This window comes from Nonlabens xiamenensis (assembly GCF_003865345.1).
GTDB classification, from domain to species: domain Bacteria; phylum Bacteroidota; class Bacteroidia; order Flavobacteriales; family Flavobacteriaceae; genus Nonlabens; species Nonlabens xiamenensis.
On the sequence record NZ_RMVE01000006.1, the window covers coordinates 1 to 110,844 of the forward strand.

The following is a 110,844-nucleotide window of genomic DNA, read 5'->3' on the forward strand; positions in this document are numbered from 1 at the left end:
AAGGCGGTAAAGCAGTTAAGAAAGTAACCACTGCCACCACTGAAGTAGGCAAAGAAGTAGCAAAAGATGCAGTAAAAGGTAAACCAGGTGCAGGTAAAAATGAAAAGAGAGGTGCTGCAATAGGTGGTGCTGTAGGTGGTGCTGCAGGATTCCTAGTGCCTGATGGTCCTGCAATGGTTGCAGGTGAGATTGCAGGCACTGTTGCTGGCTCTAAGATTGGTGGTGCTATCGGTAAGAAGTTTGACAAGAAAAAGAAAGTAGAAGAGGGTAGTGCATACGGTATCTACAAAGGTGATGGTGTAGATAAGGTTAGAAACAGAGCAAAGAAGGCAGTTGATCATCAAAGAAAGGGCACTCATGGTGATGATCATGAGTTAGATACTGAGATGAAGAAAACACAGAAGAGTGTTGATAAACTTAATAAGGTAGGTGAAAGACTCAGAGCAGACACTGCTGCTAAGAAACTAGAGAAGAAAGTAAAGTCCTTAAAGAAAGAAGAAGTTGCAATTTCGGAAAAAATCAAGTATGATAGTAAAGGATCTTCTATGGATTACTTCCTAGGTAAAGATCCTAAGAAGACAAAATACTATAAAGACCAAAAGAAAAAGAAGAATGAGGACTGTGGTTGTAAGCATGAATCATTCAGCGATTTCTTAAACGAAGGTAACCGCACAGGTCGTATGATGCAAAAGTCAAAGACTCAGGTTACTGGACATATCAGTGCTGACCGTGGATCTGACGAGAAGAAAAATCGTGAGGGTCGTAAGGGTCTTGAAAAAGACTTGAAGAAACACGGTATCGGTCACAAAAAAGGTGTGGGTGAATACAAGTATGACAGTGGAGAAACTGGTCGTGAAGTTTCCTATCAGACCTCAAAACCTGATAAGATGTCTAAACGTCGTTTTGGTAAAGTTATGCGACGTCTTGGACGTAAACATGGACAAGAGTCTGTGATTACTAAAGACAAGGATAAACCCGCAAAGTTACACACTACCGAGAAAGGAAGCAAGCAAAAGTCTGAGACTATTGGAAAGACTAAGGCAGGCAAGCATCCCGCAGGGTATGGTGAAACTTCTGGCACTAAAGTCAGAAGTGGTAAACTTCCTAAGAAAACTAACAAATCATCCTATCACTATAGTTAATCATGCCTATTCATAAAACTGACAAAGAGGGATACGGTATTTGGCAATGCCAGTATTGTAACTTCACTGCTCCGAAAGGACATTGGAGACCTAAGACTTATATCGAAAAGCATGAAGAAAATTGTCCCAGTAAACCACGATGAAAAACTTTGCCCAATACATAGAAGAAGACTGGCAGAAGAAGTCAGGTAAAAATGAATCAGGTGGACTTAATGAAAAAGGTAGAAAGTCGTATGAGCGTGAAAACCCAGGAAGCGATCTTAAGAGACCTTCAAAGAAAGTTGGCAACCCTCGTCGAGCAAGTTTTTGTGCGAGAATGAGTGGCATGAAAAAGAAGTTAACGTCTAAGAAGACAGCATCTGATCCAGATAGTAGAATTAACAAGTCGTTGCGTGCATGGAATTGCTAAGATATGGATTCACTCAGAAGAGAGGAGTGTGGTAAGTGTGGAGCAGTATGGTTAAACGGACAACTAAGATGGGGGACAGGAAAGGAAGGTAAAGAGGAAGACTTGGCAGGATTGGTATGTAATAATCTGGGTGACCACCAGTGTATTAATCCCAAACGAGGCATTGAATCTGGTCAAACATGGGAATATCGTCGTGGTGTAATTGATGGTATGATTGCGGGAAGTAAGGCAACCCTAACACGACTAGGTAAAAATACGGATGATCTGCTATAAATAAAAGAAACAATAAACATGAAGTTACTCAACACTTTATTCCTCAGTGTATCGGTAGCAATCCTTGACACCCTTTATAAGGGAAGACATTTTCAGAGATTTTGGGTGCTTGAAGAGATTGCTCGGGCACCCTATTTTGCTTTTATAAGTGTATTACATCTCAGAGAATCTTTAGGTCTAAGGGGTCAGGTGCACATAGATCTAATGAAAGAGCACTTTGCTCAGACCTTGAATGAGACAGAGCATCTAGAGGAGATGGAAAGAAGAGAAGGTAATAAGTATTGGATAGATAGATTCTTTGCACGTCACCTAGTTTTATTCTATTACTGGGTAAACGTCATCTATTATATGGTTGATCCTATCAATGCATACGACCTATCCGAGAAGATAGAGTGGCATGCAGCAGATACATATTCTAAATACTTGGAAATAGATCCACAGGATGAAAAGATTTCTGCTATAATGCAAGATGAAATCCATCATGCTCAGGAATTATCCCAAGCGATTAGACTAATTACATGAAATCTGAGTTTATCCTAGTTGCATGCTTTCTACCACTTGCTATTATCTACATAGTAATGAAACTTGCTGTATGGATGACTGCCGTAAATAACGAATCCAATTATGTCAGCAGAGAGCCATTTAGAAAACGAGGACCCTATGTGGAAAATCCATATGCGGACGTTGATGAAGAGGAAGAGGAATTTACAGATCGCACAGACTATAGATGAGATCCTTCATCAGTATTATGTCGTAGAGAGAGGGATGCCTGTCCCACAATGGAAGTCAAATAAAAATCCACAGTGGTGGATTGACTATCTGGAATCACTATGCCAGTAGTCCATTCAGTCAACATAATGATACTTATATTGGTGATATCAGTTACTGTTGTTATCGCCTATATATTTAAGTATGCGTTTGAGGAGATGAATGATGGGAGCGATGACCCCACCAAGCAGGAAGAGTTGTTACAACTTCCGAGTGATCGAGATCAACAGAGTAGTTGACGGTGACACTATTGATGTTACAATCGATCTTGGGTTTGACCTTTACAAAAAAGAAAGAGTCCGTATTGCAGGTGTTGACACTCCTGAGAAGAGGACTCGTGATCTAGAGGAAAAAGCACTTGGAATTGATGCGACGAATTGGCTTAAAGATAAACTGGAAGGAGCTATTGATGGCGATGACGATCTTGTTATCCGTACTGAGTTGGATGGCGGTGTCGGAAAATACGGACGGTTACTGGGGTGGTGTTACATCGGGGACTCCGAAGTTTCACTCAACGAACAAATGATTGACGAAGGATACGCATGGGAGTATGATGGTGGCACGAAGCAAAAGAATTTTGACGAGCTTCGTGAAATTAGAAAACAATTAGGCACACTTGTATGAGAAACCCAATCAGAGAAAGAATGATTGATGCCTTGATCCAACATGCAAAGGGTCAAATCATCAAACATAAAATGAATGTTGAGATTTATCTCAACCAACCTGTAGGTATCGGACAGCATCCAGATGTAATGGATGCAATCGAGAAAGAAATACAGGCAATCGGAAAGTATCATGAGCAGATTGAGGTAATCTCTAATTACTTTAACGACTAACAAATGTCTATAGATAATCCCGATAGACCTGATTTAGATTTAGAAGAAGGTGATTGGTATTGTTCTATGAATATGGGAATAGATGAGGTAAGACTTGCCTATCAACATATATCTTTTGCACTAGAAACATGGCCAGGATCTCCTGCTCGTCCACCAGAGGAGCAGGAATGGTTAATGATCATGAAGTCTAGACTCTTTGCGATGATGACAGAATACGCATTTACAGAATTATGAGTCAACAGGACATCTACCTAGGTAATCCTAACCTCAAGCGGGCAAACGTTGCACAAAACTTTACCGCAGAAGAGGTGCAGGAGTTTGTCAAGTGTAGTAAAGATCCTGTTTATTTTATTACTAACTACATCAAGATTATTTCTCTTGATGAAGGACTTGTGCCGTTTGAATTATATCCGTTTCAAGCGGATATGGTTGAGAAGTTTCACGAAAACAGATTTAATATTGCAAAACTACCACGACAGTCAGGTAAGTCAACAGTTGTTACTGCCTATCTGTTGTGGTATTCTATTTTCAATGACAACGTAAACGTAGCAATCCTTGCTAACAAGGCAGCGACTGCTCGTGAGATGTTGCAACGTCTACAATTATCATATGAAAATCTCCCCAAGTGGCTCCAACAAGGAGTCGTCAACTGGAATAGAGGATCACTGGAATTGGAGAATGGAAGTAAAATCATGGCTGCTTCTACTTCCGCTTCTGCTGTCAGGGGTATGTCATTTAACATTATATTTCTTGACGAATTCGCCTTTATTCCGACTCATATCGCTGATGAGTTTTTTAGCTCTGTGTATCCTACTATATCCTCAGGTAAGTCAACTAAGGTTATAATCATCTCTACCCCTAAGGGTATGAATATGTTTTATAAACTCTGGCATGACGCAGAGTTAAAGAGAAATGAGTATGTAACTACAGAAGTGCACTGGTCTGAGGTGCCAGGTCGAGATGAAAACTGGCGAGAGCAAACTATTGCCAACACATCTGAAGAGCAGTTTAACCAAGAGTTTGAGTGTGAGTTTCTAGGATCTGTCAATACACTGATTACATCAAGTAAGTTAAAGATCCTCACATATGATGATCCTTTGACTAGGAATGCGGGACTTGACATATATGAAGAGCCTGTTGCGGACAATACATATGTGATGACAGTTGACGTAGCAAGAGGTATTACAAAGGATTACTCAGCATTTATTGTATTTGACACTACCACTATCCCATATCGCATCGTAGCAAAGTATAGGAATAATGTAATTAAACCTATGCTATTTCCTAATGTAATTCATCAGGTTGCATGCAGTTATAACCATGCGTATATCATGGCAGAGGTAAATGATATCGGCGGTCAGGTTGCGGATATCCTGCAGTATGATCTTGAGTATGACAATCTATTGATGTGTGCTATGCGGGGACGTGCAGGACAGGTTGTGGGACAAGGATTCTCAGGTAGTAAGACACAACTAGGTGTCAAGATGAGCACCACAGTCAAGAAGACTGGATGTTCTAATATGAAAACATTAATTGAGACAGATAAACTAACCTTCCAAGATTATGATATAATTGCAGAGTTAACTACTTTTATACAGAAAGGTCAAGCGTGGGAAGCAGAAGAAGGTTGCAATGACGACCTCGCCATGTGTATAGTTATCTTTAGTTGGTTAGCAACATCTGATTACTTCAGAGAGTTGCATGACAATGACGTTAGAGCACGTCTGTATCAAGAGCAGAAAGAGCAGATTGAAGCAGACATGGCACCCTTTGGTTTCATCGATGATGGATTTGAAGAGGAGACGTTTGTTGACAAAGATGGCGATCGATGGCATACTGATGAATACGGAGACCGATCTTACATGTGGGAATTTAGATGATTTTTTTATCCTGTCCACCAGTCTATACTTTACCAGGTACTTGGACAAAATGTAATGCGGTTATCCCGCATGCCAACTATGATCCTAATGTCACACTGATGATCTCTATTGCAGTCATTACTGTGTTGTTTATTTTCTACGGAATCAATAAGGCATTCTTTAATAATAAAGGATTGGAAGATCCTTTTGACGACCACGACGATTAATGAAAGTCCCAACCCTGCAATCATTAATGAGAAAGTATCTACTACTTCCTAAAAAGAAGTTGTGGATTGCTGCTCTGAAAATGAATCGTTGGCCAGTTAAATGGTGGGATGAGCAGGTGGAGGCAAGAAGAAAGAAGGAGGAACTTCGTAAGAAGAGAATTGAATCTCTTTATCCAAAGAAAAAATGACCTTTACTGAAGAAGAGCTTGAGTGCATTAGGGTATGCGTAGCAAACGCACCCATACCCTATGACATCACTCTTAAAAAAATACCTGGTGATATCCTACAGAAGATAGGAGATCCAAAACCTCGTGAGGGTGCTCCCCTAACTATACCAGAGTACGACCTATCTCAATACGGAATCTCATGAAAGTTGACAGGTATTACGATCCATACGAGGATCTCGAAGCACAATGTCTAGAAGAATTAGAGCACATCGCTAAGTCATTAGGTGGTAATATGAAGAGACTGACTAGAGCAAACTCCGTAGGGAGGTCATCAAAAGTTATTGAAATTGAGTATGAAATTAACGAAAGAAGTAATTGACCAGATACAGGAAGCAATGCTTCATACCAAAAAGAATGGTGATGTAAACTGGGAAGATGGTGACGAGATCGATGTTTGTCTTGCAGGGACGTTTGCAGCAGATAGATTTATTGTCATCCACAATAGGACAAAGAGTAGCACATCTAAACATAACTTTATAAAATGAGTATTATTGAAGGCAACCTAGTATCAATGGCAAACATTCTGTTTGTCCTTGTAATCTTTACTGCAGGTGTGACATTTGGATATTGGGCAAGGAAGTCCGAAGATGAATCTTGAAGATGAATTTAGTTTAGAAAATCTACTATTTGTAGAGAGACAATGCAGGCGGTGTCTAAGGACGTTTGACTTGATAGATGGTTTTTACATGACAAAGAAAGACCGAGGCAACGTCCCATCTGCCTATGCATATACATGTAAAGAATGCACGATAAGAAGAGTAAATAAATCCCGAAAGAGAAGAGTAAAATGGTCTGACTATCCTGACTGGTAGTATGCTCACGTCATGATCACCCCTTTGAAATACCTAAAACAATAAATATTCATAGCATCTGTTAGACCCGTTTTAGGAGTATACAAACATGGCATCAACGCAACTTTCACCAGGTGTTGTTGTACTGGAAAGAGATCTAACTAACGTTGTTAACGCTACAGTAGATAATGTAGCCGCAATCGTTGGTAGTTTTGAAAAAGGACCAGTAGAGCAAATCGTCTCGGTAACTAGTGAGAAGGAGCTTCTCGCAATTTTTGGTAGACCAACTAACTCGAATTTTGAGTATTGGTTTAGTGCAGCACAATATCTTCTTTATGGTGGCACCATGAAGATTGTCCGTGCAATGAGCAATTCTTTGAAGAATGCTATTGACACAGCACAATTCACCAATACTGTTTTTAGTGCAAACGACACTACACTTACAGTGCAGTCTACTACTGACTTCGATGTAACTGATCTTCTTTTGATCGACGCTGAAATCGTCTCAATCGGATCTGTTTCTGGTAACGACGTTGTTGTTACTCGTGGTCAACTTGCAACTGCAGCTGTATCTCACGCAGCAGGATCACAAGTTACTCTCATCGAGGGTGCAGGATCTGCTTCTACTATTAACGAAGGGTCTACTTTCACTGATGCTGATACCACTCTTTCTGTTGCTTCTGTAGCAACTCTCGGAGCAGGTACTAACTCCTATATTAGAATTGACGACGAGATTCTTCAAGTCTCAGGTGTCGCAGGTAATGATCTTACAGTTACTCGTGGTGCACTCAGCACAACTGCTGCAGCACACACTGACGGATCTGCTGTATCTCTCCTAACTGTCTCAACCAACAAGACTACAATTAACGAGCAAACCTCTACTGGTATTACTGCTCCTCTGATTAAGAATCTTGATGCATACGAGTCAACTATTAAGGATGCTTCTAACAACTGGAAGTGGGCAGGTAAAACTGCTGGTACTCACGGTAACTCTCTAAGAGTTGTGATCACCGACGCAGGTGCGGATCAAGTCCTTTACCTTGCACAACCATCTTCTGCTGAGTGGGAATTTGCATCTGGTGCAGAGATCTCTTACTCTCCTGCTAACATCTTCGGTAAGGTTTATTCTTATACTGTAGTCCTTACTCTTGAAGAGAATAGCACTTTGGTTGGTAACTTTGTTGCTGACAACTTCTACAATGGTCTTTCTGGAAACATTTCTGGACGCCTTGTTGCATACGATAAGGAAACTCAGAAACTTGAGATTAGCGTAGACAGCACTGCATCTGACTACTGGGAAGTTGGCGACACTATTACTGAGTTGGCAAACAACGCAGGATCACCTGGATCTGCTACTGGCACATCTGGTAAGATCTTGTCAATCTCTAGAGAATTGAGAGTTTCTCTTAACAAGACTTCTCCTCTCTTCCAAGCAAACCAAACTGTTGTAGACGGAAACGCTGCTACAGTATCTGCTGTTGCAGTTGCTAGTGACTATGAGTCTAGACCTTATGGTCAAGGAGAGAAGTGGATCAACATTGCTCCAAGACCAGGCACATCAGCATGGGCAGATGAGCGTGGTGGATACAGAGACCTGTTGCACGTCCTTGTCCTTGATGGAGACGGAGCACTTACAGGCACACCTGGTGCATTGCTTGAGAAGTTTACTAACTTGTCTAAAGGATCTGACGCTAAGTCACCTCAAGGTGAGTCACTTTACTATGTTGACGTGTTGATGAATAAGTCTCAGTATATCTACTGGGGATCACACGAAACTGCTAACATCTTTGATCGCTCTGGCACTGCCGACGGATCATGGGGTGGTAGCGTAGTCAACAGAGACTTTGACCTCCTTAAGTCAGACGGTGCTCTCTACGGTGGAGACGACACTTCTGGTCTTGACCCTAACAGCATTCCTGTTATCGGCACTAAGAATAACGGATCAGTTAAGTATCACCTCCAAGGTGGAGTTGATGGATACACTGTTGACAGACCTTCACTACTTGCAGGTTACGATCTCTTTAGTGATGCTGAAACTCAAGAAGTTGATTACGTCCTTATGGGACCTTCAATGAGCAACATGAGTGACACAATCGCTAAGGCACAGAAGGTAATCGACATTGCAAGCACTCGTAAGGATTGCATGGCATTTGTTTCTCCATACAGAGCAGACGTCATCGGTATTCCTAACGTGACAGACATTGTTGACAAGACTATCAGTTTCTTTGATCAACTTTCATCTTCCTCATACGCAGTATTTGACAATAACTACAAATACATCTATGACCGTTACAACGATGTTTATCGTTACATTCCATGTAACGCAGACATTGCAGGTCTTACACTTAGCACAACTCTGAATCAGGAACCTTGGTTCTCACCTGCAGGTTTCAATAGAGGACAACTCCGTAACGCAGTTAAACTTGCTTACTCTCCTCTTAAAGATCACAGAGATAGACTTTACGCTGCTAGAGTTAACCCAATCGTTGCATTCCCTGGCGAAGGTATCGTCCTCTTCGGAGACAAGACCGCTCTCGCTTATCAGTCTGCATTCGATAGAATCAACGTAAGACGTCTATTCCTTGTCTTGGAAGGTGCGATTGCACAAGCTGCTAAGACACAACTCTTTGAATTGAATGACGAGTTTACTCGCCAAGGTTTCAAGAATATCGTAGAACCTTTCATGAGATCCGTACAGTCACGACGTGGCGTTACTGATTTCTTGGTTGTCTGCGACAGCACTAACAACCCACCTGAGTCTATTGACAGAGGAGAGTTTTATGCTGAGATCTTCATCAAACCTACTAGATCTATTAACTTCATTACTCTAACCTTTACTGCAACAAGGACTGGAGCTAGCTTCTCTGAAGTTGCAACCTAAGTAAACCGTGCTACGACTTCGTAGTCAATTTCAAATTTTAGGAGATTAAACTCATGGCAAATAATATAGAGGGAGGGGCAATTAACTCTCCTATATTTGATTTTAGAAATAAGATTGGGGATCTTGCCCGCCCCAATCTGTTTCAAGTCGAATTAACTTTCCCAAGTGCGGGATTGGAAGGAGCAGGAATCGGAGGATCAGGTGGAGCAGGTGATGCTGCAGAAGCCGCTGCAGGTGAAACTAATACTGATTCTACACTTGCAACGTTGCTTGTCAAAGCAGCAAACATCCCCGCGTCTACCGTCGGTGTAATTGAAGTCCCATATAGAGGACGTACTATTAAAATTGCAGGTGACAGGACATTCGAACCATGGACTGTTACAGTACTCAACGACGCTAACTTCGTGATTAGAAGTCAACTGGAAAATTGGTCTACACAGATCCAAGCACTTCAGCAGAATTTCCAATCATTCGACGCACCTCAACAATATCAAACTAATGCTATTGTCCGTCAATATGACAGACAGTCTGAGCAAACCAGAGCATACAAGTTTGAGGGTATCTGGCCAAGTAACATCTCAGCAATCGATCTTGCATGGGATAGTAACGACACACCAGAAGAATACACTGTAGAGTTCCAGGTTCAGTACTGGACATATGCGTCAGACGTTAACGCAGCACACCATCAGCAAAAGTAGGTTTTTGGAAGTCGCTAAATAACTACAACCTAGTTACATTTTTGAATGGCACAATTATTTGGTTATTCTCTTGATCGCAAGAAGAAGGGCTCCTCGCAAGCGAAGGGTCCTTCTTTCGTGCGTAAAGATAGTGAGGACGCTGCCGAACCTATTGTAGCGGGTGGTTATTTCGGACAGTATGTGGATTTTGGTGACAAAGAGTCATCGAAAGGCACGGAGATGGATCTCATTGGTAGATATCGTGAGATGAGTTTGCATCCAGAAGCGGATGCTGCTATCAACGATGTTGTTAATGAGGCAATCGCAGGTGAGTTAGACGATCATCCTATAGATATCGAGCTTTCTAACCTCCAAGTCTCCGATTCTATGAAGAAAAGAATTAGAGAAGAGTTTGAAAACGTCCTCTCTCTTTTAGATTTTGATAGAAGAGCATACGATATTTTCCGTAGATGGTATATCGATGGTAGACTTTTCTACCATAAGATGATTAATCCTGATAATCCTGCAGAGGGTATCACGGAATTAAGATACATCGACCCTCGCAAAATCAAGAAGGTTGTTGAATTTGACAGAGGTAAAGGGGGATCAGGTTTAGCAAACGGACCTGGCGATCCTACTGGCGAATCACTAGTGCCTAAGAGTTTAGAGTATTACATCTATGCTCCTAAGGGACTCCGTGGATTTGAGAATAAAGGTGTAAAGATTGCACCTGACGCAATCTGTTATGTCCACTCTGGTAAGAGGGACATGAATAGAAACATTGTCTTATCTCACCTACATAAGGCAATCAAAGCACTCAATCAACTAAGAATGATTGAGGATTCTCTGGTTATCTATCGTCTATCCAGAGCACCCGAAAGACGAATCTTCTACATTGACGTTGGTAATCTGCCTAAGCAGAAAGCTGAGCAATATCTCCGCGAGGTGATGAGTCGATATAGAAACAAACTGGTATACAATGCGGATACTGGTGAGATTCGTGACGATAAGAAATTCATGTCTATGCTAGAAGATTTCTGGCTACCGAGACGTGAAGGAGGAAGAGGCACAGAAATCTCTACATTGCCAGGTGGTCAAAACCTAGGTGAGTTGGAGGATGTCAAGTATTTCCAAAAGAAATTATACCGTGCACTCAACGTCCCTGAGTCCAGATTGGAATCAGACAACAGCTTTAACATTGGTAGATCTGCAGAGATTACCAGAGACGAAGTTAAATTCCAAAAGTTTATAGTCCGACTCCGCAAACGTTTCAGTGATCTTTTTAATGATCTACTGAAGACCCAATTAGTCCTTAAAGGTGTAATTACACTGGAAGATTGGGATGTGATGAAGGAGCATATCCAATACGATTACGTTGCAGATAACTACTTCTCCGAGCTTAAGCAACAAGAAATTCTTAATGAAAGACTTGCTTTGCTGCAGCAAATGGATCCATATGCGGGTAAATATTTCTCATTAGAATATCTAAGACGTCAAATTCTACGTCAAACTGAGGCAGAATTCAACGAAATTGATAAGCAAATGAAGAAAGAAATAGATAGCGGACAGTTGATCGACCCAATGGCAATGCAACAACTGGAATTGGCACAAATGGAGATGTCTTTACAACCTCCTGAGCCTGATCCTGCGGAGCAAGGTATCGATCCCGCAGACTATGAGCAAGGAAATATATAAATACTATTATTGATTCATTAAATTATGCCTACTCAAGCAGCCTTAGATATTGTTAATGCACTTTTTGCAGGACAGAAGGACGTGAGTGATTACGTTGCTACTGGAATGAAAGATGCTGCCGTCGATGCAATCGATGCGAGAAAAGCAGAGGTTGGTAAGACTATTCTTGCACCTGAGCCTCCCGAGGAGGAAGAGGTAGAGGTAGAGCAACCAGAAGCATCAACTGAAACAGAAGAACAACCAGAGGAGACACCCGATGAAACTGATCAGGGAGGAAATTGAATCCGCTAAGGTAACTATTACCGAAGGCAAGGATGGAAAGAAGCGTCACTTTATTGAGGGCGTGTTCCTTCAAGGTGCCATCAAAAACCGTAACGGTAGGATGTATCCTGTCTCAACTCTTTCAAGAGAGGTTGATAAATACAACGAATCATACATTAAGAAAGGACGTGCACTCGGAGAGTTGGGTCATCCTGATGGTCCTACGATTAATCTCGACCGTGTGTCACACCTAATCACATCCCTTACTAATGAGGGAAACAATTTTATTGGAAAAGCGAGAATCCTCGACACTCCTATGGGTAACATTGCCAAGAATCTTCTTGATGAAGGTGTAAAACTCGGCGTTTCCTCTAGAGGACTGGGGACAATCAAGGAAGAAAATGGCATGAAAGTCGTCATGGATGACTTTATGCTTGCAACTGCAGCAGATATTGTTGCCGATCCTTCCGCACCTGATGCCTTTGTAGATGGTATCATGGAAGGTAAGGAATGGGTATATGCAGGTGGAGCAATTCACGAGCAAACCATTGAGACAATTAAGCGTAGAATTGACAACGCTACACGCAATCAAATGGAAGAAAGGAAACTTTCCGCGTTTGCTCAGTATCTTCAAAGTTTCTAATATATAAATAACTATAGCAATTACCGCCCTTTGTACACTTAGGAGACCCCGATGTCTAAAATTGAAGAAAAAACTCTGGATGAAAACGCCGTAACCAAGAACGCAAAACCTGGTGACCCCATGCCTAAAACGGAAGGTGGCACTCCTGAGCTTGGTGGCATCCAAGACCTTGGTGGTCCTACACCAATGAATTCCAAACCTGATGATGATAGTAACAAGTTTAATATCAAAGTCAATAAAGGTGCGACTCCTCCTCAGACTAAACCGTCTGATGCTAGTGGTCAGAAAGCGGAATTTTCAGCAAAGGGTGACGTCAAGGCGGGGCACGAACCTGAAGGTGAAGTAATTGCAGAGGACGAAGTGCAGAATGAAGTGATCGAAGTTGATCTTTCAGCTGACGTACAAGCACTTACCGAGGGCGAAAACCTAAGCGAAGAATTCAAAGAGAAAGCAAAGACTATCTTTGAAGCTGCGGTAGTATCCAGACTCAATGAAGAGTTGGATCGTATGCACGAGGAATACGCTAAAGTCCTTGAAGAAGAAATTGAAACTGTCAAGAAAGACCTTGCAGAAAAGGTTGATGACTATCTCTCTTATTCAGTTAAAAACTGGATGGATACCAATTCCCTTGCTATTGAGCACGGTATCAAGAATGAGATGGCAGAAAATGTCTTAGACGGAATCAAAAAAGTTTTCGTTGAGAATCACATTGAGATTCCTGACGAGAAGCTTGATCTTGTTGATGAGATGACCTCACAACTCGATCAAATGGAAGATAAACTCAACCAGTCAATCGAAGAGAATGTTTCTCTGACCAAGGAGATTGGCGGCTATATTAAGAATGGGATTGTGAATGAAGCGTCTGAGGGTCTGACCCTTTCGCAACGCGAAAAACTGTCTGCTCTCGCAGAGGCTGTTGAGTTTGATGATGTTGAGTCATACAAGGAAAAGATCCATACCCTAAGAGAGTCTTATTTCTCTACTAAGTCTGCTGAAGCTGCATCTGCACCTTCCGAGGACAACGAAGTAGCGAATCCTGAGCCAATCAATGAAGGAATGGATGCCTATGTTAAGGCTCTATCCCGTTGGTCAAAGTAATTAACCCCACTATCCCTAGGTAAAACAGAAAATGTTTAATTCCGAGCACTTGCAGGAGAAGTGGAACCCCATTCTAAATCATAACGATATCCCTGATATCGGTGATAACTACAGAAAGGCGGTTACCGCAGTTCTTCTCGAGAACCAAGAAAGATTTATCAAGGAAGAAGCTGGCGTATTGACTGAAGCCGCTCCTACCATGTCTGCAGGCACTGCAGGTTTCAGTGGTAGTAGCACCGCTACAGGTCCTGTCGCAGGTTTCGACCCAGTACTTATCTCCCTAATCAGGAGATCCATGCCTAAGCTGATTGCTTACGACATCGCAGGTGTACAACCAATGACTGGTCCTACTGGACTGATCTTTGCGATGAGATCACGCTACGGCACTAACCGCACAGGCGGTACAGAAGCATTCTTCAACGAAGCAGATTCAGAGTTTTCAGCAGAAAACGCAGCGTCTGATCTTGGAAGGACTGCTCAATCAGGAAGCAACCCAGGTCTTCTTAACGACTCTGGCACATACACCTTCTCAGGTGGTATGCCAACTGCTGAGTCTGAAGCATTGGGTGATGCGGCTGGTAACCAATTCGCTGAGATGAACTTCAGCATTGAGAAAGTTACTGTGACTGCGAAGTCCAGAGCACTCAAGGCAGAGTATTCTCTTGAATTGGCTCAAGACCTTAAGGCAGTTCACGGACTTGATGCTGAGTCTGAGTTGGCAAACATTCTGTCAACTGAAGTTTTGGCTGAAATCAACCGTGAAGTTGTGAGATCTGTATACAAAGTCGCAAGACCTGGTGCACAGAATAACACAGCAACTGCAGGTGTTTTCGACCTCGACGTTGACTCCAACGGTAGATGGTCTGTTGAGAAATTCAAAGGTCTTCTATTCCAGATCGAAAGAGACATGAATGCTATCGGGCATGAAACTCGTCGTGGGAAGGGCAACATCCTCATCTGCTCTGCTGATGTGGCATCTGCACTTTCAATGGCTGGTGTGCTTGATTACACTCCTGCACTTTCTGGTAACAGCAACCTTCTCCCAGATGATAACAGCAGCACTCTTGCTGGTACTCTTAACGGTAGAATCAAGGTTTATGTTGATCCATATTCTGCAAACGTAAGTGACAGACACTTCTACGTCGCAGGATACAAAGGTAGCTCTGCATATGATGCAGGACTCTTCTACTGCCCATATGTGCCCCTACAAATGGTCAGAGCTGTGGGTCAAGACACCTTCCAGCCAAAAATCGGGTTTAAGACTCGTTATGGCATGGTTGCAAACCCATTCGCTGAAGGCACAGACCAAGGTAATGGCGATCTTGATCCTAACAAGAACCGCTACTACAGACGTGTCCTTGTTGACAATCTTATGTAAAATACTGTCACGATACAGAAACAAAGGGTGGCGAAAGCCGCCCTTTTTCATTAGGATATTCCTAAATATTGAAAACTCACAAAGAGTATGGTAGCATTTGACTTCGTTTACACAGTTATGGTTGGTTTGATCATCTGTTTATTCGCACTGTATCTTTTGAGAATATCAGCATGAGGAATGAAGTAATGTCCCGAGGAATTATCACTAAAGTTGATATGCTGTCTCGTGTTTACAAGTATAAGAAAGGCTTATTTGACGGATCGTATCATTGCGAGTATACTGAAGAGCAGAAGGATGCTGCTCACAAAGCATTCAACGATGTCCTAGACATGCTCCAAGAATACATTGCATAGTATGCCAAGAAAAGATTTAGACAACATCGATGACCTCCTAGAGGATATCGAAAAGATGAAAAACAAAATTCATCCCAGAATCACGGATGTCACTGACTCTCCTAAAGACTGGGAAGATTTTTGGTACAATTCAAAGGACATCAATGATCAACAAACTGATTAAAGAATTTCCTAATACAGAAATATTAGACTTCTCCACAATGACTGAAGAAAAAATTAGACAGGTTGCATACACAAAGGGAGAAGTTGACGCGATGATTGCTGCTGCCGTGGAAGAGGCACGCAGAATTGATGAAGAATCAATGAAAAAGCATAATCGTGATGCAACCGTTATTAGTATGATTTTAGGTTTTACTTGCTTAGCTCTATTCCTCGACGGCACTCTGAGGTTGTTGGGTATCATACCTCCATTCATGGGGATTGATATCGATATCTTAGATAAGGTGGTGGATGCGGTCAAGCATGATCTCGCACCAATCACCAGATATGGATTACGATAATAGTATTATTTTAATAAAAATTATACAAGGGTTTACAGTAGGACTATTCGCACACTTCGTGCTTAAAGTTGTATTTGACCTATTCGATATAAATAATGATGACGACGACGATGATCCCGAAGGCGGTATCATGGTTCCTGCATACGCACCAATGTAATGACGACTTGGAATAAACAGATCGAGAATAGAAACTTTCTATCACCAATAGGATTCAAGATGGTGATGCCTAAGTTTCCTAAGGTAGTGTACTTTTCTCAGTCTGCTGCTATTCCTGCCGTCACAATCACACAACCAATGCAATCCACAAGGTATGGACGTCAGTTACCTTTGGAAGGCACATTCCAGTATGAAGACTTTGAAATGTCTTTCATTATAGATGAGGATATGGAAAACTATCTTCTCTTACACAACTGGTTGCGTGCTCTCGGTGTCCCTGAGAAAGGTGCAGAAAGGACAGAGTTTATTAAATTCATGAAAGATAGATTCCAGTATGATGGAAGAGACTGGGATCTTATTTCTGCAGATGCGTCTATGACGGTCTTGAATTCAAACTTCAACGCTAATTTTAACGTAGTATTTAAAGGTTTATTCCCTGTATCATTGCAAGGATTGGATTTTAATGCTACAATAGATGGCACACAGTACGCAACAGCGACCGCCACCTTTAAATACCTCTTGTATGAGATTCAGAGTGGTGAAACTAACGTACGCTCTGCTAGTTACGAATAGTGAATCTTAATAAAATTGAAGAGATGTGGGAGAAGGACTCTGAGCTCCATAGGGAGTTGCCTGAGCTTCTTGCTAACGACTCTTTGGAGACTGCTAAGTTGCACTCCAAGTATTTACGATGGTTAAATCAATTTCGTCTCATGTTATCCGAGGCAGAAAGAGATATAAAAGTAATGCGGTTGGAGAAGTGGCAATATTATTCTGGTAAAAAAACCGACGAGGATGGCAAAGCATTTCCTTACAAGGTTATGAAAGGAGATCTGTCTGTATACATGGACGGTGATGATGATTTATGCAGACTTACAGCAAAGATACACTACCTTGAAACGTGTATAAATTGTTGTGAGAGGATTCTTAAACAGATTGACTCTAGAGGTTTCTCGATAAAGAATGCATTTGACATCATCAAATACTATGACATACGTTAAGAAAAAGAATGAAGTATATTTAAAGGTTGAGACTGAGCAGCATATACACAAGGAGTTATCAGAGTATTTTTGCTTTGATGTCCCTAATGCAAAGTTTATGCCTCACTACAAGAAGCGTGTATGGGATGGTAAGATAAGATTATATTCACCTGGCACTGGTGAAATCTATGTAGGACTATATGATTACCTACAACAATTTTTTATTAACAAGGGTTATCAGTATACGATCAAACTAGATGATCATTACGGTATCCCAGAAGAAACCGAGGATTATGTCACACCTGAAAGCACAAAGACTTTTGTTGGGTCTCTGGGTCTCCCTTTCAAAGCAAGGGACTACCAACTACGAGGCATATATTCAGCACTTAAGTCGCGTCGGAAGTTACTATTATCCCCCACAGGATCAGGAAAATCCCTGATCATATATGCACTAGTCCGTTGGTATCTGCAGAAAGGACTAGAGGTATTAATTATTGTGCCTACCACATCACTGGTAGAGCAGTTGTATAAAGATTTTGAGACTTATGGTTGGAAAGCAAGTGCTTACTGCCATAAGATTAGAGCAGGGAAAGAGAAATATGTTGACAGTCCTGTAGTTATATCTACATGGCAGAGTATATACAAGGAAGGTAAAAAATTCTTTGATAGGTTTGATGCTGTTATAGGAGACGAAGCACATCTATACAAAGCAAAATCATTGTCAGGTATCCTCACTAAGATGGTTGATACAAAATACCGTGTTGGTCTGACAGGGACACTAGATGGTTTACAAACACACCAACTAGTATTGGAAGGTCTCTTTGGTAGCGTGGATCAAGTCACAAAGACTAAGGATCTACAAAAGAAAGGACACCTTACACCACTCAAAGTAAATGTTATATTACTTAAACATGGATGGGTGCCGTTTGATTACTATCAACAGGAGATAGAATACCTATGCATGCACGAGAGACGTAATAAATTTATCGCTAAACTGGCATTAGATACGGTTGGCAACACCTTAATTCTATTCAATTACGTTGAAAAGCATGGTGAGCCTCTTCATAATCTGATAAATAGTTACAATACTACACGTCGAATCTTCTTTATACACGGAGGTATCGATACTGAAGACCGTGAAGAGGCAAGACGGATAACCGAAAATGAAAAGGATGCTATAATAGTAGCAAGCTATGGCACCTTCTCTACTGGTATTAATATCCGCAACTTGCATAATGTGATATTTGCCAGTCCCTCTAAATCTAGAGTCCGAAACCTACAGTCAATCGGTAGAGTTTTGAGGAAAGGAAAAAACAAATCACAAGCAACTCTTTACGACATTGCCGACGATTGCACTAAGGGGTCATATCATAACTACACCTTCAGACATCTTATAGAAAGGATGAAAATATACGAGTCTGAAGAGTTTGACTATGAAATCACCAAAGTAAGATTCAAAAATGATTAACTACATCCAACACGATCAAGAATTCTACGGTGTCATTAAGTTGACGTCTGGGGAAGAGTTGCTCGGTCCTATGATCGCAACTGATGATCATGGAGATACACTAATTTTTGTATCCAATCCTGCTAAACCACATGCAACACCTGTTAGTGATGGTAAAGCACAAGGTCTCGCTGTAGGATTTACTAAATGGATGATGTTTAGTGAAGAAGATTTTTATTTGATTCGTGAGCCTGATGTGATATGTGTTGCTCCTATGAGTGATGACTCTATTGCCATGTATCGCATGTGGTTACGAAGAGAATATGGAGGTCCTGAAGAAGGTTATAAGGCACCAGTCAATGAATCCATGGGACTCATTGGTAGGGTAGATGACTTCCGTAAGAAATTAGAGAAGCAATGGCGTAACACAGGTTGACGTTAAGTATGTACTAGTGTATACTTAAGATATTCGGAAGCAATAGATGCCACGGAAAGCGAAAAAACAACACTATGTAGATAATAAGAAGTTTCTAGACGAGCTCGTGGTATACCGCAAGGACGTCAAGCATGCTGCTGAATTTGATCTACCTAAACCAAGAATCCCAAACTATATTGGAGAGTGCTTCTTAAAGATTGCCACTCATCTATCATATCGTCCTAACTTTATTAATTACATGTATAAGGATGACATGATCTGTGATGGGATTGAGAATTGTGTACAGTATATTGATAACTTTGATCCTGCAAAGTCTACGAATCCATTTGCATATTTTACACAGATAGTGTATTATGCATTTCTCCGTCGTATCGCAAAAGAAAAGCGACAGATGGATATCAAAGACAAGTTGATTGAGAAGAGCGGATACGATGAGGTATTCTCAACTGATAATAAAGATGATCATGCTCAGATGAATTCAATCAAAGCTAGAATTGAAACAACTATGCGAGGTTAATTATGAAAGTATTGGTCATAACCGATCAACACTTTGGTGTTCGCAATGACAGTTTAGTTTTCCTAGAGAAATATAGATTATTTTATACTCAGGTTGTCCTCCCTCTAATTGATAAGGAGGGCATCACTGAGATTCTTTGTCTCGGTGACACATTCGATAAGCGAAAGACTATTAACTACAATAGTCTGGACGCAGCAAAGGAGATGTGGTTTAATCCACTCCGTGATCGTGGTGTCACTATGCATATGCTTATTGGTAATCATGATATTTATTTTAAGAATACTCTCAAGGTCAATGCACCTAGTCTTCTCCTAAAAGACTATGACAACATTAATATTATTGACGTACCTGGTGACTACAATATCGGCGGTGTGCCTGTATGTTGTATTCCTTGGGTCTGTGATGAAAACAGAGATGCTACCGCAAGAGCGATCGAGACTAGTGAGGCTGCTCTCTGTGTGGGTCATCTCGAGCTTACTGGTTTTGAAGCTATACCTGGCGTTATTATGTCACATGGGGATGATGCCGACCAATACTCCAAGTTTGATAAAGTTTTATCAGGACACTTCCATTTAAAGAGTAAGAAGAAGAATGTCCAGTATCTCGGTAACCCGAATCAAATTTACTGGAATGATTACGGTCAGAAAAAAGGGTTTCATCTCATAAATACAGATACTCTGGCACTGAAATTTTATAAGAATCCATATGAGATCTTCCACAAGATCTACTACAATGAAGATACTCTGGAAGAAATCAAAGGACTTGATTTTACTAACACCTACGTTAAACTTATCGTAGACCAGAGGACTGACCAAGCTAAATTTGACCAGACCATTCGTTACATCCAATGTGCGGGTGTAGCAGACTTGAAAATTATTGAAGACAATACTTACATCCTTGAAGATGTAACTGATGTAGAAGTAGAAGATACGCTAACCATATTGGAAACGTGTGTCCAAGAGCTTCCACATAAAGAAGAGATCTTTGCTATCTTAAAGAATCTATATGTTGAATCGGTAGAAGTATGATGTATGTCCTAGTCGAAAAGAAAACTGGCGGTGTATACGCTGTTAAGGATGATAAGTCCCATGAGCGTATCGTGCAGATTTTTCAGCTAGAGGACGATGCTGATAGGTATCATGAGATGCTTATGTCTGTCGATTTTCCCAGAGATCTAGAAGTAGCAGAGGTTGCTCGTAAAGATGTGATTGCTAACTGTAGACAGCATGGGTATCGGTATAGTATAATTACCGAGAATGATTTTGTTGTGCCTCCCCCTTCCGTTATAGAATGATTATTTTTGAAAAAGTGAAGTGGAAAAATTTCCTATCTACTGGAAATGGATTCACTGAATTAAATCTGGAAGAATTCAGATCAACAGTCGTATATGGTGCGAATGGAGCAGGCAAATCTACAATGCTTGATGCTCTGTGCTTCGTATTGTTTAATAAACCATTCAGAAAGATTACTAAGTCTCAGTTGGTGAATACAATCAACGAGCGTGAGTGTGTGGTTGAGTGTGAGTTTAGAGTTGGTCAAGCGAAATACAAAGTAATTAGGGGAATCAAACCAAATGTCTTTGAAATTTATCGTAACGGCACTCTTATTGACCAGACTGCAGCAAACAATGACTACCAAAAGTATCTTGAGCAAAAGATACTCAAGTTTAATTTTAAATCTTTCACACAGGTTGTTATTCTTGGGAGTAGCACTTTTGTTCCATTCATGCAACTTAGTGCTCCACATCGAAGAGATGTTATTGAAGACCTCCTCGACATCAAAGTATTCTCACGCATGAATTTGTTGCTCAAGGATCGCTTGAGAGACATTAGAAATGAAGTAAAAGAGTGTGAGCATACAGTTTCACTCCATCAAAAGACATATGACATGCAGAATGCTACAGTGCAACGCATGGAAAGCATGATGAAGTCCCATAAAGAGGATCTTGCATCACAACTTATGGCATTGAAGGAGGAAAACTTTACTGTAGAAAAAAATATCGCAGACACAGAAACATCATTGCGTGATCTGACTGACAAACTTGCCTCCTCTGCCTCATCACAGGCACAATATGGCAAGATGAGAGAGTATATTACGTCCGTAAAGACAAAAGTTACTAGGAATTTGTCTGATCTAGACTTTTTCCTTAAGAATGATAGTTGTCCTACCTGCACACAGACCATTAGTGAGACTATTAAACAGGAAAAGGTAGAGGCATTTACTGTAAAAGACGAAGACTACCAGAAAAAACTGGAAGAAATGGAAACAGTCTTGTCAAAACTTGATAAAAAGGTCAAGGAAGACACTAAGATGGCAGAATCTTACCAAAGACTCAAAGGAGACCTCAAAGCATACAACAAAGAGAAGAAAACTATTGCATCTAGACTCAATGCAATCAAAGGAAAGAAGACAAATACAGTAGAATTTGAGTGTGAGCAGGATAAATTAGCACAATACAAGGAAGAATTGGATAAAACGGTGGCAGATTGTGCTGATGTCAATGCACAGGAGTCACATCACAAAGTGGTCAGCACCTTGTTGCGTGATAATGGTATCAAGAGTAAGATTATTAAGAAGTTTATCCCTATTATTAACCAACATATCAATAAATACCTGCAGGATATGGATTTCTATGTCAATTTTACTCTTGACGAGGAATTCAATGAGGTAATTAAGAGTAGACATAGAGACATCTTTTCATATGCATCATTCTCTGAAGGAGAAAAGCAGAAGATTGACCTAGCACTCCTGTTTACATGGAGAGACATTGCTAGGATGAAGAATTCTACAGCAACTAATCTGTTGCTACTGGATGAAGTCTTTGATTCTAGTCTTGATGCTAACGCTACTACTGATTTACTCAAAATCTTGCGAAGAATGAGCGATAACACAAATATATACGTTATCTCTCACAAAATGATTGATATCTTAGTTGACGCATTTGAGTCTAGTATTGAATTTGTCAAGGAGAGTGACTTCTCATCCCTTAAGTATAGGGATAACCCTTAGTGGACAGTTGACAAAGTGGTCGCATAACCCTTCCAAGTGGAGGGTTTTTTATTATACTGTGTATATACAAGACAACGACACATGGACACAAACGACATCAAAGGCACACTCGCTAAACTCCTCGCTACTGAGAATCTAACTGTTGAGCATTGTAAGTGCGAGACAGCATCCTTCGATGTGAAGAATCGTGTCCTCTCTCTGCCCCTCTGGATCGCTTCTGAGAGCGTTTACGACATGCTTGTGGGTCATGAAGTAGGTCATGCTCTATATACACCTGCAGATGAGTGGGAAAATACCTATGATATCCCTAAGTCTTACGTCAATATCCTTGAGGATGTGCGTATCGAGAAGTTGATGAAGGATAAGTTTCCAGGTCTTCGCAAAGATTTCTTTGCAGGATACCGTGAGTTGAATGACAAAGACTTCTTCGGTGTCAATGTAATGGATCTTCCTAAACTAAAACTAATCGACCGTATCAATCTACACTACAAGGTCGGTGTTGTTGATCACACTAAACCTATTCCTTTTGTTGAAGGTGAGCATGAGTGGGTTGCTAAGGCAGACACATGTAAGTCTTTTGAAGATGTATGTGCACTTGCTAAAGAGATCTATGACTGGTCTCAAGATCAAGAGAAGGAGATGGAAAAGGTTGACAACATGCCTTCTTCTAGTGATGAGCAAGGTGACAGTCAAGAGATGGATGTTATCCAAGAAAAGCAGGATAAACCACAAGAATCTGATGAGTCAGGTCAAGGTGATGATCCTTCTCCTCAGAATCAGTCTGAGAGAGGTGACCAAGGTGAAGAGTCAGAGTGGGATGAAGGTGACACTTCTACAAAGGAAGGTGGTTATGACTACAGCGACGGTGTAACTGACAAGAATTTTGCAGAGAATCTACAAGATCTTGCAGAGACTCATGAGTATGCACACCCAACATATGCTGATGTCCCTGAGGTAAACCTTAAGCACATCGTTGTGCCACATGACAAGTGGACAAATGATTGTGATAGATTCTGGGCAAATGATTGCTATACAGATCCTAATCATGATTGCTATGCTCCTATTGACTTCACTAAAATTGACGAAGATTACAGAGAGTTTCGTAAGTCAATCAACAAAGAAGTCAACTACATGGTTAAAGAGTTTGAGTGTAAGAAATCTGCAGCAGCATATGCTCGTGCTTCAGTTTCCAAGACTGGTGTCCTAGATACTACAAAACTTTTCCAATACAAATACAACGACGATATCTTCAGAAAGATTACAACCACACCTGACGGTAAGAATCACGGTCTAATCTTTACTCTTGACTGGTCTGGATCTATGCATCAACAGATTCATCAGACTGTGAAGCAACTTCTTTCTCTCGCATTCTTCTGCCGTAAAGCAAAGATTCCATTCGTAGCATATGCATTCAGTGATCAATACTGGGAGTATCGTGACGACAGTGATCCTAACGGATATAGTAGAGGTCATGACCACGAAGACTTCAACGCATACGCTAAAGCACCAGTTGCAGGTCAGTTTGCTATCTATCAGTCAATGCGTTTGATTGAATTCTTGACTAGTGACGTCAACAACCAGAAGTTTGAGAGACTTGCTCACTACCTATTCCGTCTAAGCGGTCACTTCCAAAATCGTTACAACTACTACGGTTACAACTATCCTATTCCTAACCAACTAAATCTTGGTGGCACACCTCTTAATGATTGCTTGCTTTCACTCAGGACTCTTATCCCAACATTCAAGAAACAACATGGTGTTGAGAAACTACACGTTGTTACCTTGACTGACGGTGAGTCAAACACTATCGGTATCATTCAGAAACCTAGGCACGAGTCAAATTCTCTTTGGAGAGGAAGTCTTCACGGACGAGTAGTTGTCAGAGACAGAAAGATCGGTTATCATGGTAAGGTAACCAACGATACTCACTCAGGATTGACTAAAGGACTCCTTGAATATCTCAAGTATGCATTCCCATCTACCAATTTCATTGGTTTCCGTGTAATCAACGGATCAGATGCAGGTCATTTCATCCGTTGGGGTTGTGGTTATGACTACCATGAAACAGAATCCATTATCAAATCATGGAAAAAGCAAAAGTCTCTTTGCATGCCTAACACAAACGGTTACCAAGAGTTGTATCTTATCAGTCAAAAATCTCTAGAGACTAACACTGACTTTGAAGTCCAAGAAGATGCAACAAATGCACAGATCAGGACTGCATTCAAGAAGTCCCTCGGTGCTAAAGCAAACAACAAGAAGATTCTATCTTCCTTTATCACACAGATTGCATGAATATCTTCGCAGTTAATAACGATCCCTATCTGGCAGCATACCAACTGCCAGATAAGCACGTTGTTAAGATGCCATTAGAAACATGCCAAATGTTATCCATTGTTTACTCTGACTGGTATCACAATATCGGTCAGGTTTTCAAGTCTAATGGCGATCCATACAAAACAGAGAAGGGTGCCTTTCGTAATCACCCTTGCACCAAGTGGGTAGCAGAATCTCCACATAATATTGCTTGGTTGCTAGAGCATGGTATTGCACTTTGTGAGGAATACACATATAGATATAATAAAGAGCATGGTTGCGAAAAGTCTATACGATTCGCAGCACATATTGCACCCGAAGGTTGTAGTGCTAGGCACACACCTTTTGTCTTTGCAGGTCCTGACGAGTTTAAATACGATACCACTATCTCTACAGTAACAGCATACAAACGCTATGTTGCTAGTAAACCATGGGCACCCGATAATTACCTTCGCAAACCAGACCGTAGACCAGATTGGATACTGTCCACTCGGAGTGGCATTGCCGACTTTTTACTTGTATAATATCTGTATAGACACAAATACAAAACATGCCATTCGCTCCTGTCCCTGTGACCACTGAAGACCTCAAGACTTATCTTTCTGGTAAGCACGGTAACGAAGTTACCTTCCAACAACTTGTTGCTGCAGCAGATCACTTTGACTGCTCCGTTGCGACTGTCAAAAAACGCTTGAAGCAATACAAGAAAGGTATTGGCAAGTGGGATCTTACTCTTACTGAGAAGAAGGAAACTCTTGAGAAGTCATACAAAGCAACACCAGTCCAAGATCGCTTGATTCCAACTAAAGATACCAACTTTGTCCCCTTCGGCAACTTCTCTGATCTCAAAAAGATCATCAAGTCCAAAGTATTCTATCCTGCATTCATCACAGGTTTGTCAGGAAACGGTAAGACTATGGGTGTAGAGCAAGCATGTGCTGCTCTAAATAGAGAGTTGATTCGTGTAAACATTACCATTGAAACAGACGAAGATGATCTTATTGGTGGGTTTCGTCTTGTGGATGGCAATACAGTTTGGCACAACGGTCCTGTCATCGAAGCTTTGGAGAGGGGAGCTGTCCTCCTTCTAGACGAGATTGACCTTGCGTCCAACAAAATCCTCTGTCTTCAGTCTATTCTTGAAGGTAGTGGAGTCTTCCTCAAGAAGATCGGTAGGTATGTGAAACCTGCAAAAGGATTCACAGTGATTGCTACTGCAAACACGAAGGGTAAAGGTAGCGACGATGGTCGTTTTATCGGCACTAACGTGCTCAACGAAGCATTCCTTGAGAGATTCCCTCTCACATTTGAGCAAGAGTATCCTACTCCTGCTATCGAAACAAAAATGCTTAACAACTACTGCAAAGAGTTGGATGCATGCGACGACAAATATATTGCTAACCTTGTGACATGGGCAGACATGATCCGTAGGACATTCAGAGAAGGTGGTGTTGATGAAGTCATCTCTACTCGTCGTCTTGTGCACATCATTCGTGCATATGCGATCTTCTCTGATCGTGCAAAGGCAATCAAGGTTTGCCTCAACCGTTTCGATGACGAAACAAAGCAGTCATTCCTCGATCTTTATGATAAGATTGATGGTGAGGTAGACATGTCTCAAGTAGAAACTCTGTTTAATTCGTAATGGCATACAAATACAATGAGGATGGGATCTTGAAGGAGGTCTCATCCTATATTAGTGGCACATATCAGCAACACTACTCCTCAGATAACGGTGAAGGTGTGCAAACACTGGATCTGATTGAGGCAGTTGGTGATGCTGAAGCATTCTGCCGATCCAACGCAATCAAATACTTGTCTCGTTATGACAAGAAAGGCACCGCAAGGGTTGACATTATGAAGGCAATGCATTATTGTATACTTCTAATGTGTTTTAACGATCGCAATCGCGTTCGCCTCGACAATCAAATTGAATCAACACTCCATGAATGAAGCATCTGAAATTCGTCTCTCTAAAAAGACCATTGGTCTGCTAAAAAACTTTAGTGAGATTAATAAATCTATTGTTATTAAAGCTTCGGAGAAGACACTAGCAACAATGGCAGTCAACAAGAATATCCTTGCCTTCTCATCGATGGCAGAGGATCTTCCTGAGGATCTTCCTATCTATGACCTGCCTTTGTTTGTCAAGACTTGCTCCATGTTTGAGCAACCGCATCTAGTATTCCTAGGAAAGAATAAAGTTTATATTGCGGACAAAGCAACCAAGGGTAAGGCAACTTATGTCAAGTCTGACCCTGATATTATCGTCCAACCTCCTAAGACCTACGATCCTAATCTTCCTGAGAAGGTCGTAAACTTTGAGTTGACAATGAGGAATCTTAAACTCCTCAAGGAAGCAGCATACAATTTTGGTGTGACTGATTTCTGTGTCAATTCATTCCAAGGTAATCTTTCTATCTCTGTTAGAGACAAGAAGACTGACAACAGTCATGTATTCTCTGTCCCAGTTGATAAAGTTATCTGGGAATCAGAATTCTGGGGCACTAAACCTCAGCATGAGCGTAACTTCTGTTACTGCTTGAAGATTGAGAATCTTAAGATTCTTGATGGCACATATCATGTGTGTATCTCTGACAAGAATGTGATTAATTTCAACTCTTTGTCTGAGTCATCTCTCAATTACTTTATCGCACTGGAGCCTGATCAAGACTAATGAGTAAACTGTTTCTTTGGGTTGAAAAGTATCGTCCAAAGACAGTTTCTGATTGTATCCTAACAGATGTCAATCGTGCGGTCTTCCAAGGATACGTTGACAATGGGGAGATCCCTAATCTTCTGTTGCCTGGCACCGCAGGTATTGGTAAGACTACTCTTGCCAAGGCACTGTGTGAAGAAATGGGTGCGGATTACTATCTAATTAATGGATCTGATGAAGGTCGTTACTTAGATACTGTCCGCACAAAATGTAAGTCCTTTGCATCTTCCTCCTCGCTTGTCGGTGGCAAGCATAAGGTGGTTATTATTGATGAGGCAGACAATTCTACACCCGATGTGCAGTTACTACTCCGTGCTGTCATCGAGGAATTTCAGAATAACTGTCGTTTTATCTTCACTTGTAACTATATCAACAAGATCATCGATCCTATCAAGTCTCGGTGCTCTGTTGTTGATATGTCTACTAAAGGTAAGGATCGTGCTGTGCTTGCTACAGCATTCCATAAAAGAGTTATGGATATCCTTACTAAAGAAGGTATTGACTACGATGCAAAAGTTGTAGCAGAGGTTGTTGGTAAGTATTTCCCAGACTTCCGTCGCACTCTTAATGAGTTGCAGGCATACTCTTCTACAGGAAAAATTGATGTTGGTATTCTAGGTAGATCTGGCAACCAAAACATCGATAAACTTGTTGGTTACCTTAAAAACAAGGAGTTTACCAACATGCGTAAGTGGATTGTCACGAATATGGATAACGATTACAAGTTACTGTTTCGTGCTATATATGATAAGTTATATGATTATCTTCAGCCACAGTCTATCCCTGAGGCGGTGCTTATTATTGGTGAATATCAGTATAAAGCAGCGTTTGTTGCGGACTTGGAGATCAACTCTGTTGCTTTCTTGACTGAGATCATGATGAGGTGTGAATTCAAATGAATAGCAGGTGGAAATCTTCTAAACGTGTCTTCATTATTCTCGCATTAACTGGGTTTGCAAGGTTGTGTATCATTGCAGTCCCAGTTATAAGTGTATGGATGGGGGTATCTCAACAAGAAGAGGTGCAAAATGCCGAATAAAAACTATACTGAGAAACTATGGTTTCCTGTAAGAGTATGGGAGTTTACCAGTAGTAGTCACTTGTTGAGAAACTCACTCTTTTCAGCAGAAAAAGAGGAGTATAGAGCATATAATCTAGATGGTGGTGTTGGCACGTCCTATCCTCACCTTGAGCAACGTCCTATGTGGACTGAGTTGAAGATGTGGATTGAGCAATGTGCTAATGAAATCCTCAAGGATAACAAATTCCTTGCTGAAAGGATGGAAATCACCTCTATGTGGGCAAATAGAGCGAATAAACAGACTGGACATCATCACACTCCACACAGACATCCCATGTCATATTGGAGTTGTGTATACTATCTAACTGGTGGCACTCCCACCACGTTTATTGACCCTCTAGCACAGCGAGAGTGGGCACAATTACATTTAGATGGAGGTCCTTACTCGGAGACAAGATATAATTACCGTCCAGATCCTGGTACTTTGTTGATTTTTCCCAGTTATCTGATGCATGGGTCACAACCTAATGATAGAATGGCAGATAGGTTTACTGTCTCAGCAAATCTCTTTCCATTTGGTAATCAAAATTTAGGTGCATGGGATGTCCCCATGATGAATCTTGAGAGAAAAGAGGTTAGATGAAAATAAATCAACTGTTTCCTGTTATTGTCCCAGAGTTTTCTTATGAAGGAGATCTTCAAGAAATTAAAGACGCTCTTAGATCCGAGAAACGAGAACAGTTTAATTTCCCAGAGGGAGTTGAAACGACGTGTGGAAACCTTCACAAAAATGAGAGATTCCGTCCGCTCGTAGATTGGTTTAAGGAGTGCCTTGAAGAATATAGACTTGCAAATGCCCTGCAATGTGAGAGACTAGACATCTCTCTCATGTGGGGTAACATTGCACCTGCAGAATCAGGGGTTGGTCACCCACGACACAGACATAATATGTCTCTAGTGTCAGCAGTTTTTTATCTCACTAAAGGAGTAGCAACTGTCTTCCATGATCCTGTATATCCTCGTGTTATGGACTGTATGGAGGTCATATCTGACAACCTCAAAGTCCGTGGAGGTCCTATTGAAAAGATCTCGGCAGATGCAGGTAAACTAATTCTGTTTCCTTCATGGTTAGTCCATGAATCTGATCGCCATTTTTTTGATTATGACAGGATGACCATTAGTTTTAATGCTTTTCCTGCAGGTAAAATAAATCCTGGTCCTTTTGATTATCCGATGGCAAACATCAAAATATTATGAAGTATATTAAGACACCGCTCCGTTATCCTGGTGGCAAATCCAGAGCAGCAGAGCGATTACTGAAGTTGGCACCTAAGTGTAAGGAGTTTAGAGAGCCATTCTTGGGTGGTGGTAGCGTTGCACTACGCTTCACTCAAGACAATCCTACTGCAGATGTATGGGTCAATGACCTGTATGGATACTTGTATAACTTTTGGAAGGTATTACAGTCGGATTACAAAGAATTATCAGATAAACTGATAGATTATAAGCAACAACATCATGATGAATTATTGGCAAAAGATTTATTTCTTCAGTGCAAAGAAGATATCTCGGAAGCAGACTCTTTTGAGCAAGCTTGTCTTTTTTGGATTCTTAATAAGTGTTCTTATTCTGGGTTGACAGAGAATTCATCCTTCTCTAAGACTGCATCCAAACAGAATTTTACTGTGCGTGGAGCAGAGAATCTAAAGGCAGTTGGATCCCTCATAGGACACTGGAATATCACTAATATGGACTATTCAGAGGTCATGAATGATGATCATGATCATAGTGGTGACGTGTTTGTATTTCTAGATCCTCCATACAAAATCAAATCATATTTGTATGGCACAAACGCTGAATTGCACAAGGATTTTGACCATAAAATCTTCTATGATAACTGTCAGGTGTGTCCTCATAAGTGGATGATCACATATAATATTGACGAAGAGATTGAAGAGTGGTTTGATACATATAAGCAAGAATATTTCCAGTTAACATACGGCATGAAGCACAGAGGAAGTAAGAATCGTAACCAACAAGAGTTATTGATCAGAAATTACGAAGCAAAAGTTGCGTCTCCTCTAGAGGTCATGTATGCAGGATGAATTAGCAGATCTCTTACGTCAAAGTCTGGTTTCATTACCTGCTATTGAGATATTAGAGTCAAAACACAAGCTAATTCGGAAGGATGATATCACTATCCGCAATGAGATGTGGAAGTGTAGAGGCATGAGAAAGTTGCACATCGAGAGAGCATCTCTAGGTGAGAAATTAAAGATTGTGCACTGTGTTTTCTACCCTATTCCTAAGTATCGCATCCCTATCTTTGGATGTGATATAATAGAAACACCAACACAAGTTACTGCTGCTATAGTTGACATATCACCTGTCACAGGTGTCGATTTAGGTGCTAAATTAGCACCAATTTCATCAAGATATACGTTTGATGACTGGCGAATGCTACCACTGTGGGCAGAGGATGTCTTCTCTCCTTTCTGTAAATTTGCTAGGTTAAAAACCCCTGAGGCAAGAGAGGATTTTCTAGGTGTAACTGGTGAATACCTCAAAGTAATGACTGATTGCATCAAAAATGCAGAGTATGATGATGACAATGGCACACTAGGAGAATGGGTGCCTATCATGCATAGGATAGATGACCAGTGTCACTACTGTAATTCACAAAGAAAGAATAAAAAGACGAAAGCGGTCTTATCACAGTGGTTTGATGAGGCATGGGCAGACAACTACATTAATGAAATTTTATTTGATAAACCAAATGTCCGCAGACTACAATCCCTTTGACTACGTTAACTCAATCAACCTAAAGAATGCAGATTATACCCAAGATGAGGGGTATATGAGACATTATCCTGCATTCATGGTCAACAAAGCACTGTCATATTTTATTGACACTATCATGCATTCCAATGAGATGAATCGCCTTGGTAGCACACTGGATAAGGACATGCAATATAACTTTTTTATACATAGTGTTAGGAAATCTAAAAGGTTTTCCCCTTGGGCAAAGAAGTCCACTCATCCAGATCTTGACCTAGTTAAAAAGTACTATAACTATTCTACGGAGAAGGCAGAGGCAGCACTGAAACTGCTAAACAAGGAAGAAATCCAAGTTATTAGGTCTAAATTGAATAGCGGAGGAATGAAATGAGTGATGAGATCTCTTGGTCTCCTAGCATGATGGTTGAGGTTACATTAAAAGAACCAGATGACTTCCTAAAAGTTAGAGAAACCCTTACTAGGATCGGTGTAGCTTCTCGTAAAGAGAAAAAACTATATCAATCGTGCCATATCCTTCATAAGAAGGGCAAGTATTACATAGTACACTTCAAAGAATTGTTTGCACTAGATGGTAAACCGTCAAACATGACTAAGAATGATGTACAGAGAAGACATCGTATCGCTAGACTGTTATCTGACTGGGGACTCATTGGAGTTGTCGCACCAGTCGATGATGTAGAGTTAGCACCCCTTAATCAGATCAAAGTTTTGTCATATAAGGACAAAGGGGAATGGTCTTTAGAGTCGAAATATAATATCGGAAAGAAAAAACAACCAGTGGAATCTCTAAGTAGCTAAATAGAGTACTTACACTTAGATTCATGGCTGAAACCTCTAAGCCAAACAAAGAAAAAAAGTTTGACTTACTGGATGAAGGTGTCGCCACTTTGGTGCGTCTTACTATCCTTGGGTGGTCCGCGGCTATCCTGACAATTAATTATTTACAGGTGCCAGGTCTAGCAAAGACCAATATTGATCCAACTTTTATAGCTTCAGTCTTCACAGGAACACTAGCTACTTTTGGAGTCGCCACGACCAAAAAGAATGGTGACAATCAGAAACCAAGTGCAGGTGCTAAGACCACATACACTGTGGAATACGTTGCCAAAAAAGAAAAGGAGTAAATTATGAGAAAAATTATTGACGGACTTGCTCTCTTCGCAGGTGTTGTTTCTCTTGCCATTGTAGGCACAGGTGGATATGCTTATCTACAGAGAGAAGCAATCAAAGAGAATGTAAAGTCTCGTGTTACAGGTGCTATTACGGAGCTATTGTCTGATGCACTTCCTGTTGCTATTGATGCAGAGGTGCCAAAGATTCCTAAGGCAACTGGACCTGCTATTCCTACCCTACCAGGAAGATGAATAGTCCTCTTAAATGGTTTGCGGGTGGTCTCGGTGCTTTGATTGGCATTGGACATATCGGTATGATTGGGATGATCTCTAAGCAAAACAACATACCTGTAATCCAACCACCTACAGGACCATATAGCTCATATGTTGTATCAGCATCCAAGGATGGATACAAAATGAGTTACACTGCTAACGATCCAAAGACGATGCACATCACTAAGGACATCACTAAGCCGAGTGGTTTCTTAGGATTTGGTAAATCCAAGCATCAGATTGTTGAGGAGTATGTAATGGATGGTAAGACTAACCAAGGTGGTGCAGTTTCCAACCATAGATCTTGGCAAGATGGGAGTGTAGCAGGTTTCTCGGCAAAAAAGCTCGACGACCGTGCGGTCGAATGCATCAAGTCGGAGGGCGGTGGAGCACAAACAGGTCGTGTGGTGGGAGCTAGTATGGGTGCTGCAGCAGCCCCTGTTGTTTCTGGTATACCATTTGTCGGACCTGTATTGGCGGGGTTGGTTGCGTTAGGCGGTGCCGACCAAGGTGCAAAGATTGGTGGTGAGATGGCAACATCATTTAGTGAGGCATGTCAAGAAGATGTCGATACCGAATCTACAGATTAGAGACGTAGGAGTAAGAAATATTCCTCAAATTTATACTCCTGAGTGGTTAAGGGAGGTGCCTACGGTTTTACCTAACCTGCACCCCATAACCTCACAGATTGGCACGCCAATTATTAATATACCTGGTTGTGTTACCTATCATAAGGAGCAATCAACCACTGGTAAGTTACAGGATCAACTAAGACAAGACGATACTAAAGGCACCAGAGTCCTATGTGACTCAGGCACACCGTCTTTCACACCTATAGACTATGATGCTAGTAAAATACAGTATGAATACAAGGCACCTGTGCCTGTATATAAGGAGCCTCCTGTAGCAGACGTGCCTCCTGCAGAGGTGCCTAAAAACATATCCAAACCAGAGACTGTACAGCAAGAATGTCCTACTGAGATTCAAGCAGCGAAGGAGCCAGTGGGCACAGTAATTGGTGATCAAAAGATTGTCGAGTATAAACTCATAAAAAATGGAGACACGGTTGAATGTGTCCCCATAAAGATCAAGGTATCTGTACCTGATCAGATTGTTGGTAATATTCCTACTGCAGGAGCAGTAATGGCTACAACATCCATTGCTGTAGTTGCAACAACTTCTGCTCTATTAGCAAAACCTTTAGCAGATTTACTACTAAAGGTTGTGAAACCTGCTGTTAAGAAGGTAATGAAAAAACTTACTTCTGGGAAGAATTCCCGATACTTATCTCTTTCAGAACGGAGGACGGATCGTTACCGTTCCCAGAGGGGTTTACCACCTTTGAAGAGGAAGAATTAATACTATGTGTATGTGGCACACCTTGGATAACCTTAGGTTGCACTACCACATCCTTACATAGATTAAAGTAAGGACTCCAACTAGCGAAAGTAATACCATCCTGAGCTAACTGACCACATTTGGTGAGTCTTGTAAGCTCAAATTCTAATCTACGGTTAGCAAGGATTTGCTCACGCAATTCGTTGTGATTTTTTGCAGCTTCCTTACACAACTCTTGTGCTTTTCTATCTAGTGGCCACGAAATAGTGGCAGAGAAACCTGCATTCCAGTTGTAGTTATCTTTCTGACCTGTCCTGATCCTGCGATGGTAGAGAATTTCACCAGGTTTGTCTGGTATTCCATCTGGTATCGGGTTGCCACTGTCATCAAAGTCACCAACAAGGTCAAGCATGTTGTACACTGGATCATCATAATGCGATTCATATGGAAAATTCCATGAAGTATTTCTTGTGACATATGGTGTGATATTGGCGGTAGGTCCCTGACACACAATGCCATCACCATAACCATTTTGTATATACGGACCTTGTAAAACTTGAATTGCCTGGTTGGTCACTGAGCCAGAACTATTCGCGACTGGATTTGCTGTCGCAGACACACCACCTACTGTTTCAGCGTTAACAGGAGCAGCAAAGAGAGCTGCTATTACTGGGTAAAGATACTTGTGGTATCTGTTACGCTTTGAATTTTTGTTGTTCTTTCTATGATCGTGTGATTTTGAAGACCTGGTCCGTGATACGTCTCCATGAAACTGAAGTTTCCACCAGGTGTGGACTGTACCCATGTGGGTCTGTTGCTTGGGTCGAGATTCAATCCTGTCCATGTCGAATTAATTCCATTACTAGATGTAGATGTTTGGGGAGCAGTGACACCTATGCTTGTTGAATTCTGGGGCGTAATAGCACTATTATCGCTAGGTTTTACGCCATGGCCTGATACACTATATGTATATCCTGTGGAATAATCCATCGAATTTATAATTTCTGTCACTTCAGAAGTAGTTTCTGTGTGGCTAGTCATCTGGCCTTGCTGAAAATTAGGTACTACAGGCACTGCCTGTGCAGCACTGCTACACAGTAACAACATGCCTATAGTAAACCTCTTTATCATCCTACTTGATTAGGATCTCGCTAGTGAATTGTCCAGTCGCAGATGTGCCTGCTCCTCCAGCTGTTAGACCCATCGTTGATGATGAATCAATAGTACCAGCTAGATCGCCTGCAGTACCTGCAGCAGTACTTGTCTGGTTACTGAAGTTATGTACTTGACCAACTGTCGGTGCACTAGAACCTAGAGCATCACCTTGATAGAAGGTTTGAGAGAAGCTGAAACTTTCCCCTGCAGTTGCTTGGGTCGCTGACAATGAAGGAATCGCTCCAACGCCTGAGGAGATAGTAAGGGCACCAATGGAGCTTGTTGCACTACCACCAGAAGGTGTATATTGTGTGGTAACATTGTTACCTGTAACAGCATATGAGCTACCGACTCTCTGTACATTTGTTGCAGCTGCATCCACAGTGAGTTGTACACTACTGGACAAGCGATGCGTAATATCCGCCTGTGCGGGTGCGGTCAACATAAACATTCCGAAAAGCACTGCTGAAATTTTTTTCATTTTATCCTCGCGAGGGATGTGCTAGCTCTATTTAGGCATTTTATTTTTAGACGGTTGTTACCAAATATTCTTTCGGGTATTACCCTATACAAAACGTAGTGATAGACGCTAAATATAGGTGATTGCCTTCGGGGATCACACAACAAAACTCGCTTTTAAAGGAGAATTATGACAGGACTAACAAAGTGGACATCTAAGGATGTCGATGCAATTTTTGATGCAGCAAATCGCTACAGTGTAGGGTTTGACGATCTATTTTATAGACTACATGCGTATGGAATTGGGTCTCCACAGACACAATACCCTCCATATAATATTGTAAAAGAGTCTGACACTACATGGAGAATCGAATTAGCACTAGCAGGTTGGGATCGAGACCAGATTGAAGTAGCTACAGAAACAAACGTGCTAACGATCAGATCCGTTGACAAGGATGACACAGACAAGCAAGAATACATCCATAGAGGTGTAGCAGCAAGGACATTTGCTAGAGGATTTAATCTAAGCGATGACGTAGAGGTAGGGGACGTATCATTTAATAATGGATTACTCTCTGTGACACTAACAAAAATTGTCCCAGAGCATCAGAAGAGAAAGGTATTTAATATTCAGTAGACTGGGACTCTACCCACTCTGCATTCTGTTTACAGTATGCATGCACATCCATCTCCATTTTATAGTGGGCATGGGTGTGTATGATCTGAATGAGTCCTAGCACTCCTAGGACAATCAAATTGAATTGGGTCACTGGGTGCTTAAGCACCGACAACAATTTCATGGACATATACTGTGGTATACTATATACTACACAAGAAATGAGACTCTTAACACAGGGGTCTCTTTTTGTTTGGAGACACTGACTATGAACATGTATGTAAATCTGGCACCACCTCACTGCAAAGATCTAAGTATGTTGACTTTGGACGTGCCATCTGATAAACTAGATGAGGTGCTATCCCTATTGGAGAAAAACTATGAGCGTAAAGGTAGCAAGAATGGCAAACGGCGAGGACGTAATCGCTGATATCAAAGAGGTTAGAAACTCTGAGGGCGATGATGCTCGTGTTCTTGCATACGAATTTATTGATTCCTTTTCCATTCAACTGGAAATGAATGACCAAGAATTCTTGGTTGAAGAAGCAGGTAAAGAGAATCCACTTGGTAATATTCGTATGCGATTCTATCCATTCTTCCCTTTGACTGTTGGGTCTAATTTCATTTCACTTCAACACGTCGTAAGTATCGCTGATCCACATTGGGAAGTCCTCAAGCGATACGAAGAGGCATTGCAAACCATTAAAAAGTCACGAAAAGATGATGTTAAAGTTGATTATTCTGAAATACCACCCTCAGGTCTCGTTATTGGGTGACCTAGTAGAGATGGATGAGGAGCCTAGTTTCCTTATCCAAAACTGCCATGAAGTAACAGAGGAAGGACTTAAAAAGTTTCCATACTACAGTGATCAGGAAGACCTATTCATCGAGAGTACTGATGTATTAACTGTGGTGGATCCCTCGGCAAAGGTTGCCAAACAATATCTAGTGATGCTAGAATCCAAAGAGAAGAAAGGCAAGAATGAGTGATTTTTATACTAACGTAATCATCTTTGGTGACACTGCGTTGGTAAGGGGATATCGTAACGGTGAGCGTGTGCAATACCGTGAGAAGACATCCCCTTCTCTTTATTTGGTGCCTGCAAATCAATCAAAGACCTCCAAGTATAAGACTCTGGATGGCAGGTATGCACATAAGAAAAAGTTTGATGGTGTCCGTGAGGCACGAGACTTCCTGCAGAAGTATTCCGACGTAGAAGGAATGGAAGTGCATGGGTATGAGCGATTTGTTTTCCAACACATCGCCCAGAAACACCCTACTCGTGTCCACTATGACATGAATTTGATGAGTATATGGACAATCGATATTGAGGTTGCATGTGAAAATGGATTCCCTGATGTAGAAGCATGTCAGGAGGATATGTTGTGCATCACCATGAAGAATATGATGACCAAGAAGATCATCACATGGGGCACGAGAGAGTATGATCCTCCAAAGGATGTGGAGTATCGTATCTTCAATACTGAGCATGAAATGCTGCAGGATTTCCATAAGCATTGGGTGCATGACACCCCTGATATCATCACAGGGTGGAATAATAACTTCTATGACATGCCTTATATCTGTCGTAGGATTGAGAAGATCCTAGGAGAGAAGTGGATGAAGAGTCTCTCACCTTGGAATGTAGTAAAAGATCGCACCATAAATGTGCAAGGCCGAGCAAATATTGTTTACGATATTCTAGGTGTTACTATCCTTGACTACCTTGATCTATACAAGAAGTTTACCTATTCCGCACAAGAATCCTACAGTCTAGAGCATATCTCTACTGTTGAATTGGGTGAGCACAAACTTGACCATAGCATGTATGAAAACTTTAAAGACTTCTATACATCTGACTGGCAGAAGTTTGTAGACTACAACATCCATGACGTGCAACTGGTTGATCAACTAGAAGGCAAGATGAAACTTGTTGAGTTGGCAGTCACTATGGCATACGATGCCAAGGTAAACATTGATGATGTGTTTTCACAGGTAAAGATGTGGGATACTCTCATCTATAATGATTTGTATCAGAAGAATATTGTTGTGCCCCCTAAGCAGACATCCGAGAAAGATGACAAGTATGCGGGTGCATATGTCAAAGAGCCTGTGCCTGGTGTTTATGACTGGGTATGTAGTTTTGACTTGAATTCTCTGTATCCACACCTTATAATGCAGTATAACATCTCTCCTGAGACGCTTGTCGATGAGAGACATCCTAGAGTTTCTGTGGACAAGATCCTCGATGAAGAATTTACTGCTCATCCTGATTACGCTGTCTGTGCTAATGGTGCTCAGTATCGTAAGGATATACATGGATTTCTTCCTGAGATGATGCAACGCATCTACGATGAAAGAAAGATCTTCAAGAAGAAAATGCTCGCTGCCAAGCAGGAGTTTGAGAAGACTGGTGATCCTAAACTAAAGAATGATATCTCCACCTTCAACAACATCCAAATGGCAAGGAAGATTCAACTCAATAGTGCCTATGGTGCTATTGGTAATCAATACTTCCGCTATTATAACTTAGCAAATGCTGAGGCAATCACTCTATCTGGTCAGGTCTCTATCCGATGGATTGAAAATAAGATAAACAAATTTCTTAATAAACTATTAGAGACAGACAACAAAGATTATGTTATTGCTTCTGATACCGATTCCATTTATTTGCATATGGATCCTCTGGTTAAAAAGATATTCAAGGGCAGAGAGGAGAGCGATCAAAGCGTATTGCGGTTCCTTGCGAAGGTGTGTGATGTGGAATTTGAAAAGTATATACAGAATTCTTATCAAGAATTGGCAACCTATGTAAATGCCTACGAGCAGAAGATGTTTATGAAGCGAGAAAACATCGCTAATCGTGGTGTCTGGACTGCTAAGAAGAGATATATTCTAAACGTATGGGACAGTGAGGGTGTCAGATACAATGAGCCTTCACTAAAGATCATGGGTATTGAGGCAGTCAAATCCTCCACCCCATCATCATGTCGTGGAGCACTCCGTGACGTCCTAAAACTCATGATGAATACTGATGAGAGGAAGGTGCAGCAGTTTGTCAAAGATTTTGAGAAAAAGTTTAAGTCACTACCTACAGATGAGATTGCATTTCCACGGTCATGCAACAATCTCAAGAAGTATCACCACCCTAAGGAGTTGTATGGAGCACATTGCCCCATTCACGTCCGAGGTGTGCTACTATATAATAACTCTATCAAAGAAAAGAATCTTACCCACAAGTATCCCTTGATTCAAGAGGGAGAAAAGATCAAGTATGTCTTCCTAAAGACACCTAATAAACTTGGTCGTCATGGGTCTAAGGGTGACTTCCAAAATGTCATCTCTTTCTTTAGGACACTCCCCTCTGAGTTTAAACTAGAGGAATACATTGATTATGATATGCAATTTTCTAAAGCATTTCTTGATCCACTCACCGTGATTCTTGATCAGATCGGATGGTCTGCCAAGAAACGTGCCACACTAGAAGCCATGTTTGGTTAATTATGACAAGTAGTTTTTTCACTGAAATTGTAAAGGAGATTGACAATGAGTATGCAACGGTTGCCTCTGAAGGCATCGCTGCAGGTGACATTGATCAATATGTAGATACTGGATCTTATATTCTTAACGCTCTGTTGAGTGGTAGTATCTATGGTGGTCTGCCTTCTAATAAGATCACAGCACTAGCAGGTGAGAGTAGCACAGGTAAGACATTCTATGCCTTGTCTGTTGTCCGTCACTTTCTAAACACTGACCCTGATGCAGGTGTCATTTATTTTGAGTCAGAGTCTGCTATTTCTAAACAGATGATTGAGGAGAGAGGCATTGATTCTAAACGTATGATCATTGTGCCTGTCACCACCGTGCAGGAATTCCGCACACAGGCAGTTAAGATTGTTGATAAATACTTAACTCAGAAGGAATCAGATCGCAAACCGTTGATGTTTGTATTGGATTCATTGGGCAATCTGTCCACCTCTAAGGAGATGGAAGATACTGCAGCAGGTAAAGACACACGAGATATGACTAGAGCACAAGTCCTTAAAGGTGCCTTTAGGGTCTTGACTTTGAAACTAGGTCTTGCTAATGTACCTATGATCGTAACTAATCATACCTATGATGTTGTCGGTAGTTATGTGCCCACAAAAGAAATGGGTGGCGGTAGTGGTCTTAAGTATTCTGCTTCCACTATCGTATATCTTTCCAAGAAGAAAGAGAAAGATGGCACAGATGTTGTCGGTAATATTATCAAGGTCAAGGCAGTCAAGTCTCGACTTACAAAAGAAAATTCACAAGTAGAGACGAGGTTATTCTATGACGAACGCGGACTGGACAAGTATTATGGGTTACTGGAATTGGGTGAGAAGTATGGAGTCTTCCAACGGATCGGGAATCGGTATCGTATTGGTGAATCTTCTGTTTATCCTAAGTCTATTCTCGCTTCGCCCGAGAAATACTTCACAGAAGAAGTAATGCATGAATTGGACGAAGCCGCTAAGAAAGAATTCTGTTATGGCGAGTGATCTAAAGGATTTTATCCGTGTATATGATGGTGTCTTAGACCCTAACTTGTGCAACAATGCTATCAAGTTGTTTGATGAGACACCTGATGCACAGGATCGTTGGGATAACCAACACAAACCTCAGTTTACACAAATGAATATCACGATGCTATCTGAGCAGCAACGTGATCCTAAGTGGGGTGTAATCCACAATAATATTATTGCTTCAATACAAACAGTATCTGAATATTATATGAAAGATACAGGGTGCTCACCATTCTGGCCACCTAAGAATAGTATTGAGCAGATCCGTATGAAAAAGTATACGGCAGAGACAGGAGATAGGTTTGATCTCCACATTGATGTTGGTGACTATGCTACAGCACGTCGCTTTCTTGTTATGTTTTTCTATCTTAATGATGTAGAGGAGGGAGGAGAGACATCTTTCCCTGCTATTGAATTAGATATCAAACCAAAGCAAGGTAGTGTGCTATGCTTTCCACCAGTATGGATGTATCCTCACCTAGGTAAGCAACCAATCAGCAATGACAAATACATTGTTGGCACATATCTACACTATCAATAATGCCAGGTATAGAAGAAATTGTTATTAGTAATCTGATCTGCAATCCAGATTACATGAGAAAGGTTTTACCTTTCGTGAAAGAAGAATACTTTGATGACCTATCACAAAAGGTAGTCTTCAAAGAGATATCTGAATTTGTTAATGAGTATGATAACCTTCCAGAGCCTAATGCTATTGCTCTTGAGGTAGAGAAACGTAAAGATTTAACAGAGGATGCTGTCAATAGAGTTTTAGAAATACTTAGAGGACTAGATAGGACGGAGTATAATGAAGAGTGGTTGCTAGACACTACTGAGAAGTGGTGTAAAGAGCGAGCGATTTATAATGCTCTAATGGAGTCTGTCCAAATTGCAGATGGTCAGGACAAGACTCGTAATCAGGATGCAATTCCGTCAATTATGTCGGACGCACTTAGTGTGTGCTTTGATGACCATGTAGGACACGATTACTTAGAGGATTCAGAGTCAAGATATGACTTCTATCATAGAAAAGAAGAAAAGATTCCATTCGATCTCGACTTCTTCAACAAAATTACAAAAGGTGGGTTACCTAATAAGACTCTCAATATCGCACTTGCTGGTACAGGTGTCGGCAAGAGTCTATTCATGTGCCACGTCGCTAGTGCCTGCCTCTTGCAAGGGAGGAACGTTCTCTACATTACACTTGAAATGGCAGAGGAGAAGATTGCTGAGCGAATTGATGCCAACCTCCTCGACGTCCCGATTCAACAACTAAGTGATCCCTTATTCAGTAAGGGTAAGTATCAATCTAAGATAGAGAAGTTGTCAGAGAAGACACAGGGTCGCCTTGTTATCAAGGAGTATCCCACTGCATCTGCACATGTTAACCACTTCAAGTCTCTACTCAATGAGTTGTCATTGAAGAAAGGTTTTCATCCTGACATTATCTTTGTTGACTATCTTAATATCTGTGCATCGTCACGGTATAAAAACAACATTGTGAATTCCTATACCTATGTCAAATCAGTCGCTGAAGAGTTACGAGGACTCGCAGGAGAATTCAAAGTCCCGATCGTGTCCGCTACGCAAACCACTCGCTCAGGTTACGGTAATAGTGACGTGGAGCTTACTGATACTAGCGAGTCTTTCGGTTTGCCTGCAACTGCTGATCTTATGTTTGCACTTATTGCAACTGAAGATCTAGAGGCAATGAATCAGATCATGGTCAAGCAGTTGAAGAATAGATATAATGATCCTACAGTCAACAAACGTTTTGTGTTAGGTATTGACAGAGCGAAGATGAGGCTGTATGATTGTGAGCAGTCTGCTCAAGACAATATTCTTGATAGTAATCAAGAAGAATTTACTACCGATACCAAATCTAAATTCCAAGGTTTTAAAATATGAAAGTCAACCAAGGCGGTTTTGCCCCTAGTCCTGAGACTGGAAGTGGAGACGACATCCAACAGACAGCAGAAAAGTTTTCTAACGCTGCAACGGACGCTGCAGAAAACTTTGAAGCAGCAGCAAAAGAAGCAGCAGCAGAAGCACCTAAGACTCCTGAGGACGTTATCAACGATAACCGTTTTAACACTGCCTACAAGAGTAAGAAGAAAGCAAAGCAGAAGATGGATGAAGCTGCTTCCAAGAAGCAGACGAAGGAAGGACCTGTCAAGATTAACTTTGATAGGTATGCTGAATTCGTAGAAGGCACATGCTCTAACCCTAGTAAAGACTATAATGTTTTTAAGGCAAGGATGGATGACTTGACCAAACAAGGTTGTAACATTAATCGTCTTGACACTGCTGCCTCAGGAATGTCTGCAGAAGGCGGTGAGTTTATGGAAATTGTGAAGAAACTAAAGTATCAAGGTAAACCATGGAATGAGGACACTAAAGATCACCTTATCAAAGAGTTGGGTGACATCCTTTGGTATGCTCAGAATGCATGTGCTGCCCTTGATCTCCGTATGGATGAGGTTATCTATATCAATACTCTTAAACTAGCAGCACGCTACCCTAAAATGAAATTTGATGAGTACTATTCCGAAAACAGGAAACCAGGTGATATCTAACGTGGGTAAGGTGTGGAAGTATAGTTTAGGTAGTTTTAGTGATGATAAAACTAAAAACTATGACAACTATGTTGCTATCGTACGCACTATCATTTTCGTTTCTTATCTGGTTACTAATTGTTTTATCATTTCTGGTGTCGTAAGACACTGGAATAACGTGCCTAACGATGATCCTAAATATAAGGTGATACCTGCGAAGGAGTATGGCACAGAAAAAGGACAACGAACCTTTACTTGATGAGGATAACAAACCCATCAAGATTAATGCTGGCTTTCAATATGAATTGGATCTCATCAAGAAATTGAGAGGCAAAGGGTTTAATGTATCTGATCCTGCGGGAGCAGACAGTGCCAAGGCAGACTTGGAATTGACACCCACATATAAGTCACAGGTAATTAAGTTTGAGTTAAAGGAGAAGTTGTCTGCCGACTTCGCTCAAATGAATTTTGATTTTGATACTGGGTCAATGCAGTTTACCATTGACAAGAATAAAGCATCTGCTCAGAAAGAAGCAGCAAGGACAATGATTGGTATTGCTGAGTCCTATAATATTATTAAGGAAGCAAACTCTCATTGGAAACCTAAAAGAAATATACCTGCTAAGTTTACGTTAGGAGATAGTGCAACACTCGCACAACGTAAGTCAGCACACTCACTAGATCTTAAGAGATTCCCAGATAAGTTTCTAGCAGAGGGTCAGTCAGCAGCAAGAGAGGTAGAGAAATATTACAACTCAAAGAATACTTATTATATACAGGTCAAAGGAAAGGGACTATATTATATGGGGAGAGACGTTGAGGGATATGGATGCCCACAATTCTCTACCTCTGTAGGAAAAAGCAGTATCAGAATTCGTATCAAGACTAACTCTAAGTCGAATGCGAGGTGGTCGTTTCTGATGGCACTCAAGATTTCTGGACTAAGAAAGAGCAGCATGGATCTAGATGGCGACACGGATTTCCTGCTCAGGCCAGGTTTATAAGTGGCACACTACATCCCCACACCACATCGTAACCTAGTATAATAAAGACATGGCAAAAAACACCCACCTAGAGCACCTTGAAGATGATATCTTTAATCAAGGATCAGTAGGTGCTAAGAATGCGGTCAACTTTCTAGAGTCTCTTCGTGACATGCTTACAGCAGGGTCAGGTGGTGGCAATACAAAGGTGACTGTTAAATGGGATGGTGCACCTGCTGTGATCTGCGGTAAAGACCCACAGACAGGTCAGTTTTTTGTTGGCACAAAGTCAGTCTTTAATAAGACGACACCAAAAATAGGTTACAATGAAGAATTCATCGACTTCCACTACGAAGGTGCTATCAATGGCATCCTCAAACAATGCTACAGGGAGTTATCAAAACTTCCCATCGAGGGTATCCTCCAAGGTGATCTCCTCTATACTTCTACCCCTCCTCTTGTTACCATTAGTGGCAAGCGAGGTTATAGATTTAAACCAAATACAATCACTTACCTTGTAGATCAGAAGAGTGAGATGGGTGCCAAGGTTTCAAAGTCTAAACTTGGTATCGTATTTCACACACGCTACACTGGTGGTGATATAAGTAGTTTGTCTGCATCATTTGGTGCAGATGTATCAAAGTTGCAAGGTGTTAAAGACATCGCTGTATTCTCCTCTACCTTCCAAAACGTGAATGGTATTGCTAATCTGTCAATTAGTGAGAAGAATCAGATCAACAATACTATTAGACAAGCAAAGAGCAACCTAAGGTCTGGTGCTAAGTTTCTAGACCTAATTGTGCAGGACAAAGGTAGCATGTCTCCTGCTTCTCTGTTTAAGATCTACTTTAACCAAGTCATTCGTGCAGGAAAGATTCCTCCTACTGCTCAAGGTATGGCAAAAGGGTTTGAAACCTTCCTAAATGACAGGTATAAGAAGGAAATTATCAAGAAGAAGACTGAGAAAACACAGCAGGCATGGGAGAAACGTCGTGCAGACTCTGTTGCATTCCTAAATAGTAACAAGACATCATTATTTGCTGCTCTATCTGGTTTCCGTAACCTTATGGATGCAAAGAATATGATTATAAATAAACTCAAAAAGATTGAAGGTGTTGGCACCTTCCTCGAAGACGAGTCGGGTTATCGTGTAACAAGTCCAGAAGGATTCGTTGCTATCAAAGATGGCACCGCTCTTAAACTCGTTGATAGACTGGAATTCAGTCGTGCTAACTTCACTGTTGCTAAAGATTGGGGCTAAATGCGTTTTCTAGATTTCATAAAAGAAGCAAAAGAAACTAAGACAAAGAAACCCTCGCCATCTGCTAAGGGTCAATCTTCTAGTGCAAAGAAACAACAACCAGATGACCCCCACGTTGCAATTACTTTTGGCAGGTTTAACCCTCCTCATGCTGGCCATGGTAAGTTACTCGATGCTGTTAGATCTTACGGAGGAGACTCTGGAAACTATAGAATCTACCCATCAAGATCCCAAGACCACAAGAAAAACCCCCTCTCAGCAGACCAAAAAGTAGGTCACATGAGAAAGATGTTTCCACATCACAAAGACAAGATCCAAAATAACGAGGCACACCGTAATATTTTTGACATCCTTAGAGATTTGAATGATGAAGGTCATTCTCATGTCACTATGGTTGTCGGTGATGACCGAGTAAAAGAATTTGAAAATCTAGCAAACAAATACAACGGAGTCCATTACGACTTCAAATCTATCAATATTAAATCAGCAGGTGCTAGGGACGACAAGTCCGACGATCCTATCGAAACCATGTCAGCATCTAAGATGCGTGCACATGCACAAGGTAATGATCATGATTCATTCCATGGTGGAATGCCAAAGGGTATCAGCAAGAAACACAGTGCACAACTGATGGCAGATGTCCTCAAGGGTATGACCCCACCACCTAAGGGTAAGAAACCTAAGAAGGGTGAAGGACTACATGAGTGGTTGAATGAATCCGTATGGGAATATGCACCTAAACTAGACTTTGAAAACTTCCGTGACTACTATATGCTTAACCACATCTTCAAGGTGGGTGCACTAGTAGAGCATGATGACACAGGTCTTACAGGACATGTCGTGCATCGTGGCACAAACTATGTAATATTTAAAATGCCTGATGGCAATGAGCATCGTGCTTGGTTACAACACATCACTGAAAGAGAAGATCAATCTAATTACTCTGCTGATGATGGTAGTGGTAACACATGGAAAGTAGGCACTGATGAATATAGAAAAGCAGTCCAAGACATGACACCTGGACAGGCAACTATCAAATTTAGTGACTTTAGAAAGAAGTCGAAGACTAAATAATAATACATTCTTGACCGCGTAACCTCGTAAAGCAATGACTTTAGATATCAAAGTGTCTGCTGCACTCATGAAGTATAACTTCTATGAGCAGAGAAAAATTCTCAATGCACTAGAGACTGGCACTGTAGACAAATTGACTAAGCATCTACAAGAAGGTGCTGAGAAAGCAATCGATGTGATGGACTCATGGGAGCCTATCGTTGAAGGTTATGGCGGGTTTCCTATTGAAAAGGAAGCAGTTGCTAAAAAGAAGATGGAGTTTAAACGTGACAAGAATGTAGGTAGAGTCGTCACCTCTGGTGGAGATCAGATGCTAGTCACTGGTCGTAAGGCAGACGGACGCTATGTTGTTATGGGTAAGGACGGTCGTAAGACTGCAAAGGATGCAGTTGATATCGGTGTCGTTGCTAAAGAGCAGGTAGTGGGTGTTGATCTCGATGACCTGCATGAGTCAATGAAACAGGCTCGTAAGAATGTTGGTGCGTCTACTTGTTGGGATGGATACAAGGCTAAAGGCACCAAGAAAAAGGGAGGAAAGGTAGTCCCTAACTGCGTTAAAGAAGATGAGGTCGCTGAGGGTAAGAAAGGATTGTGGGATAACATTCACGCCAAGAGAAAGAGAGGCGAGAAACCTGCAAAACCTGGTGATAAAGATTACCCCAAGACACTTAACGTAGAAAGTAACCAAAGTTTTGATGCAATGATAGAAGCATTGTGTCTACCAGAGTATGAGGATCTAACGTTTGATGAGATCCATGACATCTGTGTAGAGACTCTTCTTGAGTTGGATCAACCATTGCTCAATGAGGCACTTGATCTTATTGATTCAATGGAGCTTCTTACTGAGGCACCAAGTCAGCACTCTGCAAATCCTAATATTGCAGTGCAGGCACCTCAGAAAAAGAAGGAAGCAGCACCTGCTAAACCATCCATGAAGGATCGTATTAAAGCAGGACTCAAAACTGCTGCTAAAGTAGTTGCTAAAGGTGCCGTCAAGGGTGCTAAGTATGCAGGTAAAGCTGCAGGCATGGCAAAGAATACAGCAAAAGACATGGCGTCTTCTGCTAAAGACGGTTACAAATCGACCCAGAAAGGACAGTCCTCTTCTGGATCTAGCAAATCTACCTCTTCTACAATGAGTGACACACCACCTAAAGATGCAGGATCATCTTCTACATCAGGTGGATCATCAGCTTCTGGCGGTCCTTCTGGACAAGAGCGTAGTGGTCAAAAGACCAAAGAAAATCTGAAGAAATTCGGATCAGCTCTTAAGAAAGGATTGAAGAAAGTTGTTGGTAAAGGATCTCGTTTAGTCTCCAAGGGAGCTGGCAAACTCGCAAAACGTTTGGGAGAGCAGTCCAGATACGATTGGAGAAGTAACATTAAAGGAGACATGTAATGCAACCTACTAGTAAAACACCAGATAGGAAGTCATCTCTAAAGACTGTTACTAAGAAAGGTATTACAGTTAATCCAAAAAAGGAAGACCTTATGAAAGAAACTTTTAAACGTAGCATACAGACATCTCTTGATAGTCTTAAGGAAGCTGCGAAGAAAAATGCCAAAGCAAAGAAAGGCAAAGTAAAAAGATGGTGGGATGACGATGGAGATGGCATCGGATACGAACCACATGAAGTGAAAAAAACTAATGAGCATCACGAGACTGACGCTGAGGGTAATGTTATTCCTCACGATGATGAGAAGGATGCTGAAGTGAAGAGTGTAATTAAAGAGAGAATGAGACAAAGAATGATCTCTTTGACACAAGCACATGATGCACAGCAAGCAGGACTAGAGCCAACTGAATATAAAAAGCTATAAATAAGGTACCCTTGTTTATAAAATCATGTTGAGCTTTTTAATGCCCCTTGCTTATAAGGTAATTGATTCTGCTGTTGCAAAAATTCCTGACGACGCAGAGTTAGGCGATAAACTAATCGATATCTGTCTTCTTATCATCGGAAAGGCAGTAAAACTTACAAAGACTACTGCTGACGACGCACTTTTTGAGAAAGTCAAAGAGGCACTCGCAGCCAGAGACTAATTTGTATAAATAAAATATAGATGATACCACCCCGCTACTAGAGAAAAATGGCTGTATTTGGACTACTCGATGCGAAAGCAATGGGCACAAACATTGGTGTAACCAATGGTGATGCCACCGTAACAACTTCTGGAGACTTCACGGACGCTTCTGACAACCTTGTCAAAGTAGGTGACGTGTTGGAGATCTCTGGTGTCGCTTACATTGTAAAACAAGTAACGTCAGCAACTGCTCTAGAGCTTCATAAGGTGTATGCAGGATCTACTGCAACAATCACCGCAGCAAATGCCGTTAGAAGGACACCTCCTAAGGCAGTAGCAGAGTACGTTATCAAGGGTGGGGATAGCATCTCTGACTATCAGCTCGTATTTGTTGACGAGACTGAGAGGACAAAAGCAGCAAACGAATCTAGAGGTATCTCTGGTCCTGGTTGGTGGTTGTATCGCACATACACTACACACAATGGTGACACACGTCATAAGGCAGAGTGTTTAGCATTTACTCACGCCACCGCAGCCGCGGCTGGTGATGATGCAGACGATACAGTGGTAGCAGACGTCCAAGAAACAATTACTATTGGCACACAACCTGCAAACTCTACTTCATCTAGTGGAGCAGGGACATTCGCAGTTGCTGCTACAGTTGATCAGTCTGGCACAATCACTTACAAGTGGCAAAGACAAACTGCAAGTGCTACTGTTAGATGGGTTGATGTCGCTGCAGACACAGACACAGGAATTACATACGCAAACTTCACCACTGCAACTCTTGCATATAGTGGACTAGCAAGTGATGCGTTGGATGGATACAAATATAGATGCGTTGTAAATACATCTAAAGGTGCAGCTGAAGTGATCACTAACGGATCCGCAACCCTTACCTTTGGAAGCTGATAAATAAAATCAGGAAAATCCTGATTCGTAATGCGTTTTGAAAGTCTGACCGATAAGAATCACTTACTGTTTGCTATCAAACACTATAGTAATCCTCAATCGGTTACCGTTGATGACTTCATGGAAGACATGAAGAAATTCAAATACCTTAAGCGACTGCTTAAAAGGTATCTAAAGACTGGGACATTGCGTACAAATTTAATCATTAACCATTTGGTTATACTATTCAATGTGTTTGGTGAAGCAACCATACCGTTGCTAATGTATAAACTAGAGCGAGAATATTGGTCTATACTCAAGACCTTTCTTATATTCTTAGATAGATATCCAGAGTTTAATCCTGGCTCATTCAATGAGGTAGACTTAGACATGGACGTTTACGATACACTGACATCTATAAACTGACAATGATCAACGAAGATGCCCCAACAATGAGTGCAGGTAACGGCGGTTTCTCTGGTAGTGCTGCTGCTACAGGACCTGTTGCAGGGTTTGATCCTATGTTAGGTGGTAAGAAAGTTAAGAAGAGAAAGTATAAACCCAAAGGACACGTTGTAACCAACGTAGGAATAGGAGAGGAAGCAAGTCACTATCAAAAAGATAGTAGCATCATCCCTTATCTAATTCATTTTGATGGTATTGATTCATATGTTTTGTACGGTAAGTCACCGTCGGAAATAAAAATACAACTCAGAAAGATCTATCGACCTGAGGTGCATAATAAGATTAAAATCACACGTTTGTATCCTAATCAAGTAATTAAATTCTACTGGGACAAGAGACAAACAGCACTTGGTGTATCATGAGTGACATCAACTCAGCAATTTTAGAAAGATTAGAAAAAGTAGTTGACTCTCTACAGGAAAACTCTGTAAAGATGGGTCAACTTCTTGCTGTACACAATGAAAAACTGGACAAGCAAGACAAGATTGACCAAGTTTTGTTTGAAAAGGTTGACAGAATCCACGCAGATATTCAAAGAGAGACAGCAGCAATCAAACAAGGATGTGAGAGAGACATTCGTTTGGTAGATGATAGACTCCGCATGATGGAGAAGAAGATGTGGACTATTGCAGGTGCTCTCACAGTAATTTCATTTATGGTCAGTGTGCCAGGTCAAGCACTGATTAGGAACTTGACACCCAACCAACAATCCAGTATGATAGTCGGAGAGATGCACCGCACTGGATGAGTTTCATCGATAGCCAATACATTGACCGTGTTGGTGTCCGATTAGAAAAATTTAAAAACCAAGGACGCACCTACAATTTTAGGTGTCCCTATTGTGGTGACTCCCAACGCTATAAGAGTAAAGCGAGGGGGTATTTTTTTATGCGTAATAATGATTACGTTTATAAATGTCACAACTGTGGTATCTCTAAGTCCTTATCCACATTCTTAAAGGATCATGCGACTGATTTATACTCAGAATATCTCTTAGAAAAGTATAAGAAACCTAAGAAGAAAGAAGTCCTACCTGACCTGTCAGCGAAACCATATTTTGCTGCTAGACCTACAGGTTTGGAATCTATTGCAAGTCTAAATAATGGGCATCCCGCAAGAGAGTATCTAGAGAAGAGGCAACTACCTACTGAGGCATTTGATACTCTTTATTATACGGATAAATTCAAGCGATGGGTTAACTCCCAGAGTCCAAACTACTTTGAGAGTCTAAAGAATGATCAACCCAGAATCATCATCCCTTTGATTGATGAGGATGGTAAGTGGTTTGGTATTCAAGGACGCTCACTAGCACCTAAAAGTGTGCTAAGATATATCACATGTATCTTTGACAAAGAGAAAACTAAACTCTTTGGTATGGATCGTATTAAGAAAGATGAGGTAGTCTATGTCACGGAAGGACCATTCGACAGTTATTTCCTTAGAAATGCTATTGCTATGTGTGGTAGCGATGTTGACTACAGCACTATGGATTATCGATTCACATTCGTCTTCGACAACGAACCACGAAATAGAGAGATTGTCGATAGAATTGCAAAGACAATTAACAACGGACACTCCGTAGTAATATTCCCTAAATCAATCAAAGAAAAAGATCTTAATGACATGCACTTAGCAGGGCATGATGTAAAAGAGATCGTAAAAAGCAACACCTTTAAAGGTGCCGAGGCAAAAGTAAAACTAACATTCTGGAAAAAGGTATGAGCACCAACGTCGTCAAGCGTAATGGCAGTGTTGAAGCACTTAACTTAGATAAAATTCATAAGATGGTCGAGATGGCATGTGAAGGAATCGGAGGTGTCTCCGAGTCTGCCATTGAAATGAATGCCAATCTTCAAATCTTTGACGGTATTAAGACCGACGACATCCAAGAGATCCTTATTAAATCTGCTAATGATTTGATCTCTTTAGACGCACCAAACTATCAGTTTGTGGCAGCACGTTTGCTCCTGTTTTCTCTTAGGAAAGCAGTCTACGACGCCCATCCAGACAAACATCCTCATTTGTATAACCATATCAAGGACTGTATTGATCATGGACTGTATGACCCTGCCCTTCTAGACGCTTACAGCGAGGAGGAGTGGTGCGATATCAACGGCATGATTGATTACGACCGAGACTATTTGTTTACATACGCAGGTATTCGACAAGTCGTAGATAAATATCTCGTACAGGATCGCAGCACTGGCGAGGTATACGAGACACCTCAGCAGATGTATATCATGATCGCTGCTACATTGTTTCAACGCTATCCTCAGGATAGCAGACTATCATATGTCAAAAAATACTACGACGCGATCTCGCGACACAAAATCAACATCCCAACCCCTATCATGGGAGGTGTGCGGACTCCCCTTAGGCAATTTGCTAGCTGTGTTCTTGTTGATATTGATGACACCCTCGATAGCATCTTTAGCTCTGACATGGCTATTGGTTACTACGTTGCTCAAAGGGCTGGTATCGGTATCAACGCAGGTAGAATCCGTGGTATCAACAGCAAAATCAGGGGTGGAGAAGTACAACACACAGGGGTCGTCCCTTTTCTCAAAAAATTTGAGGCAACTGTCAGATGCTGCACTCAAAATGGCATCAGAGGTGGATCAGCGACAGTCCATTTTCCCATTTGGCACCAAGAAATCGAAGACATCCTCGTCCTCAAAAACAACAAGGGCACGGAAGACAACAGAGTCAGAAAGTTAGACTACAGTATCCAGATTTCTGAGTTATTCTATAAGAGGCTTATTGCAGATGAGACAATCAGTCTATTCAGTCCTCACGATGTGCCTAATTTATACGATGCTTTTGGGACTCCTGACTTTGATTCTTTATACACCAAGTACGAGGCACAGAAATCCATCCCTAGAGTTACAGTTAAGGCTCAGGAGATAATCCTTGCATTGCTAAAGGAGAGAGCAGAGACAGGTCGTATTTACATTATGAATATCGATCACTGTAACTCTCACTCTTCTTTCAAAGACAAGGTTAACATGAGTAACCTTTGTCAAGAGATCACCCTACCTACAGATCCTATTCAATCTATTCAAGGTCAGGGTGAGATCGCATTGTGCATCTTGTCTGCTATCAATGTAGGTAAGATCAATAGAGTAGAGGAGTTGGAGAATCTATGTGACCTTGCAGTCCGTGGTCTTGAAGAGTTGATTGACTATCAAGAGTATCCTGTTAAGGCAGCAGAAGAGTCTACTGTTGCACGTCGCTCACTTGGTATTGGTTACATCGGACTAGCACATTACCTTGCTAAGCAAGGTGTCAAGTATGACGATCAAGGTGCTTATGATCTTGTCCATGAGTTGACAGAATCATTCCAATACTATCTTTTGAGGGCATCAAATGCTCTCTCAAAAGAGAGAGGACCTTGTGGTAATTTCTCGGTCACAAAGTATCATGATGGAATTCTTCCTATCGATACATATAAGAAGGACGTAGATCAGATTACCTCGGTAGCATACCAACATGATTGGAATTCTCTTAGGGATGACATACAGAAATTCGGACTCAGGCACAGCACTCTGTCCGCACAGATGCCTTCGGAGAGCAGCTCCGTTGTGTCTAACGCAACCAATGGAATCGAGCCACCTAGAGACTACTTGTCCATTAAGAAATCGAAGAAAGGACCTCTTAAGCAGATTGTTCCGCAATACAACACACTAAAGAATAACTACACTCTCTTGTGGGATATGAAATCCAATGAGGGATATATTAAGGTTGTTGCGGTCATGCAGAAGTTCTTTGACCAAGCAATCAGTGGTAATTGGAGTTATAATCCACAAAACTATGCTAATCAAGACGTGCCTATGTCCGTAATGGCAAACGACTTGCTCACTACTTACAAATATGGTTGGAAAACATCCTATTATCAAAATACATACGACAATAAGAAAGATGAAGACGAAACTTCTGCTAAAGTAGAAGACCTAGTTAATGATATACTGTCTGGTGATGAGGCAGAATGTGACGCTTGCAATGTATAAACCTAACCCTAAGAGAGAACGGATGTCTGTAACTGTTTTTAATAGCAACAAAATCGACACAACAAAACAACCAATGTTTTTCGGAGCACCCTTAGGGATGCAACAGTATGTGGATTATAAGTATCCAGACTTTGAAAGACTAACACAATCACAACTAGGATTCTTTTGGAGACCTGAGGAGGTATCTCTACAGAAGGATCGATCAGATTACAAAACACTAAACGATCAACAGAAGCATATCTATACTTCTAACCTTAAGTATCAAATCTTACTTGACAGTGTGCAGGGCAGAGGTCCTGGCATGGCATTCGCACCTTACTGTAGTCTTCCAGAATTGGAAGGTTGTATTGGTGTATGGAATTTCATGGAGCAGATTCATTCAAGATCCTATACACACATCATCAAGAATGTATACGCTGATCCATCAGAAGTATTTGATACAGTTTTAGATGACGAAAAGATTTTAGCTCGTGCCAAATCTGTTACAGGTGCATACGACGAATTCCTCGAAGCAGCAGGACAGTATGCAGACAGTAACTTCTGGAAACCAAGTTGGAAAGACAGTCCAACAACCCAGTGGACATTGCACGACCTCAAGAGAAAACTTTATAGGGCAGTTGCTAACGTCAACATCCTAGAAGGTATTCGTTTCTATGTTTCATTCGCATGCTCTTTCGCTTTCGGTGAGTTAAAACTCATGGAAGGGTCAGCAAAGATCATTGCATTGATTGCTAGAGATGAATCACAACATCTAAACATCACCCAAAAAATTCTCAAGAGATGGGATCAGGGTGACGATCCAGAGATGCAAGAGATTGCAAGAGAAGAAAGAGAAAACATCACACAAATGTTTATTGATGCTGTAGAAGAAGAGAAAGATTGGGCAACCTATCTGTTTTCTCAGGGCAGCATCATCGGTCTAAATGAAAGACTACTTACTCAGTATGTTGAGTGGACTGCAAACCGTCGTATGAAAGCGATTGGATTGACACCAGTCTTCGATCAACCTTTGAGCACTAACCCATTGCCATGGACAAACCATTGGTTGAATAGTAAGGGTCAGCAAAATGCTCCACAAGAGACTGAGATTGAGTCCTACATAGTAGGCGGTATCAAACAAGATGTTGGAAAAGAAACCTTCGCAGGATTTTCACTTTGAATTTCAGCACAGATGGGGCGGTGTCCCATCAGCAGTGCAACAATTTGAGGATTGGAGTAAGAAACAGAAGGGTATTTTTAGATTTATCCTTCTGAATTTTTGCCTACCTTGGTATGCAAAATGGTGGTTAGAATTTAAAGTCGATAAGACTATGCATGATGCTGATCAACAAATCGAAAACCTTGTTGATCAATGGAATGAGGAAGAAAAGAAACAAACCATCGTGGAAAGAACACCATCAGAAGTCGCAGGACTTGACAATCTCAGAATCACATCTTGGCCACCCCCTGACCAATGGTATACAGGACCACTTGAAGTTTTTGAGACAAGTCAAATCCCATCTCAAAAGACACAGGAGATTGCCGAATACCCCGATCCGTGGGAAGAGGCAACGTAAAGAAAAAGGTTAAGTTAAATCACTAACCTTGCTAAATAGATCAGGATATGGTAACATATCAGTATCGTTCATCCCTTAGGGGACGCAAGTAAGTCGCGGAACGGATCGTTCATCCTATGATACATCTAGTTGGAATCCTTGTAGCAAGTGTAACCTGTGCGGACATTGCTGAAAAGCTTGACCGAGTTAGGACACACCCAGATCTTACTCCCTTACAAAGGGTAGAGATCATAGAAATCTATGAGGTACATCTGACTGAGACCCTAGGTCTCGCATGCTCATGGGACGCAAACGACTAAAGGAACGGGCCTAAAAATCCAACTACTTTAGGAGTAAACTTATGACTATCATCACATATCGTGGCGTCAAGTATGACGCTGAGCAGTACAAGGCTAAGATCCTTGCAGAGGCTGACCAAAAAAGAAATCACGAGCTCATGTATCGTGGTATCAAGGTGAGCAAAAAACTTACGGTTGCGTAAGCATCTGCTGATATTTCAAAGGAGGGGTTGACACCCTCCTTTTTTTATGCCATTATATATCTGTTGCCTGATCAGCAACAAGGGAGTGACTGAATAACCCTGTTGGAAATAGGCGGGGTAAAGTGATGGCTTAGAGGTGGTGCTCGCTGTTGGGAACAACAGAACCCCGACCAAGGGAAGTCAGACAGTGTGATCCTAATTTCGCTTTAGCGATTCCTCACACTTGTTGGTATGAAGTAATCCAACCTCCCACCCTACAATAAATAACGATAACTATGAGGAGAGTCATGAAACTATTTTTAGACAGTAGCAATACTGAAGTTGTGCATGACGCAGTTGCAACTGGATTGATTGATGGTGTAACTACCAACCCTTCGTTGATGATGAAAGAAGGTAAGGATCCAAGGGATGTTATCTTGCAGATTTGTAATATGTTTGGATGGACAGCATCTGTTTCTGCAGAAGTAGTCGGAGAGACAGCAGAAGAGATGCTTAATATGGCAGATGATTATATTGACATCCACCCCAGTGTAACTATTAAACTACCCCTCACACCCGAGGGTCTTAAGGCATGCAAAGAGTTGTCGGAGGATGGTATCTCCACTAACGTGACTCTTTGTTTCTCAGTCTCACAAGCAATCCTTGCTGCGAAGGCAGGTGCTACTTATGTGTCACCTTTCGTTGGTAGACTGAATGATAATTCTGTGTCAGGTGTTGAGTTGATTAGAGCAATCTCTGATGTATACAGACGACATGATGTAAACACAGAGATCCTTGCTGCATCCATTAGGGACGTGCATCAAGTTGGTAGATGCTTTGCAGTTGGTGCAAACATCTGCACTATTCCACCTACAGTCTTCAACAAGATGTATAATCATGTGTTGACTGATAAAGGTTTGGAGCAATTTAATTCTGACTGGGCAACCTTACAAGACAAACTATCATGAATTACGATAAGGTAAAACTTATTGCACACAATCTTAAACTCCTCGCAGAGAGTTTGGAAGATGCTATTAAGGAAGATGTTGATGCATATAAACCTATTGTCTCCGATCACTACACACTCAAGGAAGGTATGTCGTATAGATACAATGGAGATGATGATGGTGACCCTGATTGAAACCCCAGAGTGCTAAAGCAAAAGGAAGAAACTTTCAAAAGTGGGTAAGAGAAATGCTCATTGAGCATCGTGACGTCCACCCTGAGGACATTGAGTCTAGAAGTATGGGTGCAGGTGGCGAAGATCTTATCATGGCAAGAGCAGCAAGAGAAAAGTTTCCCTTCTCTATTGAATGTAAAAATGTAGAGAAACTTAATGTATATGATGCATACGATCAAGCGTGTGCAAACGCAGGTGACCACACACCTGCTCTTTTTATGAAGAAAAATAGGAAGAAGGCACTAGTCGTGTTGGATGCCGAGTGGTTTATTAAGCATTTTAACCCTTGACAGATGGACAGAGACCATATATACTTACGAGAGTTACACTACCGAATCATGGCACCCATCGAATTCGTAGACTCAGTTGAGTTTCTTATTGATAAATTGCACTACCTTATTGAGGAAGGCAAAACCGAGGAGGCAGAGACGGTAGCAAAGCAGATCCGAGAGCTTGAAGAAGCATGATGGAATTCCCATTCCGAGTCCCGATCTGCACCTATGAGATTGAAGACTGGACAGAGAAGAAAGAAACTATCAAACTACCAGACCCTAACGAAAAACATTTGGATCAGGGTGTGGAGGTCTATACAGATTTTTTTGAGTGGGATCATGCGGGTATCCTACCACCATATGCTGACTCAGTATTTGATGCAGCAGCGATACCTATTAACAAATTTAAAAAGAGTGGTTGTATGGGACGCAATCATATGATGGAGATCTCATCCATGTGGTTTGAGTCTCAGTTTGCATCACACAAACATCGTGTCCACAATCATGGTATGTATGGATGGTCATCTGTTTTATACTATGACTTCGATCCAAACATTCATCAACCTACTACTTTCTATTCACCCTTCCACGACTTTAGGGATGGCAACTTGATGTCCTATGTGCCACCAGTTAAGGAAGGGTCTATTGTGTTCTTTCCTGCTGCACTACATCATGAGGCACCACCGAATAGATCACCAGTCAAACGGACAATCATATCTTTTAACATCAAAGGACATGTAGACAAAACTAAAAAGGTAATATGAAATTCTTTACAGGTGATGACTTTCAATTAAATACAAACTTAGAATTTATCAAAGAAGAAGTAAACGGTAGACCGATCGTTTACATTGATAACATATATAAAAATCCAGACAGGGTGGTAGAGTATCTACAAAACTGTCCTATTATTTCACACAAACCACAAGATCCTCAGGCAGCAAATGGTGTTGAGTTTTTTGATGGTAGACAAGCAATTACAGAAGCATATGATCGACAATGGTTTGACATACACAGGGAAGCCTCCACCTTACTAGGCATCTCACAGAATACATACTTTCAAGGAGGTTGCATGTTTAATATGACCATGTTAAACTCCTTGCCTAAGGGTCATTGGTTTCCCCATACTGACCCCCACTGCATCAACGGACTAGTTTATCTCAACAAGTGTAACGATTATGGACCAGGCACATCTTTCTACAATTCCTTCAACTACAACGGAGGAGGTGAGCACTTCAACCCATGGTGTGACGATGCAGATGAAACCCACTGTATACTAGATCGATATAACTGTGCTGTCTTTTTCAATGGAGACATCTATCATTCCATGAGACTGGTAGGTAACACCTTCATAGACAGACCACGGTTTACTGAGGTACATTTCCTCACTTATTGATTCAGTAGCTCAGTGGATAGAGCAACTGTCTTCTAAACAGTCGGTCGTTGGTTCGAATCCAACCTGAGTCGTTGGGCTTTATGCCCATGTTACAACAGAATAGGAGTCTACTTATGACTGTACAGAAGCGTTTCGCCGATTGTTTGTCCGTCCTTAGGTCAGCAGTAAACGGTGAGGTAGAATTGGACACGGAGTATCCATCTCTTTTCCAAGCACTATGTCGGTTTTATGCCGATAAACGCCACGTCCATTTCTGGGGTATTGACGTTGAAGAAGATTATGCAATTTTAATTGACCACCTTAATGATGATTTGATTTATGGATGACGAGAGGTATATTGTATACAGAGATTTGTTTCCTAAGCACGTTGCTGTGGACTGGGAAGCAGTATTGATGTATGTAAATGCCACACTCAATGACCCTACAGGTTATTGTCATTGTATAAGTGACGGAGGACCGCCTTCTTATATGTCTAAATGGAGAAGGGGGAGTGCTGCTCCTCCTTCTTTTACTATGGCTCGTAGAGAGTTTGAAGAATGGGCAGGACACGAGTGTCAAAACATGGATGTCTATGTGTCATACTTCGCACCTGCTGATACATTCGGCAGGCATAATGATCAGGAGAATGTCCTCATCATTGGTGTCAAAGGAAGGACATCATATAGATTCGATACTAACGCATGCGAAACATGCCTAGCAGATATCGTTACAATTAATCCTGGCGATGCTCTATACATACCCAAAGGGATGTATCATGAGGCATCCCCCAAATCTCCTAGAGCAATCTTTAGTTATAGAGTAGATGTTAAAGCCTGAGATAACAACATACAAGAATAAAATCTGCACCAAAGATAGTGATTTTATCTGGGGTGACTTCATCAGTGATGAAGCAGTCTCAGAGATTGTAAACTTCTACAGGCATCAACAATTCCTACCTTACATTGAAGGTCAACTCATGGAGGAAGGACAGGTAAAAACAAACAAAGAATTTAAAGATTCTCGTGACCTGCATGTGCCATTCCAAGCAGCAGTCATGCATTGTGAGAAGTATCTCGTTGAATTGCAAAGGATTTTAGAGTTATACATGGATAGGTTTCCTTTCTGTGAGTTATCTGACTTCCGTATCAACGAGCCACTCTCTATACAATGGTATCCTAAGGGTGGTGGTTTTAAACTCTGGCACACTGAGAGATCTAACTGCCTACCAAGCAATGTGTATAGACACCTTGTCTTCATGACATACCTAAACGATGTGCCCGACGGTGGCACCGAGTGGTTTCACCAAGACAAGTATGTCCCTGCACAGAAGGGATACACAGTCATCTGGCCTAGTGATTGGACACACTTCCATAGAGGTAGAGTGTCAGACACGAAGGAGAAGATGATTATTACAGGATGGTTTTCTTTTCAATAAAACTAATGTATCAACCAGACTTCGACACACAAGATGAAAAATGGAATAGGGGACTCGATCTCTTTATTGAGTCTCTCCATGAGCCTGATCCTAAACTTAGAGGGTGTGCACACAATCAGAAATGTTTTAATGAGTTGATGTGGATCAGACAATATATGATTGATTACTGTCGGACTCTAAGAAGATGAGGTTTGCAGGCATCACACTCATTGTGACACTTATATTAGTGTCCATGGCTATATGGGAAAGTGGCATCATTAACGGTAGAATACCTATACAATGACACATGACCCTATGACTGAAGCAAAGGTAATCCTAGACAGATTTCCATACCGTTACGTTGAGTGCGGTAAACTAGAAATCAATGGCATGCCTGATTATCGCATTCTCAAATACAATGAGATCACTGGTCGTTATCAGACCATGTATTACCTTGACAATTCGATACAGTTAGACTATTGTATCGAGGATCCCGAATACACCAAGTGGTTAGACCCAGACCCTGAGGTCGCTGCATACGGTGGACTTAAAGGGGATCATGTTGTATCACCTTACATTTAATGGCATACGCAAACGAATTTCATGACGCTGTGGCAGCAGTTAAAACTGCCTTCAAGTGGGCACTCGATAATGATGTCGATGACCAGACTACTGGTGAGTTGTGGAGACATTATCAGGGATTGAAGACAATCTCTGCTTCACAGAAACCAGTAGAAACTTTTGGAGTAGATTTCGGTGACCTAAACGTCGGGATCGATAGCGATTACTACGGTGCAGCAGGCACTGTGCCGATCCAAGGAGGAGCAGGTTCGGATGTCATCACATTTGGGGCTTGACAGAAATTTAATCTTTCCTATATAATTATGTAACATAACTTAATAAAGTAAAGTTTTATGACTGTTATTACTGAAGACCGTGGTCGCCAAAACATGTTTGCAAAGGAACCACCTATGCAAGTCATGGATGTTTCCGTCACACACAACGAGAAAGCAGAATTGTTGAATGGTCGTCTTGCTATGCTTGGCATCCTCTCAGCAGTAATTTCATATGCATTCTCTGGAAGCATTTTCTTTTTTGGTGCTTTCGGCATCTAACCTCAACAACTAACAACACTATAGGAGCAATTCTCATGACCCCAGAAGCAGAAAGATTTAACGGATGGGCAGCAATGCTTGGATTTATCGCAGCAGTTGGTGCTTACACATTTACAGGACAAATTATTCCTGGTATTTTCTAATGACAAATAAAGTAGCAGCAATCGAACCACAGAAAAAAGTGGCAGAGACATGGAATGGAAGACTTGCTATGCTCGGTCTAATCGCAGCAGCAACATCTGACATTCTTACAGGACATATGTTTTTCGGTATCTTCTAATGTCTGATGCAATGTCCCAAACGTATCATGATGTAATGGAAGTCTACAAGCAACCCATGTCCGTTAAGGTTATCCCTAACGTCCTACGCTTCGCAGCGTGGGGATCTACATTCTTGTTTGCGGTGGGACTTTCACAAGTTGCATATGCATGATACTATATACAATAGCGTAACTAATAATTATGAATATCCCGAGTGTCGAATTTATCTTCGTCCGTCAAAAGGACTGTAACGATAAAGCATTTGGTTTTGACAAAGTAAACTCGGTGGACTTACTAGGTAAGGGCAAGCATGTAGTGTTTGCTCTACCTGGTGCTTTCACTCCCACATGCACCCAATTCCAACTCCCTTCTTACGAAGCAAGTTATAACAACTTCAAAGAAGAAGGTGTAGATGAAGTTTGGTGTATTTCTGTGAACGATGGATTCGTAATGAATGCATGGCAGAAAGAGTTAGGTATTGAGAAGGTGAAGTTGATTCCCGATGGCAATGCCATGTGGACTGGACTAATGAATCAACTGGTCACCAAAAATGACAAGGGTTTTGGACTCCGCTCATGGAGATACGCATGTGTCATCGAAGACGGTGTGATTACCAAAATGTTTGAAGAGCCTGGTAAAGTAGATGACACGGATGAGGATCCTTACGAGGTATCCTATCCAGAAAATGTTGTCAACTGGATCAGGACTGGTGAAACTTTTTAAGTTAGAAATCTATGATGGTAGCGAATGGTTACCTCTAAACAACTATCGACACCTTTCTAAAGCAAAAGCAAACTTTCTCTACTACCTAAGTCAACTGATGTGCGTTAAACTAGGTAGAGATATTTCCTTTACCGTAAGAATTGCAGAAGATGACTAACGACTTCTCCTCCGACTGGCGATACAATGATGGAAACATGCATGCTCGCCAGTTTTGTTTGAACGCATTTGTCTATGCTAAGATTCCCTTGACCAGAGACGTCTATGAATTCTGTGCTCTGTATATTAGTCAAGGACTTTTTCAAAAACACCTCGACTCCATGAAGGAGGGTGGGGGGTTTCATGAAAAGGCAATCCACGATGAAATTTTAACTTGTTATCATAAGTATGGTCAGGAATTTTTAGGCATGCCCGACCCTCTCATTTGATACTTGACAGAATCCACCAAAAGCCTATATACTAAGAAGCGTGTTGATCCCAACACCATGTAACGGTTTCGTTACACATACTCCTCCCTTTAACCGAGACCTGTGGGGAGGTTAAGCAAGTCTCTAATACCTTTACCTGAGGGTGGTAGAGGAATAATCTAACAGTGTCCCCTGCACTATTACTATACCCTTTTTTCAATGACTACACTTTCACGTCGCAATAGTGGCGAGTTGCTCCAAGGATGGGAGCAGTTTTGCCAGTGGGTCACCAATACAAACAACAGAATTTACGTTGGTTGGTTTGGTGTGCTCATGATTCCATGTCTGCTCACTGCTGCAGCATGTTTTATCGTTGCATTTATTGCAGCACCACCTGTCGATATCGACGGTATCCGCGAACCAGTAGCAGGATCTCTACTCTATGGAAACAACATCATCTCAGGAGCAGTCGTCCCAAGCTCAAACGCAATCGGACTACACTTCTACCCAATCTGGGAAGCAGCAACAGTTGACGAATGGCTCTACAACGGAGGACCATACCAACTCGTTGTATTCCACTTCCTTATCGGTATCTCAGCTTACATGGGACGCCAATGGGAACTTAGTTACAGACTAGGCATGCGTCCTTGGATCTGTGTTGCATACTCTGCACCAGTATCTGCAGCGATGGCAGTTTTCCTCGTCTATCCATTCGGTCAAGGATCTTTCTCTGATGGTATGCCTCTTGGCATTTCAGGTACATTCAACTTTATGTTTGTATTCCAAGCAGAGCACAACATTCTAATGCACCCATTCCATATGCTTGGAGTAGCAGGTGTGTTTGGTGGATCTCTTTTCTCAGCAATGCACGGAAGTCTTGTTACTTCTTCACTTGTTAGAGAGACAACCGAAAACGAATCACAAAACTACGGTTACAAATTCGGACAAGAAGAAGAGACATACAACATTGTAGCTGCACACGGTTACTTTGGTCGTCTTATCTTCCAGTATGCATCTTTCAATAACTCAAGAAGTCTTCACTTCTTCCTTGCAGCATTCCCAGTTGTTTGCATCTGGTTTACTGCAATGGGTGTTTGCACAATGGCATTCAACCTTAACGGTTTCAACTTCAACCAGTCTGTCCTAGACAATGGCGGTAGAGTGATTCCTACATGGGGAGATATCCTTAACCGTGCTAACCTAGGTATGGAAGTAATGCACGAGCGTAACGCTCACAACTTCCCACTTGACCTTGCTGCTGCAGAGACAACTCAGGTTGCTCTTACTGCACCATCAATCGGTTAATGGTTACCTGAGGAGCACAAGGTCAAATGACTCAATTTCTATTAAAGAATGCAGGTTATCTACCCATCTTTGAATTCTTATTCTTTGTTGCAGTAGGTATCACTTTAGGACCAGTCCTAACTTAAACTAGGCATTTCTTTTTATTACGATCGGGGGCAGAAATGCCCCCTTTTTTAATAAATAATGGTAGAATCTGGAGGTAGAAAGATGAACCTAAGTCATCTTTATTATGAAATCCTACATGGAGTAGCATATGAAGAATCTACTTTCTTACAATCAATTAGAAGCATGGCATCCTTTTGAGCCCAATCACAACAGGGTATCTCGCGAGGACGATTACTACGAGTGCATGATTGAGTGTAATGATACGAGGTCAGCGTGCAAACGAATCTGTAAGGAGGTGTTGGAGTAGACAGCGTAACAAGTAAACCTAATTTAAGTTAAGACTCTTGCTTCCACAAGGGTCTTTTTTTATGTTATAATTAGTAGGTAATGCGTGAGCATAATATGAATAAGTTTATTGCTACAGCAGTGGGTCTCTCACTTGGTGTCGCAACTTGTGCAATGGCAAAACCCACCAAAGGTTTCTTTACATATGACGCAATGGGGTGTATGCTATTGAAGGAGTGCACTGAAGACGTCGAGAGGGTATACTCAACCAGAGATCTTAAGAAGAGGTTTCCATATCAGTCTTGGGATCCTGTCCAGTATGAGTTTGATAGCATGGTCAATTCCCTAGAGAAACTTGGGATCCATGTCCACATCGCAAGTCCAAAGTATTTCCCACCAGGTCACAGAGGTGTATATCATACTGTCAGTAATCATTTCTATTTGAATGAAGCATATGTCAGTCGTCCTCATGTATTGATGGCAGTAGTCAGACATGAAGGTTGGCATGCTGCACAAGACTGCATGGCAGGGACGCTAGATAATACATTCCTTGCTATTATTATGGATGAGGAAAAGGTGCCAGATCTCTGGGCAGACATGGCAACTAAAACATACTTCCAGAATCCTAAGGCAATCCCATGGGAGAAGGAAGCATTCTGGGCAGGACATACTGAAGGTATGACACAAAAAGCACTTGAAGTATGTGCATCAGGCAAACCCATGTGGGAAGTATATCAACCTACTCCACTTACTAAGAAATGGTTGAAAGAAAACAATTACATTAAAGAATGAGTTATCTAGTACATCCCTTACCACCTAGAAAGGTGTGGGTAAAGAAAGAGTATCTCTATGATCTAGAAAAAGGTCATGGTGAGATTACACCTGGTATTTGGATTTCTGTGAGGAGTATCCAAGCGAAGGCACTATATTTTGAGACACTATTGACTGACTATGGTGCACTCTTTGACAAGTTACCACTCAGTGCATTTGTATGGAAGGAGGATTATGATAAAGATAATCAACTCCCATTGGATGTATTAGAGTTATGGGATTGCTTTGATTATAATATTACAGTGGTCGAGAAACCTATTCTTGGTCGCTGTAGTTTCTTTGGCAAGGATAGGAAGATGCATCCTGGCGAGTATGAGTTTACTATTGACACAGCACACCCTGACTTCTCTGTGTTAGATACTAATTTCTCAGAGCATGATCCAGAGCATAAGACATTTAATATTATTGCACTAGACAACGGACAGTTTGCTGCACAACCTAACAACAGATGTCAATTCTTTGACAATAGTCTGGTAAATAATGATGCACTACTGCAACCTGACTTCAAAGTCTGCACACAAAACTATGCTGTAGAAACACTACCTAAATGGTGGTCGGTTGGACACACAGATGAGTGGGCATATAAGACTATGGAAGAGGAAATAAATAACAAAGAAGATAGCTAGATTTAATGGCAACGGATCCAAGATGTTACGGAGGTAGTTACTCTGCTGACATCCCGCAACTACAGCCTAATGCACTAGATGCTGCTAACCCTAGAGACGTTACGCAGTACACTCCTAGTGGTCCTCGTTTGAATGTACGGGCATCGGATCCTATTATTGGTGCTGACGGTAGATGCTATGGTCCTTATAGATCAGAAACACTACAACCTAACCCATTAGATTCTTCTAATCCAGTTAGGATTACACTGATCTCACCACCTCCACCTCCTAGCAGTGGTCTTCCAACCTATGATAACCCTGCAGATAATCCTGCTAATAGATGTTACGGTCCTGTCCCTCTACCTAACTCGATAGACCGAGGCACCTCACCTGACCTACCAACACCACCTACACCACCTGCACCTACTGAGCAGGACATAGATCCTAGAGCAGTCATTAGATCTCTAGTCGGAAGATGTTACCCACCAAGGGGAATAGATGCAGGTATCAGTGATGTAGTGCCAGACGCACCAGAGGTTGATATCCCTAGTCTTCCTGCTGAGGGAGGAGTAGACTTTTTGTGTGAGTTATATCCTTACCTACCATTCTGTCCAGAGTGTGAGAAATATGCTGAAGATCCTAGGACTTGTGTAGAGTTTCCTATCAAGTTACCTGTCATCCCAGAAGATGAGCCACCCCCACCTACAATCGGGTCAGGTGATAAGGACTGCTCAAAACTTTGGAAGTTACAGAGAGATAATCTAGTAAGAGATCTTGGTGACGGTCAATGGGAAAGGACTGACACTAAGGAAGTATTCTATTGTCCACCTGAGCCTACTAATAGTGGATGGGGTAAGTGTGTAGAGCAAGCACTTGAATGTTTATTCAAACCATATGTGGATGGTGCATGGCAACCACCCTCACAAGATTGTGTTACCTTCTATCCTAGAGGATACAACGGTAACATCAAGACGTTTTGTATTGCCAACTGTTATCCAAAAAGAGTTGGTATCTATGAGTATGTGACTACCAAGGGTAAAGCACTTGCATTCAAACCATTCAGTAGTGGTTTCCACAATCTACTAGGTGTAACCACAAACTATGATGGGACATGGAATGGATTAAAGATTGATAATCCTGGCGGTAATAAGATATTTAATAGTGCAGGCACTAGGACATTCTCTACGACATTTGGTAGTGCTGATATCACTGTCAACATAGAAGTATACGATGACAATGGTGAGTTTGATTCTAGATGGTATGCCACATACACTGGGGAGTTACCTGCTGTAGGACAGGAGGTTGGTGTAACCTTTACTGGTGACCTTGATACTTTTGATGTTAGATTCTATGTGCTAGAAGGTAATAAAGAGGGCACTAACCATGACTATGGATTTGAATCTACAGCACCTGCAGGATATACACTGACATCATCTGAGCCTGTATTCTATTTGCATGAGCAGAAGAAGGATGACAGATCAGTTGCAGTATACAAATACTATTCCAACAAAAGAAAAGACACACTACTAACAATCAAACCAGGTCAACCTGATACTGATGGTGAAGGTGAGAGAGCATTCTTATCTGCAGGAGAGTATGGATTTGTAGAGATCTTAGGATGGGCATATGAGGATCCTGCTGCTGTAGCACCTCACCTAGGTAAGAAAGAAAAGGCAAGGAAGTTACACAGATACTATGACAAGCTATTTTCAACCGCCGAGGTAACATTCAATGGCCAGACTATTGTTGTTACTGGTGGCAGTGCAGACTTTACTATCTACTACAGTTGGAAAGACTCTCCTAGTAGTGTAGGAGTGCACTGTGATTCCTTTACTATATTGGGTGAGACATTCACTCGTGTTGGAGAAAGAGGATCAAAAACTGTACGGTTTACTGACGTAGCAGCAGGCACATATAATATTACTTTCTCGAATCTACACCCTCGTAACAATAACTTCAGTGATAGGATTTATAATAATGGAAAGGCAATCTGTTTGTTAGATGGTGCTCATCCTGATTGCAACGGGACGATCAAGATTTCACGGGAGGATAAGTCCAACACTGGTGGTAATGAGATGGATAACCATTTCTATTCTATCCGTAAGCAAACAGTGCAAGAGCCACCTACTAAGGACTCAAACAAAAACTATTATCAGATTCCACATGACGTCATGAATATGTTGGTCATCAACATTGACGTGGAAAAAGGTAAGGCAGGGTATAGAAATACCTTGATGGCATATATTGAAACAGATGGTGTCCCAAGATGGGCACAACTTTTAATCTATGATGCAACCAATGAGACAGGTCTATCACAGCATGTGATACCTCTCACTGTCCTTCAACAATATAAGGGTGGCAACATAGGATTCATGCTTGTATCGAATGGTGCTCAACTCAATAGTTATAGCGTGGGTGATACATTTACAAACTTTGTTGAGCAAGGTATAGGATACAGAATCAACGGTGTGTCAACCTCAGAATCTAATTATGTTTTATTCTCTAATGATCAACTCAACCCAGAAGGATCTATCAGTAACAGTAGAGACTATACAGTATGGAAGGGTGAGCACTGGCAGTGGTGGGAAGATTTAGTTAATGGTGATAGTGACTTTGATGACTGTAAATTCTGGCATGAAGTCCTATGGCAAGGTGGATCTACACAGTATGAGGGTATCGAATGTTATGTGTGGGGTGAAGATAGACCTACACCTGTAGTTAAACCTTTGCTGCAGAAGAATAGTTGTGATCCAAGACTGTTTAAGAATGCACTCAAGGATGTCTTACTCATGAGATCTGACTGTGGATCTGAGGTGATTGATGTCACAGGAGATAGTGCTACGGTCACATGTGGTAAGTGTGTAGGTGAGTATCTATTCCAAGTTAATAGGACACAGAAGACTGTAATAGAAAACGCAGGTAAATTCTCATTGCGTAGCATGGGTGGTATCACTCAGGGTCTTGCAGGTGACTGCACAGTATTCAAACTGAAACTGTTTAAGAATAATGTAGAGATCTGGTCAGAGAAGTTTAAAGCAGGTAACTGGCCTGAGATTGGTGTCAAGTTGCATAGTGAAGACTTCTTTGCTGTAGAGAAGGGAGACAAAATAAAATTCAAAGTTGCTGAGATCACACGAGGTCCTGCGTTTGGTAGTGTCACACCTAAGATTGGTATCCTTGATGAGGAGTCATATCTCTTTGAGAGCTCCTTCTCTATGCGTCTACAAACGCAGTCAGGAGACTCTAGGTCTATTCCATACCCCTCGACTGTCAATCCAGAAGCGGAAGCAGCAAAGGGTGTCGGTGGTGAGATCACAGGATTTGACATGTGCTACTTGTATAACCTAGAAGACAGGCAGAAGAATTCAGAGATCGAAGAATTCCAAAGATGGTATAAGGTATGGGAGAATCAGAATGCAGTAAACATGGATTCTGGTAGTGAGATACATGATCATGGTGAATACCCACGTTACCATCACTGGACATCATCAGGAGGATCTAACTATCGTAATGAATTATCACAACGTGGATGGGATGGTAGTGACAGGTATGCATACATTGATACCTATGGATTTAAAGAGAATGATAAGGGACAACACTACAATTCACTCCTCACCAGAATGCTATTCAAGGATGGCAATACAGGTCCGATGTATAAAAATAATCTAGGTCCATCTAGTGAGATACGCAGGCATATACAAAGCAACACACACTATGCTAGACTGTCTAAGTATTCGGACTCAGCATTCTCATGGTGGGATCCAGATATGTCTGGCGACATCAACTCATCAGACACCCAATGGATTATTGACAATCTATACAGTGGTATGCAACAGAATCCTGAGCAGACCACAGACTATGAGCCAGGTTATTTCATTCAAGACTATTGGTTAGTCCCAGAGGATGATGGTAACCAAGACTATGGTATCGGTGCCAACACCGCTAAGATCAGAGTCGGCATCAGTTTCTGGGCAAAGAATGAAGGGTATAGTAGCAGAGGAAACAAGCGGATTACGAATTATTATGCTACAATAGAATTGCTTGAAGTCCTAGACTGGGGTGACGGATATGGAGAGGGTCAGGAATTTACATTCTACTGGCCACCTAAGTATACTGATCGTGTCTTAGATTATTCTACAGACAATAACGTGTCACCTTACTCTCCTGTAATTTCATCTCATAGATCAAACTCCAATACATACAATCCCCAAAGTAAAAAGATACCATCAGAGGTGCAGATCAAATACGAGCCTACTGGTAGAGGGTATAGGGACACTAAGAGACCTGTCTATGATGCATTCTTCCAAGAATCACATAACAAAGAGTCTATGTATTGGTTTATAGATAAGAAAGAATACAGGGATCGAGTAACCTTTAAAGTAAGGATCAACGGAGTACAGTAATGAATGGATTTGGTGACCAACCTGGTCGTAAAAGACATAAGGATTGGGCAGACAAAACAATACAGAAGACAACCAAAGAGTTGAAACTTCTGCGTGAAGTCATCGAAAGGTATAAGGACGATCCACAAGGTCGTCATAAGATGCTTAAGAAGATGAGAAGGTATTGGAATAGTAACATCAACACTATCAAGGATCTCGATATGAAACCGACAGGTAAAAACATTGTTGACGAACTGAGAGAAATCCCCTATGATAAGATCGTGGATGACTACCGCAAGGAAGTCGGAATCGACTCACCTAAACAGGAGAAGGCAGTCTCCGAGCAAAGAGCAGATGAAATTCGTCAGTATCTAGAGGGAGAATGAAGGTCGCAGTGATAGGCAGAGGAAGTGGTGGTCTAATCACCGCCATGAATCTGCTAACCTACAACTTAAAAGTTGATGTATATTATGACCCAGAGACCTCCCAACTACCTGTTGGTGAGTCAACCACACCTCAGTTTGCATCTCTGATTGAATGCACGTTGGGTTTAACCATCGATGATCTTATATCCTTGGGACTTGCTTCCTACAAGAAGGGTATTGAGTTTGTTGATTGGGGTAACACACCGCATTTCTTTCACAAGTTTTTGCATAGAGATGCAATTCACTTCTACACTAAAACTCTCAACCCATTTCTACAAGAGAATCTAGAGAAGTATAAAGGAGTAAAGTTTATTGGAAGACGTATTCGAGATCTTCAAACTATTTGTAATGAATATGATTTTGTAATAAACTGCTCAGGTGCTCTCAATAATTATAGAAAAGAGATTGACATACCATGTGTCAATAGTGTATTATATTTCGATGATCATAAAATTCATGGTCATCCAGAGTATACCTATCATAAAGCACACGAGTATGGATGGAAGTTTAGTCTTCCATTTCCTAACCAACGTATCTCTAGGACTGGTTACCTTTATCACAGGGAATACCAATCACATGTAGATGCTGAGGTTGTATACTCACATGGAGACCTCTACGAATGGACTCCATCGTATGCACCTGATATGATTGTCAACAATAGGTTGGCACTCAACGGTAACGCTTTGCTTTTCTTTGAGCCATTACAAGCACTTTCGCTTTTACATTATGATATGGTCGCAAAAAGAATCTGCGACTATTTGGTTAATGGCCAGACATCAGAAGAGAAATTGCTAGGCAATCTCTGGTATCGCAGAATGGTAGAGGCATACATTGATGCCCTTGCTTTCCACTACCAATACGGTAGTGCATACAATTCTGGATACTGGGAAAAGGTCAGCAAAAAAAGTGTCACAAGGGTCGCACACAAGTGGTGGAATGATGGTAGACTCATCAAGTCAGTTGCGGAAAAGAGTATGGGAGACCTGTCTCAGCATCCTGACTTTTACTATGCACCAGATCACACCCACATCTTTGGTATCACTTGCATGGAGCAACTCTATGCAGGTTTGTCAGGGGATCGTGATTTATGAATAGTATAAATACCCATTGTAACTAACTGTTACAATCAACGTTAAACATAAAGGTAAAAACAAAAATGATTAAAACTGCAATCGCATCTCTTGCTGCTGCTGCAGCCGTAGCGGCTCCATCTGCATCCTTTGCAGGACCATACATTAATGTGGAGGCAAACTCTGCTTGGACTGGTTCTAATTACACTGGCACCACAACCGATCTTCATATTGGTTACGAAGGACAAGTAGGAGTGGCATCTTACTACGTCCAAGGGGGACCAGCAATCGTCAAACCTGACGGTGGCGACACTTCAACTGACTTCTCTGGTAAGGCAGGTCTTGGACTTCCACTTTCTGAGTCCGTTGATCTCTACTCCGAGGTCTCATTCCTTTCTGCAGACAATGCAGACAATGGATATGGTGGCAAGTTGGGTGTAAAATATGCTTTCTAATTGAGGAAGGATATATAAAACATACAGGGGTCTCTGACCCCTTTCTTTTTTTATTAACTATGGCAAAGACTCCTCCATCAACGACAATCTATACAAGAAATGGTTGTCCTTATTGCACAAAGATCAAAGAAGTGTATAATATGAATCGATGGAGTTACAACGAGATGAAACTCGATGTAAACTTCGACCGCAATCAATTCTATGCAGAGTTTGGTATGGGGTCTACCTTCCCACAGGTAATCATTGGTGGGCAAAAAGTCGGTGGTTGCACCGATGCTGTAAAACACTTGAGAGAAGGACGATTCCTCTAATGAAACTCAGAAACGCTAACGAATTGTATGAATTGATCGAGAGATCGATTGATGAAGCATTCGAGAAAAGACGTTTCCTATTTAACATGTATGGGTATCTAAAAGGAGCAAAGTATACTCGACGAGAGGTTACTGAGTTTATAGAATCACCCACTGCCAACTCACTTAATGAAACCATCCTAGATCTGGATTCATATATCAAGGGAGGAGATAAAGTATTGCGAGAAGCATACGGACACATCCCTAAACCAGAAGCAAGAAAGATCAGGAAGTATCTCTATGGCATCCTTGAAGATGCATGGAAATACGAGAGGGACAGGAGACCTGGTAGGAAGACAAAAAAAGTTACTAAATAAAGCTAAGCAGTCAAGGAGGCAATCCAATGGGATCAGAATTTACTTTTCTTTATGTTGCCTTCTTCCTCACGATCGGAAGTTTTCTTGTTGGTTTCCTAGTATCATGGAATATCAAAGCAGCGTTTGATGAGTGGCAAGAAAAAGCAGATTATGCTAGAATCGTTATGCATCCTGAGATGTATGATGCAGACGGCAACTTTGTAGAGGATGATCTCTTTTACTTGCGTTTGACTGAGGAAGATGATACAATTACTGACACTGATGATTAATCATGGCACAAAAACTTATGATTTGTGAGGTCTTACAAAAGACCCACTCTGCTAAGACAAAGGCAGAGAAGATTAAAATTCTTCGTGATAACAATAGTCAGGCACTACGCACCTTATTCATTATCAACTTTGATAGTAGTGTGGTGCCTCGTGTGCCTCTGGGGGAAGACGTCCCTTACACTCCTAACGAAGCACCGTTGGGGACAGAGCATACTAATCTGATTGTAGAAGCAAAGAAGTTTTATTATTTCTTCAAGGGGGGAGCAGACAAACTTCCTAACATGAAGGTAGAGAATATGTTTATTCAAATGTTGGAGGGTCTCTATAAAGATGACGCAGTTGCATTTGTAAAGGCAGTTAATAAGTCTCTACATAAGAAGTATCGCATCACTGAAGCTGTGGTGAAAGAAGCATTTCCAGAAATCAAATGGGGTAATAGATCTTGAGCGTCTATATTGATCCAAGAAAAACAAAGAAGGTAGAAGAAAAAGCAGCACCTACTCCTACAGCAGAGGAGTGGATGGAGAAGGTACAAAGAATGGACAACGAAGAGCTAGGTCGTAAGATCGTAGCAGGATTCGGTGCATTGTTTATATCTCCTCTTGTTTTTATGTTCTTTTGGAATTGGATCATGCCTGCGATGTTTGGTCTCCCTGTCTTGAGTTACTTGAAAGCATTTGGATTACTAGTAATGGCACGTCTAATTTTTAAGCATGACTAATAAAGTATGTTTGGTCAGCGTCACACCAGACGCAGAAAAGACCATGGGATATATTGCACGAGTAAGCAATCCTAAGAATCAAGATAATCCTAAGGTAGAAAAACTTCTATCTTATTGTGTGAAGCATCAACACTGGTCTGTATTTGAGCAGGCACACATGACCCTTGAGATTAATACTACAAGGGCAATCGCAGCTCAAATCTTGAGGCATAGATCATTTACATATCAAGAGTTCTCACAACGGTATGCATCGTTTGAGGGTGAGATCCCTGTCCCTGATCTTAGGTCACAAGACGATAAGAATAGACAGAATAGTATTGATGATGTGCCACAAGAGGAGAAGTATTTCCTACAAGGTAGAATCGCACAGTATTTTAATGAAGGTCTCGATTTATACAATGAGTTATTGAGACACGGTATTGCTAAGGAATGTGCTAGAATGGTATTGCCTTTGGCAACTCCAACAAAAATTTACATGACTGGATCAGTCCGATCATGGATTCATTATATTGATTTGAGGTCTGCCCATGGCACACAAAAAGAGCACATGGACATTGCAAATGCTTGTAAGAAAGTATTCATGTGTCAATTCCCTATCGTCTCTAAAGCACTTGACTGGTGCGAAGACTGTGGGTGTCCCGAAGGATGGGACGATCTCCAACCATGTTTGAGGATAGATTAATGCCAACTTACAACGTAGTGAATAAAGAAACAGGTGAAAAGAAAGAATTTCACATGACTATGGTAGAATATACAAAGTGGAGGGAGGACAATCCCGAATGGGATAAGGACTGGCAGGCAGGTGTCGCAGGCACAACCTACGGCAAACCTAAACAGTCTGATGGTTTTAAAGAAGTCATGTCTAAAGTCCAAGCAGCACACCCCAAAGCAAACCTTAGTAGATACACCTAATGCCAAGAGCAAAGAAGTCACTAGCAAACATCCCAACAAAGGTCTTACGAAGGAAGAAACCAATCAATCTTGAGCACCTTAAAACCATAGATCCTCTCACAGAGAATCAAGAGAAGATCTGGAAGGCATATGGTGAGGGACAAAACCTAGTGCTCCATGGTGCAGCAGGGACAGGTAAGACATTCATTTCATTGTATCTTGCACTGAAACAATGCCTTGACCCTGCATCAAAGTATGAAAAGGTTTACATGGTAAGATCACTAGTGCCCACAAGGGAGATTGGTTTCTTGCCAGGTGATCACGAAGACAAATCAAACCTATACCAAATCCCATACAAAAATATGGTGAAGTATATGTTTGAGATGCCTGATGACAATAGTTTTGAAGCATTGTATTCTAACCTTAGAGCACAAGAAACTATTTCATTCTGGTCAACCTCTTTTATTAGAGGCACCACATTTGACAACTCTATCATTCTTGTTGATGAGTTTTCAAACTTAAACTTCCACGAGTTAGATTCAATCATCACTCGTGTTGGTGAGGACTGCAAAATTATTTTTTGTGGTGATTACTTTCAGTCAGATTTGACTAGATCTAACGAGAGAGAAGGTATCCTAGACTTCCTTAGAATCCTCAAGCAAATGCCATCCTTTACATGTGTAGAGTTTGGAATTGATGACATTGTAAGGTCAGGTCTTGTCAAAGAGTATCTTGTTAGTAAAATACAACTCGGATATTAATTAGTATGTTTAATTATGTGGGATCTCCCAAGGAGATCTGTGAATTAGAGTCACGCACCTTAGAGCGAGGTAGATTCTATAAACTTGACGATGTATGGGTGCCATCTGTTACTACAGTTATCGGTCACCAATCTAAGGCAGGTATTCTTGAGTGGCAAAAACGTGTGGGTTTCCACGAGGCAGAGAAGATTCGTATGAAATCTTCTTGGAGAGGCACCAAGTATCACAACCTAGTAGAAAAGTATTTACGCAATGAAGATGTTGAAAACCGTACGGAAGGCGAGGGTCTTACCTCGTACCTTTTTAGGTCTGCTCGTAAGGATCTTGATCGGATTACTAATATTCACCTTATTGAAGCCCCTTTATTTTCTCGCAATCTATATCTCGCTGGCCGTGTTGATTGCCTTGCTGAGTTTGATGGCGAACTTGCTGTAATTGATTTCAAAACCACAAGGGAATTGAAGAAACCTGAGTGGTTGGAAAACTATTTCGTGCAGTGTAGTGCGTATGCTTACATGTATTACGAGCACACTGGCATAGAGGTTGACAAACTTGTTACAATATCTGTATCAGAGTCTGGCGAGATGCAAGTCGAGCAGAGATATGATAAAGAGAAGTATGTTAACAAACTTCTTGATTACATTAAAGAATACAGAGAGTATATCGAATCTCGTCAATGAAAGATACTTTTCTAGGCATACCATTCTTTCGTTTCTATTATCCTGGTGATGTAGAGAAGGTTGCATACGAATTAGAAAACTTAAAGTGGAAACGTAATGATTTCAACTGGATCTGGGCAGGCATTAATGAGCGTGGCACAGGTGAGCAGTTGCATGACCTACCACAGTTTGCTGATCTGTTTGCATGGATGAATGAGTGTCTAGAGGAAGTAAGAAAAGAGATTGCACCTAACGCTACCTCTCTAAAGTTTGTATCGTCTTGGGCAAACAAGAATGATCCTACAGATTATTTCTTTGATCACACGCATCCTAATTGTTTTCTGAGCAGTAATTACTATGCGTCTGGTCTACCACAAGACAAAACGGTTTGGCTTTTGCCAAATCCATGGTATAGTAATACTAACATCTCACCTTTCGGAGATTATACTGATCCAAAATATCATCTAGTGCATGAGGAGCCAACAGAAGCAGGTAAGTTTATCTGTTTTCCTCCTACTATAAGACACTACGCACAACCTAACACCACTAATGGACCCCGCATGACTATCGCAGCAAATGCATTTCCCTCAGGTCTCATTGAATCTGGTGGAGTCTCACGCATGTATGTGGAGGTCACCAAATGAATGACATTGAAAAAGAATTTATGACACAAGGAAAATTTACTTCACTAGTAGAGACCCTTGTCAAAGAAAGTGAAGGACTGCTAAATTATATTGAAGCAGTCACTACAGTATGTGAAGAGTATGGTATAGAGATTGAAGTTGTTAACAAATTGATCTCTCGTCCACTCAAAGATAAAATTAAATGGGATGCCCAACAATTAAACTACGTTAAACGCACCTCTAGAGGTGTCCTCCCCCTATGACAGAAGATTTTTTCCACAGCGATCAAGTGAGAGAATCACTTGAAGATATTCAAACAACCTATACTGAATTGCTCAAGATGTCTGCAGGATTTGCAGAGTATGACATCAAGAAAAGAGTAGAGCATATAGATAAGACCTTAGATCTAATCGCAAAACAGAAAGTATTCTATGCACGATTAGCACTAGCATCACATGAAGAAGGTGCTGATGAGGCAATCGATTTTATTAAAGATAGAGTTGATACGATGTCCATGAAGACCACAGGTGGCATGGATCTCATGTCTGTGCTACAAGTAATGGAAGATAAATTGTTAGGTTGGAAGAAGGAGTTAAAGAATGCCGAATCCTGAGCAACTATGGGAAGACATGAAGCGTCTCAACGATGTCATGGAGGAATTGATGTGGGATCCTGACGACGAGATTATTTTTAGTCACAACGGTAAGGATATCATCATCAAGAATCGCACACAATCCCTTGACAAGGGATAAATAGTATGTCACCATAAATGGTGGCAACAAATGCCAAAATACAAACACGGAGAATACAAGATGTCATTTGCATCACTCAAGAAAGCCTCAGGGTCATCCTTTGCAAAACTTACAAAGGAGATTGAAAAACTACAAAAACCTGCAGGCAGTGCTCAAGTTGATGAGCGTCTATGGAAACCAACTCTCGACAAGAGCGGTAATGGGTATGCTGTTATTCGATTCCTTCCAGAGCCTGATGGGGAAGACCTTCCTTGGGCACAGGTTTGGAGTCATGCCTTCCAAGGTCCTGGTGGATGGTATATCGAAAACAGTTTGACAACACTTGGACAAAAGGATCCTGTCTCTGACCTCAACCGTGAGTTGTGGAATAGTGGCAACGATTCTGATAAAGAAATTGCTAGAAAGCAGAAGCGTAAACTCTCATACTACAGCAACATCTATGTTGTTAAGGATGAAATGAATCCTGAGAATGAGGGCAAGGTCTTCCTCTACAAGTATGGTAAGAAGATTCATGACAAGATCGTCGCTGCTGCACAACCTGAGTTTGAAGACGAGCAAGCAATCAATCCATTTGATCTTTGGAAAGGTGCTGACTTCCGTCTGAAGATCTGTAAGGTTGCAGGTTTCTGGAATTATGATAAGAGTGGGTTTGCTAACCCATCTACTCTAGGTAAGATGACTGACGATGAGTTGGAAGCAGTTTGGAAACAATCTTATAGTCTTAAGGACTTCACTAATCAGTCACAGTTTAAGACCTATGAAGAGTTGGAGACACGTCTCAATTCTGTGCTGAAGGTTACACCTAAGCGTCCTGACCCTGAGACTTACGAAGCAGAAGACACTTCACAAAGTGTCCCTGATCTTCGCACAGGGTTTGGAGATAAGGTAGAATCATTACAGAAGGATGAGGATGTAGATCTCTCCTACTTTGCAAAACTAGCGGAAGAAGACTAAATGAAGTCAATGTTAACTGCCATGACACTGTTGAGTGTCATCTCCACTCCAACTGCTGCTCTCGCACACCACAACGGATCAATCAGTCCTTATACTGGTGAGCGTGAGTATCGTGGGTGGTCTGGATCTCGCTCTCGCAAATGCTATGAGCAACGATACAAGGAAGTATATATTCCTGGTACCTCACAGAGTCCTGGTTACGTTGACTACAAACGCAAGACTGTCCCTGTCCCTTGCTATGGAGATAGGTATTGGAGACCAAGACCTAACCCTCCTATCAGAGGCATTCCAGTCCCTGATCCTGCACCACAGGAAGACAACAATGATTGCTCACAAGGTGCCGTCTTAGGCGGTATCCTTGGTGGCGGTATTGCAGGTGGGATCTCTGAATCAGATGCTTATATCTGGTCTATCCCTCTTGGTATCGTTAGCGGTGCTATCGTAGGTTGTGAAGCAGACGGTGGTTGATGAAGGAGTTTGACTATGATCTCGATTACAAAACTCTTGACTTTACAGATGCAGAAACTCGGATGCTTTATCGCATTGGAAGGGGGGAGCAAGGAGTTTTACTGGTACGCCCTTATACTAACGACATATGTGCTCATTGGAGATTTAAGACTCCAGAGATTGCAGTAAAGTCTGCTAATAAAATCTTCGCTATGTATCTAGACTATAGAGATAGCGAAGACTTTATAGGCATGGATATGTGTCGTAAGTTTTTGGAGATGGGTTTTACTAGGTCAAGACGATACGCTAATCACAAGACAGGAAAGAAATATGATAAAGAAGGTAACGTAAGACCCCAAGATCCAGATCATTTGACTAATCAATATGCTCAGTCTGCTAAAATATTTAAACAAGTTAGAGATATTGTTGCAAAGAATGATACATATAAACAGATGAGAAAGGAGTGGCGGTCACATGAGTGACGTACATTTTAAGAAACACCGTGTGTTTAGAGAAACAGACGGTGTTATTTTTTATGACATATCAGTAGAGGAATCTACTGCTGCTGACTTGGTAGTGCACACAGGACCTGCTGTATCACCACCACCTGATTGTGTAGGAGGGAAGCAATTTTATATACATTCCTTTCAAGACGACTACAACAGAGTGGTGTCAGGCACCAGAGTGTTTGAATTAGTTAACGAGCAATGGGAATTCCCATACCATATTGTGCATCTTGATGTGCATAGTGGTGCGTTGATTATACCTCGTGGCACATTCCATAGATCAGAGTCAGGAAAAGAAGGAAGCATCGTTATCAACCAAGCAAAGAGGTATGATGGTTTTAATCCTGACGCAGAGTTTTACCCTGTATCATGTGCAGAGTGTATGAAACTATATAATATATTGAAACATGAAAAACCTGTTATCCACAGATTAGGTGAATGAAACCAGTAGAATCTTACGAGCAACTCATACAACGTTTCACAAAGAGGACTATGCAACTGTCTTCACGAAACGCAGAGTTACAATCAGCATACGATGAGTATGTTAAAAACGAATCCGATCTAAAAAGATTAGAAGGATCAATGCAAGCAATCGAATACGTTGCCTATGGTAAAATGCCTGGCGATGGTAACCACGATAAGTTTGCTGCCCATCGAGTAGGACAGACATGAATATAGCAGTTATCTATAGTGATAACTCGCAAGAGTGTGAGAGAGCATGTCAACTACTTACTAGTTTGGGTGCCAAGTATAGAGTATATTATGTCAACGACGAATTTTCTTATCAACAATTTCAGATGGAGTTTGGATGTGACGCACACTTCCCTCAGATTACATTAGGTAGTAAACATCTAGGTGGTCTGAAGGATGCACTACATTATTTGAAAGAGAAAGGATATCTAAGTCGAAAACCAAAATCGACTTCTTAGTTACAGATACCCCGAAAAAAAATTCGGGGTATTTTTTTGTCTGGGGGGTCGCGTTAAGTATTAATACCTAGTAACCTCCTCCATACCCTCCACTATATCCTCCTGAGGATCCAGAAGACCCTGATGATCCTGATGAAGAAGATCCCGAAGAGCCACTGGATGAGGATGATGAGCTACTGCTAGAAGATGAAGAAGAACTGTTACTACTGCTACTGCTTGAGCTGCTACTACTGCTGCCACTGCTATAGGTGTTATTATCACTAGTGCTCGTATTACTTTCATTTGTAAACTGCCCCGCTTGATCAAATGGACTGAGTGTTGATGCAACATTTGCCCCAGACGCAGTAACACCACCAAGAGGTGAATACACTCTGGACGTAAGTTGCTGTTGTGCCAAGAATGTGATAGAAGGTGTTTTTCCGATTTCTGTTGAATATGTCCGTTTTGTAGGTTTGAAGACTTCTTCGACTGTGCGGAAAGTAGTCTTTGTTTCCTTTCCGAAGACATCTGCCTCTAATTCGTCATTTGGAAGATATGAGACCAAACTGAAGAATTCTTCTACAAAGTCATCTAGGTAATCTGGACGTAAAATGTAAATAAGACGTTTTCTCTCATTTAACCTCATTTCGTGCATATAGTAAGAAATGGGTCTTACAAGATTTGCCTTTTCTACTACTTCTCCGCCAGGAAGTGTAAACTCGAAGTTTTCGGGCACTTCCAAGTCTGCAGGTAGAAACACCCTACCATCCTTCTTAACTTCCCTAGTGACCCAGTGTCTTGTTTTACCAATATCGCTAGGAGTGCTAAAATTGTATTTTCTAATGACATACTCGGTTAGCTCGTATTCATTCATTGGCCAATCATTGTATAGATTGGTTATTTCGTTGCATAACAAGATAACCCAGTCATACTTAGTATCGTTGTAAAACTTCTGGGCAAGTTGATCTGGTCTTTCGTTGTTTCTGACATAATACTTCTCAAATCCCAATATAATGTCATCTAACTCACTACGGATCTTGATCCTGCGAAAGATATTCTTTGCATTAATATAAGGAGACGTGCTATCTGCCCGATAACCAGTTTTTCTAATATTAACGTTAGGTAGATAGGAAAAGTAAGTGCTCATGATTCTGTTGCATTTTCGTCTTCATTACCTGACCAGTCATCCCAATTCCACTCACCCTCTTCGTTATACTGATACTCAGAGTCGTAGAAGTTTTTGATTGGAAGAGCAGTCTCACTGAATGTAAGTGCTAAATTATAACTCACAGGACCATAATCATAGTCAGAGTAATTATCTGTTTCACCAAAGAATGACTTCAGACTTGCGTAGTTACCGTCAGGAGAATAGTCAATTCCCATGTCTGTCAACACAAGTTTTGTTGGGAAACGATACAAATCTTGTAATACGCCACCTTTATCGCCAGGTGTCGAAATTCTTTCTGTTGTGCCATCATCACTATATCTAACAATACCGATTTTGAAGTAATCAGGTATAGTCAACCATTTCTTCTTACTGCTGCCAGGCAACATAGCGATACGAAGAGTTTTGATGATCTCACCAATCATTTCTACGTCTTTCGCACTCTTAGGCACTAATTTGAAGTTAAAGTTATGTCTTCTATAATTCATACCCTCAAATGTAGTCTCCTCGTAGGGGTTGAAGACACGTTTTTGGGTTAATGCTGAAATACTGTTAGCAGTAAGACTACTTGATCCACCAGTCATACCAACCAGTTTATTGATGGCATCTGCACCCATCTTAAAACCAAGTTGTGCTTTTGCACCTTCTGCAGCAGTTTGGATCTTATCTTTAAATCCCTCGTCTTGGAAACCCTCTGCACCGATACCAACCATCTGACTACCAACCTGACCTAGTTTGTGGTTGGTGTAGTTAGCACTAAACTGCTCGGAAAGTTTGGGAGGAAGGTATAAATAAATAGAGTGACTTACTGTCGCTGTTGAATCTCCACCTATATTGTTGTATGGGTTACCTTCTTGACTATCAAAGATGTCAAGTTTTAGATAATCAATCACCTGTGTAGGATAGGCGTCATGATGCGATACATCTCCTCTACTCTCAGAGCGAGACGCACCATAAGGTTTTGATCTGGGGAATACTAATAGTCTATTTGCCATGGCATATTCGGGACGATACAGACCATCACAACCGAAAAAATATAAAGGTGATCCTACAAATATTATTTATAGGAGTTTGTGGGAAAGAAAGTTTATGGTCTGGTGTGATAAGAATGAAAATGTGCTCCAATGGGGTAGTGAAGAGATCGTTATACCCTATGTGTCACCTGTAGATCGTCGTGTGCACAGGTATTTTCCTGATTTCTATGTAAAAGCACGCACAAGAAACAATGTAATTAAGAAATACATCGTTGAGGTGAAACCAGAGAAACAATGTATGGTGCCAAAACGACCAAAGAGACAAACAAAGAAATATATCACTGAAGTCAAGACTTACGGTATTAATCAGGCAAAATGGAAAGCAGCGACTGAATACTGTCTTGACCGAAACATGGAATTTATGATACTCACCGAGAAACACCTTAAGGTATGAGTCTATTCAAAGACGTAAAAGATCTAGCAGCAGGGCGAAGTCAGTCAAAGGACTGGTATCGCTCACAGGTTAGATATGGTCTAGAGTCCTTAGGGCGTCCTATACAAGAAGGGGACATACTATTCTATGACTATGTAGCACAGTCAGCACGATTAGACTGGTATGACATGCACCCATTAACACTTGTAACTGACGTAGATAACTTTTTAGGACAGTTTAGTGGTGGTAATATACACTATTTACGCCCATCTGCTAGACAAATAGTAGGAAAATCGTGGGCAGGAGGTGCAACTACATATCCCTCACGTTGCTATCATAAATACTTTATGTCTAGTGCATCTAATATATACATAGTGCCCCCTACAGCATTTACAGATTATGTCCCACTCCCTCTAGAGCAGTTTCTGTTTACGAGAGCAGGAGTCAAAGTGGAAGTGCCTAGTAGCGTAATCTGGAGCCGAGTCTAATGTATCGCCAACCCAATTCTATCAATAGTATGAGAGAATTGATCGGGTCAGGTAATAAATCACCTGCACGATCTAATCTCTTCCAAGTAGCAATCGATCCACCACCTGTGATGTCATCGATTGGTGGACTGTTTCATTCAAAAGATGTAACAGGTATTGAGTTTCTGGATAAGTTGCTTGGTCTTGTAGGTATTGAAGATCAAACTACAATGAAGAGATACCGTGAGCACGTCGAAATGATGAATTTCTACGCTGACACTGTAAGTATACCTGGCAGACGTATTACTGTTGGCACAGTAAGAGACGTAGGTGCTATGAGAAGATTCGCTACTGATACTACCTTTAGTGAAATGCAAGTATCATTCTTGCTACCTAAAGACATGTATCATAGAGAGTATTTCGAGAGATGGATGAATTATACTGCATCTGACTCAGAAAACAGAGTTGGATTCTACGATCAATATACCAGTAAAGTGCGTATTATTAAGTGGGAGTTAGGATCTAATTATGTTGGAAAACGAAAGCAACGACAAGACAACGGTGAGAATGCGACTGCAAGACAAAGATTTAACGGTGTATCCGCTTGTTGGACAATGTATGGGGCATTCCCATTTGACATGTCTGCGATCACGCTAAATAATGGACCTACAGATCTAATCAAATTAGATATATCTTTCTACTATGAGAGATATCGTATGGACACACCAAACAATGCAAAAATGTTTAAAGGTGCTATTGAAGATGTCGTTATCGACATGGAAAATACACGAGTGCTAGATGCATTGAGTATAGACACAGGTCTCAACAATTTCGTTGGATTTGGTCTCTAAATAAAATTACATATTGGATATATTATGCCATTACCCAAAATTGCATTACCTGAGCATGACCTTGAAATCCCGATCACGGGTAAGAAACTTACTTACCGTCCTTTCCTTGTTAAAGAAGAGAAACTACTCTATCTCGCCATGGAATCGAAGGATGAGAAGGAGATGGTTAAGGCAGTTAAAACTATCATTAAGAACTGCACGTCTCTCTTGGACAAGCAAGTTGAAAAACTCGCGACTTTTGAAATTGAGTATGTTTTCCTCAAAATCAGATCGAAGGCGGTCGGTGAGGTCAGTGAATTCAAGGTAACAATGCCAGATGACGGTGAAACACAGGTAGATGTATCTGTGCCACTGAATGAGGTTGAATTACAAGTGCCTGATGGTCATGACCCTAAAATCATGTTTACTGATGATGTTGGAGTTATCATGAAGTATCCTTCACTTGATATCTTCGTCCAACAGAATATGACAGAAGGTGAGCAAACCATTGATGATGTCTTCCAACTTGCAGCAAGTTGTATTGGACAAGCATTTGATGGTGATGAGGTTTATGATAGTTTCACTAAGAAAGAAGCAGTTGATTTTCTAGAAAGTCTAAATTCAGACCAATTTGCGAAGATCCAAGAATTCTTTGAAACTATTCCAAAACTCAGTTATACCATGAGCGTGCGGAATCCTAAGACCAAAAAAGATAATGACATCACATTTGAGGGATTAGCGGCTTTTTTCGCATAAGTCTGTTGCATGACAGTCTTGAAAACTTATACAAGACTAACTTTGCGTTGATGCAACATCACAAATATTCTTTGACTGAGTTAGAGAATATGATCCCATGGGAGCGTGATGTCTATGTTAATTTGTTACTCGCCTTCCTCCAAGAAGAGGAAAGACGCCGTGCAGCAGAGAATAATAGGAATCGTGTTAATCTCTAATGTCAGCAATACGGTCATTCGTTACTGTTAAACCTTTCAAGTCCACGACTGCGGTCGGCACCAACATGAATGGACTTCGGAAGAGTGTGAACAGACTTGGTATGACCACTGAGGGTATTGGTAAGTCGATTGAGCAGATGTCTATCATCACTCAATTCCAGAAAGATTACCTCATGGATGAGGTGAAAGAGGAAAACAAATATAACGCAGAGCAGGATAAGAAGAAGAAACTCATAGCGTCACGCCTTAAAGTCCAGAAAAAGAGAGAGAAACAGCGTGTTAAACGTGATATGTCAGAAGACATAGCTGAGAAGGTTAACGAAGGAAAAGAGATAACAAAGCAGGAAGAGAATAAGAAGAGGGAATTAGGACCATTCATGAAAATCATGAATAGTATCGGTGGTTTCTTCAGCTCTATATTCGGTGCATTTGTCCTTTTTGGTGGTCTCTCATGGATGCAGCAGAATGGAGAGGCAATAAAGACAGTATTTAAGATAGTAGCGTCACTAGTTAAGTTTGCATATAAAATCACCCGAATGGGTGTGGGATTTATTGGTGACGGTCTTACTAGAATGTTCGGAGATTATAGTGATCTCAACGAAGGAAAGATAAATCGCACGTTTAGATTTTTCAAGGGTGCACTGCAACTACTTACAGGACTCGCTGTATTGCGAAGTGCACAATACATCATAATGCCATGGAAGTTGTTTAGTGATGTAGGTAGACTAACAAATATTTTTGGTGAAGCTAAGCAAGTAGAGCAAGGCACACAACAAGCACAAGCAAGAGTAAAGGACGGATATTACGATAAAAAGACTAATCGTTTTTATACAAAACAAGAGTATGAGACGATGCGTAAGGCAGCTCGTAAGCAGCCTGGCGGTATAAAAGCATTTAACGATAGAGTTAGACCAACGTCTAAGATCAGTGGTGCCAAGATGGGTGCTTCCAGACGTATGGGTAACGCATTCAAAGGAATCAAAGGAAGGATACCTGGCGGTGGTGCCACTATGTTGGCAGGTGCTACATCTGCAGTTGGTGGACTTGCTAGAGCGTTTGGGGGAGATAGACCAGGTGAAGCAGCAGGCACAGCAGTAGGTGCAGGTGTAGGTAAAGCAGTTGGTGGTATTGCGGGTGCAGCAGCAGGTGCAGCATTCTTACCATTCTTAGGACCTTTCGGACCTATGATCGGTGCTGCTATCGGTGACTTCTTAGGTGATTTTATTGGTAGTAAGATAGGACCTATTATTCAACCTATCTTTGAGCCTATTGCACGCACATTCAACATGATGAAAGAGGTATTCTTAGCACCTCTTATGCCATTGATTGAGCCGATGAAGGAGTTGATCGGCACATTCTTTAGGGCACTGGGGAATATTGTCGGCACTATCATGAAGGCAATTACTCCTATTATGAAGTTTGTGGGTCTCGTATTAGGTGGTGCCATTAAGACAATCTTTAAAGTATTGTCGTTTACCTTCAATTTAATTAAGAATATCGTCGCATTTACCTTAAATCCCATAGGATTTGCATGGGATGTTATAAGACGTAAGGATCCTGGCAGAGATATAGAGTTAGATCAGGTAGCAAATGCAAAAGGTGCAGACAAGAAACCAGATCTTGAGCAGTTTGATAAGGGTGGAAAGTTTACCAAACCCGAAACAATTAGTGGGGATGTAGATAAGAAAAAGGTAATAAAACCTAAGATTATAAGACAGAGACCAAATATAGAGCAACCAGCTCAGATGGCTGCAGGTGGAGTAATACAGGCAGCAGGTGGTATGGACTTTATGCCACCTAATATTGCACTGATGCTGAAAGCAACTGACATGGTTGGTATATCACTACAGAATGCTATTGTTGGTGGTATCAACATGTTTGGTGTATTCTCACCTCCTGTAAAGAGAGTATTAGGACCTGAAATGCAACAGGTCAGTCAGGCATTTGGTAGAGGTGTAGGGTCTAGTGGAGCAGCAGCAAGTGGAGTAAGAGCACTACCTACACCACAGGTAGACACCATGAGAGAGGAGAGACAAAAACCTAGAAGCTCTCTAGGCACTACCTTCTCAATGATAGCGAAGGGTAGATATAGTATGATTGGTATCCTCAAGGATGGTATTAAGAAATTAGAGGAGAGAAAAAATAGAGTAGGTGGTGGAGGTAGTCAAGAGACTGATGCATCTACAGAGATGAGAGGTGGATCTGGCACTACAGGTGGAGGTGACACTACTTCAGTCCAAAACATTCCTGGTGGATTTGATGAGAAGTTTGCAGCACTTCTAGGCAGCTATGAGGGATTGAGGACAGAGGCATATGCCGATCCAGCTCACGGTTGGAAAATTCCTACCATTGGCATTGGTGCAACATACTATCCAGCTGGATTCCGTTTAGAAGGAAAGGTCAAGAAAGGTGACACGATCACTGAAGAGGAAGCATATTGGATTAAATCAAAGCATATTATTGAGCACCGTAAACGCCTCGTTGATGAGGTTGGTGGTGTCTATAACAATGCACCTAATAGAGTAAAAGCTGCTCTTGAGTCTGTAGTCTTTAACTATGGATCTTTAAGTGGAGCTGGCATTAAAGGCACTGTGCAAGAGGCACTGAAGAGTGGTGATTACGGTCCAGTTATTGCTGCATACCGTAATAAGTTATCTCGTCATAACGGTGGCATAAATGACTGGCGTCGTAATGATGAAGCAGGCGTCATGGAATCTGGTAAAAGTAAGCGAGCTGGTATTCAGTTTGCTGCTGCGGGTGGCGAAACAAAAGTAGATCCAAAAGACCCAGAATACAAAGAGAAATTTAGTGGTGACGGAAGAAATAAGATTTTCCCTGAGCTTGCTATGGGGGGAAAAGCAATTATTGAAGGTGCCAAAAAAATAATCGGTAGTAAGAAAAATGTCAGTGACATGTGTGCTTGGACTACAAGATTAGCACTTGCAAAAGCAGGACATAGTTATGCTGAGAAGAGGACTAAAAAAGGTGACTTAGATACACCAAGAGGCACAGCATATAGTGGTAGAAACTATGCTGCTTCCTTTGGTGGCACTGACATGGGTACTGTGATAAGGAAGAGGTCTCAAATTAAAATGGGAGATGTTATATTATGGAAAGCTGATAGAGATTTAGGTGGTAGCACTAATAAAGGTGCTATCACACACGTTGGTATTGCTGCTGATGATGGATTGAAGAATCAGTATGATCACAATCCTAGAAGAGGTTGGCACTATCGTCCACACTGGGGTAGAAGTGGTGGCACTTCTTGGTTTGCAGGTATTCGTTTAGGTGGAGAGCTCGGCGAATCATTCACAGGAGACACAGGATCAGCTGTTTCTGATACAGGTGAAGATAGGTCAGGTGGTGGTGGCACAGAGACTGCATCACAGGCAAATGAGCCTGTAACCACGGCAACTATCAAAGACTTGATGACTAAGATCGCTAATATCTTCCGAAAAGTAAAACGTAAGAAAGAGCCTAAACCACAGCAGACAGTTACTGATGCAATAGACAATTATCAACGAGTAGAAAACAATAACGAAAAAGATCAAGAAGCTATGAGGGAAGGTGCACAAATAGAAGAGGAGTTAAAACAAGGTGACATGACTCCAACTGTTGTGCCATTAGCTACTCCTGTCCCAATAAATAGTGGAGGTAGTGGTGGTGGAGGATCACCACAGCAAATTATTATGCCTTTAACGCCAGGTATTCTTAGACGCTAATGGACAAACCCAAGACAGTTATTAAGAAACCTGCCCTTTATAAGATGGTATCTTTTAAGGGCGTGGATGATAATGCTAGTAAAGAAACAAAAGAGATCCAAACTGGGTTGAAAGCTAATCTTTCTGCACAGAATAGTCTTGGTGGCACACTAAACTCCATTGCACTGGCACTAGAGAAACAAACTACTACCATGAGAGATATGGTGCAATACCAAATCTCACAAAAAGGTATACAGGACAGATATAAGAAGAAAAAAGAAGCTGACGAAGCAAGAGCAGCAGCACGTCAGAAGATAGAAGATAAGAAAGAAAAACAAAGAGAGAAGAGAGACGACGCAGCACAGGTAGAGACCACATCTAGTAAAGTTATTGGTGGTCTTGTTGAAGCAACTGCTAAGACGTTTGGTGGTTTCTTTGCATTACTCGGCAGCCTTGCATCATGGATAATGGGAGGCATTGTCAAGTTTGCAATCTTTGATTGGATGGCAAAGAATCCAGATAAGGTGCAGCGTCTTGCGAAAGGTCTGTTCTCAATAGGTAAATGGGCATTTGAAATCACCAGTAAACTAATTGGTTTTGCAGGTGGTGGTCTTTTGAAGTTTCTAGAGAATCCACTATCACTACAAGGATTCTTTGGGGCATTGCAATTTGCATTAGGAGTAGCACCTATATTTGCAACATTTGCGATTCTTAAGAATCCTATGCTTGCAATCAAAGGTATCAAGGCAGTGGTTGGCATGCTGTTTGGCATGGTCACCAACTTGATGAAGGCAACTAAACTGGGAGGAAAGCTCAGGAAAGTAGGTCAGGGTGTAATTGGAAGCACGTTAGGTCGTACTGCATTGATAGGTGGTGGTGCATATGCAGCAGCACGTTTGAGTGGTGCAGATCAAGCTGAAGCAATAGGCACAGGTGTTGGTGCAGGTGCAGGATCGGCAATCGGTAGCACACTTGGAGCAGCAACTGGTATACCTGGTGCAGGCATGTTGGCAGGTGCAGCAGGTGCATTTGTTGGTGGTGCTGTAGGTGGTGGTATTGGTAAGGCAATGGAGCCTATCATTGAGCCATTCCAGAAATTCTTTGCAGCGATTGGTGGTGTATTCTCAGCAATCTTTACACCTATACAAGAGGCAGCAGGATCATTCTTCAAGGCACTTGGTGGTGCATTTAATGCGGTCTTAGACTTTATTGAGCCTTCTCTACCACTCATAAAGAAAGTCGGTGCATTCTTTGGCACAGTAGCATTCGCACCTTTGATCGGATTGATGAAGGCATTGACCTTCGTGTTAGGTTTCTTTGCAGGTGGAAAAGACAAAGATAAGAAGCAAAAACCAGAAAAACCAAAGAAAAAACCTGTTAAGACTACTGTGAAGAAGACCGTATCAGGTCGATTCAATATGGATACTGGTCAGGCATATATTAACGATAAAGAAGTTTCAACAGATGAATATGTTGCTTACTTCAACATGAGTCGAGCTGAAAAGCTTGCTAAGTATGGTGTTGAGGTAAAGGCAGCAGGTGGTGCTGTAGTAGTCCCAAATATGGATGAAGGTGGGGAAGCACCTAAGAGTAGCATGTTAGACGACATGTTTGGCATGGCAAATGTCATCCGAAATATCATGGGTAAGAAGGTGACGGCACTCGCTAAACTATTCACTATGCCAATCAAGGCGGTTGGTATTGCTATTGTGTCTGTCATTGCGAAGATAGGACAACTATTTGCTAAATTCTTGCCAGGTCCTCTGAAGTCCATGCTTGGTAACTTCTTGAGACCTCTTGCAGATGTATTTGGTATACCTATGGGTATTTTGGGCACGTCTGGTGGAGAGGATGCAGATGCAGATAATGCAGAGCAAGAGAAAGAAGGTAATGAAGTCCGAGATCTAAACAAAGCAATAGGTAAAGGAAAAGAATCTGTCCTAGGATTGATGGGTAAGTTGGTCAAGACATTGACCGATGAAGATAGTCCTTTGAATAAGGGTGGTAAGAAGCGTAATCTGTTTAACCCAATGACATGGTTTGCAGGTGGTGGTGAGTATTCACGTCTACCTCAGATGGCAGCAGGTGGATGGATCAATGGTCCTATGTCTGGTTACCCTGTATCACTAGATGGTGGTAAATCTACATCATTCATTGGTCACGGTTTGGAGTGGGTTGGATATCCTAAGAAAGCAAGTGGTGGATCAGCATTCATAGTCCCATTCAATACACCTAAAACAAAAGGTAATCCTAGTCTAACCTCTAGGAGAATGAGAGAGGCATCAGCAAAAGGTTATGCACTACCTACATTCAGTAAAGGTGGTGAGCATAAGAATATCACCAATTATAAGACACTAATAAAGGCAGGTGGTAAGGTAGAAGATACTGGTAATGTTGGTGGATTCCGTCAAGTTAAGATCATGTATCCTCCTCATAAAGTTAAGTCAGGATTCTTAGGACTAGGCACAAGAGAGAAGAGAAGAGTGTTTAACTTCGGTAGCTCAGAAGGTTTGAATATGACTACCGAAGAGTTTGTTAACTTAAAGATGGCAGATTCATGGAGTAAGGTTACACCTACTACAACTGTCAGTGGTGACGTTATCAAACCTGATAAGAGAATGAGAGGATCAGGTGCTAAAGATAGAGGTAGAGAAGGTGGAAACTTCAGTGGACAACAGCAGAAGAATATAAGAGGTGAGTATGCATTTAAGAATAGGGTCAAACCAGAAAATAAAATGGATCCTGCAGCAAGGACTGAGATGAGAGATCCTGCAGTAATGGCAGTTAAATTTACCCTAGATAAGGCAGGAAAAGTCTTTAATAAGGTTGTTGATACTGGTAAAAAATTACTTGGATTCAAAACAGAGGAAAATTCTGACAGGAGAAGAGCAAAAGAAGAAGCAAACCAAGCAATCGGTGCTGCAGTAGAAGCACAGAATGAAGCAGTAGCAAAGATGTCTCAGGGAGGGGAAGGTCAAGCATCACAACCTGAGAATACACCTGTTGTTACACCTAACTTTGAGCAATGGAATGAGGCAGATCCATACCTATTATCTAAATTTACTAGATTTAGAGAGGTGAAAGCAGACCTTGATTACACACCTAGACTTAAGTAATGGCAAATAGAAGAGCAAAAGTTGTAGAGCTGAATGAAGCATCCATTGCCTTTGGTGAAACAGGTAAGATGGTGTGGAATGAAGCGTTGTCACCTAAGACAAGACTAAAGGGTGATGATGTATATGATATTGGAGATCTTGTTGCGTCTGTAGAATACTATGAGTCTATTGATAGTCCATTCTTAAGGTGTGATATATCAATCGTTGATGCTATTGACTTATATAAAAACATTCGTGGTAAAGAGATTGTAAAGCTTAAGATTACTTCAGAGAGCTCAAAGGATGATCCTCTAGAGGTTATCTTCAGAGTATTCAAGATGGGTAGTTTCATTAAGAATGAAAGAGCAGCGATGTATATCTTGCATTGTGTGTCACATGAAACATTCTTAAACGAAGCAAACAGAGTATTTGGTGCATTCGGACCTTGTGAGAAGCATAAGGACAAGGAGAATATACCTCAGTATATTACGAAACAATTCCTAAAGGGTGGACAGAAGGTAAAGAAAGAAAATTTTGAGACACCTAGTAAAGTATGTTTCAGTTGTCCTAACTGGCGACCATATGATGTCATTACATATCTTAGTGACAAGGTATTGAGGCAGGCAGGATCAGGTCAAAGATCTAAAATGCAATCAGGTTTCTTATTCTATGAGAATAAACATGGATTCCATTTCAAATCTATTGACAAACTATGTGAAGGGTCACCTAACAAAGAAATCAATACATACACCTACATGCAGTCAGGTGTAGAGGTAGAAGATGAGAAAGAATATTTTAAGATCCAGAGTATATCATTCCCAGATAAAGTTAATCACTTAGAGAAACTAAGATCAGGATTATATAAGACATCAGTGATTGGAGTATCAGTCCCTGCTCTCAGTGTATCTGCACTACCTACAGGATCAGGGAGTGGTGAAAATAAAACAGAAGTAAGTCGTAGAAACTTTGAAGTCACATACGAGCAGGTATTTAAGAAAGCATCAACTATTGATACTGGTAGACCATTTCAACAGACAGGATTTGATTCTGATCAACAACCTGCTACTAGATTTAAGTTAAGAGTTATGCCAACTTGGATACATCAACCTGCAGGTGGTGGTGATCCAGAAGGGGGAACCAAGACATACCTTGACACGCTATCAGTTTCATCGTATGCTACTGCTAGGTATGCATTACTAAATGCTATTCAACTAACCATTGTCGTGCCAGGCAATACCGCCTTAACTATCGGAGAGATTATTAAAGTTAGCATCCCATCATCAAAAACTGATAATAAAAAGGATGTCAAACAAGATCGGATATATAGTGGCAAGTATCTGATTGCAAGTCTTAAACACGTCTACCGAAAAGAGGGTATAACCACTACTTTATATCTAACCAAAGATAGCATCCGAGAGGATAAATAGTAGTAATCACACAGGTATCACATGAAAAGTATTGAATCACACATCGAGAAGGATAAAGAAATCCTTAGCGATCCTACCACAAATCCACAAATGCGTCGGCATATTGAAGTCGAATTGCACGAGTTGGAAGACTATGTATCTCATCACAAAGAAGAGATCAAGGCAGGGGATCACCACGATCCAAACGCATTAGAGTTATTCTGTGACCAACATCCAGAAGAGCCAGAGTGTCTAATTTATGAAGATTAAATGAATAATATAGGACTTGAAATCATCTTTTGGACGTCCCTTTCTGTATACTTGCTTGCAAAGGCAGGTGTATTTAAAAAGTAATGGCACGTCGTAAAAGGACAAACAAACTTAAAAATCCTCCTTCACTGAAAAGTATCAAGTGGAAGGAAGATCTGCTTGAAAAAGGACCTAAATCTTTTATGCAAGCAATTCTCTATGAACAATTAAAGAAACAACCTTAAAGTATGTTATCAACCCAGTATCGTCTTCGACTTGAAGGAATATGCAAGTCAATCGCAGCAGGACAAGAAGTAGGTTTAGAAGATATGATATGGGCAGAAAAATTATCTAAAAGAAACACTAGTGCTAGAGGCATGTTGCAGACTGCAAGGAGGTTGGCAACGAATCCAGACGATTCTTTTCTGAATAACTTGAATATTGGAGACCCCGATTCAAGTAAACACAAAAGGGGTTTCATTAATCCAGACGATATTGCTGATTGGTTTCATCAAGATAGACCTGATGATTGGAGGCAAAGAGACTAATGGAATATCTAATATTTTTTGGAGCATTTACTTTTTGGGGAGTATGTGTAGCGAGGTATATTGATGCTAGGTAACATACTTTTTTGGGGTGCTTTTCCGTTTGTGATGGCAACTCTATACTTTGGGTCTAGAGGTGGATATTACGACACGGATAATTACAAGGGTGACGGTTGTGCCCATGATGTAAAACGTTAAGTATTTGTTATAAATAGAGTTAGCAAACTCTGACAAATATGACACATGCGACTAAAAGAAATAAAAAAGGCAGCAAAAAAAATTATTAAAGACCCAGATCATTGGTCTAAAGCAGAAATATTATACGCTAGATTAATGAAAGAGCAAGCACAAAAGGGGCTTGACAAGAAACACAATAACAAATAGAATTAGCTTGTAGCGTTTCAGACGATGAGTAGCTTTGAAGAGGCTCTGTGTGGACATTACTCAAATAAATCTCAAGCATATTCAGATCCACAGAAGTGGCCACTCATACATATTGAGTGGACTGAGATAAAAGAGGGCAAGATACTAGAATGTAGATCTTGGTATGAGTATGAGGGACGTGATAAACCCTATAAACATTTTAGAGCAAAGTATAAACGTATCCATGATGATATCATTGAGTGTGATACGTTAGACCTTAAAAGAAACAAGAAAGGATGCGGTTTTGTTTTCGTCAGAATGGACGATGGGACATGGTGGGGAGAAACCAACGGTCCTTGTATTGTCAATGATATTAACATCACTGCACTCGCAAGATTTAATGGCACCGACTACTGGTCATTCGATAATGGTCGTAGACTAAGGTCAGGTGCATTTGTGTGGGGAAAAGAAGAGAAGGATGGAGAATTCCACTTCTTAAAGCTTCCTAAATAAATTATATCCATACCCTATTATAATGCTAACAGACTATTCTGGATCAGATGGATTCACTTGGTGGGTCGGGGAGGTCGAGTCTAATAAAGACCCGATGCAACTCGGTCGTTGCAAGGTAAGAATCTATGGGTGGCATACTGGTGGTAATGATTCTGAGGACTACCTCAAAAAGATGCCAACAGAAGCATTGCCATGGGCAATGTGTCTTGTCCCTACTGATAAAGCACAAGTAAAACAAATCGGTACTACAGCGTCATTGCAAGAAGGTGCAATGGTCGTTGGTTTCTTCATGGACGGAGAAGAGGGACAGATCCCGATGGTTATGGGTGCATTCCATACTGTTAAAGGATCTGATCAGAAAGGTGATACTTTTGCTGCTAACCCGAAAGAATCAAAGTCAGATAAGGATAGTCCACCACAGGCAGAAGATCTAACTGGTAGAAAAGTTAACTCAGGTAATACTGCTCCTGCTGTTGTTGCACCACCTGCAGATCCTGCAGGAAAAGAAGATGAATCTAGAGGTGCACTAGGTAAAGCAGCAGTAGCCAACTCTGGACATGGTGACGCTTCAACTAACCCTGCAATCGTCCCATCTGAGATGCAAGGTGTTGCAGATGGTGTCAATGGATCAGCAGGAAAAGGATTTAAGACTGACCTATCTCGTATGTTAAACGAGTTGGGATCAATGGCAAACCAACTTGCTAGAGGTAAAAACGGCACATATACTTCTATCATTACTGGTAAAATTATACCTGGCGACCCGATTAAAGATAGACTGGATAAGATTGTAAACTTTGTAAGTGGTGGTCTATCAGGTATGCTTGCACCACTTAAGCAAGCAATCGCAGAGGCAATCTCCAAAGCAGTAAACTTGATGGTTAAAGTGCTATCTAAGTTTGTGCCAATGGCAGTGCTTAAACTGTTGATGTCTTACTTGAATGAGATTCTAGACATTTTCTGTTTACCAATGCCTGCATGGTTGGGACTGGTTAACAGTGCACTTGGTGATCTCTCTAGTTTTGCAAACAGTATTGCTAACTCCATTACAGACAAGATTACTACTGCTCTTGACGGTGTTGCAGGTAAGGTAGATTCAATCATCGACCGTATGTTGACAGGTGCACAGAATGCAATGTCAGATACCGCAAATATGATCGGCACGGTGATGAATGGCATCTTAGGTGTGTCGCAAGGTGGAGGAGTCAAATCATTTGCAGGTGAAATCAAATCTATTCTTACTACAGACTTCTCTAAGTTGGACTGGGGATCTCTGTTAGGTATTATCTTAGGTATATTAAAAGCATTATTCGCAAAGGACTGCGGACGAACGACGAAGGTCACGAAGACGAAAGGGTGGTTTCCTCTATTGGGCACCACCCAATGTGAAACTTTTGGAGAGGCACTCAAAGCAAGTGGTGCACCATTACCTGCAGGTAACTGGGGTAAGACACAGAAGACTGGTCGAGGATTCTTTAATGACTTCTATGGTGAAATAGATCCATATCGACAACAGACCACAACATATCTTAACGGCACGAGCATCATTGAAGATGCTACACCTAAGAGAGAGAAACGTATTGTTTCAGGACCTGGCGGTGTATCTACCATTGAAGATAAACTTGGTAACGTGCATAAGAATGTCCCTAACAATGACACACGAATCATTGCCAAGGACTCATGTGAAACTGTCAAAGGTAATAAAACACTGACTGTAGAGGGCGACTATCACCTCAAGGTTATGGGTAACTTCAATATCGAAGTTGTTGGAGCGATGAATGTCAATCAGAGTAATGGTGATCCAACTGAAACAACAGGGTCATCTAAACCTCAGAAGGGCAATCAGTCTGAGAAAGTGCAACCGCAAGCTGCTGCAACTCCTGCTAATTTCTATAAACCACCTACACAGATCCATAGCCAAGAAATTTATCCTGAGTATCCTAAAGAGCCAGGTAGTGATAGGTATGGACGTAGACCTGGCGGTGCAACTCTAGCCGTGCCTACGAAGTCAGGTAGTAATAAAGAGCAATCATCTGTTGAAGTGAAACATGGTGACCACACTATTGCATATAGTGGTGTTGTCACTATGCAAGGTGCTGATATAAAACTACAAGCAGCCGACAAGATCAACGTAGCAGCACAAGTAACTAAGATTGAAGGTAACGCTATTGACCTAGTTGCTGATGGTGAGATCACCATGGAAGCAAACTGGATCAGTAAATTCCTAGGATCTGGTGAGTTGGCATATGTTAATATGTTTAGTCTTGACGTTGTGCCTAAGATCTCTGGTGTATTCCAGATGGTTAAAGGATCTATCGTTGATGCATGTGTTGATCAACCAGGCATCCCACCATTGATGCCACCCCTACACATTCGTATTGCTAATGCGACCACGATGGTAGGTGGTATGGCAGACGTGGTAACAGGGACAACTGGTGCACACTTCACATTTGTCAACACATCGTCAGGTGGTATCGCTGAGATCGTTAACGCAGCAGGTGGTGCTATCATTAACCAAGTAAACAACGGTATCGCATCATACGGTGTGAATACTGGATTCTTCGCTGCAGGGTGCTCCTCAGGACCCGCCCAGATCTATGGCTTGCCAGTCTTGTTGAATTGATGTATGATGTAGGGATACTCACCCCTACACTATGGACGAAGATGCAGTCGCTCACGTTTTCGTGAAGATGAGCCAACGCAAGATCACCATTCTTGATGAGGCAGGTTATGAAGAAGTTGTTAAATACAAGTGGGACGAGGAAGGATGTGAAGGTTTCTCTGAAACCCTTCTCAACTTCAAAACAGTGCTCCCGAATGATCTACTTACAATCACACCATGAGTACTATTATTACTCTCTCTCAAGAAGAGATTGAAAGTAACTTTGATTTTGCTTTGAAACTTTGTGCAAAGGGTCATACGATTAAAGTTATTACAAAAGATGAAAAGGCAGTTTTGTTGACCCCAGTCATGGGTTACACTCAACTTCCAGATGATGTAAACATCCCAGACGCTGAGGAATTTGTCCCAGATCCTGGTGCTGTTGGAGCATATGTAGCAGAGTCCATGAGAGAAATGACACAGGATTTTTAAATGTTACAGGTCAAGGTAAGCGAAAACTATTGTTATCTAGAATTACCTGATCAAGGACGTCGAATCGTCAAGTGCTATAAAATCAATGGCATACCATACACCTTTGATGAGTTGCCAGAGTTTATGCAACAAGACGAGGAGATTATTCTAGATGCAGAAACGTCTTCAGAATACACTATGGAAGACTTATTCAAATATTCGTGCTACCTTTGTGAGGAAGAGTGCCACCCATTAATGTGGGACTTGGAAGGATACGTTATTAATTTTGAGGAAGTGCCCGATGCTTGAAGCTACATTGATTGCTAGTCTGATGACCTATAGTCTTCCAGACGCAACTAAAGCAGAGCAACATGTATTACAAGAATTACAAGAAATAGGAATTACAGACAAGAATGCCCTAGCAACTGTTATGGGCAATATTAAACAAGAATCATTGTTTCACCCTGATATTTGTGAGGGAGGAGCAAGAGTAAAATACGAAAACTGTTATACAGGTGGTTATGGTCTGATTCAGTGGACTACCGTAGCAAGGTATGATGGACTAGGATCCTTCGCAAACAAATATGGTTGCGACCCTAGCACTCTCAAGTGTCAGACTCGTTATATGATAAATGAAAATCAATTCCAACACATTCTTCCAGACCTTAAAAAGGATGGAGGATCTATCTCTGATTATATGAAACCTGCATATTATTGGTTGGGTTGGGGTGTATACGGACTTAGAGGCACCTACGCTAATGAATATGCGTCAAGGTTGACTCTTGAGTAGTATAAATAAAGTTGTAACTAAATAGCGAGCGGTTGTGGCAACCAAAAGAATATCACAATTAGGTACGATAACGGACGCAGAGGTTACTGGCGAGTCGATTCTCCCTGTAGTTATCTCTGACCCATTACAACCTAACCGCAAAGCCAAAGTTAACCAGTTGCATAGAGGTGTGAGTGCAGGTACAGCAACCACGCCTGGTCTATGTTTCGATTTGGACAGGGACACAGGACTCTACCAAGCACAACCTAACGAGATTGGTATTACCTTTGGATCTGCGACAATCTATAACACTAGAGTAGCAAACACTGATGGATCTTCAACGGTCAACATCACTGCTATAGATACTGCTAGTGCAAACAGTAACGTGCAAATCACTCCTCAGGGTAGTGGTTATTTTACTGTACAAGGTATCACTCAACTAAAGGACGTTGAATTCTATCTTACAGGTGACCAAAACCCTGCTAAGAGAGCATTCTTTAACGCAGATACTATCTCTACGCAGTCAGGTACAAAGAGATTTGACTTACCTGATGTAGGTGCAAACACATCTACAACTCTAGTTGCTAATGATACATTCCAGACACTGACGAATAAAACTCTTATCATCAAAGATAATGAGTTGTCTATTACTGGATCTACATCTACCGATAAGATTGCTAAGTTAGAGTGTGACGCATGGCAATCACCAGGCACACACATTTATAGACTGCCTGATTTCGGTGCAACACAAACACAATCAACTCTGATCGACGACATTACAGAGCAGAATATATTCAACAAGAATATGGTTAACCCCACATTCTCGAATACTCCCTCTGGTGATCCTCAAAACCCAACAGCACAGGTTATCTTTGATTCCTCTGGTCTGACTGCTGATCGCACGATCACATTTGACGATCTTAATGCTACTCTCGTCGGTACAGACTCAACTCAGACACTAAGTAATAAGGTATATCAGGGTGCTATCTTCGCAGATACCACTGCAGGTGTAGGTATTAATAGGAAAGTAACTTTTGACTTGTCAAACATTGAAGACAACCAAAATTATTCTTTCAGTTTTCCAAATAACGACCCTGCTGCTCCCCTAAATACATCTGAGTCTTCAGTTTTGGTTACAGAATTAAAGACACAAACTCTTGTTAACAAGACCTTTGAAGATACTAAGATCAATAACCCAAATGATCTTAACGGTATTGTTACGATAGACGTTTCAAACATCACTGAGGCAGTAACGATTCAGTTTCCTAATGCTGATGCAACGTTACTTTCAACTAATAACATCGCTGAGGTGGGTATTAGTTTCGGTGGTCCGATTTCTGCCCCAGTCTTAGGTGGACAACTCAGACTACAATCACATTTCCAGTCAGGATGGTAATTAAAAAATGACAGCAGGTAGACTAGCTGCCGTATCCCCCGCAGCAACAACAGATACGTCGCTTTATAAGGCGAATATTACAGACACAGCATCGACCGTGGTCAATGTGTGTAACCAGAATAGCTCTGGTAGCACATATAGATTGGCGTTGAGAAATTACGATCAGGTCTTACACCTAGATGGTTTGAATGCTAGTGCATATAAGTTTCAAAAAGGTAATCCAATCACATCTTATTACTTGGATCTAAATCCAGGTTTCCAAGATTCAGCTGCAATTCCTGGCACTAACTTTACATCTACCAATGGTGCGACTGGCACTATTCTTGATGTATTTAAACCTACAACTGCTGTAACTTACTACACAAAAGTTGCTGAAATCATCCAACTTAGTTTCGCTGCTGACTCTCTGACTGGTACTCCTGTCGATGGTGAGACTATTACTGGTGCAACTTCTGGTCTTACTGCATCCAACCGTGGTGTGCAGGCAGGAGGTACTTCTGCATTTATTGAAGTGGCAGATGTAGCAAGCAATGCAACTTCAGTCAACGTTGATAGAAATACTGGTCTTGCTGACGGTATGTATCTAACTATCGGTGACCCTGCTAACTCAGATAATACAGACGAAATTATTTCTATTGATGCCTCTGGTATCAACACTACGACTAACGTCCTGACTGTTACTCGTGGTGCACTTAGCACAACTCCTGCTGCAATCCCTGCAGGACGTTTATCTGTCGCATGGTCAGCATCTGCAACCACCACCACTATTGATGAGGGTGGCACATACGCTGCAGGAGATGTTACACTGACTGTTGCAGACGCTACTGGTTTCGTGACTGGTGGATTCATCCTAGTCGATAACGAGATTATGGAGATCACAGGTGTCGCAGGTAATGACATCACTGTTACTCGTGGATCTTATGGTACATCTGATGTTAACCACAACAACGGATCCAACGTTACACTACTAACAAATAACGGACAGTATCTTCTTAACTGGTTTACAACTGATGAAGGACTTACTTTCGCAGGTGGATCTGCAGCAACTGTCTCATTCAGTGCAACTGCATCTCAGCTTATCGATACTAAATTTATTCTGTCACTTACAGGTGCTAGTGCAACCGATCATATCTTTAATCAGGCATTGCAATTAGACCTTGACAGGACATATATCTTTGATCAAAGTAACGCAACAAACGCAGGTAACGCATTTAGATTTTCAGATGACGACACAGAAGGTCCTAACGGATCAGGTACTGAATATACTACAGGTGTTACTAAGGTAGGTACTGCAGGACAAGCAGGTTGCACAGTAACTATCGAGATCACAGATTCTACCTCTAACCTTCTTAACGTATATTCTGAGGATGGACTTGATCCTTCACAGACTGGTAGTCGTGGTTTTACTGCTAACGTTAGTTTGACTCCTACTTATACAAGAATTTACATATACAATATCGCAGGTGAAGCACTCGCTGCTGCTGATACATTTACTATCGGCGGTATCACTCAAACCATTTTAGCAAGTGGTGTGAATGCAGGTGCATATGGTTATGTCCACGAATGGGATCCTGCAACTAATCATCTTAAAGTTTCTATCGATAGAAACTCAGGTGCATTCTCTGTGGGTGATCAATTCTATGATTCTCCTACTCTTAACAACGGCACAAGATCTATGACAGAAGTCGTAGATGGTAAGATTCTTACCATTGATACTATCAGTGCTGCCGATGCAAGTAGGACTGCAGGGACATACACAGTCAGTGGATCTACTAACGGTAGTGGCACTGGACAATCATTCTCTGTTGTAGTCGCACCATCTACAGGTGCAGCAACTGTGACTGTCTTGAATGGTGGTAAAAATCACACTGTTGGTAATACTGTAACTATCCTTGATAGTGATCTAGGTGGTGGAGGTGCTGCAAGTTTAACCTTCAATGTAGCGTCTATCTCATCTGGTATTCAAACTTCTACTACAGGAGTTTATAGCGTAAGTGATTATCTATTTTATGATAAAGCAATCGCTGCAAACGTGACTGAAAAGAATTCATCTATTATTGTCGGACCTGGTCAAAACCTAGTCTGTCGTGCAGCAGATACAAATGTATCATTTATTGTCAATGGTTTTGAGTCTGCATCTTCCGACTACGACGTCGTGAATATGACTAAGACTTCAGCTGGTGGTGAAGGTGGCGGTGCTCCAACCCCATAATAAATAACCATATAGGGAAACTGTAAATGGCACTTACTCGTCTTAAAAATATCATTACATCGAGGACTGGACGTATTATATACGTCAACCCCGATGATTTTGATGCGTCCGACGCATTTGATAACCGAGGTAACTCTGCATTGCGTCCATTTAAGACGTTGCAACGTGCATTCCTTGAAGTATCAAGATTTTCATATAGAGTTGGTCTTAGTAATGACGAATTTGATGCATTCTCGATCTATCTGTATCCTTCCGAGTATGTGCTAGACAATAGACCAGGTCTTGCAGATTTTAACCAGATCCAACCATTTAACGAGAATACTAACTTTGATATAACCTCTGCATCGAATGAGCTTTACAAATTCAATTCAACTCGTGGTGGCATTATTGTACCCAGAGGTTGTTCCGTCGTGGGATCCGACCTCAGAAGAACTAAGATTGTACCTAAATATGTGCCGTATCCCACAGTACAAGGATCATTAGGTATTACTGCTGCTAACGAACCTGATCCTACTGCGATCTTTAGGTTAACTGGTGCAACATATTTCTGGCAGATGTCCTTCTTTGATGGGGACAACAATGGTGTATTCTATAGAGACGACCTCTCACAGATCGCACCTAACTTCTCACATCATAAACTAACATGTTTTGAGTATGCTAATACAGATGATCTAAACCTCTACTATCAAAAGATCTCTAAAGCATACGCTACAATCCCCGACTCATCTGGTATTATCGCACAAGACCAGTTACAGGCAAGAGTTGAGGAAAACAGAATTGTAGGTCCGATCTCTGATGAATTTGCTGTATCGCAAATCATTAGAAATGGACAGACTGCTACTGCATTTACCGTGGATGAATTGGGTAACCCCAAAAACCACGGTTTCTCTGTTGGTGTTGCTGTTAATATTTCTGGTGTAACAGGTCCTACAGAGCAGGATCAGTTACTTTATAATGGATCATTCTTTGTTACGTCTGCACAAGGTAACCAGTTTACTTATCAGATGAGTGCTGAGCCGTCTGGTAACGCAATCGGTAGTAACATCCTTGTTAAGGTTGAGATTGATACTGTAGACTCTGCATCTCCATATGTATTCAACTGCTCTCTACGATCAGTGTGGGGTATTAATGGTATGCACGCTGATGGTGCCGAAGCAACTGGTTTCAAATCAATGGTTGTGGCACAGTTTACTGGTATTTCTCTACAAAAAGACGACCGAGCATTTGTTTTATACAATCCAACAACAGGACAATATGAAGCACAAGCAGCAGGTAGTGGAGCACACATCAATGGTCTTGCAAAATATCGTAAAGGATGGCGTAATTGCCATATCAAAGCATCCAACGATGCTTTCATTCAAGTCGTTTCTGTTTTCGCTGTGGGATTTGGCGATCATTTCTTTAGCAATAGCGGTGGCGATTTGTCTATTACCAATAGTAACAGTAACTTCGGAAATACTTCACTTAGATCAACAGGATTTAAGCAGGCAAGTTTTACGAAAGACAAAGCTGGGCAGATAACTCACGTTATCCCACCCAAATCACTATCAGATATTGATGAGATCTCAGTTAACTGGGTGACCATTGACATTAATAAAACTAGAGCAGCAGCAGATCCTACAAAACTATTCCTATATGGATACTCAGTAGAAACTGGCAGACCACCTTCAAAAGTCCAAGGCTATACAGTTGGTGCTAGAAGAGACGATGTAAACACCCCAGATAGAGTTTATGTGTTACTGGTCGCATCTGGTGCATCTGAGCCAACTACACACTATGCAGAGATCACACCCTCAGGTCCTACTGTAACAGGTACATCACCTGGTGATGACGACTCTCCACTTAAGTGGGATACTACACAAAGCAACTGGTATATCCAAGTAGATGGTAGTCAGAATACAATTTATACTACACTACAGTCTAATACAACATATCAAAACCTCGGATTCACACCTACTACATTTATCCGTAGGGTGCCTGATGCTAGAAACCTTGTTGACAGAATCTATCGTTATCGTTACGTCCTTGATAAAGACGCATTCCCAGTGCCTAGGACACCGATTACTGGTTTCGTTATTCAGCCCAGATCTTCCGAGACTAACTCTCCTGCATACTCACGGACATATTACATCTATGCAGTCGAGACATATCAAGAGTTTGTAAGAGGTGTCACTGATGGTATATACTATCTGACTCTTCTTAATGCTTCAGTTAGCCCAACAACAACTAACTTCAACGAATTCAACTTCTCTCAACAAACAGTTGATCTTTACCCTGCATTTGACAGAGACAATCCTGTTGCAGACCCTGCAGCATCTATTTCTGTTGCAGATAATGAAGTGTTGGGTCTAGTGAAGACAACCGACGGTGCATCTCCTACACCAAATGAGAATACTCAGCTCTCTATCACAAAAGAGACTACACAGTATTATCTACAGGAGTCACAAAATAACTTAGGATACACTACAGCATCTAACGTGTTGAATGGTATCTCAGTTACTGCACGTCTAGGTGATGCAGAGGACAGAAAGATTCCTCTGAAACTAAACGCTGATAGCAGCGTGCAACCACTACTGGTTGAGCTGAGAAGATACTCTATTCTTAGAGCGTCAGGTCACACGTTTGAATACCTTGGTTTCGGACCAGGTAACTATTCAACTGCATTCCCATCTACACAGGTGGAAGTGTTGTCACCTGCTCAGGTTAGATTGTCACAGTCACTCAAAGAATCAGCAGGTGTTGCATACTACTCAGGTGTTAACAGTGATGGTGAGTTGTTTGTTGGTAACCAGGTTATCAACCCTGTTACAGGTCAGATCACTAACGAAGATATTGCACAACTTAACGTGTTGGGTGAGGAAGGCACAACGATTGAGACATTCTCTGAATTGGTGCTGACTGATAAACTAACTGTTATTGGTGGTGCATCTAACCAGTTGGAATCAGTATTCTCAGGTCCTGTTACTTTCCAAAAGAAAGTTACATCACAGGATGAGATCCAGTCACTAGAGTTTACATTCTCTAACGACGATGGCACGGTGCTGAGGAAGACATTCCTTGCTGAGGATGATGGATCAGGACTACCTGTTACGCAGGCAGGAGCAGCATTCAACACAGGAGACATGTGTTATAACATTGATTGGCAACCAGGTCAACCACTTGGATGGATCTATGATAACGGCACATGGTATAAGTTTGGTTTGAGTGATACAGGTCCAATCACATCAAATCGTTATAGTGGCGTCACACATTATGGTATTGGCATTGCACCAGACGCTTCTAATAGAATGAAGATTGGTGGTAACGTATATGTTGACGGTGACTTAGATGTTACTGGACTGTATGGTGCTGCTGACAAGTATACTCTTGCTACTGGTATTGCTGCAGGAAACAACGGCACCACATACTCTGGTGACGGTGCTACTGCTACATTTGCTATATCTGCAGGACATACTTCATATTCACTCTTAGTATTCCTTAATGGAGTATGTCAAGTGCCAGGTGTTGACTATCAAGTGAGTGGAAACTCAGTTGATTTCTCTATCGGGACAGTGCCACAAACAGGTGACACTATCCATGTAAGAGAGTTGGTTATCTAAATAAAATATCAAGAGGTTGTAGATGTCTACAAAGATTAATGGTAATCAGATTGACGCTGCCACAAGAGCAATTATTACTGCTCTAACTGTGACAGAGCAGATCAACCTGCCTGCTCTTACGCAAACTGCAATTAATGGTCTTGGGACGCCTGCCTATGGTACTTTGGTTTATAACACAACCGAAGATATGGCACAAATCTACTTACAAGATGCTGCAGCAGGTGTGCCAGGTTGGGACGACGTAGGTGGTGGAGGACCTGCCGTAGGTGAAGACTCTATCATTCGTACAAATGGACCTACAATCGGTGAGAATATCACTGTAGGACCTATTGCAAACGGAGGGGTAGAATTTACTAACGGTTTTACTGCAGGACCTGTGGAAATCGCTAGTGGTAATACTGTTACTGTTGAAAATAATGCAACATGGTTTATTCTCGGAGGAGAAGAGAATGACCTAAAAGAGGGTGAGGTTGTGCAGGCAAAGTTTTCGTCAACACCACCGAATAGATATCTTTTGAGAGATAACAACTTAACTCAGATACCTGACTTGGAGGTATCCATTGCACCTACACATACAAACTCTAAGATTGTATTAATTGCAATGATTACAGGTAATGCTAGACACGTTACATCATTTGGTTTCTTCCGTGATGGTAACCTAATTACTAGTGGATTAAACGGAAACACCAACGTTGGTAGTGGATCTGTTGCTACCACATATACTGGTGACGACACCAGTGACCACATGTATTCGTGGCCAGTGCATTATCATGACACACCTGGCACTACAAACGCTGTTACATACACTGTTGGTGCTTCTGCATCATGGGGTGGGTCAGTAAGAGATCTCTATATAAATGATAGAGGTAGCAATGACATGAGAAGTGTCAGCACACTAATGGCTTTGGAGGTCAGAGGTAACTAATGATTGAATCAGATTGGAAAAAGTTTTGCGAAAGAGTAAGGGATAAACAAACTATCCCTGAGGATGAGAGCGTACTTAAGCAAGCAATCGAAGAGGTGCATCCTGGCGTAGGATATGTATTAACAAATATTGATCCATACCGTATTACATTTAACGATAACAGAGAATATGATCCAGTAGTAATCATTAAGAAAGTCAAAGACCTGACTTACGATGTTGCCAAATATCGCCCATCTACCAGTCAGTTAATCGAAAAGATTTGGAAAGACATAGATGAAGGTAAGCTAAATACTGATGGGTCTTTCTATGAAGCACTAAAACCCTTTTTGAGTTAATCCATGGCACTACTTAGAGTAAATACAATTCAAGATACCTCTGGTGTTAATGGTTTCAGCATCACCAACACCACGATCTCAATCAACGGTACACTAACTGTTAGTGACCTCGTGATCAATGGTACAATTAGTGGATCATCCGCTTATATCGTACCGTCACAGGGAGGAAATGGTGGACAATTCTTGACCACCAATGGATCTTCTCCATCATGGGCAGCGTTGACAACTAGATCTGGTATCAGATCGATGTCAGTATTTACTGCTAATGGCACATGGACTAGACCAGATCTCTGCAAAAATATCATGGTAACATGTGTTGGTGCAGGTGGTGGAGGATCAGGTTATACTGAATCAGGTGGTGCAGGCGGTATGTCGCAACGTCAAGTTGATGTGACAAACGTTTCATCTGTATCAGTAACAGTAGGAAATCCTGGTGGTGGCACTAACTACTCAGGTTGTGGTGGTAATGGAAACACTTCATCCTTTGGTGGATACTGTAGTGCATCTGGTGGTGTCGGAGCTAACTGCTCTCAGCAGCATGCAGGTGGATACGGTGGTAATGGTAGTGGTGGATCACTAAACGTCCATGGTGGAGGTGGCAATGGTCACGGATCTCACCATAGTTATGGTAACTATTCGTCAGGTGTCAGTTACTACGGTGGAGGACAACCTGCAGGACATAACCAAGTAAACTGGTCACATAGACATGAATTACACGCAGCATGGGGTGCAGGTGGAAATGGATCCCGACATAGTAATAGAGGTGCCCGAGGTCGTGAGGGTATTGTTGTTGTGCACGAGTATTGGGGTTAATCAATGAGTCTATTAAAAGTATCTTCAATTAATGATCTAACCGATACAGGTGGATTTTCTCTTTCTAATGGTGGTGTAACAGCAACACTTCCTTTGGTGGTAGGTAATATTGTAATCAACGGAGCTATCTCTGGTAATTCCGATCATATTATTCCAAGACAAGCGGGTAACGCAGGTAAACTCTTGCAGACTGATGGTAGTCAACTCTCATGGGTAGAGGCAGCAGGTCTTGCAGGTATTAGAAGTATGCAGGTGTGGACAGGAAACGGCACATGGAATAAACCGTCTGACTGCACTAGTATCATGGTCACTGCTGTTGGAGCAGGCGGTGGTGGATCAGGGTATTGTGAGGCAGGTGGAGCTGGAGGTATGGCTCAACGTGTCATCGACGTAAACAACATCTCATCTGTATCTGTTACAGTAGGAAATCCTGGTGGAGGTACAAACTACGCAGGATGTGGAGGAAACGGTAACTCTTCAAGTTTCGGATCCTATGTAACTGGTGGAGGTGGAGGAGGATCAAATTGTATTCAGCAGCACGAAGGTGGTTTAGGGGGAGAAGGTATTGGTGGTACACTAAACGTATTTGGTGGAGGAGGAAACGCCCACGGATCTCATCATTCCTACGGAAACCACTCAGGAGGAGCAAGTTACTACGGAGGTAGTCAGCCCTCTTCACACAGACAAGGTAATTATAGTCACAGACATGAAGGTCACTCAGCATGGGGTGCAGGTGGTAATGGATCACAACATGGTAACCGTGGAGCAAGAGGTCGTGAAGGTGTAGTTGTAGTCCATGAATACTATGGACGCCCAACATCGCCCGATACTTCTTATGGTCAATCATCTGGTAACCCTGCAGAATCTGCAGAGGAAATCAAGATTAGAAATCCTGGTGCAGGTGATGGAGTTTATTGGATTAACTTACCTGGTGTAGGAGCAACACAAATCTATTGTTTGATGGACAATAGATGGTTAGGTGGTGGTTGGATGATGGGCATGAAAGCAACTCGTGGCACCACATTTAACTGGGGATCTAGTTACTGGACATCTAACAATACTCTCAACACAGGAGCAACAAACACTAACGATGGTGATGCTAAGTTTGAGGTTATGAATAGATTCCGTGCCAAGGATATCATGGCAATTTGGCCAGATATTGGTAACGGAGGATGCGTCCCTAGTAGTAACAGAGGATGGACATGGTTTGAAACAGATTTCAACACAGGATATGGTAGAGGTGGTAGGATTGAGCCTATCAACTTCTGGAATCAGGTAGATAGATTCTATAAGTCTAATGCCAACGAATTCTGTGGTATCAGTAATTTCTCTGGTCAGTCACACGTTAGATTCTACGGATTTAACTACAGAAATAATCCTGGTTGGGCACGCACACGTTGGGGATTTGGATGGAATGAAAACGGTGGTGGGTCTGGTGGATATCCAGAAGCGGATATGAACTCTGATGACGTATCAGGTGGTATTGGTATGACTGGTAACTTTGGTAACTACTCAGCAGGAGACCGTATCAACTGTTGCCAGAATCGTAACGGAATAAATAGATCAGCAAGGGTGGAGTTGTATTTCAGATGAGCACACTTAGAGTTACAAATGTAAAAGACCTTGCAGGTATTGCAGGTTTTACCCTTACTACTGGTGGTATTACTGCCAATGCGACTCTTATTGTGGGCAACATTACTATCAATGGTAATGTGTCAGGGTCATCTAAATATATTATTCCTAACCAGTCGGGTCAGTCAGGTAGATATCTACAGACTGATGGCACAAACCTCTCATGGGTAGAGGCATCATCCGTCTCTGGTTTTAGATCTATGCAGGTCTGGACATCTAATGGGACATGGAGTAAACCGTCTAACTGCAAATCTATCATGGTCACCGTTGTTGGTGCAGGTGGTGGAGGGTCAGGATATACCGAAGCAGGTGGTGCAGGTGGCATGTCACAGAGAGTTATCGATGTATCTAATGTTAGCTCAGTATCTGTTACAGTAGGAAATCCTGGTGGAGGTACAAACTACTCAGGATGTGGTGGCAACGGCAACTCATCTAGTTTTGGTGGTTATTGCTCAGCAGGTGGTGGTGTTGGTGCAAACTGCTCACAACAACACGCAGGTGGATACGGTGGTAATGGCTCAGGTGGTAACCTAAACGTCCACGGAGGTGGAGGTAATGGTCATGGATCTCATCACTCATATGGTAACCACGCAGGTGGTAGATCATACTATGGTGGATCACAACCCAGCTCACACAGACAAAGTAACTATTCTCATAGACATGAGGGACACTCAGCTTGGGGAGCAGGTGGTAACGGATCACAGCACAGTAACAGAGGTGCTAGTGGTAGACAAGGTGTGGTAGTAGTCCACGAATATTATGGCTAAATAACTACGATTATTTCAACAAACCAATGAAAAAAGCAATTATCCACGGAGAGTCTGGAATGATCACAGACATCT

General features: G+C 41.4%; 146 protein-coding genes and 1 tRNA gene (1 of these 147 only partly in view). 141 read left to right on the forward strand and 6 right to left on the reverse strand.

The genetic code is table 11. The features are described 5' to 3' along the window. From EGM47_RS16485 to EGM47_RS14655, 50 genes are all read left to right on the forward strand, one after another. The coding region (locus EGM47_RS16485) for a hypothetical protein (RefSeq protein WP_240642490.1) at positions 1-1,142 on the forward strand (1,142 nt) is incomplete at its 5' end. A 2-nt stretch (positions 1,143-1,144) separates the two neighbouring features. After that, positions 1,145-1,285 (forward strand): eL43 family ribosomal protein, encoded by a 141-nt coding sequence (locus EGM47_RS16655; protein WP_394341800.1) that lies wholly within the window; start codon positions 1,145-1,147, stop codon positions 1,283-1,285. Further along, on the forward strand, positions 1,282-1,551 hold the full coding sequence (locus EGM47_RS14430; protein WP_206052182.1) for a DUF6321 domain-containing protein: 270 nt from the start codon (positions 1,282-1,284) through the stop codon (positions 1,549-1,551). The genes EGM47_RS16655 and EGM47_RS14430 overlap by 4 nt, the downstream gene beginning before the upstream one ends. Before the next feature lie 3 nt (positions 1,552-1,554). Beyond that, positions 1,555-1,824 (forward strand): hypothetical protein, encoded by a 270-nt coding sequence (locus EGM47_RS14435; RefSeq protein WP_124981546.1) that lies wholly within the window; start codon positions 1,555-1,557, stop codon positions 1,822-1,824. Between the two features lie 18 nt (positions 1,825-1,842). Further along, positions 1,843-2,346, forward strand: a complete 504-nt coding sequence (locus tag EGM47_RS14440; RefSeq protein ID WP_124981547.1) for an alternative oxidase — start codon at positions 1,843-1,845, stop codon at positions 2,344-2,346. Positions 2,347-2,402: 56 nt separating this feature from the next. Continuing rightward, on the forward strand, positions 2,403-2,555 hold the full coding sequence (locus EGM47_RS14445; protein ID WP_206052183.1) for a hypothetical protein: 153 nt from the start codon (positions 2,403-2,405) through the stop codon (positions 2,553-2,555). A gap of 126 nt (positions 2,556-2,681) precedes the next feature. Next, positions 2,682-2,831, forward strand: coding sequence for a hypothetical protein (locus tag EGM47_RS16370; RefSeq protein ID WP_164510906.1), 150 nt, complete (start codon positions 2,682-2,684; stop codon positions 2,829-2,831). Continuing rightward, positions 2,806-3,216, forward strand: a complete 411-nt coding sequence (locus tag EGM47_RS14450; protein ID WP_206052184.1) for a thermonuclease family protein — start codon at positions 2,806-2,808, stop codon at positions 3,214-3,216. Before EGM47_RS16370 ends, EGM47_RS14450 begins: the two co-directional genes overlap by 26 nt. After that, on the forward strand, positions 3,213-3,428 hold the full coding sequence (locus EGM47_RS14455) for a hypothetical protein (protein WP_124981549.1): 216 nt from the start codon (positions 3,213-3,215) through the stop codon (positions 3,426-3,428). The genes EGM47_RS14450 and EGM47_RS14455 overlap by 4 nt, the downstream gene beginning before the upstream one ends. Positions 3,429-3,431: 3 nt before the next feature. Next, positions 3,432-3,662, forward strand: a complete 231-nt coding sequence (locus tag EGM47_RS14460) for a hypothetical protein (RefSeq protein WP_124981550.1) — start codon at positions 3,432-3,434, stop codon at positions 3,660-3,662. Continuing rightward, positions 3,659-5,308 (forward strand): terminase large subunit domain-containing protein, encoded by a 1,650-nt coding sequence (locus EGM47_RS14465; RefSeq protein WP_124981551.1) that lies wholly within the window; start codon positions 3,659-3,661, stop codon positions 5,306-5,308. The genes EGM47_RS14460 and EGM47_RS14465 overlap by 4 nt, the downstream gene beginning before the upstream one ends. Continuing rightward, the gene (gene psbN / locus EGM47_RS14470; RefSeq protein ID WP_124981552.1) at positions 5,305-5,514 is read left to right on the forward strand and encodes a photosystem II reaction center protein PsbN; all 210 of its coding nucleotides are present in this window, start codon (positions 5,305-5,307) and stop codon (positions 5,512-5,514) included. The genes EGM47_RS14465 and psbN overlap by 4 nt, the downstream gene beginning before the upstream one ends. Positions 5,515-5,540: 26 nt before the next feature. Next, on the forward strand, positions 5,541-5,702 hold the full coding sequence (locus EGM47_RS16375; RefSeq protein WP_164510908.1) for a hypothetical protein: 162 nt from the start codon (positions 5,541-5,543) through the stop codon (positions 5,700-5,702). After that, the gene (locus tag EGM47_RS14475) at positions 5,699-5,884 is read left to right on the forward strand and encodes a hypothetical protein (protein ID WP_124981553.1); all 186 of its coding nucleotides are present in this window, start codon (positions 5,699-5,701) and stop codon (positions 5,882-5,884) included. The genes EGM47_RS16375 and EGM47_RS14475 overlap by 4 nt, the downstream gene beginning before the upstream one ends. After that, positions 5,881-6,060, forward strand: a complete 180-nt coding sequence (locus tag EGM47_RS14480; RefSeq protein ID WP_124981554.1) for a hypothetical protein — start codon at positions 5,881-5,883, stop codon at positions 6,058-6,060. The genes EGM47_RS14475 and EGM47_RS14480 overlap by 4 nt, the downstream gene beginning before the upstream one ends. Beyond that, the gene (locus tag EGM47_RS14485) at positions 6,035-6,226 is read left to right on the forward strand and encodes a hypothetical protein (RefSeq protein ID WP_124981555.1); all 192 of its coding nucleotides are present in this window, start codon (positions 6,035-6,037) and stop codon (positions 6,224-6,226) included. The genes EGM47_RS14480 and EGM47_RS14485 overlap by 26 nt, the downstream gene beginning before the upstream one ends. Before the next feature lie 415 nt (positions 6,227-6,641). Beyond that, positions 6,642-9,413: a phage tail sheath C-terminal domain-containing protein gene (locus tag EGM47_RS14495; protein WP_124981557.1), complete on the forward strand. Its 2,772-nt coding sequence runs from the start codon at positions 6,642-6,644 to the stop codon at positions 9,411-9,413. Between the two features lie 53 nt (positions 9,414-9,466). After that, positions 9,467-10,111: a phage tail protein gene (locus EGM47_RS14500; RefSeq protein ID WP_124981558.1), complete on the forward strand. Its 645-nt coding sequence runs from the start codon at positions 9,467-9,469 to the stop codon at positions 10,109-10,111. Between the two features lie 45 nt (positions 10,112-10,156). Further along, on the forward strand, positions 10,157-11,785 hold the full coding sequence (locus EGM47_RS14505) for a portal protein (protein WP_124981559.1): 1,629 nt from the start codon (positions 10,157-10,159) through the stop codon (positions 11,783-11,785). A 24-nt stretch (positions 11,786-11,809) separates the two neighbouring features. Further along, on the forward strand, positions 11,810-12,067 hold the full coding sequence (locus EGM47_RS14510; protein ID WP_124981560.1) for a hypothetical protein: 258 nt from the start codon (positions 11,810-11,812) through the stop codon (positions 12,065-12,067). Next, complete coding sequence (locus tag EGM47_RS14515) at positions 12,042-12,689, forward strand: primosomal protein (RefSeq protein ID WP_124981561.1); 648 nt, start codon at positions 12,042-12,044, stop codon at positions 12,687-12,689. Before EGM47_RS14510 ends, EGM47_RS14515 begins: the two co-directional genes overlap by 26 nt. Before the next feature lie 51 nt (positions 12,690-12,740). After that, the gene (locus EGM47_RS14520) at positions 12,741-13,787 is read left to right on the forward strand and encodes a hypothetical protein (protein WP_124981562.1); all 1,047 of its coding nucleotides are present in this window, start codon (positions 12,741-12,743) and stop codon (positions 13,785-13,787) included. Positions 13,788-13,836: 49 nt separating this feature from the next. Beyond that, positions 13,837-15,165, forward strand: a complete 1,329-nt coding sequence (locus EGM47_RS14525; protein ID WP_206052185.1) for a hypothetical protein — start codon at positions 13,837-13,839, stop codon at positions 15,163-15,165. A 170-nt stretch (positions 15,166-15,335) separates the two neighbouring features. Next, the gene (locus tag EGM47_RS14530; RefSeq protein ID WP_124981564.1) at positions 15,336-15,518 is read left to right on the forward strand and encodes a hypothetical protein; all 183 of its coding nucleotides are present in this window, start codon (positions 15,336-15,338) and stop codon (positions 15,516-15,518) included. A gap of 1 nt (position 15,519) precedes the next feature. Continuing rightward, positions 15,520-15,681: a hypothetical protein gene (locus EGM47_RS16380; protein ID WP_164510909.1), complete on the forward strand. Its 162-nt coding sequence runs from the start codon at positions 15,520-15,522 to the stop codon at positions 15,679-15,681. Then, complete coding sequence (locus EGM47_RS14535) at positions 15,662-16,018, forward strand: hypothetical protein (protein ID WP_206052186.1); 357 nt, start codon at positions 15,662-15,664, stop codon at positions 16,016-16,018. The genes EGM47_RS16380 and EGM47_RS14535 overlap by 20 nt, the downstream gene beginning before the upstream one ends. 156 nt (positions 16,019-16,174) lie before the next feature. Then, positions 16,175-16,747, forward strand: a complete 573-nt coding sequence (locus EGM47_RS14540) for a hypothetical protein (RefSeq protein ID WP_124981565.1) — start codon at positions 16,175-16,177, stop codon at positions 16,745-16,747. Positions 16,748-16,770: 23 nt separating this feature from the next. After that, positions 16,771-17,175 carry a recombination mediator protein UvsY gene (locus EGM47_RS14545; RefSeq protein WP_124981566.1) on the forward strand — a complete coding sequence of 135 codons (405 nt, stop codon included), beginning with the start codon at positions 16,771-16,773 and terminating at the stop codon, positions 17,173-17,175. Continuing rightward, a complete protein-coding gene (locus tag EGM47_RS14550; RefSeq protein WP_206052187.1) occupies positions 17,162-18,622 on the forward strand; it encodes a DEAD/DEAH box helicase family protein in 1,461 nt (486 codons plus the stop codon). The genes EGM47_RS14545 and EGM47_RS14550 overlap by 14 nt, the downstream gene beginning before the upstream one ends. After that, the gene (locus EGM47_RS14555; protein ID WP_124981568.1) at positions 18,615-19,037 is read left to right on the forward strand and encodes a methylamine utilization protein; all 423 of its coding nucleotides are present in this window, start codon (positions 18,615-18,617) and stop codon (positions 19,035-19,037) included. Before EGM47_RS14550 ends, EGM47_RS14555 begins: the two co-directional genes overlap by 8 nt. A 46-nt stretch (positions 19,038-19,083) precedes the next feature. Further along, positions 19,084-19,554, forward strand: a complete 471-nt coding sequence (locus tag EGM47_RS14560) for a sigma factor for late transcription (protein WP_124981569.1) — start codon at positions 19,084-19,086, stop codon at positions 19,552-19,554. A gap of 2 nt (positions 19,555-19,556) precedes the next feature. Then, positions 19,557-20,582 (forward strand): metallophosphoesterase, encoded by a 1,026-nt coding sequence (locus EGM47_RS14565; RefSeq protein ID WP_124981570.1) that lies wholly within the window; start codon positions 19,557-19,559, stop codon positions 20,580-20,582. Continuing rightward, positions 20,579-20,848, forward strand: a complete 270-nt coding sequence (locus tag EGM47_RS14570; RefSeq protein WP_206052188.1) for a DUF3110 domain-containing protein — start codon at positions 20,579-20,581, stop codon at positions 20,846-20,848. The genes EGM47_RS14565 and EGM47_RS14570 overlap by 4 nt, the downstream gene beginning before the upstream one ends. Positions 20,849-20,862: 14 nt before the next feature. Further along, positions 20,863-22,563 carry an AAA family ATPase gene (locus EGM47_RS14575; protein WP_206052189.1) on the forward strand — a complete coding sequence of 567 codons (1,701 nt, stop codon included), beginning with the start codon at positions 20,863-20,865 and terminating at the stop codon, positions 22,561-22,563. An 81-nt stretch (positions 22,564-22,644) separates the two neighbouring features. Beyond that, the gene (locus EGM47_RS14580; RefSeq protein ID WP_124981572.1) at positions 22,645-24,858 is read left to right on the forward strand and encodes a hypothetical protein; all 2,214 of its coding nucleotides are present in this window, start codon (positions 22,645-22,647) and stop codon (positions 24,856-24,858) included. Beyond that, the gene (locus EGM47_RS14585; RefSeq protein ID WP_124981573.1) at positions 24,855-25,403 is read left to right on the forward strand and encodes a pyrimidine dimer DNA glycosylase/endonuclease V; all 549 of its coding nucleotides are present in this window, start codon (positions 24,855-24,857) and stop codon (positions 25,401-25,403) included. The genes EGM47_RS14580 and EGM47_RS14585 overlap by 4 nt, the downstream gene beginning before the upstream one ends. Before the next feature lie 26 nt (positions 25,404-25,429). After that, positions 25,430-26,524: an AAA family ATPase gene (locus EGM47_RS14590; RefSeq protein WP_124981574.1), complete on the forward strand. Its 1,095-nt coding sequence runs from the start codon at positions 25,430-25,432 to the stop codon at positions 26,522-26,524. Continuing rightward, complete coding sequence (locus EGM47_RS14595; RefSeq protein WP_124981575.1) at positions 26,524-26,832, forward strand: DUF3310 domain-containing protein; 309 nt, start codon at positions 26,524-26,526, stop codon at positions 26,830-26,832. Before EGM47_RS14590 ends, EGM47_RS14595 begins: the two co-directional genes overlap by 1 nt. Then, on the forward strand, positions 26,825-27,556 hold the full coding sequence (locus EGM47_RS14600; protein ID WP_124981576.1) for a DNA polymerase: 732 nt from the start codon (positions 26,825-26,827) through the stop codon (positions 27,554-27,556). The genes EGM47_RS14595 and EGM47_RS14600 overlap by 8 nt, the downstream gene beginning before the upstream one ends. Beyond that, positions 27,556-28,497 carry an AAA family ATPase gene (locus tag EGM47_RS14605; protein ID WP_124981577.1) on the forward strand — a complete coding sequence of 314 codons (942 nt, stop codon included), beginning with the start codon at positions 27,556-27,558 and terminating at the stop codon, positions 28,495-28,497. Before EGM47_RS14600 ends, EGM47_RS14605 begins: the two co-directional genes overlap by 1 nt. 129 nt (positions 28,498-28,626) lie before the next feature. Beyond that, complete coding sequence (locus EGM47_RS14610) at positions 28,627-29,262, forward strand: putative 2OG-Fe(II) oxygenase (protein ID WP_124981578.1); 636 nt, start codon at positions 28,627-28,629, stop codon at positions 29,260-29,262. Beyond that, complete coding sequence (locus tag EGM47_RS14615; RefSeq protein WP_124981579.1) at positions 29,259-29,876, forward strand: putative 2OG-Fe(II) oxygenase; 618 nt, start codon at positions 29,259-29,261, stop codon at positions 29,874-29,876. Before EGM47_RS14610 ends, EGM47_RS14615 begins: the two co-directional genes overlap by 4 nt. Beyond that, positions 29,873-30,724: a DNA adenine methylase gene (locus EGM47_RS14620; RefSeq protein ID WP_124981580.1), complete on the forward strand. Its 852-nt coding sequence runs from the start codon at positions 29,873-29,875 to the stop codon at positions 30,722-30,724. Before EGM47_RS14615 ends, EGM47_RS14620 begins: the two co-directional genes overlap by 4 nt. Beyond that, a complete protein-coding gene (locus tag EGM47_RS14625; RefSeq protein ID WP_124981581.1) occupies positions 30,714-31,421 on the forward strand; it encodes a phycocyanobilin:ferredoxin oxidoreductase in 708 nt (235 codons plus the stop codon). The genes EGM47_RS14620 and EGM47_RS14625 overlap by 11 nt, the downstream gene beginning before the upstream one ends. Then, complete coding sequence (locus EGM47_RS14630) at positions 31,396-31,788, forward strand: DNA polymerase clamp loader subunit A (protein WP_124981582.1); 393 nt, start codon at positions 31,396-31,398, stop codon at positions 31,786-31,788. Before EGM47_RS14625 ends, EGM47_RS14630 begins: the two co-directional genes overlap by 26 nt. Further along, positions 31,785-32,216, forward strand: a complete 432-nt coding sequence (gene regA, locus EGM47_RS14635) for a translational repressor RegA (protein ID WP_124981583.1) — start codon at positions 31,785-31,787, stop codon at positions 32,214-32,216. The genes EGM47_RS14630 and regA overlap by 4 nt, the downstream gene beginning before the upstream one ends. 23 nt (positions 32,217-32,239) lie before the next feature. Continuing rightward, on the forward strand, positions 32,240-32,542 hold the full coding sequence (locus EGM47_RS14640) for a DUF6450 domain-containing protein (protein ID WP_124981584.1): 303 nt from the start codon (positions 32,240-32,242) through the stop codon (positions 32,540-32,542). 3 nt (positions 32,543-32,545) lie between these two features. Continuing rightward, positions 32,546-32,782 carry a hypothetical protein gene (locus EGM47_RS14645; RefSeq protein WP_124981585.1) on the forward strand — a complete coding sequence of 79 codons (237 nt, stop codon included), beginning with the start codon at positions 32,546-32,548 and terminating at the stop codon, positions 32,780-32,782. Beyond that, positions 32,779-33,393: a hypothetical protein gene (locus tag EGM47_RS14650; protein ID WP_124981586.1), complete on the forward strand. Its 615-nt coding sequence runs from the start codon at positions 32,779-32,781 to the stop codon at positions 33,391-33,393. The genes EGM47_RS14645 and EGM47_RS14650 overlap by 4 nt, the downstream gene beginning before the upstream one ends. Next, complete coding sequence (locus tag EGM47_RS14655) at positions 33,368-34,162, forward strand: hypothetical protein (RefSeq protein ID WP_124981587.1); 795 nt, start codon at positions 33,368-33,370, stop codon at positions 34,160-34,162. Before EGM47_RS14650 ends, EGM47_RS14655 begins: the two co-directional genes overlap by 26 nt. On the opposite strand, the gene EGM47_RS14660 is transcribed toward EGM47_RS14655, so the two are convergent. From EGM47_RS14660 to EGM47_RS14665, 3 genes are read right to left on the reverse strand one after another with little or no spacing between them, the layout of a single operon-like run. Further along, positions 34,062-34,760, reverse strand: coding sequence for a hypothetical protein (locus tag EGM47_RS14660; RefSeq protein ID WP_164510910.1), 699 nt, complete (start codon positions 34,758-34,760; stop codon positions 34,062-34,064). The two genes, EGM47_RS14655 and EGM47_RS14660, sit on opposite strands and share 101 nt — an antisense overlap. A 47-nt stretch (positions 34,761-34,807) precedes the next feature. Continuing rightward, positions 34,808-35,272, reverse strand: a complete 465-nt coding sequence (locus EGM47_RS16385; RefSeq protein ID WP_164510911.1) for a DUF6322 family protein — start codon at positions 35,270-35,272, stop codon at positions 34,808-34,810. A gap of 1 nt (position 35,273) precedes the next feature. Continuing rightward, positions 35,274-35,777: a hypothetical protein gene (locus EGM47_RS14665; RefSeq protein WP_164510912.1), complete on the reverse strand. Its 504-nt coding sequence runs from the start codon at positions 35,775-35,777 to the stop codon at positions 35,274-35,276. Between the two features lie 168 nt (positions 35,778-35,945). Between EGM47_RS14665 and EGM47_RS14670 the strand changes: the two genes are divergently transcribed. Continuing rightward, complete coding sequence (locus EGM47_RS14670; RefSeq protein WP_124981589.1) at positions 35,946-36,392, forward strand: Hsp20 family protein; 447 nt, start codon at positions 35,946-35,948, stop codon at positions 36,390-36,392. Here EGM47_RS14670 and EGM47_RS14675 read toward each other — a convergent pair. Next, positions 36,379-36,561 carry a hypothetical protein gene (locus EGM47_RS14675; RefSeq protein WP_124981590.1) on the reverse strand — a complete coding sequence of 61 codons (183 nt, stop codon included), beginning with the start codon at positions 36,559-36,561 and terminating at the stop codon, positions 36,379-36,381. The two genes, EGM47_RS14670 and EGM47_RS14675, sit on opposite strands and share 14 nt — an antisense overlap. Before the next feature lie 190 nt (positions 36,562-36,751). On the opposite strand from EGM47_RS14675, the gene EGM47_RS14680 reads away from it, so the two are divergent. The 65 genes from EGM47_RS14680 to EGM47_RS14995 all read left to right on the forward strand — a co-directional run bounded on the left by EGM47_RS14680 (position 36,752) and on the right by EGM47_RS14995 (position 80,578). Next, a complete protein-coding gene (locus EGM47_RS14680; protein WP_164510913.1) occupies positions 36,752-37,147 on the forward strand; it encodes a hypothetical protein in 396 nt (131 codons plus the stop codon). Next, on the forward strand, positions 37,140-37,361 hold the full coding sequence (locus EGM47_RS14685) for a DUF6561 domain-containing protein (RefSeq protein WP_206052190.1): 222 nt from the start codon (positions 37,140-37,142) through the stop codon (positions 37,359-37,361). The genes EGM47_RS14680 and EGM47_RS14685 overlap by 8 nt, the downstream gene beginning before the upstream one ends. Continuing rightward, complete coding sequence (locus tag EGM47_RS14690; RefSeq protein WP_124981593.1) at positions 37,354-39,873, forward strand: DNA polymerase domain-containing protein; 2,520 nt, start codon at positions 37,354-37,356, stop codon at positions 39,871-39,873. Before EGM47_RS14685 ends, EGM47_RS14690 begins: the two co-directional genes overlap by 8 nt. A 2-nt stretch (positions 39,874-39,875) precedes the next feature. Continuing rightward, positions 39,876-40,895: a RecA family protein gene (locus EGM47_RS14695; protein WP_124981594.1), complete on the forward strand. Its 1,020-nt coding sequence runs from the start codon at positions 39,876-39,878 to the stop codon at positions 40,893-40,895. After that, a complete protein-coding gene (locus EGM47_RS14700) occupies positions 40,885-41,460 on the forward strand; it encodes a 2OG-Fe(II) oxygenase (protein WP_164510914.1) in 576 nt (191 codons plus the stop codon). Before EGM47_RS14695 ends, EGM47_RS14700 begins: the two co-directional genes overlap by 11 nt. Continuing rightward, positions 41,460-42,827 carry a DnaB-like helicase C-terminal domain-containing protein gene (locus EGM47_RS14705; protein WP_124981596.1) on the forward strand — a complete coding sequence of 456 codons (1,368 nt, stop codon included), beginning with the start codon at positions 41,460-41,462 and terminating at the stop codon, positions 42,825-42,827. Before EGM47_RS14700 ends, EGM47_RS14705 begins: the two co-directional genes overlap by 1 nt. Continuing rightward, positions 42,824-43,495, forward strand: a complete 672-nt coding sequence (locus tag EGM47_RS14710; RefSeq protein ID WP_124981597.1) for a nucleoside triphosphate pyrophosphohydrolase family protein — start codon at positions 42,824-42,826, stop codon at positions 43,493-43,495. Before EGM47_RS14705 ends, EGM47_RS14710 begins: the two co-directional genes overlap by 4 nt. Further along, positions 43,455-43,733: a hypothetical protein gene (locus EGM47_RS14715; RefSeq protein WP_206052191.1), complete on the forward strand. Its 279-nt coding sequence runs from the start codon at positions 43,455-43,457 to the stop codon at positions 43,731-43,733. The genes EGM47_RS14710 and EGM47_RS14715 overlap by 41 nt, the downstream gene beginning before the upstream one ends. Further along, positions 43,699-44,478 (forward strand): methylenetetrahydrofolate reductase, encoded by a 780-nt coding sequence (locus tag EGM47_RS14720; RefSeq protein WP_124981598.1) that lies wholly within the window; start codon positions 43,699-43,701, stop codon positions 44,476-44,478. Before EGM47_RS14715 ends, EGM47_RS14720 begins: the two co-directional genes overlap by 35 nt. Before the next feature lie 49 nt (positions 44,479-44,527). Beyond that, entirely contained in the window at positions 44,528-45,718 is a 1,191-nt protein-coding gene (locus EGM47_RS14725) for a DUF6267 family protein (RefSeq protein ID WP_124981599.1), read from the forward strand. Continuing rightward, positions 45,719-46,792: a nucleotidyl transferase family protein gene (locus EGM47_RS14730; protein ID WP_124981600.1), complete on the forward strand. Its 1,074-nt coding sequence runs from the start codon at positions 45,719-45,721 to the stop codon at positions 46,790-46,792. A gap of 34 nt (positions 46,793-46,826) precedes the next feature. Beyond that, positions 46,827-48,191 (forward strand): hypothetical protein, encoded by a 1,365-nt coding sequence (locus EGM47_RS14735; RefSeq protein ID WP_124981601.1) that lies wholly within the window; start codon positions 46,827-46,829, stop codon positions 48,189-48,191. Then, positions 48,191-48,613 (forward strand): hypothetical protein, encoded by a 423-nt coding sequence (locus EGM47_RS14740; RefSeq protein ID WP_164510915.1) that lies wholly within the window; start codon positions 48,191-48,193, stop codon positions 48,611-48,613. The genes EGM47_RS14735 and EGM47_RS14740 overlap by 1 nt, the downstream gene beginning before the upstream one ends. A 25-nt stretch (positions 48,614-48,638) precedes the next feature. Beyond that, positions 48,639-48,836, forward strand: coding sequence for a hypothetical protein (locus EGM47_RS14745; RefSeq protein ID WP_124981603.1), 198 nt, complete (start codon positions 48,639-48,641; stop codon positions 48,834-48,836). Positions 48,837-48,883: 47 nt separating this feature from the next. Continuing rightward, the gene (locus EGM47_RS14750) at positions 48,884-49,729 is read left to right on the forward strand and encodes a hypothetical protein (protein ID WP_124981604.1); all 846 of its coding nucleotides are present in this window, start codon (positions 48,884-48,886) and stop codon (positions 49,727-49,729) included. A gap of 30 nt (positions 49,730-49,759) precedes the next feature. Then, positions 49,760-50,134: a DUF7207 family protein gene (locus tag EGM47_RS14755; RefSeq protein WP_124981605.1), complete on the forward strand. Its 375-nt coding sequence runs from the start codon at positions 49,760-49,762 to the stop codon at positions 50,132-50,134. Positions 50,135-50,136: 2 nt separating this feature from the next. Further along, complete coding sequence (locus tag EGM47_RS14760; protein ID WP_206052192.1) at positions 50,137-50,535, forward strand: hypothetical protein; 399 nt, start codon at positions 50,137-50,139, stop codon at positions 50,533-50,535. Further along, complete coding sequence (locus EGM47_RS14765; RefSeq protein ID WP_124981606.1) at positions 50,532-50,921, forward strand: DUF7201 family protein; 390 nt, start codon at positions 50,532-50,534, stop codon at positions 50,919-50,921. Before EGM47_RS14760 ends, EGM47_RS14765 begins: the two co-directional genes overlap by 4 nt. Further along, positions 50,918-51,895: a DNA primase gene (locus EGM47_RS14770; protein WP_124981607.1), complete on the forward strand. Its 978-nt coding sequence runs from the start codon at positions 50,918-50,920 to the stop codon at positions 51,893-51,895. The genes EGM47_RS14765 and EGM47_RS14770 overlap by 4 nt, the downstream gene beginning before the upstream one ends. Further along, complete coding sequence (nrdA, locus tag EGM47_RS14775; protein ID WP_206052193.1) at positions 51,892-54,180, forward strand: class 1a ribonucleoside-diphosphate reductase subunit alpha; 2,289 nt, start codon at positions 51,892-51,894, stop codon at positions 54,178-54,180. Before EGM47_RS14770 ends, nrdA begins: the two co-directional genes overlap by 4 nt. A 73-nt stretch (positions 54,181-54,253) precedes the next feature. Then, positions 54,254-55,339, forward strand: coding sequence for a class Ia ribonucleoside-diphosphate reductase subunit beta (gene nrdB, locus EGM47_RS14780; protein WP_240642492.1), 1,086 nt, complete (start codon positions 54,254-54,256; stop codon positions 55,337-55,339). Further along, positions 55,302-55,736: a hypothetical protein gene (locus EGM47_RS14785; RefSeq protein ID WP_124981609.1), complete on the forward strand. Its 435-nt coding sequence runs from the start codon at positions 55,302-55,304 to the stop codon at positions 55,734-55,736. The genes nrdB and EGM47_RS14785 overlap by 38 nt, the downstream gene beginning before the upstream one ends. 116 nt (positions 55,737-55,852) lie before the next feature. Continuing rightward, positions 55,853-56,035, forward strand: a complete 183-nt coding sequence (locus EGM47_RS14790; RefSeq protein WP_124981610.1) for a hypothetical protein — start codon at positions 55,853-55,855, stop codon at positions 56,033-56,035. 41 nt (positions 56,036-56,076) lie between these two features. Further along, on the forward strand, positions 56,077-56,217 hold the full coding sequence (locus EGM47_RS14795; RefSeq protein WP_124981611.1) for a DUF4278 domain-containing protein: 141 nt from the start codon (positions 56,077-56,079) through the stop codon (positions 56,215-56,217). A gap of 287 nt (positions 56,218-56,504) precedes the next feature. Beyond that, entirely contained in the window at positions 56,505-57,164 is a 660-nt protein-coding gene (locus EGM47_RS14800) for a transaldolase family protein (RefSeq protein WP_124981612.1), read from the forward strand. Next, positions 57,161-57,337 (forward strand): hypothetical protein, encoded by a 177-nt coding sequence (locus EGM47_RS16390; RefSeq protein WP_164510916.1) that lies wholly within the window; start codon positions 57,161-57,163, stop codon positions 57,335-57,337. The genes EGM47_RS14800 and EGM47_RS16390 overlap by 4 nt, the downstream gene beginning before the upstream one ends. Before the next feature lie 53 nt (positions 57,338-57,390). After that, on the forward strand, positions 57,391-57,666 hold the full coding sequence (locus EGM47_RS14805; RefSeq protein ID WP_206052194.1) for a hypothetical protein: 276 nt from the start codon (positions 57,391-57,393) through the stop codon (positions 57,664-57,666). Between the two features lie 3 nt (positions 57,667-57,669). After that, entirely contained in the window at positions 57,670-57,843 is a 174-nt protein-coding gene (locus EGM47_RS16395; RefSeq protein ID WP_164510917.1) for a hypothetical protein, read from the forward strand. Continuing rightward, a complete protein-coding gene (locus tag EGM47_RS14810) occupies positions 57,840-58,412 on the forward strand; it encodes a putative 2OG-Fe(II) oxygenase (protein ID WP_124981614.1) in 573 nt (190 codons plus the stop codon). Before EGM47_RS16395 ends, EGM47_RS14810 begins: the two co-directional genes overlap by 4 nt. Then, entirely contained in the window at positions 58,409-59,041 is a 633-nt protein-coding gene (locus EGM47_RS14815; RefSeq protein ID WP_124981615.1) for a hypothetical protein, read from the forward strand. The genes EGM47_RS14810 and EGM47_RS14815 overlap by 4 nt, the downstream gene beginning before the upstream one ends. Continuing rightward, positions 59,040-59,112, forward strand: a tRNA-Arg gene (locus EGM47_RS14820). The genes EGM47_RS14815 and EGM47_RS14820 overlap by 2 nt, the downstream gene beginning before the upstream one ends. A gap of 42 nt (positions 59,113-59,154) precedes the next feature. Further along, positions 59,155-59,367: a hypothetical protein gene (locus EGM47_RS14825; protein WP_124981616.1), complete on the forward strand. Its 213-nt coding sequence runs from the start codon at positions 59,155-59,157 to the stop codon at positions 59,365-59,367. Continuing rightward, positions 59,360-59,857 carry a JmjC domain-containing protein gene (locus EGM47_RS14830; protein ID WP_124981617.1) on the forward strand — a complete coding sequence of 166 codons (498 nt, stop codon included), beginning with the start codon at positions 59,360-59,362 and terminating at the stop codon, positions 59,855-59,857. Before EGM47_RS14825 ends, EGM47_RS14830 begins: the two co-directional genes overlap by 8 nt. Next, positions 59,844-60,455, forward strand: a complete 612-nt coding sequence (locus EGM47_RS14835; RefSeq protein WP_124981618.1) for a 2OG-Fe(II) oxygenase — start codon at positions 59,844-59,846, stop codon at positions 60,453-60,455. The genes EGM47_RS14830 and EGM47_RS14835 overlap by 14 nt, the downstream gene beginning before the upstream one ends. A 294-nt stretch (positions 60,456-60,749) precedes the next feature. Beyond that, entirely contained in the window at positions 60,750-61,016 is a 267-nt protein-coding gene (locus EGM47_RS14845) for a hypothetical protein (protein ID WP_124981726.1), read from the forward strand. Next, complete coding sequence (locus EGM47_RS14850) at positions 61,016-61,291, forward strand: hypothetical protein (protein WP_124981620.1); 276 nt, start codon at positions 61,016-61,018, stop codon at positions 61,289-61,291. The genes EGM47_RS14845 and EGM47_RS14850 overlap by 1 nt, the downstream gene beginning before the upstream one ends. Positions 61,292-61,348: 57 nt before the next feature. Continuing rightward, the gene (locus tag EGM47_RS14855; protein WP_124981621.1) at positions 61,349-61,549 is read left to right on the forward strand and encodes a chlorophyll a/b-binding protein; all 201 of its coding nucleotides are present in this window, start codon (positions 61,349-61,351) and stop codon (positions 61,547-61,549) included. Positions 61,550-61,691: 142 nt separating this feature from the next. After that, complete coding sequence (locus tag EGM47_RS16660) at positions 61,692-61,829, forward strand: chlorophyll a/b-binding protein (protein WP_124981623.1); 138 nt, start codon at positions 61,692-61,694, stop codon at positions 61,827-61,829. A gap of 181 nt (positions 61,830-62,010) precedes the next feature. Continuing rightward, complete coding sequence (locus EGM47_RS14870; RefSeq protein WP_124981624.1) at positions 62,011-62,532, forward strand: redoxin family protein; 522 nt, start codon at positions 62,011-62,013, stop codon at positions 62,530-62,532. Positions 62,533-63,155: 623 nt separating this feature from the next. Continuing rightward, the gene (psbA, locus tag EGM47_RS14875; RefSeq protein WP_124981625.1) at positions 63,156-64,241 is read left to right on the forward strand and encodes a photosystem II q(b) protein; all 1,086 of its coding nucleotides are present in this window, start codon (positions 63,156-63,158) and stop codon (positions 64,239-64,241) included. A gap of 492 nt (positions 64,242-64,733) precedes the next feature. Next, the gene (locus EGM47_RS14880; protein WP_206052195.1) at positions 64,734-65,423 is read left to right on the forward strand and encodes a hypothetical protein; all 690 of its coding nucleotides are present in this window, start codon (positions 64,734-64,736) and stop codon (positions 65,421-65,423) included. Beyond that, positions 65,420-66,088, forward strand: coding sequence for a hypothetical protein (locus EGM47_RS14885; RefSeq protein WP_124981626.1), 669 nt, complete (start codon positions 65,420-65,422; stop codon positions 66,086-66,088). Before EGM47_RS14880 ends, EGM47_RS14885 begins: the two co-directional genes overlap by 4 nt. Positions 66,089-66,093: 5 nt before the next feature. Beyond that, positions 66,094-70,470, forward strand: coding sequence for a DUF4114 domain-containing protein (locus tag EGM47_RS14890; RefSeq protein ID WP_124981627.1), 4,377 nt, complete (start codon positions 66,094-66,096; stop codon positions 70,468-70,470). Further along, positions 70,470-70,835, forward strand: a complete 366-nt coding sequence (locus EGM47_RS14895; protein ID WP_124981628.1) for a hypothetical protein — start codon at positions 70,470-70,472, stop codon at positions 70,833-70,835. Before EGM47_RS14890 ends, EGM47_RS14895 begins: the two co-directional genes overlap by 1 nt. After that, positions 70,832-71,965, forward strand: coding sequence for a tryptophan 7-halogenase (locus tag EGM47_RS14900; protein ID WP_124981629.1), 1,134 nt, complete (start codon positions 70,832-70,834; stop codon positions 71,963-71,965). Before EGM47_RS14895 ends, EGM47_RS14900 begins: the two co-directional genes overlap by 4 nt. 65 nt (positions 71,966-72,030) lie before the next feature. Then, on the forward strand, positions 72,031-72,399 hold the full coding sequence (locus EGM47_RS14905) for a hypothetical protein (protein WP_124981630.1): 369 nt from the start codon (positions 72,031-72,033) through the stop codon (positions 72,397-72,399). Between the two features lie 59 nt (positions 72,400-72,458). Continuing rightward, a complete protein-coding gene (locus EGM47_RS14910; protein WP_124981631.1) occupies positions 72,459-72,710 on the forward strand; it encodes a glutaredoxin domain-containing protein in 252 nt (83 codons plus the stop codon). Continuing rightward, positions 72,710-73,066 carry a hypothetical protein gene (locus EGM47_RS14915; RefSeq protein WP_124981632.1) on the forward strand — a complete coding sequence of 119 codons (357 nt, stop codon included), beginning with the start codon at positions 72,710-72,712 and terminating at the stop codon, positions 73,064-73,066. The genes EGM47_RS14910 and EGM47_RS14915 overlap by 1 nt, the downstream gene beginning before the upstream one ends. Before the next feature lie 26 nt (positions 73,067-73,092). Then, entirely contained in the window at positions 73,093-73,335 is a 243-nt protein-coding gene (locus tag EGM47_RS14920; RefSeq protein WP_124981633.1) for a DUF2973 domain-containing protein, read from the forward strand. Between the two features lie 17 nt (positions 73,336-73,352). Further along, entirely contained in the window at positions 73,353-73,781 is a 429-nt protein-coding gene (locus EGM47_RS14925; RefSeq protein WP_206052196.1) for a DUF6433 family protein, read from the forward strand. After that, entirely contained in the window at positions 73,778-74,056 is a 279-nt protein-coding gene (locus EGM47_RS14930) for a hypothetical protein (RefSeq protein ID WP_124981635.1), read from the forward strand. The genes EGM47_RS14925 and EGM47_RS14930 overlap by 4 nt, the downstream gene beginning before the upstream one ends. Continuing rightward, positions 74,049-74,738: an FAD-dependent thymidylate synthase gene (gene thyX, locus EGM47_RS14935; protein WP_124981636.1), complete on the forward strand. Its 690-nt coding sequence runs from the start codon at positions 74,049-74,051 to the stop codon at positions 74,736-74,738. Before EGM47_RS14930 ends, thyX begins: the two co-directional genes overlap by 8 nt. Beyond that, positions 74,738-74,968 (forward strand): hypothetical protein, encoded by a 231-nt coding sequence (locus EGM47_RS14940; protein ID WP_124981637.1) that lies wholly within the window; start codon positions 74,738-74,740, stop codon positions 74,966-74,968. The genes thyX and EGM47_RS14940 overlap by 1 nt, the downstream gene beginning before the upstream one ends. After that, complete coding sequence (locus EGM47_RS14945; protein ID WP_124981638.1) at positions 74,968-75,708, forward strand: PhoH family protein; 741 nt, start codon at positions 74,968-74,970, stop codon at positions 75,706-75,708. The genes EGM47_RS14940 and EGM47_RS14945 overlap by 1 nt, the downstream gene beginning before the upstream one ends. 17 nt (positions 75,709-75,725) lie before the next feature. Beyond that, on the forward strand, positions 75,726-76,388 hold the full coding sequence (locus EGM47_RS14950) for a PD-(D/E)XK nuclease family protein (protein ID WP_206052197.1): 663 nt from the start codon (positions 75,726-75,728) through the stop codon (positions 76,386-76,388). After that, complete coding sequence (locus tag EGM47_RS14955; protein WP_124981640.1) at positions 76,385-77,011, forward strand: putative 2OG-Fe(II) oxygenase; 627 nt, start codon at positions 76,385-76,387, stop codon at positions 77,009-77,011. Before EGM47_RS14950 ends, EGM47_RS14955 begins: the two co-directional genes overlap by 4 nt. 20 nt (positions 77,012-77,031) lie before the next feature. Continuing rightward, positions 77,032-77,253, forward strand: coding sequence for a late promoter transcription accessory protein (locus EGM47_RS14960; protein WP_206052198.1), 222 nt, complete (start codon positions 77,032-77,034; stop codon positions 77,251-77,253). Further along, positions 77,250-77,603, forward strand: a complete 354-nt coding sequence (locus EGM47_RS14965; RefSeq protein WP_124981642.1) for a DUF1825 family protein — start codon at positions 77,250-77,252, stop codon at positions 77,601-77,603. The genes EGM47_RS14960 and EGM47_RS14965 overlap by 4 nt, the downstream gene beginning before the upstream one ends. Continuing rightward, a complete protein-coding gene (locus EGM47_RS16400; RefSeq protein WP_164510918.1) occupies positions 77,590-77,742 on the forward strand; it encodes a DUF7191 family protein in 153 nt (50 codons plus the stop codon). Before EGM47_RS14965 ends, EGM47_RS16400 begins: the two co-directional genes overlap by 14 nt. Before the next feature lie 30 nt (positions 77,743-77,772). Continuing rightward, positions 77,773-78,696 (forward strand): hypothetical protein, encoded by a 924-nt coding sequence (locus EGM47_RS14970; RefSeq protein ID WP_206052200.1) that lies wholly within the window; start codon positions 77,773-77,775, stop codon positions 78,694-78,696. Continuing rightward, entirely contained in the window at positions 78,697-79,164 is a 468-nt protein-coding gene (locus tag EGM47_RS14975) for a hypothetical protein (protein ID WP_124981643.1), read from the forward strand. Next, complete coding sequence (locus tag EGM47_RS14980) at positions 79,164-79,625, forward strand: DUF4385 domain-containing protein (protein WP_124981644.1); 462 nt, start codon at positions 79,164-79,166, stop codon at positions 79,623-79,625. The genes EGM47_RS14975 and EGM47_RS14980 overlap by 1 nt, the downstream gene beginning before the upstream one ends. Beyond that, positions 79,618-80,091, forward strand: coding sequence for a hypothetical protein (locus tag EGM47_RS14985; protein ID WP_124981645.1), 474 nt, complete (start codon positions 79,618-79,620; stop codon positions 80,089-80,091). The genes EGM47_RS14980 and EGM47_RS14985 overlap by 8 nt, the downstream gene beginning before the upstream one ends. A gap of 50 nt (positions 80,092-80,141) precedes the next feature. Next, entirely contained in the window at positions 80,142-80,321 is a 180-nt protein-coding gene (locus EGM47_RS14990) for a hypothetical protein (RefSeq protein WP_124981646.1), read from the forward strand. Continuing rightward, a complete protein-coding gene (locus EGM47_RS14995) occupies positions 80,318-80,578 on the forward strand; it encodes a glutaredoxin domain-containing protein (RefSeq protein ID WP_124981647.1) in 261 nt (86 codons plus the stop codon). The genes EGM47_RS14990 and EGM47_RS14995 overlap by 4 nt, the downstream gene beginning before the upstream one ends. A 67-nt stretch (positions 80,579-80,645) precedes the next feature. Here the strand turns inward: EGM47_RS14995 and EGM47_RS15000 are convergent, their stop codons facing one another. Continuing rightward, the gene (locus EGM47_RS15000) at positions 80,646-81,704 is read right to left on the reverse strand and encodes a baseplate wedge protein 53 (RefSeq protein ID WP_124981648.1); all 1,059 of its coding nucleotides are present in this window, start codon (positions 81,702-81,704) and stop codon (positions 80,646-80,648) included. Next, on the reverse strand, positions 81,701-82,717 hold the full coding sequence (locus EGM47_RS15005) for a baseplate tail-tube junction protein (protein ID WP_124981649.1): 1,017 nt from the start codon (positions 82,715-82,717) through the stop codon (positions 81,701-81,703). The genes EGM47_RS15000 and EGM47_RS15005 overlap by 4 nt, the downstream gene beginning before the upstream one ends. On the opposite strand from EGM47_RS15005, the gene EGM47_RS15010 reads away from it, so the two are divergent. The 25 genes from EGM47_RS15010 to EGM47_RS15130 all read left to right on the forward strand — a co-directional run. Then, positions 82,716-83,150: a TnsA endonuclease N-terminal domain-containing protein gene (locus EGM47_RS15010; protein ID WP_124981650.1), complete on the forward strand. Its 435-nt coding sequence runs from the start codon at positions 82,716-82,718 to the stop codon at positions 83,148-83,150. The two genes, EGM47_RS15005 and EGM47_RS15010, sit on opposite strands and share 2 nt — an antisense overlap. Beyond that, on the forward strand, positions 83,147-83,617 hold the full coding sequence (locus EGM47_RS15015) for a hypothetical protein (protein WP_124981651.1): 471 nt from the start codon (positions 83,147-83,149) through the stop codon (positions 83,615-83,617). The genes EGM47_RS15010 and EGM47_RS15015 overlap by 4 nt, the downstream gene beginning before the upstream one ends. Positions 83,618-83,646: 29 nt before the next feature. Beyond that, positions 83,647-84,447 (forward strand): hypothetical protein, encoded by an 801-nt coding sequence (locus tag EGM47_RS15020; RefSeq protein ID WP_124981652.1) that lies wholly within the window; start codon positions 83,647-83,649, stop codon positions 84,445-84,447. Positions 84,448-84,471: 24 nt separating this feature from the next. After that, a complete protein-coding gene (locus tag EGM47_RS15025; protein WP_124981653.1) occupies positions 84,472-85,182 on the forward strand; it encodes a T4 family baseplate hub assembly chaperone in 711 nt (236 codons plus the stop codon). 196 nt (positions 85,183-85,378) lie between these two features. Then, on the forward strand, positions 85,379-89,101 hold the full coding sequence (locus EGM47_RS15035; protein WP_124981654.1) for a glycoside hydrolase family protein: 3,723 nt from the start codon (positions 85,379-85,381) through the stop codon (positions 89,099-89,101). 44 nt (positions 89,102-89,145) lie between these two features. Next, entirely contained in the window at positions 89,146-92,196 is a 3,051-nt protein-coding gene (locus EGM47_RS15040) for a hypothetical protein (protein WP_124981655.1), read from the forward strand. Beyond that, the gene (locus EGM47_RS15045; RefSeq protein WP_124981656.1) at positions 92,196-93,602 is read left to right on the forward strand and encodes a glycosyltransferase family protein; all 1,407 of its coding nucleotides are present in this window, start codon (positions 92,196-92,198) and stop codon (positions 93,600-93,602) included. The genes EGM47_RS15040 and EGM47_RS15045 overlap by 1 nt, the downstream gene beginning before the upstream one ends. Positions 93,603-93,623: 21 nt before the next feature. Next, a complete protein-coding gene (locus tag EGM47_RS15050) occupies positions 93,624-93,851 on the forward strand; it encodes a CP12 domain-containing protein (protein WP_124981657.1) in 228 nt (75 codons plus the stop codon). A 227-nt stretch (positions 93,852-94,078) separates the two neighbouring features. Beyond that, positions 94,079-94,378 (forward strand): hypothetical protein, encoded by a 300-nt coding sequence (locus EGM47_RS15055; protein WP_124981658.1) that lies wholly within the window; start codon positions 94,079-94,081, stop codon positions 94,376-94,378. A gap of 240 nt (positions 94,379-94,618) precedes the next feature. Beyond that, a complete protein-coding gene (locus EGM47_RS16405; protein ID WP_164510919.1) occupies positions 94,619-94,759 on the forward strand; it encodes a hypothetical protein in 141 nt (46 codons plus the stop codon). A gap of 24 nt (positions 94,760-94,783) precedes the next feature. Further along, positions 94,784-95,251 carry a hypothetical protein gene (locus tag EGM47_RS15060; RefSeq protein WP_124981659.1) on the forward strand — a complete coding sequence of 156 codons (468 nt, stop codon included), beginning with the start codon at positions 94,784-94,786 and terminating at the stop codon, positions 95,249-95,251. A gap of 22 nt (positions 95,252-95,273) precedes the next feature. Next, positions 95,274-97,871 (forward strand): hypothetical protein, encoded by a 2,598-nt coding sequence (locus EGM47_RS15065; protein WP_124981660.1) that lies wholly within the window; start codon positions 95,274-95,276, stop codon positions 97,869-97,871. 31 nt (positions 97,872-97,902) lie between these two features. Beyond that, on the forward strand, positions 97,903-98,091 hold the full coding sequence (locus EGM47_RS15070; protein WP_124981661.1) for a DUF7294 family protein: 189 nt from the start codon (positions 97,903-97,905) through the stop codon (positions 98,089-98,091). Then, on the forward strand, positions 98,088-98,342 hold the full coding sequence (locus tag EGM47_RS15075) for a hypothetical protein (RefSeq protein ID WP_124981662.1): 255 nt from the start codon (positions 98,088-98,090) through the stop codon (positions 98,340-98,342). Before EGM47_RS15070 ends, EGM47_RS15075 begins: the two co-directional genes overlap by 4 nt. Then, positions 98,343-98,630 (forward strand): hypothetical protein, encoded by a 288-nt coding sequence (locus EGM47_RS15080; protein ID WP_206052201.1) that lies wholly within the window; start codon positions 98,343-98,345, stop codon positions 98,628-98,630. Next, positions 98,623-99,111 (forward strand): phage tail tip lysozyme, encoded by a 489-nt coding sequence (locus EGM47_RS15085; protein ID WP_124981663.1) that lies wholly within the window; start codon positions 98,623-98,625, stop codon positions 99,109-99,111. Before EGM47_RS15080 ends, EGM47_RS15085 begins: the two co-directional genes overlap by 8 nt. Before the next feature lie 34 nt (positions 99,112-99,145). Beyond that, complete coding sequence (locus tag EGM47_RS15090; RefSeq protein ID WP_124981664.1) at positions 99,146-100,486, forward strand: hypothetical protein; 1,341 nt, start codon at positions 99,146-99,148, stop codon at positions 100,484-100,486. A 7-nt stretch (positions 100,487-100,493) separates the two neighbouring features. Continuing rightward, complete coding sequence (locus EGM47_RS15095) at positions 100,494-102,698, forward strand: beta strand repeat-containing protein (RefSeq protein WP_124981665.1); 2,205 nt, start codon at positions 100,494-100,496, stop codon at positions 102,696-102,698. Between the two features lie 26 nt (positions 102,699-102,724). Further along, complete coding sequence (locus EGM47_RS15100) at positions 102,725-106,297, forward strand: hypothetical protein (RefSeq protein ID WP_124981666.1); 3,573 nt, start codon at positions 102,725-102,727, stop codon at positions 106,295-106,297. 22 nt (positions 106,298-106,319) lie between these two features. Beyond that, positions 106,320-107,222, forward strand: coding sequence for a hypothetical protein (locus EGM47_RS16490; protein WP_206052202.1), 903 nt, complete (start codon positions 106,320-106,322; stop codon positions 107,220-107,222). Then, positions 107,222-107,557, forward strand: a complete 336-nt coding sequence (locus tag EGM47_RS15110) for a hypothetical protein (RefSeq protein ID WP_124981667.1) — start codon at positions 107,222-107,224, stop codon at positions 107,555-107,557. The genes EGM47_RS16490 and EGM47_RS15110 overlap by 1 nt, the downstream gene beginning before the upstream one ends. A 3-nt stretch (positions 107,558-107,560) precedes the next feature. Continuing rightward, on the forward strand, positions 107,561-108,370 hold the full coding sequence (locus EGM47_RS15115; RefSeq protein WP_124981668.1) for a glycine-rich domain-containing protein: 810 nt from the start codon (positions 107,561-107,563) through the stop codon (positions 108,368-108,370). 3 nt (positions 108,371-108,373) lie between these two features. Beyond that, on the forward strand, positions 108,374-109,963 hold the full coding sequence (locus tag EGM47_RS16495; protein WP_206052203.1) for a fibrinogen-like YCDxxxxGGGW domain-containing protein: 1,590 nt from the start codon (positions 108,374-108,376) through the stop codon (positions 109,961-109,963). Beyond that, positions 109,960-110,769 (forward strand): glycine-rich domain-containing protein, encoded by an 810-nt coding sequence (locus EGM47_RS15125; protein WP_124981669.1) that lies wholly within the window; start codon positions 109,960-109,962, stop codon positions 110,767-110,769. The genes EGM47_RS16495 and EGM47_RS15125 overlap by 4 nt, the downstream gene beginning before the upstream one ends. Positions 110,770-110,795: 26 nt before the next feature. After that, positions 110,796-110,844, forward strand: partial view of a hypothetical protein gene (locus EGM47_RS15130; protein WP_124981670.1) — the start only. It continues 359 nt past the right edge of the window; 49 of the gene's 408 nt are visible here — the first part of the coding sequence; the start codon lies at positions 110,796-110,798; its stop codon lies beyond the right edge, outside the window.

What these genes read in the sequence shown, in the direction of transcription:
- EGM47_RS14440 (WP_124981547.1), top strand. Translation starts at nt 1,843, where the DNA reads ATGAAGTTACTCAACACTTTATTCCTCAGTGTATCGGTAGCAATCCTT.
- thyX (WP_124981636.1), top strand. Translation starts at nt 74,049, where the DNA reads ATGACTAATAAAGTATGTTTGGTCAGCGTCACACCAGACGCAGAAAAG.
- EGM47_RS14810 (WP_124981614.1), top strand. Translation starts at nt 57,840, where the DNA reads ATGATGGAATTCCCATTCCGAGTCCCGATCTGCACCTATGAGATTGAA.
- EGM47_RS14595 (WP_124981575.1), top strand. Translation starts at nt 26,524, where the DNA reads ATGGCATACAAATACAATGAGGATGGGATCTTGAAGGAGGTCTCATCC.
- EGM47_RS14730 (WP_124981600.1), top strand. Translation starts at nt 45,719, where the DNA reads ATGCGTTTTCTAGATTTCATAAAAGAAGCAAAAGAAACTAAGACAAAG.
- EGM47_RS15010 (WP_124981650.1), top strand. Translation starts at nt 82,716, where the DNA reads ATGGCATATTCGGGACGATACAGACCATCACAACCGAAAAAATATAAA.
- EGM47_RS14460 (WP_124981550.1), top strand. Translation starts at nt 3,432, where the DNA reads ATGTCTATAGATAATCCCGATAGACCTGATTTAGATTTAGAAGAAGGT.
- EGM47_RS14710 (WP_124981597.1), top strand. Translation starts at nt 42,824, where the DNA reads ATGAAAGTCAACCAAGGCGGTTTTGCCCCTAGTCCTGAGACTGGAAGT.
- EGM47_RS14980 (WP_124981644.1), top strand. Translation starts at nt 79,164, where the DNA reads ATGAAGGAGTTTGACTATGATCTCGATTACAAAACTCTTGACTTTACA.
- EGM47_RS14545 (WP_124981566.1), top strand. Translation starts at nt 16,771, where the DNA reads ATGTGGGAGAAGGACTCTGAGCTCCATAGGGAGTTGCCTGAGCTTCTT.
- EGM47_RS14645 (WP_124981585.1), top strand. Translation starts at nt 32,546, where the DNA reads ATGAGAAAAATTATTGACGGACTTGCTCTCTTCGCAGGTGTTGTTTCT.
- EGM47_RS14800 (WP_124981612.1), top strand. Translation starts at nt 56,505, where the DNA reads ATGAAACTATTTTTAGACAGTAGCAATACTGAAGTTGTGCATGACGCA.
- EGM47_RS14585 (WP_124981573.1), top strand. Translation starts at nt 24,855, where the DNA reads ATGAATATCTTCGCAGTTAATAACGATCCCTATCTGGCAGCATACCAA.
- EGM47_RS14500 (WP_124981558.1), top strand. Translation starts at nt 9,467, where the DNA reads ATGGCAAATAATATAGAGGGAGGGGCAATTAACTCTCCTATATTTGAT.
- EGM47_RS15080 (WP_206052201.1), top strand. Translation starts at nt 98,343, where the DNA reads ATGTTACAGGTCAAGGTAAGCGAAAACTATTGTTATCTAGAATTACCT.
- EGM47_RS14805 (WP_206052194.1), top strand. Translation starts at nt 57,391, where the DNA reads ATGCTCATTGAGCATCGTGACGTCCACCCTGAGGACATTGAGTCTAGA.
- EGM47_RS14695 (WP_124981594.1), top strand. Translation starts at nt 39,876, where the DNA reads ATGACAAGTAGTTTTTTCACTGAAATTGTAAAGGAGATTGACAATGAG.
- EGM47_RS14445 (WP_206052183.1), top strand. Translation starts at nt 2,403, where the DNA reads ATGAAACTTGCTGTATGGATGACTGCCGTAAATAACGAATCCAATTAT.
- EGM47_RS14815 (WP_124981615.1), top strand. Translation starts at nt 58,409, where the DNA reads ATGAAATTCTTTACAGGTGATGACTTTCAATTAAATACAAACTTAGAA.
- EGM47_RS14825 (WP_124981616.1), top strand. Translation starts at nt 59,155, where the DNA reads ATGACTGTACAGAAGCGTTTCGCCGATTGTTTGTCCGTCCTTAGGTCA.
- EGM47_RS14870 (WP_124981624.1), top strand. Translation starts at nt 62,011, where the DNA reads ATGAATATCCCGAGTGTCGAATTTATCTTCGTCCGTCAAAAGGACTGT.
- EGM47_RS15085 (WP_124981663.1), top strand. Translation starts at nt 98,623, where the DNA reads ATGCTTGAAGCTACATTGATTGCTAGTCTGATGACCTATAGTCTTCCA.
- nrdA (WP_206052193.1), top strand. Translation starts at nt 51,892, where the DNA reads ATGAGCACCAACGTCGTCAAGCGTAATGGCAGTGTTGAAGCACTTAAC.
- EGM47_RS14705 (WP_124981596.1), top strand. Translation starts at nt 41,460, where the DNA reads ATGCCAGGTATAGAAGAAATTGTTATTAGTAATCTGATCTGCAATCCA.
- EGM47_RS14530 (WP_124981564.1), top strand. Translation starts at nt 15,336, where the DNA reads ATGAGGAATGAAGTAATGTCCCGAGGAATTATCACTAAAGTTGATATG.
- EGM47_RS15025 (WP_124981653.1), top strand. Translation starts at nt 84,472, where the DNA reads ATGCCATTACCCAAAATTGCATTACCTGAGCATGACCTTGAAATCCCG.
- EGM47_RS14720 (WP_124981598.1), top strand. Translation starts at nt 43,699, where the DNA reads ATGGCACAGAAAAAGGACAACGAACCTTTACTTGATGAGGATAACAAA.
- EGM47_RS14900 (WP_124981629.1), top strand. Translation starts at nt 70,832, where the DNA reads ATGAAGGTCGCAGTGATAGGCAGAGGAAGTGGTGGTCTAATCACCGCC.
- EGM47_RS14510 (WP_124981560.1), top strand. Translation starts at nt 11,810, where the DNA reads ATGCCTACTCAAGCAGCCTTAGATATTGTTAATGCACTTTTTGCAGGA.
- EGM47_RS15110 (WP_124981667.1), top strand. Translation starts at nt 107,222, where the DNA reads ATGATTGAATCAGATTGGAAAAAGTTTTGCGAAAGAGTAAGGGATAAA.
- EGM47_RS14455 (WP_124981549.1), top strand. Translation starts at nt 3,213, where the DNA reads ATGAGAAACCCAATCAGAGAAAGAATGATTGATGCCTTGATCCAACAT.
- EGM47_RS16390 (WP_164510916.1), top strand. Translation starts at nt 57,161, where the DNA reads ATGAATTACGATAAGGTAAAACTTATTGCACACAATCTTAAACTCCTC.
- EGM47_RS14945 (WP_124981638.1), top strand. Translation starts at nt 74,968, where the DNA reads ATGCCAAGAGCAAAGAAGTCACTAGCAAACATCCCAACAAAGGTCTTA.
- EGM47_RS16490 (WP_206052202.1), top strand. Translation starts at nt 106,320, where the DNA reads ATGTCTACAAAGATTAATGGTAATCAGATTGACGCTGCCACAAGAGCA.
- EGM47_RS14910 (WP_124981631.1), top strand. Translation starts at nt 72,459, where the DNA reads ATGGCAAAGACTCCTCCATCAACGACAATCTATACAAGAAATGGTTGT.
- EGM47_RS16660 (WP_124981623.1), top strand. Translation starts at nt 61,692, where the DNA reads ATGACAAATAAAGTAGCAGCAATCGAACCACAGAAAAAAGTGGCAGAG.
- EGM47_RS14750 (WP_124981604.1), top strand. Translation starts at nt 48,884, where the DNA reads ATGGCTGTATTTGGACTACTCGATGCGAAAGCAATGGGCACAAACATT.
- EGM47_RS14940 (WP_124981637.1), top strand. Translation starts at nt 74,738, where the DNA reads ATGCCAACTTACAACGTAGTGAATAAAGAAACAGGTGAAAAGAAAGAA.
- EGM47_RS14845 (WP_124981726.1), top strand. Translation starts at nt 60,750, where the DNA reads ATGACTGAAGCAAAGGTAATCCTAGACAGATTTCCATACCGTTACGTT.
- EGM47_RS15005 (WP_124981649.1), bottom strand. Translation starts at nt 82,717, where the DNA reads ATGGCAAATAGACTATTAGTATTCCCCAGATCAAAACCTTATGGTGCG.
- EGM47_RS14890 (WP_124981627.1), top strand. Translation starts at nt 66,094, where the DNA reads ATGGCAACGGATCCAAGATGTTACGGAGGTAGTTACTCTGCTGACATC.
- EGM47_RS16655 (WP_394341800.1), top strand. Translation starts at nt 1,145, where the DNA reads ATGCCTATTCATAAAACTGACAAAGAGGGATACGGTATTTGGCAATGC.
- EGM47_RS14915 (WP_124981632.1), top strand. Translation starts at nt 72,710, where the DNA reads ATGAAACTCAGAAACGCTAACGAATTGTATGAATTGATCGAGAGATCG.
- EGM47_RS14770 (WP_124981607.1), top strand. Translation starts at nt 50,918, where the DNA reads ATGAGTTTCATCGATAGCCAATACATTGACCGTGTTGGTGTCCGATTA.
- EGM47_RS14765 (WP_124981606.1), top strand. Translation starts at nt 50,532, where the DNA reads ATGAGTGACATCAACTCAGCAATTTTAGAAAGATTAGAAAAAGTAGTT.
- EGM47_RS14565 (WP_124981570.1), top strand. Translation starts at nt 19,557, where the DNA reads ATGAAAGTATTGGTCATAACCGATCAACACTTTGGTGTTCGCAATGAC.
- psbA (WP_124981625.1), top strand. Translation starts at nt 63,156, where the DNA reads ATGACTACACTTTCACGTCGCAATAGTGGCGAGTTGCTCCAAGGATGG.
- regA (WP_124981583.1), top strand. Translation starts at nt 31,785, where the DNA reads ATGAGTGATGAGATCTCTTGGTCTCCTAGCATGATGGTTGAGGTTACA.
- EGM47_RS14600 (WP_124981576.1), top strand. Translation starts at nt 26,825, where the DNA reads ATGAATGAAGCATCTGAAATTCGTCTCTCTAAAAAGACCATTGGTCTG.
- EGM47_RS14880 (WP_206052195.1), top strand. Translation starts at nt 64,734, where the DNA reads ATGCGTGAGCATAATATGAATAAGTTTATTGCTACAGCAGTGGGTCTC.
- EGM47_RS14465 (WP_124981551.1), top strand. Translation starts at nt 3,659, where the DNA reads ATGAGTCAACAGGACATCTACCTAGGTAATCCTAACCTCAAGCGGGCA.
- EGM47_RS14690 (WP_124981593.1), top strand. Translation starts at nt 37,354, where the DNA reads ATGAGTGATTTTTATACTAACGTAATCATCTTTGGTGACACTGCGTTG.
- EGM47_RS14540 (WP_124981565.1), top strand. Translation starts at nt 16,175, where the DNA reads ATGACGACTTGGAATAAACAGATCGAGAATAGAAACTTTCTATCACCA.
- EGM47_RS14905 (WP_124981630.1), top strand. Translation starts at nt 72,031, where the DNA reads ATGATTAAAACTGCAATCGCATCTCTTGCTGCTGCTGCAGCCGTAGCG.
- EGM47_RS14755 (WP_124981605.1), top strand. Translation starts at nt 49,760, where the DNA reads ATGCGTTTTGAAAGTCTGACCGATAAGAATCACTTACTGTTTGCTATC.
- EGM47_RS14990 (WP_124981646.1), top strand. Translation starts at nt 80,142, where the DNA reads ATGCAACTGTCTTCACGAAACGCAGAGTTACAATCAGCATACGATGAG.
- EGM47_RS14670 (WP_124981589.1), top strand. Translation starts at nt 35,946, where the DNA reads ATGACAGGACTAACAAAGTGGACATCTAAGGATGTCGATGCAATTTTT.
- EGM47_RS14665 (WP_164510912.1), bottom strand. Translation starts at nt 35,777, where the DNA reads ATGAAAAAAATTTCAGCAGTGCTTTTCGGAATGTTTATGTTGACCGCA.
- EGM47_RS15075 (WP_124981662.1), top strand. Translation starts at nt 98,088, where the DNA reads ATGAGTACTATTATTACTCTCTCTCAAGAAGAGATTGAAAGTAACTTT.
- EGM47_RS14700 (WP_164510914.1), top strand. Translation starts at nt 40,885, where the DNA reads ATGGCGAGTGATCTAAAGGATTTTATCCGTGTATATGATGGTGTCTTA.
- EGM47_RS14735 (WP_124981601.1), top strand. Translation starts at nt 46,827, where the DNA reads ATGACTTTAGATATCAAAGTGTCTGCTGCACTCATGAAGTATAACTTC.
- EGM47_RS15115 (WP_124981668.1), top strand. Translation starts at nt 107,561, where the DNA reads ATGGCACTACTTAGAGTAAATACAATTCAAGATACCTCTGGTGTTAAT.
- EGM47_RS15000 (WP_124981648.1), bottom strand. Translation starts at nt 81,704, where the DNA reads ATGAGCACTTACTTTTCCTATCTACCTAACGTTAATATTAGAAAAACT.
- EGM47_RS14745 (WP_124981603.1), top strand. Translation starts at nt 48,639, where the DNA reads ATGTTGAGCTTTTTAATGCCCCTTGCTTATAAGGTAATTGATTCTGCT.
- EGM47_RS15050 (WP_124981657.1), top strand. Translation starts at nt 93,624, where the DNA reads ATGAAAAGTATTGAATCACACATCGAGAAGGATAAAGAAATCCTTAGC.
- EGM47_RS14785 (WP_124981609.1), top strand. Translation starts at nt 55,302, where the DNA reads ATGTTGGAAAAGAAACCTTCGCAGGATTTTCACTTTGAATTTCAGCAC.
- EGM47_RS14430 (WP_206052182.1), top strand. Translation starts at nt 1,282, where the DNA reads ATGAAAAACTTTGCCCAATACATAGAAGAAGACTGGCAGAAGAAGTCA.
- EGM47_RS15055 (WP_124981658.1), top strand. Translation starts at nt 94,079, where the DNA reads ATGTTATCAACCCAGTATCGTCTTCGACTTGAAGGAATATGCAAGTCA.
- EGM47_RS14835 (WP_124981618.1), top strand. Translation starts at nt 59,844, where the DNA reads ATGTTAAAGCCTGAGATAACAACATACAAGAATAAAATCTGCACCAAA.
- EGM47_RS14970 (WP_206052200.1), top strand. Translation starts at nt 77,773, where the DNA reads ATGCCAAAATACAAACACGGAGAATACAAGATGTCATTTGCATCACTC.
- EGM47_RS16495 (WP_206052203.1), top strand. Translation starts at nt 108,374, where the DNA reads ATGAGTCTATTAAAAGTATCTTCAATTAATGATCTAACCGATACAGGT.
- EGM47_RS14505 (WP_124981559.1), top strand. Translation starts at nt 10,157, where the DNA reads ATGGCACAATTATTTGGTTATTCTCTTGATCGCAAGAAGAAGGGCTCC.
- EGM47_RS15035 (WP_124981654.1), top strand. Translation starts at nt 85,379, where the DNA reads ATGTCAGCAATACGGTCATTCGTTACTGTTAAACCTTTCAAGTCCACG.
- EGM47_RS14435 (WP_124981546.1), top strand. Translation starts at nt 1,555, where the DNA reads ATGGATTCACTCAGAAGAGAGGAGTGTGGTAAGTGTGGAGCAGTATGG.
- EGM47_RS15070 (WP_124981661.1), top strand. Translation starts at nt 97,903, where the DNA reads ATGGACGAAGATGCAGTCGCTCACGTTTTCGTGAAGATGAGCCAACGC.
- EGM47_RS14995 (WP_124981647.1), top strand. Translation starts at nt 80,318, where the DNA reads ATGAATATAGCAGTTATCTATAGTGATAACTCGCAAGAGTGTGAGAGA.
- EGM47_RS14520 (WP_124981562.1), top strand. Translation starts at nt 12,741, where the DNA reads ATGTCTAAAATTGAAGAAAAAACTCTGGATGAAAACGCCGTAACCAAG.
- EGM47_RS14630 (WP_124981582.1), top strand. Translation starts at nt 31,396, where the DNA reads ATGTCCGCAGACTACAATCCCTTTGACTACGTTAACTCAATCAACCTA.
- EGM47_RS15100 (WP_124981666.1), top strand. Translation starts at nt 102,725, where the DNA reads ATGGCACTTACTCGTCTTAAAAATATCATTACATCGAGGACTGGACGT.
- EGM47_RS14725 (WP_124981599.1), top strand. Translation starts at nt 44,528, where the DNA reads ATGGCAAAAAACACCCACCTAGAGCACCTTGAAGATGATATCTTTAAT.
- EGM47_RS14960 (WP_206052198.1), top strand. Translation starts at nt 77,032, where the DNA reads ATGACACAAGGAAAATTTACTTCACTAGTAGAGACCCTTGTCAAAGAA.
- EGM47_RS14640 (WP_124981584.1), top strand. Translation starts at nt 32,240, where the DNA reads ATGGCTGAAACCTCTAAGCCAAACAAAGAAAAAAAGTTTGACTTACTG.
- EGM47_RS14965 (WP_124981642.1), top strand. Translation starts at nt 77,250, where the DNA reads ATGACAGAAGATTTTTTCCACAGCGATCAAGTGAGAGAATCACTTGAA.
- EGM47_RS16380 (WP_164510909.1), top strand. Translation starts at nt 15,520, where the DNA reads ATGCCAAGAAAAGATTTAGACAACATCGATGACCTCCTAGAGGATATC.
- EGM47_RS16395 (WP_164510917.1), top strand. Translation starts at nt 57,670, where the DNA reads ATGGACAGAGACCATATATACTTACGAGAGTTACACTACCGAATCATG.
- EGM47_RS14885 (WP_124981626.1), top strand. Translation starts at nt 65,420, where the DNA reads ATGAGTTATCTAGTACATCCCTTACCACCTAGAAAGGTGTGGGTAAAG.
- EGM47_RS14560 (WP_124981569.1), top strand. Translation starts at nt 19,084, where the DNA reads ATGCCACGGAAAGCGAAAAAACAACACTATGTAGATAATAAGAAGTTT.
- EGM47_RS15020 (WP_124981652.1), top strand. Translation starts at nt 83,647, where the DNA reads ATGAGAGAATTGATCGGGTCAGGTAATAAATCACCTGCACGATCTAAT.
- EGM47_RS14795 (WP_124981611.1), top strand. Translation starts at nt 56,077, where the DNA reads ATGACTATCATCACATATCGTGGCGTCAAGTATGACGCTGAGCAGTAC.
- EGM47_RS15095 (WP_124981665.1), top strand. Translation starts at nt 100,494, where the DNA reads ATGACAGCAGGTAGACTAGCTGCCGTATCCCCCGCAGCAACAACAGAT.
- EGM47_RS14760 (WP_206052192.1), top strand. Translation starts at nt 50,137, where the DNA reads ATGATCAACGAAGATGCCCCAACAATGAGTGCAGGTAACGGCGGTTTC.
- EGM47_RS14680 (WP_164510913.1), top strand. Translation starts at nt 36,752, where the DNA reads ATGAGCGTAAAGGTAGCAAGAATGGCAAACGGCGAGGACGTAATCGCT.
- EGM47_RS16370 (WP_164510906.1), top strand. Translation starts at nt 2,682, where the DNA reads ATGATACTTATATTGGTGATATCAGTTACTGTTGTTATCGCCTATATA.
- EGM47_RS14580 (WP_124981572.1), top strand. Translation starts at nt 22,645, where the DNA reads ATGGACACAAACGACATCAAAGGCACACTCGCTAAACTCCTCGCTACT.
- EGM47_RS14740 (WP_164510915.1), top strand. Translation starts at nt 48,191, where the DNA reads ATGCAACCTACTAGTAAAACACCAGATAGGAAGTCATCTCTAAAGACT.
- EGM47_RS14650 (WP_124981586.1), top strand. Translation starts at nt 32,779, where the DNA reads ATGAATAGTCCTCTTAAATGGTTTGCGGGTGGTCTCGGTGCTTTGATT.
- EGM47_RS16405 (WP_164510919.1), top strand. Translation starts at nt 94,619, where the DNA reads ATGCGACTAAAAGAAATAAAAAAGGCAGCAAAAAAAATTATTAAAGAC.
- EGM47_RS14955 (WP_124981640.1), top strand. Translation starts at nt 76,385, where the DNA reads ATGAAAGATACTTTTCTAGGCATACCATTCTTTCGTTTCTATTATCCT.
- EGM47_RS14480 (WP_124981554.1), top strand. Translation starts at nt 5,881, where the DNA reads ATGAAAGTTGACAGGTATTACGATCCATACGAGGATCTCGAAGCACAA.
- EGM47_RS14675 (WP_124981590.1), bottom strand. Translation starts at nt 36,561, where the DNA reads ATGTCCATGAAATTGTTGTCGGTGCTTAAGCACCCAGTGACCCAATTC.
- EGM47_RS14615 (WP_124981579.1), top strand. Translation starts at nt 29,259, where the DNA reads ATGAAAATAAATCAACTGTTTCCTGTTATTGTCCCAGAGTTTTCTTAT.
- EGM47_RS14625 (WP_124981581.1), top strand. Translation starts at nt 30,714, where the DNA reads ATGCAGGATGAATTAGCAGATCTCTTACGTCAAAGTCTGGTTTCATTA.
- EGM47_RS14570 (WP_206052188.1), top strand. Translation starts at nt 20,579, where the DNA reads ATGATGTATGTCCTAGTCGAAAAGAAAACTGGCGGTGTATACGCTGTT.
- EGM47_RS16385 (WP_164510911.1), bottom strand. Translation starts at nt 35,272, where the DNA reads ATGATAAAGAGGTTTACTATAGGCATGTTGTTACTGTGTAGCAGTGCT.
- EGM47_RS15015 (WP_124981651.1), top strand. Translation starts at nt 83,147, where the DNA reads ATGAGTCTATTCAAAGACGTAAAAGATCTAGCAGCAGGGCGAAGTCAG.
- EGM47_RS14590 (WP_124981574.1), top strand. Translation starts at nt 25,430, where the DNA reads ATGCCATTCGCTCCTGTCCCTGTGACCACTGAAGACCTCAAGACTTAT.
- EGM47_RS14555 (WP_124981568.1), top strand. Translation starts at nt 18,615, where the DNA reads ATGATTAACTACATCCAACACGATCAAGAATTCTACGGTGTCATTAAG.
- EGM47_RS14920 (WP_124981633.1), top strand. Translation starts at nt 73,093, where the DNA reads ATGGGATCAGAATTTACTTTTCTTTATGTTGCCTTCTTCCTCACGATC.
- psbN (WP_124981552.1), top strand. Translation starts at nt 5,305, where the DNA reads ATGATTTTTTTATCCTGTCCACCAGTCTATACTTTACCAGGTACTTGG.
- EGM47_RS14475 (WP_124981553.1), top strand. Translation starts at nt 5,699, where the DNA reads ATGACCTTTACTGAAGAAGAGCTTGAGTGCATTAGGGTATGCGTAGCA.
- EGM47_RS14855 (WP_124981621.1), top strand. Translation starts at nt 61,349, where the DNA reads ATGACTGTTATTACTGAAGACCGTGGTCGCCAAAACATGTTTGCAAAG.
- EGM47_RS15125 (WP_124981669.1), top strand. Translation starts at nt 109,960, where the DNA reads ATGAGCACACTTAGAGTTACAAATGTAAAAGACCTTGCAGGTATTGCA.
- EGM47_RS14605 (WP_124981577.1), top strand. Translation starts at nt 27,556, where the DNA reads ATGAGTAAACTGTTTCTTTGGGTTGAAAAGTATCGTCCAAAGACAGTT.
- EGM47_RS14655 (WP_124981587.1), top strand. Translation starts at nt 33,368, where the DNA reads ATGTCGATACCGAATCTACAGATTAGAGACGTAGGAGTAAGAAATATT.
- EGM47_RS15040 (WP_124981655.1), top strand. Translation starts at nt 89,146, where the DNA reads ATGGTATCTTTTAAGGGCGTGGATGATAATGCTAGTAAAGAAACAAAA.
- EGM47_RS16400 (WP_164510918.1), top strand. Translation starts at nt 77,590, where the DNA reads ATGCCGAATCCTGAGCAACTATGGGAAGACATGAAGCGTCTCAACGAT.
- EGM47_RS14515 (WP_124981561.1), top strand. Translation starts at nt 12,042, where the DNA reads ATGAAACTGATCAGGGAGGAAATTGAATCCGCTAAGGTAACTATTACC.
- EGM47_RS14550 (WP_206052187.1), top strand. Translation starts at nt 17,162, where the DNA reads ATGACATACGTTAAGAAAAAGAATGAAGTATATTTAAAGGTTGAGACT.
- EGM47_RS15045 (WP_124981656.1), top strand. Translation starts at nt 92,196, where the DNA reads ATGGCAAATAGAAGAGCAAAAGTTGTAGAGCTGAATGAAGCATCCATT.
- EGM47_RS14975 (WP_124981643.1), top strand. Translation starts at nt 78,697, where the DNA reads ATGAAGTCAATGTTAACTGCCATGACACTGTTGAGTGTCATCTCCACT.
- EGM47_RS14620 (WP_124981580.1), top strand. Translation starts at nt 29,873, where the DNA reads ATGAAGTATATTAAGACACCGCTCCGTTATCCTGGTGGCAAATCCAGA.
- EGM47_RS15060 (WP_124981659.1), top strand. Translation starts at nt 94,784, where the DNA reads ATGAGTAGCTTTGAAGAGGCTCTGTGTGGACATTACTCAAATAAATCT.
- EGM47_RS14925 (WP_206052196.1), top strand. Translation starts at nt 73,353, where the DNA reads ATGATTTGTGAGGTCTTACAAAAGACCCACTCTGCTAAGACAAAGGCA.
- EGM47_RS14610 (WP_124981578.1), top strand. Translation starts at nt 28,627, where the DNA reads ATGCCGAATAAAAACTATACTGAGAAACTATGGTTTCCTGTAAGAGTA.
- EGM47_RS14495 (WP_124981557.1), top strand. Translation starts at nt 6,642, where the DNA reads ATGGCATCAACGCAACTTTCACCAGGTGTTGTTGTACTGGAAAGAGAT.
- EGM47_RS14895 (WP_124981628.1), top strand. Translation starts at nt 70,470, where the DNA reads ATGAATGGATTTGGTGACCAACCTGGTCGTAAAAGACATAAGGATTGG.
- EGM47_RS14790 (WP_124981610.1), top strand. Translation starts at nt 55,853, where the DNA reads ATGATACATCTAGTTGGAATCCTTGTAGCAAGTGTAACCTGTGCGGAC.
- EGM47_RS14985 (WP_124981645.1), top strand. Translation starts at nt 79,618, where the DNA reads ATGAGTGACGTACATTTTAAGAAACACCGTGTGTTTAGAGAAACAGAC.
- EGM47_RS14535 (WP_206052186.1), top strand. Translation starts at nt 15,662, where the DNA reads ATGATCAACAAACTGATTAAAGAATTTCCTAATACAGAAATATTAGAC.
- EGM47_RS14715 (WP_206052191.1), top strand. Translation starts at nt 43,455, where the DNA reads ATGAGTACTATTCCGAAAACAGGAAACCAGGTGATATCTAACGTGGGT.
- nrdB (WP_240642492.1), top strand. Translation starts at nt 54,254, where the DNA reads ATGTTTTTCGGAGCACCCTTAGGGATGCAACAGTATGTGGATTATAAG.
- EGM47_RS14830 (WP_124981617.1), top strand. Translation starts at nt 59,360, where the DNA reads ATGGATGACGAGAGGTATATTGTATACAGAGATTTGTTTCCTAAGCAC.
- EGM47_RS14485 (WP_124981555.1), top strand. Translation starts at nt 6,035, where the DNA reads ATGAAATTAACGAAAGAAGTAATTGACCAGATACAGGAAGCAATGCTT.
- EGM47_RS15065 (WP_124981660.1), top strand. Translation starts at nt 95,274, where the DNA reads ATGCTAACAGACTATTCTGGATCAGATGGATTCACTTGGTGGGTCGGG.
- EGM47_RS16375 (WP_164510908.1), top strand. Translation starts at nt 5,541, where the DNA reads ATGAGAAAGTATCTACTACTTCCTAAAAAGAAGTTGTGGATTGCTGCT.
- EGM47_RS14850 (WP_124981620.1), top strand. Translation starts at nt 61,016, where the DNA reads ATGGCATACGCAAACGAATTTCATGACGCTGTGGCAGCAGTTAAAACT.